127 protein-coding genes, 1 tRNA gene and 1 pseudogene (1 of these 129 cut by a window edge) are annotated in these 108,595 nt (G+C 63.3%); 51 read left to right on the top strand and 78 right to left on the bottom strand.

Annotated elements, in window-relative coordinates; all coding sequences use genetic code 11:
* A protein-coding gene (locus EHH60_RS02145; protein WP_124157849.1) for an FdhF/YdeP family oxidoreductase crosses the window boundary here: on the bottom strand, positions 1-356 show its start. Its footprint begins 1,966 nt before the window's first position; 356 of the gene's 2,322 nt are visible here — the first part of the coding sequence; the start codon lies at positions 354-356; its stop codon lies beyond the left edge, outside the window.
* 184 nt (positions 357-540) lie between these two features.
* Here EHH60_RS02145 and fdhD point away from each other — a divergent pair, with 184 nt between their 5' ends.
* On the top strand, positions 541-1,347 hold the full coding sequence (gene fdhD, locus EHH60_RS02140) for a formate dehydrogenase accessory sulfurtransferase FdhD (RefSeq protein ID WP_124158329.1): 807 nt from the start codon (positions 541-543) through the stop codon (positions 1,345-1,347).
* A 181-nt stretch (positions 1,348-1,528) separates the two neighbouring features.
* On the opposite strand, the gene EHH60_RS02135 is transcribed toward fdhD, so the two are convergent.
* The gene (locus EHH60_RS02135; protein WP_124157848.1) at positions 1,529-1,738 is read right to left on the bottom strand and encodes a hypothetical protein; all 210 of its coding nucleotides are present in this window, start codon (positions 1,736-1,738) and stop codon (positions 1,529-1,531) included.
* A 114-nt stretch (positions 1,739-1,852) separates the two neighbouring features.
* On the opposite strand from EHH60_RS02135, the gene EHH60_RS02130 reads away from it, so the two are divergent.
* On the top strand, positions 1,853-2,155 hold the full coding sequence (locus EHH60_RS02130; RefSeq protein WP_124157847.1) for a PadR family transcriptional regulator: 303 nt from the start codon (positions 1,853-1,855) through the stop codon (positions 2,153-2,155).
* 17 nt (positions 2,156-2,172) lie between these two features.
* On the opposite strand, the pseudogene EHH60_RS38655 reads toward EHH60_RS02130, so the two are convergent.
* Both EHH60_RS38655 and EHH60_RS02120 read right to left on the bottom strand, forming a co-directional pair.
* A pseudogene (locus tag EHH60_RS38655) lies at positions 2,173-2,393 on the bottom strand (multicopper oxidase domain-containing protein).
* Positions 2,394-2,480: 87 nt separating this feature from the next.
* Entirely contained in the window at positions 2,481-2,705 is a 225-nt protein-coding gene (locus tag EHH60_RS02120) for a hypothetical protein (RefSeq protein WP_124157846.1), read from the bottom strand.
* A gap of 284 nt (positions 2,706-2,989) precedes the next feature.
* On the opposite strand from EHH60_RS02120, the gene chrA reads away from it, so the two are divergent.
* From chrA to EHH60_RS02105, 3 genes are all read left to right on the top strand, one after another.
* A complete protein-coding gene (gene chrA / locus EHH60_RS02115; protein WP_124157845.1) occupies positions 2,990-4,204 on the top strand; it encodes a chromate efflux transporter in 1,215 nt (404 codons plus the stop codon).
* A gap of 394 nt (positions 4,205-4,598) precedes the next feature.
* Positions 4,599-5,186, top strand: a complete 588-nt coding sequence (locus tag EHH60_RS02110) for an ATP-dependent DNA ligase (RefSeq protein WP_124157844.1) — start codon at positions 4,599-4,601, stop codon at positions 5,184-5,186.
* 57 nt (positions 5,187-5,243) lie between these two features.
* Positions 5,244-6,527, top strand: a complete 1,284-nt coding sequence (locus tag EHH60_RS02105) for an ATP-binding protein (protein WP_124157843.1) — start codon at positions 5,244-5,246, stop codon at positions 6,525-6,527.
* 19 nt (positions 6,528-6,546) lie between these two features.
* Here EHH60_RS02105 and EHH60_RS02100 read toward each other — a convergent pair whose 3' ends face one another.
* On the bottom strand, positions 6,547-7,011 hold the full coding sequence (locus EHH60_RS02100; protein WP_124157842.1) for a hypothetical protein: 465 nt from the start codon (positions 7,009-7,011) through the stop codon (positions 6,547-6,549).
* 368 nt (positions 7,012-7,379) lie between these two features.
* Between EHH60_RS02100 and EHH60_RS02095 the strand changes: the two genes are divergently transcribed.
* Positions 7,380-7,715, top strand: coding sequence for a hypothetical protein (locus tag EHH60_RS02095; RefSeq protein ID WP_124157841.1), 336 nt, complete (start codon positions 7,380-7,382; stop codon positions 7,713-7,715).
* Here the strand turns inward: EHH60_RS02095 and EHH60_RS02090 are convergent.
* The 37 genes from EHH60_RS02090 to EHH60_RS01915 form a co-directional block, all read right to left on the bottom strand.
* Positions 7,712-8,971, bottom strand: a complete 1,260-nt coding sequence (locus tag EHH60_RS02090; RefSeq protein WP_124157840.1) for an SGNH/GDSL hydrolase family protein — start codon at positions 8,969-8,971, stop codon at positions 7,712-7,714. The genes EHH60_RS02095 and EHH60_RS02090 overlap by 4 nt on opposite strands.
* A gap of 188 nt (positions 8,972-9,159) precedes the next feature.
* A complete protein-coding gene (locus EHH60_RS02085) occupies positions 9,160-9,414 on the bottom strand; it encodes a spike base protein, RCAP_Rcc01079 family (RefSeq protein ID WP_124157839.1) in 255 nt (84 codons plus the stop codon).
* A gap of 62 nt (positions 9,415-9,476) precedes the next feature.
* Entirely contained in the window at positions 9,477-9,734 is a 258-nt protein-coding gene (locus EHH60_RS02080) for a hypothetical protein (RefSeq protein WP_158626705.1), read from the bottom strand.
* Between the two features lie 46 nt (positions 9,735-9,780).
* Positions 9,781-11,070, bottom strand: a complete 1,290-nt coding sequence (locus tag EHH60_RS02075; RefSeq protein ID WP_124157837.1) for a hypothetical protein — start codon at positions 11,068-11,070, stop codon at positions 9,781-9,783.
* Positions 11,067-11,402 carry a hypothetical protein gene (locus EHH60_RS02070; protein WP_124157836.1) on the bottom strand — a complete coding sequence of 112 codons (336 nt, stop codon included), beginning with the start codon at positions 11,400-11,402 and terminating at the stop codon, positions 11,067-11,069. The genes EHH60_RS02075 and EHH60_RS02070 overlap by 4 nt, the downstream gene beginning before the upstream one ends.
* Positions 11,399-11,578, bottom strand: coding sequence for a hypothetical protein (locus EHH60_RS37935; RefSeq protein WP_245454372.1), 180 nt, complete (start codon positions 11,576-11,578; stop codon positions 11,399-11,401). The genes EHH60_RS02070 and EHH60_RS37935 overlap by 4 nt, the downstream gene beginning before the upstream one ends.
* A 19-nt stretch (positions 11,579-11,597) precedes the next feature.
* Entirely contained in the window at positions 11,598-12,104 is a 507-nt protein-coding gene (locus tag EHH60_RS02060; RefSeq protein ID WP_124157835.1) for a hypothetical protein, read from the bottom strand.
* Positions 12,101-13,009: an N-acetylmuramoyl-L-alanine amidase gene (locus tag EHH60_RS02055; protein ID WP_124157834.1), complete on the bottom strand. Its 909-nt coding sequence runs from the start codon at positions 13,007-13,009 to the stop codon at positions 12,101-12,103. The genes EHH60_RS02060 and EHH60_RS02055 overlap by 4 nt, the downstream gene beginning before the upstream one ends.
* A 68-nt stretch (positions 13,010-13,077) precedes the next feature.
* A complete protein-coding gene (locus EHH60_RS02050) occupies positions 13,078-14,148 on the bottom strand; it encodes a phage late control D family protein (protein ID WP_245454371.1) in 1,071 nt (356 codons plus the stop codon).
* Complete coding sequence (locus EHH60_RS02045) at positions 14,145-14,351, bottom strand: tail protein X (RefSeq protein ID WP_124157833.1); 207 nt, start codon at positions 14,349-14,351, stop codon at positions 14,145-14,147. Before EHH60_RS02045 ends, EHH60_RS02050 begins: the two co-directional genes overlap by 4 nt.
* Positions 14,351-14,737 carry a phage tail protein gene (locus EHH60_RS02040; protein WP_124157832.1) on the bottom strand — a complete coding sequence of 129 codons (387 nt, stop codon included), beginning with the start codon at positions 14,735-14,737 and terminating at the stop codon, positions 14,351-14,353. The genes EHH60_RS02045 and EHH60_RS02040 overlap by 1 nt, the downstream gene beginning before the upstream one ends.
* 2 nt (positions 14,738-14,739) lie before the next feature.
* A complete protein-coding gene (locus EHH60_RS02035) occupies positions 14,740-17,301 on the bottom strand; it encodes a phage tail tape measure protein (RefSeq protein WP_124157831.1) in 2,562 nt (853 codons plus the stop codon).
* 1 nt (position 17,302) lies between these two features.
* Entirely contained in the window at positions 17,303-17,440 is a 138-nt protein-coding gene (locus EHH60_RS37045) for a hypothetical protein (RefSeq protein ID WP_158626704.1), read from the bottom strand.
* Between the two features lie 20 nt (positions 17,441-17,460).
* Positions 17,461-17,742 (bottom strand): phage tail assembly protein, encoded by a 282-nt coding sequence (locus EHH60_RS02030; RefSeq protein WP_124157830.1) that lies wholly within the window; start codon positions 17,740-17,742, stop codon positions 17,461-17,463.
* A 66-nt stretch (positions 17,743-17,808) separates the two neighbouring features.
* Positions 17,809-18,312 (bottom strand): phage major tail tube protein, encoded by a 504-nt coding sequence (locus EHH60_RS02025; protein WP_124157829.1) that lies wholly within the window; start codon positions 18,310-18,312, stop codon positions 17,809-17,811.
* A gap of 12 nt (positions 18,313-18,324) precedes the next feature.
* Positions 18,325-19,734, bottom strand: coding sequence for a phage tail sheath C-terminal domain-containing protein (locus EHH60_RS02020; protein WP_124157828.1), 1,410 nt, complete (start codon positions 19,732-19,734; stop codon positions 18,325-18,327).
* A gap of 82 nt (positions 19,735-19,816) precedes the next feature.
* Positions 19,817-20,290: a hypothetical protein gene (locus EHH60_RS02015; protein WP_124157827.1), complete on the bottom strand. Its 474-nt coding sequence runs from the start codon at positions 20,288-20,290 to the stop codon at positions 19,817-19,819.
* A gap of 17 nt (positions 20,291-20,307) precedes the next feature.
* Positions 20,308-20,901, bottom strand: a complete 594-nt coding sequence (locus EHH60_RS02010; protein ID WP_124157826.1) for a hypothetical protein — start codon at positions 20,899-20,901, stop codon at positions 20,308-20,310.
* Positions 20,898-21,983 (bottom strand): pyocin knob domain-containing protein, encoded by a 1,086-nt coding sequence (locus EHH60_RS02005; RefSeq protein ID WP_124157825.1) that lies wholly within the window; start codon positions 21,981-21,983, stop codon positions 20,898-20,900. The genes EHH60_RS02010 and EHH60_RS02005 overlap by 4 nt, the downstream gene beginning before the upstream one ends.
* A gap of 6 nt (positions 21,984-21,989) precedes the next feature.
* Positions 21,990-25,205: a DUF4815 domain-containing protein gene (locus tag EHH60_RS02000; protein WP_124157824.1), complete on the bottom strand. Its 3,216-nt coding sequence runs from the start codon at positions 25,203-25,205 to the stop codon at positions 21,990-21,992.
* Positions 25,206-25,207: 2 nt separating this feature from the next.
* Positions 25,208-25,906 carry a BW3TFN family phage tail fiber component gene (locus EHH60_RS01995; protein WP_124157823.1) on the bottom strand — a complete coding sequence of 233 codons (699 nt, stop codon included), beginning with the start codon at positions 25,904-25,906 and terminating at the stop codon, positions 25,208-25,210.
* Complete coding sequence (locus EHH60_RS01990) at positions 25,890-26,741, bottom strand: hypothetical protein (RefSeq protein ID WP_124157822.1); 852 nt, start codon at positions 26,739-26,741, stop codon at positions 25,890-25,892. Before EHH60_RS01990 ends, EHH60_RS01995 begins: the two co-directional genes overlap by 17 nt.
* Positions 26,741-27,598 carry a baseplate J/gp47 family protein gene (locus EHH60_RS01985; RefSeq protein WP_124157821.1) on the bottom strand — a complete coding sequence of 286 codons (858 nt, stop codon included), beginning with the start codon at positions 27,596-27,598 and terminating at the stop codon, positions 26,741-26,743. Before EHH60_RS01985 ends, EHH60_RS01990 begins: the two co-directional genes overlap by 1 nt.
* On the bottom strand, positions 27,598-28,011 hold the full coding sequence (locus EHH60_RS01980) for a GPW/gp25 family protein (RefSeq protein ID WP_124157820.1): 414 nt from the start codon (positions 28,009-28,011) through the stop codon (positions 27,598-27,600). The genes EHH60_RS01985 and EHH60_RS01980 overlap by 1 nt, the downstream gene beginning before the upstream one ends.
* Positions 28,012-28,069: 58 nt before the next feature.
* On the bottom strand, positions 28,070-28,903 hold the full coding sequence (locus EHH60_RS01975; RefSeq protein WP_124157819.1) for a phage baseplate assembly protein V: 834 nt from the start codon (positions 28,901-28,903) through the stop codon (positions 28,070-28,072).
* A gap of 2 nt (positions 28,904-28,905) precedes the next feature.
* Positions 28,906-29,433, bottom strand: coding sequence for a hypothetical protein (locus EHH60_RS01970; protein WP_124157818.1), 528 nt, complete (start codon positions 29,431-29,433; stop codon positions 28,906-28,908).
* Between the two features lies 1 nt (position 29,434).
* Positions 29,435-29,788 carry a head-tail joining protein gene (locus EHH60_RS01965; protein ID WP_124157817.1) on the bottom strand — a complete coding sequence of 118 codons (354 nt, stop codon included), beginning with the start codon at positions 29,786-29,788 and terminating at the stop codon, positions 29,435-29,437.
* On the bottom strand, positions 29,788-30,231 hold the full coding sequence (locus tag EHH60_RS01960) for a hypothetical protein (RefSeq protein WP_124157816.1): 444 nt from the start codon (positions 30,229-30,231) through the stop codon (positions 29,788-29,790). Before EHH60_RS01960 ends, EHH60_RS01965 begins: the two co-directional genes overlap by 1 nt.
* Positions 30,231-31,289: a major capsid protein gene (locus EHH60_RS01955; protein ID WP_124157815.1), complete on the bottom strand. Its 1,059-nt coding sequence runs from the start codon at positions 31,287-31,289 to the stop codon at positions 30,231-30,233. Before EHH60_RS01955 ends, EHH60_RS01960 begins: the two co-directional genes overlap by 1 nt.
* 38 nt (positions 31,290-31,327) lie before the next feature.
* Positions 31,328-31,690 carry a head decoration protein gene (locus EHH60_RS01950; RefSeq protein WP_124157814.1) on the bottom strand — a complete coding sequence of 121 codons (363 nt, stop codon included), beginning with the start codon at positions 31,688-31,690 and terminating at the stop codon, positions 31,328-31,330.
* 12 nt (positions 31,691-31,702) lie between these two features.
* Positions 31,703-33,034 (bottom strand): S49 family peptidase, encoded by a 1,332-nt coding sequence (locus EHH60_RS01945; RefSeq protein WP_124157813.1) that lies wholly within the window; start codon positions 33,032-33,034, stop codon positions 31,703-31,705.
* Positions 33,031-34,644 (bottom strand): phage portal protein, encoded by a 1,614-nt coding sequence (locus tag EHH60_RS01940; protein WP_245454370.1) that lies wholly within the window; start codon positions 34,642-34,644, stop codon positions 33,031-33,033. Before EHH60_RS01940 ends, EHH60_RS01945 begins: the two co-directional genes overlap by 4 nt.
* A complete protein-coding gene (locus EHH60_RS01935; protein ID WP_124157812.1) occupies positions 34,641-34,847 on the bottom strand; it encodes a DUF6148 family protein in 207 nt (68 codons plus the stop codon). Before EHH60_RS01935 ends, EHH60_RS01940 begins: the two co-directional genes overlap by 4 nt.
* 52 nt (positions 34,848-34,899) lie before the next feature.
* Complete coding sequence (locus tag EHH60_RS01930; RefSeq protein WP_124157811.1) at positions 34,900-35,163, bottom strand: helix-turn-helix domain-containing protein; 264 nt, start codon at positions 35,161-35,163, stop codon at positions 34,900-34,902.
* Between the two features lie 15 nt (positions 35,164-35,178).
* Complete coding sequence (locus EHH60_RS01925) at positions 35,179-37,125, bottom strand: phage terminase large subunit family protein (protein ID WP_124157810.1); 1,947 nt, start codon at positions 37,123-37,125, stop codon at positions 35,179-35,181.
* A 171-nt stretch (positions 37,126-37,296) separates the two neighbouring features.
* Complete coding sequence (locus EHH60_RS01920; protein WP_124157809.1) at positions 37,297-37,881, bottom strand: terminase small subunit; 585 nt, start codon at positions 37,879-37,881, stop codon at positions 37,297-37,299.
* Between the two features lies 1 nt (position 37,882).
* Entirely contained in the window at positions 37,883-38,464 is a 582-nt protein-coding gene (locus tag EHH60_RS01915) for a nucleoside/nucleotide kinase family protein (RefSeq protein ID WP_124157808.1), read from the bottom strand.
* Between the two features lie 476 nt (positions 38,465-38,940).
* Here EHH60_RS01915 and EHH60_RS37040 point away from each other — a divergent pair, with 476 nt between their 5' ends.
* Entirely contained in the window at positions 38,941-40,635 is a 1,695-nt protein-coding gene (locus tag EHH60_RS37040; protein ID WP_158626703.1) for a hypothetical protein, read from the top strand.
* Here the strand turns inward: EHH60_RS37040 and EHH60_RS01900 are convergent.
* Together EHH60_RS01900 and EHH60_RS01895 are read right to left on the bottom strand one after the other, a co-directional pair.
* Entirely contained in the window at positions 40,620-40,925 is a 306-nt protein-coding gene (locus EHH60_RS01900; RefSeq protein WP_124157806.1) for a hypothetical protein, read from the bottom strand. The genes EHH60_RS37040 and EHH60_RS01900 overlap by 16 nt on opposite strands.
* A 48-nt stretch (positions 40,926-40,973) precedes the next feature.
* Complete coding sequence (locus EHH60_RS01895; protein ID WP_124157805.1) at positions 40,974-41,351, bottom strand: hypothetical protein; 378 nt, start codon at positions 41,349-41,351, stop codon at positions 40,974-40,976.
* 261 nt (positions 41,352-41,612) lie between these two features.
* Between EHH60_RS01895 and EHH60_RS01885 the strand changes: the two genes are divergently transcribed.
* Positions 41,613-43,463: a hypothetical protein gene (locus tag EHH60_RS01885; RefSeq protein WP_158626702.1), complete on the top strand. Its 1,851-nt coding sequence runs from the start codon at positions 41,613-41,615 to the stop codon at positions 43,461-43,463.
* A 333-nt stretch (positions 43,464-43,796) separates the two neighbouring features.
* Here the strand turns inward: EHH60_RS01885 and EHH60_RS01880 are convergent, their stop codons facing one another.
* The 4 genes from EHH60_RS01880 to EHH60_RS37035 form a co-directional block, all read right to left on the bottom strand.
* The gene (locus EHH60_RS01880) at positions 43,797-44,438 is read right to left on the bottom strand and encodes a hypothetical protein (RefSeq protein WP_124157803.1); all 642 of its coding nucleotides are present in this window, start codon (positions 44,436-44,438) and stop codon (positions 43,797-43,799) included.
* A complete protein-coding gene (locus tag EHH60_RS01875) occupies positions 44,438-44,815 on the bottom strand; it encodes a hypothetical protein (RefSeq protein WP_124157802.1) in 378 nt (125 codons plus the stop codon). The genes EHH60_RS01880 and EHH60_RS01875 overlap by 1 nt, the downstream gene beginning before the upstream one ends.
* A gap of 127 nt (positions 44,816-44,942) precedes the next feature.
* Positions 44,943-45,752: a DUF2971 domain-containing protein gene (locus EHH60_RS01870; protein ID WP_158626701.1), complete on the bottom strand. Its 810-nt coding sequence runs from the start codon at positions 45,750-45,752 to the stop codon at positions 44,943-44,945.
* Positions 45,753-46,528: 776 nt separating this feature from the next.
* Positions 46,529-47,380: a hypothetical protein gene (locus tag EHH60_RS37035; RefSeq protein WP_158626700.1), complete on the bottom strand. Its 852-nt coding sequence runs from the start codon at positions 47,378-47,380 to the stop codon at positions 46,529-46,531.
* 510 nt (positions 47,381-47,890) lie between these two features.
* Between EHH60_RS37035 and EHH60_RS01855 the strand changes: the two genes are divergently transcribed.
* From EHH60_RS01855 to EHH60_RS01810, 10 genes are all read left to right on the top strand, one after another.
* On the top strand, positions 47,891-48,286 hold the full coding sequence (locus tag EHH60_RS01855; protein ID WP_124157798.1) for a hypothetical protein: 396 nt from the start codon (positions 47,891-47,893) through the stop codon (positions 48,284-48,286).
* Entirely contained in the window at positions 48,279-48,554 is a 276-nt protein-coding gene (locus tag EHH60_RS01850) for a hypothetical protein (protein ID WP_124157797.1), read from the top strand. The genes EHH60_RS01855 and EHH60_RS01850 overlap by 8 nt, the downstream gene beginning before the upstream one ends.
* A 45-nt stretch (positions 48,555-48,599) precedes the next feature.
* Entirely contained in the window at positions 48,600-49,334 is a 735-nt protein-coding gene (locus EHH60_RS01845) for a nucleoside triphosphate pyrophosphohydrolase family protein (RefSeq protein WP_124157796.1), read from the top strand.
* A 1-nt stretch (position 49,335) separates the two neighbouring features.
* Positions 49,336-49,572, top strand: coding sequence for a hypothetical protein (locus tag EHH60_RS01840; protein WP_124157795.1), 237 nt, complete (start codon positions 49,336-49,338; stop codon positions 49,570-49,572).
* Positions 49,569-49,823, top strand: a complete 255-nt coding sequence (locus EHH60_RS01835; RefSeq protein WP_124157794.1) for a hypothetical protein — start codon at positions 49,569-49,571, stop codon at positions 49,821-49,823. The genes EHH60_RS01840 and EHH60_RS01835 overlap by 4 nt, the downstream gene beginning before the upstream one ends.
* Entirely contained in the window at positions 49,813-50,064 is a 252-nt protein-coding gene (locus EHH60_RS01830) for a hypothetical protein (protein ID WP_124157793.1), read from the top strand. Before EHH60_RS01835 ends, EHH60_RS01830 begins: the two co-directional genes overlap by 11 nt.
* Complete coding sequence (locus tag EHH60_RS01825) at positions 50,064-50,270, top strand: hypothetical protein (RefSeq protein WP_124157792.1); 207 nt, start codon at positions 50,064-50,066, stop codon at positions 50,268-50,270. Before EHH60_RS01830 ends, EHH60_RS01825 begins: the two co-directional genes overlap by 1 nt.
* Before the next feature lie 10 nt (positions 50,271-50,280).
* Entirely contained in the window at positions 50,281-50,628 is a 348-nt protein-coding gene (locus EHH60_RS01820; protein WP_124157791.1) for an HNH endonuclease signature motif containing protein, read from the top strand.
* A 210-nt stretch (positions 50,629-50,838) separates the two neighbouring features.
* A complete protein-coding gene (locus EHH60_RS01815; RefSeq protein WP_124157790.1) occupies positions 50,839-51,057 on the top strand; it encodes a hypothetical protein in 219 nt (72 codons plus the stop codon).
* A 205-nt stretch (positions 51,058-51,262) separates the two neighbouring features.
* Positions 51,263-51,625 carry a hypothetical protein gene (locus EHH60_RS01810; RefSeq protein ID WP_124157789.1) on the top strand — a complete coding sequence of 121 codons (363 nt, stop codon included), beginning with the start codon at positions 51,263-51,265 and terminating at the stop codon, positions 51,623-51,625.
* 116 nt (positions 51,626-51,741) lie between these two features.
* Here EHH60_RS01810 and EHH60_RS01805 read toward each other — a convergent pair whose 3' ends face one another.
* The 10 genes from EHH60_RS01805 to EHH60_RS01760 all read right to left on the bottom strand — a co-directional run bounded on the left by EHH60_RS01805 (position 51,742) and on the right by EHH60_RS01760 (position 60,692).
* A complete protein-coding gene (locus EHH60_RS01805) occupies positions 51,742-54,249 on the bottom strand; it encodes a bifunctional DNA primase/polymerase (protein WP_124157788.1) in 2,508 nt (835 codons plus the stop codon).
* A 15-nt stretch (positions 54,250-54,264) separates the two neighbouring features.
* Positions 54,265-54,615 carry a DUF6511 domain-containing protein gene (locus EHH60_RS01800; RefSeq protein ID WP_124157787.1) on the bottom strand — a complete coding sequence of 117 codons (351 nt, stop codon included), beginning with the start codon at positions 54,613-54,615 and terminating at the stop codon, positions 54,265-54,267.
* On the bottom strand, positions 54,602-54,868 hold the full coding sequence (locus EHH60_RS01795; protein WP_124157786.1) for a hypothetical protein: 267 nt from the start codon (positions 54,866-54,868) through the stop codon (positions 54,602-54,604). The genes EHH60_RS01800 and EHH60_RS01795 overlap by 14 nt, the downstream gene beginning before the upstream one ends.
* Before the next feature lie 10 nt (positions 54,869-54,878).
* A complete protein-coding gene (locus EHH60_RS01790; RefSeq protein ID WP_124157785.1) occupies positions 54,879-56,807 on the bottom strand; it encodes a DEAD/DEAH box helicase in 1,929 nt (642 codons plus the stop codon).
* Complete coding sequence (locus EHH60_RS01785) at positions 56,807-57,439, bottom strand: MT-A70 family methyltransferase (RefSeq protein ID WP_124157784.1); 633 nt, start codon at positions 57,437-57,439, stop codon at positions 56,807-56,809. The genes EHH60_RS01790 and EHH60_RS01785 overlap by 1 nt, the downstream gene beginning before the upstream one ends.
* Positions 57,436-57,693, bottom strand: a complete 258-nt coding sequence (locus EHH60_RS01780; RefSeq protein WP_124157783.1) for a hypothetical protein — start codon at positions 57,691-57,693, stop codon at positions 57,436-57,438. Before EHH60_RS01780 ends, EHH60_RS01785 begins: the two co-directional genes overlap by 4 nt.
* Before the next feature lie 5 nt (positions 57,694-57,698).
* On the bottom strand, positions 57,699-58,811 hold the full coding sequence (locus EHH60_RS01775) for a hypothetical protein (RefSeq protein WP_124157782.1): 1,113 nt from the start codon (positions 58,809-58,811) through the stop codon (positions 57,699-57,701).
* A 102-nt stretch (positions 58,812-58,913) separates the two neighbouring features.
* Positions 58,914-59,483, bottom strand: coding sequence for a DUF669 domain-containing protein (locus EHH60_RS01770; protein ID WP_124157781.1), 570 nt, complete (start codon positions 59,481-59,483; stop codon positions 58,914-58,916).
* A gap of 42 nt (positions 59,484-59,525) precedes the next feature.
* On the bottom strand, positions 59,526-60,308 hold the full coding sequence (locus tag EHH60_RS01765; RefSeq protein WP_124157780.1) for an ATP-binding protein: 783 nt from the start codon (positions 60,306-60,308) through the stop codon (positions 59,526-59,528).
* A 12-nt stretch (positions 60,309-60,320) separates the two neighbouring features.
* Positions 60,321-60,692, bottom strand: a complete 372-nt coding sequence (locus EHH60_RS01760; protein WP_245454369.1) for a helix-turn-helix domain-containing protein — start codon at positions 60,690-60,692, stop codon at positions 60,321-60,323.
* A gap of 267 nt (positions 60,693-60,959) precedes the next feature.
* On the opposite strand from EHH60_RS01760, the gene EHH60_RS01755 reads away from it, so the two are divergent.
* The 8 genes from EHH60_RS01755 (at position 60,960) to EHH60_RS01720 (ending at position 64,677) form a co-directional block, all read left to right on the top strand.
* Positions 60,960-61,655 carry an XRE family transcriptional regulator gene (locus EHH60_RS01755; protein ID WP_245454368.1) on the top strand — a complete coding sequence of 232 codons (696 nt, stop codon included), beginning with the start codon at positions 60,960-60,962 and terminating at the stop codon, positions 61,653-61,655.
* Positions 61,656-61,746: 91 nt separating this feature from the next.
* On the top strand, positions 61,747-62,169 hold the full coding sequence (locus EHH60_RS01750; RefSeq protein WP_199751257.1) for a DUF7768 domain-containing protein: 423 nt from the start codon (positions 61,747-61,749) through the stop codon (positions 62,167-62,169).
* 49 nt (positions 62,170-62,218) lie between these two features.
* Positions 62,219-62,425, top strand: a complete 207-nt coding sequence (locus tag EHH60_RS01745) for a hypothetical protein (RefSeq protein WP_124157778.1) — start codon at positions 62,219-62,221, stop codon at positions 62,423-62,425.
* Positions 62,422-63,576, top strand: a complete 1,155-nt coding sequence (locus EHH60_RS01740) for a beta clamp domain-containing protein (RefSeq protein ID WP_124157777.1) — start codon at positions 62,422-62,424, stop codon at positions 63,574-63,576. The genes EHH60_RS01745 and EHH60_RS01740 overlap by 4 nt, the downstream gene beginning before the upstream one ends.
* Positions 63,569-64,054 carry a hypothetical protein gene (locus EHH60_RS01735; RefSeq protein ID WP_245454367.1) on the top strand — a complete coding sequence of 162 codons (486 nt, stop codon included), beginning with the start codon at positions 63,569-63,571 and terminating at the stop codon, positions 64,052-64,054. The genes EHH60_RS01740 and EHH60_RS01735 overlap by 8 nt, the downstream gene beginning before the upstream one ends.
* The gene (locus EHH60_RS01730) at positions 64,041-64,250 is read left to right on the top strand and encodes a hypothetical protein (RefSeq protein ID WP_124157776.1); all 210 of its coding nucleotides are present in this window, start codon (positions 64,041-64,043) and stop codon (positions 64,248-64,250) included. Before EHH60_RS01735 ends, EHH60_RS01730 begins: the two co-directional genes overlap by 14 nt.
* Positions 64,250-64,456 carry a hypothetical protein gene (locus EHH60_RS01725; RefSeq protein WP_124157775.1) on the top strand — a complete coding sequence of 69 codons (207 nt, stop codon included), beginning with the start codon at positions 64,250-64,252 and terminating at the stop codon, positions 64,454-64,456. The genes EHH60_RS01730 and EHH60_RS01725 overlap by 1 nt, the downstream gene beginning before the upstream one ends.
* Positions 64,453-64,677 (top strand): hypothetical protein, encoded by a 225-nt coding sequence (locus tag EHH60_RS01720; RefSeq protein WP_124157774.1) that lies wholly within the window; start codon positions 64,453-64,455, stop codon positions 64,675-64,677. Before EHH60_RS01725 ends, EHH60_RS01720 begins: the two co-directional genes overlap by 4 nt.
* On the opposite strand, the gene EHH60_RS01715 is transcribed toward EHH60_RS01720, so the two are convergent.
* The 3 genes from EHH60_RS01715 to EHH60_RS01705 all read right to left on the bottom strand — a co-directional run bounded on the left by EHH60_RS01715 (position 64,667) and on the right by EHH60_RS01705 (position 66,671).
* The gene (locus EHH60_RS01715) at positions 64,667-66,019 is read right to left on the bottom strand and encodes a DUF6538 domain-containing protein (RefSeq protein ID WP_245454390.1); all 1,353 of its coding nucleotides are present in this window, start codon (positions 66,017-66,019) and stop codon (positions 64,667-64,669) included. The genes EHH60_RS01720 and EHH60_RS01715 overlap by 11 nt on opposite strands.
* 142 nt (positions 66,020-66,161) lie before the next feature.
* Positions 66,162-66,246 (bottom strand) — tRNA-Leu (locus EHH60_RS01710).
* Between the two features lie 182 nt (positions 66,247-66,428).
* Positions 66,429-66,671 carry a FliM/FliN family flagellar motor switch protein gene (locus EHH60_RS01705; RefSeq protein ID WP_011088012.1) on the bottom strand — a complete coding sequence of 81 codons (243 nt, stop codon included), beginning with the start codon at positions 66,669-66,671 and terminating at the stop codon, positions 66,429-66,431.
* 68 nt (positions 66,672-66,739) lie between these two features.
* Here EHH60_RS01705 and lipB point away from each other — a divergent pair, with 68 nt between their 5' ends.
* Together lipB and EHH60_RS01695 are read left to right on the top strand one after the other, a co-directional pair.
* Positions 66,740-67,489, top strand: coding sequence for a lipoyl(octanoyl) transferase LipB (lipB, locus tag EHH60_RS01700; protein WP_124157772.1), 750 nt, complete (start codon positions 66,740-66,742; stop codon positions 67,487-67,489).
* Positions 67,490-67,686: 197 nt separating this feature from the next.
* Positions 67,687-68,400, top strand: a complete 714-nt coding sequence (locus EHH60_RS01695) for a DNA helicase (RefSeq protein WP_124157771.1) — start codon at positions 67,687-67,689, stop codon at positions 68,398-68,400.
* Between the two features lie 50 nt (positions 68,401-68,450).
* On the opposite strand, the gene EHH60_RS01690 is transcribed toward EHH60_RS01695, so the two are convergent.
* Entirely contained in the window at positions 68,451-68,873 is a 423-nt protein-coding gene (locus EHH60_RS01690) for a tautomerase family protein (protein ID WP_124157770.1), read from the bottom strand.
* Between the two features lie 114 nt (positions 68,874-68,987).
* Between EHH60_RS01690 and EHH60_RS01685 the strand changes: the two genes are divergently transcribed.
* The gene (locus EHH60_RS01685) at positions 68,988-69,836 is read left to right on the top strand and encodes a LysR family transcriptional regulator (protein WP_124157769.1); all 849 of its coding nucleotides are present in this window, start codon (positions 68,988-68,990) and stop codon (positions 69,834-69,836) included.
* A 129-nt stretch (positions 69,837-69,965) separates the two neighbouring features.
* Complete coding sequence (locus tag EHH60_RS01680) at positions 69,966-71,483, top strand: PAS domain-containing hybrid sensor histidine kinase/response regulator family protein (RefSeq protein ID WP_124157768.1); 1,518 nt, start codon at positions 69,966-69,968, stop codon at positions 71,481-71,483.
* Positions 71,484-71,577: 94 nt separating this feature from the next.
* Here the strand turns inward: EHH60_RS01680 and EHH60_RS01675 are convergent, their stop codons facing one another.
* The 4 genes from EHH60_RS01675 to EHH60_RS01660 form a co-directional block, all read right to left on the bottom strand.
* On the bottom strand, positions 71,578-71,877 hold the full coding sequence (locus EHH60_RS01675; RefSeq protein WP_124157767.1) for an acylphosphatase: 300 nt from the start codon (positions 71,875-71,877) through the stop codon (positions 71,578-71,580).
* On the bottom strand, positions 71,874-72,740 hold the full coding sequence (locus EHH60_RS01670) for an isocitrate lyase/PEP mutase family protein (RefSeq protein ID WP_124157766.1): 867 nt from the start codon (positions 72,738-72,740) through the stop codon (positions 71,874-71,876). Before EHH60_RS01670 ends, EHH60_RS01675 begins: the two co-directional genes overlap by 4 nt.
* A gap of 89 nt (positions 72,741-72,829) precedes the next feature.
* Positions 72,830-74,845, bottom strand: a complete 2,016-nt coding sequence (locus EHH60_RS01665; protein WP_124157765.1) for an acetyl-CoA carboxylase biotin carboxylase subunit — start codon at positions 74,843-74,845, stop codon at positions 72,830-72,832.
* A gap of 165 nt (positions 74,846-75,010) precedes the next feature.
* On the bottom strand, positions 75,011-76,102 hold the full coding sequence (locus EHH60_RS01660; protein ID WP_124157764.1) for a zinc-binding metallopeptidase family protein: 1,092 nt from the start codon (positions 76,100-76,102) through the stop codon (positions 75,011-75,013).
* Between the two features lie 215 nt (positions 76,103-76,317).
* Here EHH60_RS01660 and EHH60_RS01655 point away from each other — a divergent pair, with 215 nt between their 5' ends.
* The 4 genes from EHH60_RS01655 (at position 76,318) to EHH60_RS01640 (ending at position 81,865) form a co-directional block, all read left to right on the top strand.
* A complete protein-coding gene (locus tag EHH60_RS01655; protein WP_124157763.1) occupies positions 76,318-78,795 on the top strand; it encodes a PAS domain-containing hybrid sensor histidine kinase/response regulator in 2,478 nt (825 codons plus the stop codon).
* Between the two features lie 151 nt (positions 78,796-78,946).
* Positions 78,947-80,230, top strand: coding sequence for an MFS transporter (locus EHH60_RS01650; protein WP_124157762.1), 1,284 nt, complete (start codon positions 78,947-78,949; stop codon positions 80,228-80,230).
* A 26-nt stretch (positions 80,231-80,256) separates the two neighbouring features.
* A complete protein-coding gene (locus EHH60_RS01645) occupies positions 80,257-81,507 on the top strand; it encodes an arsenic transporter (protein WP_124157761.1) in 1,251 nt (416 codons plus the stop codon).
* A gap of 121 nt (positions 81,508-81,628) precedes the next feature.
* Entirely contained in the window at positions 81,629-81,865 is a 237-nt protein-coding gene (locus tag EHH60_RS01640; RefSeq protein ID WP_124157760.1) for a hypothetical protein, read from the top strand.
* 46 nt (positions 81,866-81,911) lie between these two features.
* Here the strand turns inward: EHH60_RS01640 and EHH60_RS01635 are convergent, their stop codons facing one another.
* Positions 81,912-83,276 carry an MFS transporter gene (locus EHH60_RS01635; RefSeq protein WP_124157759.1) on the bottom strand — a complete coding sequence of 455 codons (1,365 nt, stop codon included), beginning with the start codon at positions 83,274-83,276 and terminating at the stop codon, positions 81,912-81,914.
* Between the two features lie 26 nt (positions 83,277-83,302).
* Positions 83,303-84,070 carry a GntR family transcriptional regulator gene (locus EHH60_RS01630; RefSeq protein ID WP_124157758.1) on the bottom strand — a complete coding sequence of 256 codons (768 nt, stop codon included), beginning with the start codon at positions 84,068-84,070 and terminating at the stop codon, positions 83,303-83,305.
* Positions 84,071-84,246: 176 nt separating this feature from the next.
* On the opposite strand from EHH60_RS01630, the gene EHH60_RS01625 reads away from it, so the two are divergent.
* Genes EHH60_RS01625 through EHH60_RS01615 form a run of 3 tightly spaced genes read left to right on the top strand, consistent with a single transcriptional unit; the run spans position 84,247 to position 87,284 of the window.
* Positions 84,247-85,446 carry a mandelate racemase/muconate lactonizing enzyme family protein gene (locus EHH60_RS01625; protein ID WP_199751256.1) on the top strand — a complete coding sequence of 400 codons (1,200 nt, stop codon included), beginning with the start codon at positions 84,247-84,249 and terminating at the stop codon, positions 85,444-85,446.
* Between the two features lie 12 nt (positions 85,447-85,458).
* Positions 85,459-86,226, top strand: coding sequence for an SDR family oxidoreductase (locus EHH60_RS01620; RefSeq protein WP_124157756.1), 768 nt, complete (start codon positions 85,459-85,461; stop codon positions 86,224-86,226).
* A gap of 26 nt (positions 86,227-86,252) precedes the next feature.
* Complete coding sequence (locus EHH60_RS01615) at positions 86,253-87,284, top strand: L-idonate 5-dehydrogenase (protein ID WP_124157755.1); 1,032 nt, start codon at positions 86,253-86,255, stop codon at positions 87,282-87,284.
* A 2-nt stretch (positions 87,285-87,286) separates the two neighbouring features.
* Here the strand turns inward: EHH60_RS01615 and EHH60_RS01610 are convergent, their stop codons facing one another.
* Complete coding sequence (locus EHH60_RS01610; RefSeq protein WP_124157754.1) at positions 87,287-88,153, bottom strand: DUF3280 domain-containing protein; 867 nt, start codon at positions 88,151-88,153, stop codon at positions 87,287-87,289.
* A 192-nt stretch (positions 88,154-88,345) separates the two neighbouring features.
* Here EHH60_RS01610 and EHH60_RS01605 point away from each other — a divergent pair, with 192 nt between their 5' ends.
* Complete coding sequence (locus EHH60_RS01605) at positions 88,346-89,728, top strand: sensor histidine kinase (RefSeq protein ID WP_124157753.1); 1,383 nt, start codon at positions 88,346-88,348, stop codon at positions 89,726-89,728.
* Positions 89,725-90,372 (top strand): response regulator, encoded by a 648-nt coding sequence (locus EHH60_RS01600; protein WP_124157752.1) that lies wholly within the window; start codon positions 89,725-89,727, stop codon positions 90,370-90,372. The genes EHH60_RS01605 and EHH60_RS01600 overlap by 4 nt, the downstream gene beginning before the upstream one ends.
* A gap of 12 nt (positions 90,373-90,384) precedes the next feature.
* On the opposite strand, the gene EHH60_RS01595 is transcribed toward EHH60_RS01600, so the two are convergent.
* Both EHH60_RS01595 and EHH60_RS01590 read right to left on the bottom strand, forming a co-directional pair.
* A complete protein-coding gene (locus EHH60_RS01595) occupies positions 90,385-91,347 on the bottom strand; it encodes an MBL fold metallo-hydrolase (protein WP_124157751.1) in 963 nt (320 codons plus the stop codon).
* A gap of 36 nt (positions 91,348-91,383) precedes the next feature.
* Positions 91,384-92,367: a VOC family protein gene (locus EHH60_RS01590; protein WP_199751255.1), complete on the bottom strand. Its 984-nt coding sequence runs from the start codon at positions 92,365-92,367 to the stop codon at positions 91,384-91,386.
* A 147-nt stretch (positions 92,368-92,514) separates the two neighbouring features.
* Here EHH60_RS01590 and EHH60_RS01585 point away from each other — a divergent pair, with 147 nt between their 5' ends.
* Genes EHH60_RS01585 through EHH60_RS01570 form a run of 5 tightly spaced genes read left to right on the top strand, consistent with a single transcriptional unit; the run spans position 92,515 to position 97,130 of the window.
* On the top strand, positions 92,515-93,306 hold the full coding sequence (locus EHH60_RS01585; RefSeq protein ID WP_124157750.1) for a DNA-binding transcriptional regulator: 792 nt from the start codon (positions 92,515-92,517) through the stop codon (positions 93,304-93,306).
* Positions 93,306-93,446: a hypothetical protein gene (locus EHH60_RS37030; RefSeq protein ID WP_158626699.1), complete on the top strand. Its 141-nt coding sequence runs from the start codon at positions 93,306-93,308 to the stop codon at positions 93,444-93,446. The genes EHH60_RS01585 and EHH60_RS37030 overlap by 1 nt, the downstream gene beginning before the upstream one ends.
* A gap of 47 nt (positions 93,447-93,493) precedes the next feature.
* Positions 93,494-95,002 carry a bifunctional 3-(3-hydroxy-phenyl)propionate/3-hydroxycinnamic acid hydroxylase MhpA gene (mhpA, locus tag EHH60_RS01580; protein ID WP_124157749.1) on the top strand — a complete coding sequence of 503 codons (1,509 nt, stop codon included), beginning with the start codon at positions 93,494-93,496 and terminating at the stop codon, positions 95,000-95,002.
* A gap of 22 nt (positions 95,003-95,024) precedes the next feature.
* Positions 95,025-95,876 (top strand): fumarylacetoacetate hydrolase family protein, encoded by an 852-nt coding sequence (locus tag EHH60_RS01575; RefSeq protein WP_124157748.1) that lies wholly within the window; start codon positions 95,025-95,027, stop codon positions 95,874-95,876.
* Between the two features lie 42 nt (positions 95,877-95,918).
* Positions 95,919-97,130 carry an ABC transporter substrate-binding protein gene (locus EHH60_RS01570; RefSeq protein ID WP_124157747.1) on the top strand — a complete coding sequence of 404 codons (1,212 nt, stop codon included), beginning with the start codon at positions 95,919-95,921 and terminating at the stop codon, positions 97,128-97,130.
* 3 nt (positions 97,131-97,133) lie between these two features.
* On the opposite strand, the gene EHH60_RS01565 is transcribed toward EHH60_RS01570, so the two are convergent.
* Positions 97,134-97,976, bottom strand: coding sequence for a hypothetical protein (locus EHH60_RS01565; protein WP_124157746.1), 843 nt, complete (start codon positions 97,974-97,976; stop codon positions 97,134-97,136).
* Positions 97,977-98,187: 211 nt separating this feature from the next.
* Between EHH60_RS01565 and EHH60_RS01560 the strand changes: the two genes are divergently transcribed.
* From EHH60_RS01560 to EHH60_RS01545, 4 genes are read left to right on the top strand one after another with little or no spacing between them, the layout of a single operon-like run.
* Entirely contained in the window at positions 98,188-99,075 is an 888-nt protein-coding gene (locus tag EHH60_RS01560; protein WP_124157745.1) for an IclR family transcriptional regulator, read from the top strand.
* 1 nt (position 99,076) lies between these two features.
* The gene (locus tag EHH60_RS01555; RefSeq protein ID WP_124157744.1) at positions 99,077-100,273 is read left to right on the top strand and encodes a CaiB/BaiF CoA transferase family protein; all 1,197 of its coding nucleotides are present in this window, start codon (positions 99,077-99,079) and stop codon (positions 100,271-100,273) included.
* A gap of 57 nt (positions 100,274-100,330) precedes the next feature.
* The gene (locus EHH60_RS01550) at positions 100,331-101,317 is read left to right on the top strand and encodes a Bug family tripartite tricarboxylate transporter substrate binding protein (RefSeq protein ID WP_124157743.1); all 987 of its coding nucleotides are present in this window, start codon (positions 100,331-100,333) and stop codon (positions 101,315-101,317) included.
* Positions 101,318-101,335: 18 nt separating this feature from the next.
* Positions 101,336-102,556: an ABC transporter substrate-binding protein gene (locus tag EHH60_RS01545; protein WP_124157742.1), complete on the top strand. Its 1,221-nt coding sequence runs from the start codon at positions 101,336-101,338 to the stop codon at positions 102,554-102,556.
* A gap of 45 nt (positions 102,557-102,601) precedes the next feature.
* Here the strand turns inward: EHH60_RS01545 and EHH60_RS01540 are convergent, their stop codons facing one another.
* Positions 102,602-102,865 (bottom strand): hypothetical protein, encoded by a 264-nt coding sequence (locus tag EHH60_RS01540; protein ID WP_124157741.1) that lies wholly within the window; start codon positions 102,863-102,865, stop codon positions 102,602-102,604.
* A 121-nt stretch (positions 102,866-102,986) separates the two neighbouring features.
* On the bottom strand, positions 102,987-103,484 hold the full coding sequence (locus EHH60_RS01535) for a ferritin-like domain-containing protein (RefSeq protein WP_124157740.1): 498 nt from the start codon (positions 103,482-103,484) through the stop codon (positions 102,987-102,989).
* A 293-nt stretch (positions 103,485-103,777) separates the two neighbouring features.
* Here EHH60_RS01535 and EHH60_RS36990 point away from each other — a divergent pair, with 293 nt between their 5' ends.
* Positions 103,778-104,113: a hypothetical protein gene (locus EHH60_RS36990; RefSeq protein WP_148090211.1), complete on the top strand. Its 336-nt coding sequence runs from the start codon at positions 103,778-103,780 to the stop codon at positions 104,111-104,113.
* Positions 104,114-104,315: 202 nt separating this feature from the next.
* Here the strand turns inward: EHH60_RS36990 and EHH60_RS01525 are convergent, their stop codons facing one another.
* The 3 genes from EHH60_RS01525 to EHH60_RS01515 form a co-directional block, all read right to left on the bottom strand.
* Positions 104,316-104,807, bottom strand: a complete 492-nt coding sequence (locus tag EHH60_RS01525; RefSeq protein WP_199751254.1) for an SRPBCC family protein — start codon at positions 104,805-104,807, stop codon at positions 104,316-104,318.
* Positions 104,807-105,196: an ArsR/SmtB family transcription factor gene (locus tag EHH60_RS01520; RefSeq protein ID WP_124157738.1), complete on the bottom strand. Its 390-nt coding sequence runs from the start codon at positions 105,194-105,196 to the stop codon at positions 104,807-104,809. The genes EHH60_RS01525 and EHH60_RS01520 overlap by 1 nt, the downstream gene beginning before the upstream one ends.
* 83 nt (positions 105,197-105,279) lie before the next feature.
* Positions 105,280-105,984: an SDR family oxidoreductase gene (locus tag EHH60_RS01515; RefSeq protein WP_124157737.1), complete on the bottom strand. Its 705-nt coding sequence runs from the start codon at positions 105,982-105,984 to the stop codon at positions 105,280-105,282.
* Positions 105,985-106,099: 115 nt separating this feature from the next.
* Between EHH60_RS01515 and EHH60_RS01510 the strand changes: the two genes are divergently transcribed.
* Entirely contained in the window at positions 106,100-106,942 is an 843-nt protein-coding gene (locus tag EHH60_RS01510) for a GNAT family N-acetyltransferase (RefSeq protein ID WP_124157736.1), read from the top strand.
* A gap of 1 nt (position 106,943) precedes the next feature.
* On the opposite strand, the gene EHH60_RS01505 is transcribed toward EHH60_RS01510, so the two are convergent.
* Complete coding sequence (locus EHH60_RS01505) at positions 106,944-107,393, bottom strand: hypothetical protein (RefSeq protein ID WP_199751253.1); 450 nt, start codon at positions 107,391-107,393, stop codon at positions 106,944-106,946.
* A gap of 286 nt (positions 107,394-107,679) precedes the next feature.
* Between EHH60_RS01505 and EHH60_RS01500 the strand changes: the two genes are divergently transcribed.
* Positions 107,680-107,958, top strand: a complete 279-nt coding sequence (locus tag EHH60_RS01500; RefSeq protein WP_124157734.1) for a hypothetical protein — start codon at positions 107,680-107,682, stop codon at positions 107,956-107,958.
* Positions 107,959-108,595: the final 637 nt, after the last annotated feature.

The following is a 108,595-nucleotide window of genomic DNA, read 5'->3' as shown; positions in this document are numbered from 1 at the left end:
CTGTCGTAACGCATCGGCGTCGTCAGGCGCCCCTGCTCCTCCAGCTGATGATCGGACCAGGTTCGCAGCTCGGCGAGCGTATGTTGCGCAAAGAACTCAGGCGTCACGGTCTTGCGTGTCACCTCCCAGGCGGTCGCCTTGGCGCCGTTCTCGCAGAACTCGAACGGGCGCGGCTTCGCCGGCTTGGCCCAGGAGCAGCTCACGCACATGAATCCGTCGGGCTTGTTCTGCTTGAGCAGGATTTCGCTGCCGAGGATCGCAATCTCCTCCTGCGTGAGAATATGAGCGACGGCGTTGAGCGAGCCCCATCCGCCGGCCGGAGCATCATAGTTCTCGACCTTCGCCTTCTGCCGCATGACGTTTCCTTCGATTGCAGGCCCCGCACCCAGAACCCGAGATGCCTTCGCAAGTTCCTGAGCGCTCGGAACCTTTGCGCCGGCTTGCGCGTCATGACGGGACGCAGGACGAGCATCCATGCACGGCTCTCAATTTGGCGCACGCAATCACGCATCGACGCCCGCGGCCGCGGCCGCGGTCAATATGCCAAGGCTGACCTCGAGCGGCGCGCGTGATACGCGCGTCATGGCTGAGGAATGTCCCGTGGCACTCGTCTACGACGGAACGACAGCCGCCGTTCTGATGGCCACCCCGGCCGATCTGCCCGACCTCGCCCGGGGTTTTAGTCTCACCGAAGGGATCATTCGCGACATCGGCGAGATCGAGGAACTCACGGTCGTGCCCGGTCCCGACGGCATCGAACTGCGTCTCTGGCTGCGACCGGGCGCGGGGCGCCGGCTGAAGGAGCGACGGCGGCAGCTCGTCGGGCCGACGGGGTGCGGACTGTGCGGCATCGACAGCTTGCGCGAAGCGGGCCGGATCGCGCAAGCCGTCGAGCACGGCACGTGTCTCACCTCCGAACAGATCGGCACGGCGATTGCGGCCCTCACCGGGTCTCAAGTCCTCAATCACTGGACTCGCGCCACCCATGCCGCGGGTTTCTTCGAGCCGGACGGAGGGACCATGCTGGTCCGCGAGGACGTGGGTCGCCACAACGCGCTCGACAAGCTTGCGGGCGCTCTCGCCCTGGAGGGGAGATCCGGATGCAAGGGCGCCGTCATCCTCACCAGCCGGATATCGGTCGAGATGGTGCAGAAAACGGCGGCGATCGGTTCCGGCATCGTCGTTGGCATGTCAGCGCCGACGGCACTTGCAGTCCGGACAGCCGAAGCCACCGGCATCACGCTTGTCGGCATCGCACGGGGAAACGAGTTCGAGATATTCAGCCATCCGACGAGGGTCGGGATGCCCGCGGCGGAAATGGATCGCGCCCAAAAGCCTGGACCGTAGCGCCGGGTTGGCCTTGACCTCTGCGCTGCTCGGCAGAGATCCGACCTTTCAATGCTGGCGCCGGCGCCATCATCGGTGTGCTCGCAGGCAGCATACGTGGATAGCTCGCCGAAGAGGCGCACCAATCTCGCCCCTTGCGGTGTTCAGCGCGTAGACCCAACCCTTCCCGGGCTCACCCGCCTCAGCGCCAGGCTTTCTCGTTCTTCTGTTCGTAGTCCTTGAAGGCCTTCTCGAGCCCACCGAGGACTTCGGCGGACGTCTCGAACATCGCCTTCAACTGCGGTTCGTCGACCTTCTCGATGTCCTCGCGCAGATGGTTCCGAATGTCCGCAAGCGTCTTCTGCATCTTCTGCGTATGGTGCCGGGGATCGCGATCTGCCGCACTTGCCATGGCCTGTCTCCTCGCTCCTAATATGCCTCCGCCGGACACAGGAGCTCCGGCGGGACGCCGAGTTAACGGACCGTCACGAGCGTCGTTCCAATTACGAAATCCGATAACGGGAACATGAAGTACAAGGATTTGCTCACGGGATTCATCAGGCTGCACATTCTGCACCACGCCGCGGAACATGAAATCTATGGCCAGTGGATGATCGAAGAGCTGGCTCGCCACGGCTACAAGCTCAGCCCCGGGACGCTCTATCCGCTGCTTCATGGCATGGAGCGGAAAGGCTATCTGCGGTCGCGCAAAGAGCATCCCGGACGAACGGCACGCACCCTCTATCGGGCGACGCCGCTCGGCAAGCGCGGACTCGCATTGGCCAAGTCGCGGGTCCTCGAGTTCACCGGCGAGGCCCTCAAGAAGTAGCGATCATGCATATGTGATCAGCCCGGCGAAGCCTTCGTCCATGTGGTTTGATGATGGCGGTGGAACGAGGTCGGTCCGGGGCCGTCGGCGGCGAAATCGACCTCGGCCGTGGAGTATTTCGGCATGCTGATCGTGTCCTTGATCACCCCGGCGGTCGGCTTGTTCCTACCTTCGTGATCTCGAACGAGTGGCGATGCAGGGGCATGGGATGCTCCTCGCCGCTATTGTTGTTCAGCACCAGACGGTACCGCTTGCCCCTGACGACGGTGAAGACCCTGTGCAGCCGGGAGGGTTCTCGGATCGCCTAACCCAAAGCCCTCGACGGTCAGAGCAACTGGAACTCGAAGCCATGCAGCTGCGCTGGTGATACCCCCTTCAGCACAATGGCATCCTGAGTGGCGGGCGATGTAATGATCGTGTCCGGGCCGGCGTCGGTTGCTGCAGCCAAGATCTCGGCAACACTGCCGAACAAGTTACGACTGATCGCTATCGTATCATTATCGACATCGAAATCGCCGATTGTTGCGGTGCCAAAATTCTCATTGAACACGAAATTGTCGCTTCCTCCTGCGCCGAAGATCGTTTGTCTTGCAGCTCTTCAATGATGTCGATCATGATGGTCTCGAGTGCGCCTTCCGACCACGACGGCGTTATGACCTTCCCATTGCGCGCCAAGAGCACGCACGATCCGATCGCTTCTGCCACACGGCCATGCTGGTTCAACAGCGCCATCCCGGCGAGCTCGCATGATCTAGAACCGCTGAGACAATCGCCTTTTATCGAAATTCGATGACCGCTAGAACGACTGGAACGATGCGGGACGGAGGACAAGTCATGAGCGACGACGCGATCGAGGACAACAAGAGCGCCACCTCGCCTGCCGAAGTGCTCCTGATCTTCCTCAAATTGGGGCTGACCTGCTTCGGCGGTCCGATCGCGCATATCGGCTACTTCCGCGATGAGTTCGTCGTGCGGCGGAAGTGGATCGACGAGCACGCCTACGCCGATCTGGTCGGGCTGTGCCAGTTCCTGCCGGGCCCGGCCAGCAGCCAGGTCGGCTTCTCGATTGGATTGATGCGGGCAGGCTACCTGGGCGCGCTCGCAGCCTGGACCGGATTCACCCTCCCCTCAGCCGTGATCCTCGTCCTGTTTGCCTACGGCGCCAGTGCACTGAGCGGGTCGGTTGGCGCCGGCCTGCTCCACGGGCTCAAGCTGACCGCCGTCGCCATCGTGGCACAGGCGGTCTGGGGCATGGCGCGCAATCTCTGTCCCGACCGGGAGCGTGCGTCGATCGCGGTGATTGCGGCATTGATTATACTCTTCAGCACCGCTTCGATCGCCCAGATCGGCGCAATCGTTCTCGGCGGGCTCGCCGGCCCGTGGCTGTGCCGCAGCGAGGTGCCGGCAGCGTCCGGACACGTTGAAATCCGGGTGTCGCGGACCGTGGGCCTGATCACGCTCGGGATGTTCTTCGTCCTGTTGGCTGGGCTGCCCGCGCTGCGAGGCCTGACGGGATCCACGGGCGTCGCGCTGTTCGATGCGTTCTATCGCTCCGGCGCCCTTGTCTTCGGCGGTGGTCACGTCGTGCTACCGCTGCTGCGCGAGGCCTTCGTCGCCCCCGGCTGGTTGAGCGACGACGCCTTCCTCGCCGGCTACGGCGCTGCGCAGGCGGTCCCGGGCCCGCTCTTCACCTTCGCAGCCTATCTCGGCACGGTGGTCTCTCCTGAGCCGCACGGGCTCGCCGGCGCGGCGCTCGGCCTCATCGGCATCTTCCTGCCAGGAATTCTGATCCTGCTCGGCGCCCTCCCGTTCTGGGACACGTTCCGGAAACGCGCCGGTGCCCAGGCCATGATGCGGGGCGTCAACGCCGCCGTGGTCGGCGTGCTCGGCGCTGCGCTGTACGATCCGCTATGGACGACGACCGTGCATTCGCCACGCGACTTCGGCATCGCTCTTGTCGGCTTCGTCCTGCTGATCGCCTGGCGCGCCCCTCCGCTCATCGTCGTCGCCTTCAGCGCTGCCGCGGGCATGACTATGACGCTTGTTTGAGTTCATGCGTGGCTACGCCAGTGCTCTCTCACGAGCGAGCCAAGGTTTCCCTGGCGAGGAATTGGCCTACTGAAAACATGACCAAGCCAAAGGGACCAGCGCTCGAGACGCGCAAGATCGGGAAGCGAAGGATGCCGCCGAAGGCACGTTCGCGGTCTGGAGCAACAGGACGAGAGGAGAAGCCGCGAAATCTTTTTTCGTAACAGAGGCTTATCGCCCTTGGTGCGCTCGGAGGGAACCAAGTTGGGCTATTACCTATTGATTTCATTCGGTAATTTCGCCTGAAGACCTCGCCCTGTATCCCAAATTAATCCCAATTTGTATCACAGTAGCGCACCCCGATTCCGGTGCGCCGGGACTCCATTTCCGTCCTGCCGGTGCCTACATCCGCCACATGCAAAAGCGTATCGAGTATTGCTCGCCGAAGGCCGTGACGGCCGCACCGGCCGGTCCCGAATGGATACACGAAATCAAGCTCGACGGCTATCGCGGTCTTCTCGAACGCGACGACGACAACGTGCGGCTACGGTCCAAGTCTGGCCTCGATTGGACGTGGCGCTACCCGCTGATCGTCGAGGCCGCCCTGAAGCTCCGCGCCAAGCGCTTCGTGCTCGACGGCGAGATCGTGATCCTGACCGAGACCGGCGACGCAGACTTCGACGCCCTCCACGGCAACCGGCGGAACTCGGAAGCCCAACTCTACGCCTTCGACCTCTTGGCGCTCGACGGTGACGACCTTCGGGAACTCCCCCTATTCGAGCGCAAGGATCGCCTGGGTCGGCTTCTCCCCGATCCCACGGCCGCGATCTTCGCCGCCCCGTTCCAACCGGGCGAGCTAGGACCCGGCCTGTTCAAGGCGGCGTGCAAGGCCGGGCTCGAAGGCATCGTCTCGAAGCGCCGCGAGACCCGCTACCGGCCCCGCACATGCGATTGGCGCAAGATCAAGAACCGCGCCCACCCTGCATATTCGAGGGAGTTCTAGGCTACCGGGTAGCCAACCCTATGGAACCCGCTACAATCGCCGCGAATCGAGGTTCCGATGGCTATTCGCGGCATCACCGACGCAGACTTGAAGCTCATTCTCTCCGAAAACCTTACGCCTTCGGATTCGATTAAGACACCAGAACGCCTATTTGGGCGCGAGCGAACCCTGACCACCATCGACCGGGCATTTAGCTCGCCCGGCCGCCAGATTTTTATTTACGGTGATCGGGGCGTCGGTAAGACTTCTCTCGCCCTCACGACCGCCTTCATGCATACCGGCGTAGAAAACCTGCCGATCTACGTCATGTGCGGGCGCACAAACAACTTCGGGCAAACGATCCAAGCAATCGGCAACGCACTAATCCCCGTCGAGCAGAGACTTGAGAAAGCCGCTTCCGGGGGCGGCTTCAACTTTAGTTTGCCCGGCGGATTTGGCGGAATTGGCGTGTCCGATGGCACGCAAGCTTCTTCCAATATAACCGCGCCGCAATCGCTCAATGAGGCTCTTGACATCATTCGGTACGTCGCCGCGAAAAGAGCGAACACCACGATCATCATCGTGGATGAGATGGAGAGAATCGAGAGCCAAGCAGAGCGAGAGAAGTTTGCGGAGTTCATCCGCAATATTCCTGAGCTAAACGCAGACGTGCGTTTTATCTTCTGCGGCATCATGCATGACGTGTCTGAGCTTTTACAGACACATCCATCGGCAGGCCGCATCCTAGAGACAATCGAGCTTAAGCGCTTGAACTATTCCGATCTGTGGAAAATTCTGACGGTCGTCGCAAAGAAGCTCAACATCGAAATTCAAGAGGAAGCGCTGATCCGCATCGGGCAAGTGAGCGATGGCTTTCCTCACTACGTTCATCTCATTGGAGAGTGTCTTTTTTGGGGGATGTTCGATGACCCCGACGAAGTGACGAGATCAAATGCCGATCACTACAAAATCGGCATCACGGGCGCTCTTCAGAGAACAGAAGCGGCCTTACAGGCTGCCTATGAGAAAGCCACTCGCAAAACGCGAAACACAGAAGACTATGAAGAGGCGCTTTGGGCGCTCGCCGACAGCACTTCCGACAAACGTCAGATCAGCGACATTTACGACCAGTCGTACAAATGGATCATGATGAAGCGCACAGGCAGGTCGATGCTATCGCGAGAACAGTTGAATCAACGCTATCTTGCAATGCGCAAGGATTCTCACGCCAGAATCGTGGCAGGATTCGGCTCCGGGTGGTTTGCGTTCCGCGAAAACATCATGCGAGGATACGTGCGGTTGCGCGCGGAAGCCCAGGGCATCGACCTGGGTCGGCATGAAAATACTGCCGGAAGGCCCTAGGAGCCGCCCCGAAGGCCGATCAAGAAGAACCGCGCCCACCCTGCCTTCTCGCGCGAGTTTTAGGCGGCTCTGAGCCCGTGCCCGGCGCGACTAGGCAGATCAGCGTCGGTCGCCGCGTTGCGCCGCTATCGACCCGGCAGCGTCGGCAGAACAGCACGTCCGCAAGCGAGTGGATCGGCCGCTCCCGTGACCAGACGAGATCGGGCAACGGCACGCGCTCGACGTGGCGGCAGGCGGGGCATTTTACTTCGAGCAGCGTGAAGCCCGCCGAGATCGCCGCGCCGATGGTCGGCGAGGGATCAACCTCGCCGCCCAGGAAGCGCCGCGCGTTCCACTCTTCGCAGGCCAGCCGGTGGGCGACCTCATATGCGGCGAGCATCCGCGCCTCAAGATCAGCGTGCAGCCGCTCGGTGCGGGCAAGCTCGCGCGCGTAGTGCTTACGGTCGCCGCCCGAGAGCGGCATCATGCGGATGATGCGGGCCATGTCTCGATCCTACCGCCGAAGCAACGCGAGTCCCAGCCGCTAGGTTTCGTGGTTAAGGCACCGTCTAAACACAATGAGACCCGCGCGGGTCTCCCCGGCGGGTCTCTTAAAGCCGTGTCGCCCACGGCTCCCTAGCTGTTCTCAAGGCATTTTTGCGGATCGCGGTCGTCGGAACGGTAGCGACTCTGTTGCGTTGCCGGGCGGGTACGAAAGCCGCCGTCAGAACAATTTCGGGTCTTGGATTAAGGGCTCGAAAAAGGTGACATGAGAGAAGGGGTTTACTTCTTCATGACGGTGCTCCAAGTCAGTTGCGGAAGTCGTCCGCCTCAACGGCGATGGCTTACAGTAGCGATTAGGAGGCCCGTGACATGCCCATTCGAGTAGCCCTCATTGCCGCCGCCCTGCTTGCCGCAACCGCCTCTGCGCACGCGGCGAAGCGCCTGGAAGTTGGACAATCCGGGGTGTTGCACACAACCGCCCTGGCCTGCCCTACGCTCGAAGGTTTGCAGGCCGTGTTGAAGACTGCGAAGACGGACTTTCAAGCGGGGCTCGCGAGGGGCGCGGCCGAAGGGTGCAAGTCATACGGCAAGGGCATGGACATCTTCGTCGTTGAAGTGCCCAACGCCTTGGTCGCGTGCATTCGGCCGAAGGGAGAGAAGTCCTGCGTGTGGACGACGCAGGAGAACGTCTACGCTATCGACTAGACGCCCGCCATTGCGAAGATCGAGCTTCTGATCGCCGACGCCGACATGAAGGACAGGAACTCTGCGCCGGGAAGCGCCGGATGTGCCTTGTCGGGATCGACATAGAAGTCAGCATTGCCCGTGCCGTTGGTAGCGCCGATTGCGCCCGTGCCATTGAGCCACGAAGACGTGGCCGTGGACACCGGAGCGAAGGCGCACAGCGGATCAGCGAACTGAGCAACTGCCGCACCAATCGCGCCATCGGTCGCGATCTGTGCCGCGCTCGGGCCGCCAGCACCGGCCTGACAACCGAGCACAACAATCGGCGTCTTCGGATACGCTGCCCGCAAAGCCTTGTAGGCGAGCAGCGCTTCAGCGGTAATCGCGGCCGGGGTTTGCGATGCGTCGTTGTAGCCGTGGGAGATCACGAAGAGATCGAACGGCGCTTGGTTGGCGTAGTTGGGCAACTGGTCGCGCAGCTTTGATCGCGTACCCCCAGCCGTCGAGATGTAGCCCGTCGATCCCACGGCTAACTGACGACAATCGCGGATGCCAAGCAACTCGCAAGTCAGCACCGGCCATGCCGCGTTGGGGACCGGATAGATCGAGGCCGCGCTATTGGTTCCCTCGCCATAGCTATCGGCGAGCCAACCGCAGCGGATCACTTCCGACATATTCGGCTTCCAAATCGAAGCCGTCTGAGCGACACGGATCGACTTGATCAGCGACGGCCCCTTCGAGGGAAGCGAGGGAATGAGAGCACGAATGCGGCGGACCTTGCGCGACGCAAACGTCAGAAGGAAGAACGTGTCCGCGTTGTTCGCCGCGTTACCCGGCGTGCCAGCGAAATCGACATACTGCCCGTCAACCTGAAACATATGCTTGACGGCGCTCGACGTGTAGAAGCCGAACTGCACCTTGTCGCTATCCGTCAGGAACTCGATTGCACTCGCCCACTGATTCTTATCGGCCAAACCCGAGCCGATGTTGCCGTTGGTCGAGGGCAGCACACTCGAAACCGGCATGGCGACATACTGAGTCAGGATGGGAGTCGGCACCCCACCGTACCAAGCGATCTGATTGAGCGCCGCAGAGGTAAGCGCACCCGCCGCCGCGACCGTGAAAAACTTCAGAGTCGCGTCCGACCCCGAACTAACCGTGATGGTAGGCGGCGTCGCCATTGCAGGCCGCTCATAGGGGTTGTTGTTGAGCGCTGCGGCCATGATGGTCCGCAGACGAGCCAGCCTCGCGTACCCCGTTGCACTAAGATCGACCATGATTTACTTCCCTGCCAACGTCACGACGGGTTGGTTTTTGTTCGTGCGGTCCGTCACGCGCTCGCCGGTCGCGCGATCAGTCACAAACTCCCAACGGAATCCCGTGGGAGCGACTTGACCGTTTGCGAAAGCAGCGGCGCTCGCCCCGGCAGCGGGCTTGGTAATCTTGATGCCAAGACCGAGGCGCATTAGATCGCGCCTTCCAATCCGGTTGCCGTCGCGGCCGTAACGTGCGTCGCCCAAAGCGTGCGCGTTTCACCGGCGACGAAGTTGAGCGTGCGGCTCGCGCCGGTCTTCTTCATCGTTACGGTAACGGTGCCATCAGTGTTCGCGCGGATCGCGCGGATCGGCTGCGCGAGCGGATCGGCGCTCGGGAGAATCGGCACCCAATCGAGGGCGGGACCATCGAAGGGAACGGCGTAAGGATTCGAGGGGCGGGGCACGGGCATATCCTGTGAAAGTCAGAGACAGGAAAGCCCGTCGCACACCGCCGCGCGAGATCAGTTCAGTAGCCCATATTCCAATCTTCGTCGGGCTCGACGGACTCGATGAAGTGATCATAAAGCCAGCGCGGCCACGGCACCTTCGATGCCCAGCCGCCCTTCAGGATCGACTTGCCCAGGCGGCTCGAAATGGTCTCGTCATGCCAGCCGCCGAGAACCGCGTTGGCAAGCTGATCGATGGCGATCAGGATGTTCCAGACGTAGTCCCAGGCGACCTTCACAGCAGCACCCAATACAGGAAGAGCATGAACGCGGCCCACTCCGATTCTTCGCAGAGGCAAAAGATGAATGCGAGCAACAACAGCATCACGCCATCTCCTTGGGCATAGCGCTCGCCAGACGCGGGAAGGCAGCGGGCGTTTCCAGCTTGATCTCGCACCGCTCGCGCACGCCCCACGTCTCATGAATGAGGAAGAGCCATTGCTGCGGCGGCTCCAACGCGGCGCGCAGGCCGTTGCCGTATTCGCTGTAGCCGGGGAACGCGCCGTTCGAGAACACGTTGCCGGGGTTGCCCGAGTGGTGATAGTGGCCGTGCATAATGATGTCCGGCCGCCGCCCCGCGCGAGCTTGCTGCGCCTCGACCTTCTTGGTGCCGCGCACGATGGGGAGCATCGGCCCGGCAAAGCCCTGGCCGCCGCCGGTGCCCATCTTGTCGCCGTGCGTCAGGAAGGCCGTGCGGCCGAGCACCGGGATCACAGCGTCCGTTGCCACGGTGATCTGGAAAGTCACGCGAGGATCGCCCGAAAAGGCGTCTGCGACCATCTGAGCGATAAGCGTGTCATAGGACAGCTTCGCATAGAGCTTCGCGGTCGGCTTGAACGTGGTGCGGGCATGATTGCCGGGCACCGACGTAACGTGGATGCGGCGATAGGCCTTGAGCAGAAGCTTGATACCGGCGACCAGAATCTTGACCACCATACGGACCTGCTCATGCGAGGTCAGAGCGTTCGTGATCCGAAGCTCTTCGTGGATGTCGCCGGAAACCAGATCGCCGCCCAGGTTGAGCAGCAACCCTTCGAGCTTGGTGTCGGACGCCCAGCGCGGCCCGATCTCGCATGCGGCTTGGAAGAACTTCTTGGCGCGCTGCTCGGCGATGTGCGGGTTGAAGGCGTTGAGCCCGAGGATTTCATCGGGATCGACGACCTCGCCCATGTGCAGATCGGTGAAGAGCATCGACATGACCGAACGCGCGCGGTTGGACGTGCTGGCCTTCAGCAACCATTCCGGGGCCGGGATGTCGAGCGAACGGATGCCGCCGACTTCTTCGAGAAGCTTTTCGATGTGCGCCAGTTCCTTCTCGGCCGCGTTGTAGCGCGTGCGCCAGTAGGCGCTATCGTGGACCTCCCGGCGAGAGGGCAGCTTCTTGTCGCCCGGCGCGACGTACAGCGACCAGTTGGGCAGGAAGTTCTTCTCGCCGCGATTGGCGAGGGAGTCTTGCGCCCGCACCCAATCCGTCAGCGTGTTCTTGTTCAGCTTCAGGCGGCGCGTGGCTTCGAGAACGGCAGAGCCCTTGCCGCGATGCTCGGACCGATACGGCACGAAGCCCTCGCGCAGGCAGGTCTCGATGGCTTCTTTCTTCTGTTTGTCGGTGGTCACTTTGCTTTGCCTTGCGTCAAGAGAAACTGATCGAAGCGCTCGCCGATGCGATCCAACGCCCCAACCAACCGCTCTTCGATCCGGTCGAGCAATTGAATGGTCGCGTACTCGGTGGCGACCTTCTCGCGGAAGTGCGCGAGGTCGCGTTCGAGCGATGCGGCGAGACGCTGCGCTTCGGCGGCTGCCGCCTTGGCCTCATTGGCAATGGCCTGCCCTGCCTTGGCCGACGCTGCGTTCTGCGTGTGCGCGACTGCGTTGCGGATCAGAAGCGCGATAACCGCGCCTGCGCCGGTGCCGAGCAGGCCAATGAGCCATTCGGGGATCGTGATCATTTGACTTGGGCCTTCAGGCGCACGTTGCGCACGTTCGATTTGGAAGTAACGAGGCGGCGAGCGTTCTCGTCTGCACGCGCCTCTTCCAGCTTCCATGCAACGCGCGCGTCGATGCCGGGCTTGATCTGCCTGCTCTTCGGGGCCGGGTCGAGAACGAGAGTCGACTCGTGCGGCACCGAGAACTCGGGCTGCGGGCTAACGCTTGCCGTGGTTTGACACGCCGCCAGCGAAATCGTCAGGAGTGAGCAGGCAAGCAGCGTTCGGGCGATCCTTGAGGCGCTTTTCATAGTCATCGATTTGGTCCTGAGCTTCTTGGGCGCGCTGCGCCGCTTCATCACGTTGCTTCACGGCGGTCTCGGCTGCCTCGAACACCATGTTGAGGCTCTTGCGCTGCCCCTCGATCACGCCGTCACGGGCAGAGATCGCTTCGCGCAGCGCCTTGGCTTCGGCTCGGCCATCCGCGAAGCGGTAGCCGACAAGGAATGCCTGCGCCGCCAAGAAGACGTAGACGAGAACCGCCGCCACGGCGGCGTAAGGCGCAACCATCGGGAGCTTGCTGATGATCGGGAAGTGGCCGACGATCACGCAGACGAAGACGAGAGCCGCGAGCGAGAGGATCACCACGTCGGAGGCCGCGATCTGCCAAAGCAGATCGCCGAGCCCGAGCTTGTCGTTCAAGCTCACAAAAAAGTCCCTGATCATTCCTTCTCCAACCAAATCCAGAGGGCGAGGCCGATCAGGATGAAGGTGCCCAGGGCGACGATCACCTTCCAATCCTGAAGCACGCCCAGGAAGGAAGTGACCGACAAGCCGCCGAACAGGCCGGATACGGCAGTGATCTTGCTCTTGATGAACGCCTTCAGCCTGTCCGGCTTCGTCGCGCTTTCATCCCGCACGCCGCTGTGCGGTTCGAGCGTGACGGGCTCTTCGCCGGACTCGTCGGAGTCGTGGCGCTCGCCGTCTTCCGGCATCGCCATCAGACCCACCGGCTTGTAGGGCAGCGCCGAAGCGCGCAACTGATCGAGCGGATACAACGGATTGGTATCGATCTTCCGACCGGGTGAGATCATCCAATGCGTGATGATGTCCTCGATCTTGAAGGTCTCGGCGAGCGCGGCGCAGAGGTCGGTGACGGCCGCGATCTGCTCGGGGCTGTAGTGGAGCCAATAGCCCGCCCCGTGCGCCGTGGTCTTCGCATACTCGACCTTCAGCGACGGGTCCTTGTTGGTGTCGATGGTGCAGACATCGTTCTTGTAGACGCCGTCCGACACCTTCTGAAGCTTGCCGGGGTTGTCGATCTCGATGCCGACCGCATAGCTGTTCAGAAACTTCAGCCCCTTCCATTGGGACTGCCCGGCGTGCCACGCCACGACATTGAACGGCACAAGCTGGGTGATCTTGCCCTGACGGCTCACGACGACATGCGCCGAGACCTTCGCCGCCGGATTGGTCAGCCACGAAATGTCGCCGTCGTCCTTGAGGCCCGAGGCAGTGTCGTGGATGACGATGAAGCGCGGCTTCAGCGCGCCGCCGTGGTTCGGGCTCTTCTTGAACGGCATCGCCACGCCGTTTCGAAAGCCCATTCCATTCTTGATCGTGATCGACATGGATGTCTCCGTTTGCTGAAGACATCATTGCCAATCGTTGCATTCCGCGCAGGGCCGTTCGGGTAGCCCTACTCCCCGCCGCCGCCGCCCCAAAAATCATCGCTTCCCTCGCCCGAAGTCTCGCAAGAGATGCGCGTCGTGAGGCCCTGATCGTTCAGGCGATGCGTCGCCGACTTGATCGTGTAGCTGCCGTCGCAGTCGGGATCGAAGCCGATGGCCGTGATGCCCGCACCGGCGAACATCTCAGTGCGACCCAGGAAGTTGGCGGCGAAGACCTTCTTGCCGCGAGCGAGCGCGCCCTTCGTGGCCTTGGCCTGCGCCTCCGCCTCTTCCTTCGTCTTGAAGAGCTTGCGGCTGCGAAAGACCGGCGACCCGCCGCCTTCCTTCACCCACTCGCGCTCGCCCTTCTTGATGTTGTGCCACGCGGCCTCGACCGACTTGTAGTCACCGCGCGTCGAGCCGGTGCAATCCCAATCGGTGACGCCGACTTCGGTCAGCACGAAGACAGGGGCCGCGCCGCCGCTAGGGAGCACGCCAGAGCCCGCCTTGTTAAAGATGACCTTCTCGTCAGCCAGCTTGAAATTCGCGCCCACGCGGCCCGCCAAGCGCGTCAGGAAGTTCAGGTCGGACTCGCTCGACTGATCGATATGGTCGATCTTGATCCCGCCGACCTCGCCGTTGACGATGGCCGACAACCCGTTGCGCCCGGCGATATACTGCACGATGTCGTCCACGCTCTTCTCATGATAGGAGCGCGACTTCGGCGATTTGATCTCGGTCGTGAGACCGGCGGCCTTCGCCGTCACGGTCATGATCTTCGGTCGCCCCTTCTTCGTCCAAGAGTCGATCAGGAAGGTGCCCATGTAGTTGACGCCGGTCTCGACGAAGCCGAGCGAGACCTGAAGCTTCGAGCCCTTGCCCGGCGCGGGGATGTACTCGCGATTGTCGATTTCAAGCTCGCAACTATCGGACTTCTTGCCTTCGTTGTCCTGAACGGTCAGCGAGAGCAGCGGTCCGCCGCCCAGGACGCCGCCGGGGATGACATGCCCGCCGCCTTCCAAGGGCAGGCCGAACGGGGCCGGGATCAGGTTGGCCGTGATGTCGCGGCCGTCGAGCAGGATGCGCGCAGCGGGCGTCACGACCAAATCCTCGCGGCCGTCTTGGCCTTCTTCACGGTGAAGGCCGGGATGTTGATGGTCATCCCCTGGGGGAGCTTCGTCCCCGCCGCAGCAAGGCCGGGGTTCGCGCGCAAGATCGCCTCCGTCGCGCCGTGCGTGACGCCGAAGCGGTTGTAGGCGATCAGGTCAACCGTATCGCCTTCGATGGTGATGTATTGCTCCATCAGACGTAAGCCTTCAGTTCAATCGTGAACTCGATCTTACGGGGGGCGCCGTCCGACATCAGGGTCTCTTGCCCCTCCCTGATCTTCTCGATCACGTAGTTCCCGAGATAGCGGCCGAAGCCGGTAACGAGAGGGAGCGGCTGCCCAAGACCGGCTTGCGCCCGCATCTGATCGACCTGCCGCAGCCCGCCGCGATAGTGCGGATAGATCACGCCATCGAGCGTGATCGTGTCCTCGCCGGGGCCGACATACTGCGGAGCCGGGGCCATGCCGATGCGCTCCGTGGACGGCCAGCGCCATGCAGAGGTCCGGTCGAACTTCTGGTAGGCGGCATTGTTGATCGAGAAGCGGTACGCGCCGAGCGCGAGAAGAACGGTGCTTTGCATGATCAGTCGCTCAAGAGTCCGCGCTGCTCGGATTCGAGTCGCGCGAAGGCCGCGTAGACCGCGTCTTCAGCCGCCCGACGAACATCGTTGGGGTTGCCGCCGTTTACTTGGACGGTGATCTGCGCGGTGTTGCTGCGCGAGACCGTCGTGCTGCTTTCGTTCGAACTCGCAACGGCCGAAGCGCCGTCCGCCGTGAGACTGCGCAGACGGTTGTTCGGCTCGATACGGCCGGACATGCCGGGCACGAAAAGCTCGGGGCCTTGCTCGCCAACCAAATACGGCTTGCCGAAGCTCACGGGTCCGCCCTTGGCGCGAGCGCCTGCGATGGGCGCAGGGGCCGCGCCCCCAGCCGGTGCCGCTGCCTTGCCGCCGCCGCTGCTAAAGATGCCCTTGATCGCGCTGCCCAGCGACATCGCCTTGTCGATGGCGGTGCCGAAGAACCCAATGAGGCTTTGGATCGCGGAAATCACGTTCCGCACACCCGCCGCCGCGACGCCGCCAACCGTCTGGCCCCACTCACGCCACTTCGCGTTGGTCGCGTCGAGCGGGCCAAGCAACTGCGTCATCCAGTTGTAGACGGAGCCCAGCCCATCGGCGATAGCCTTCACGGCAGGACCGGCCGGTCCGAGCCCTTCCATGAAGCCTTGGCCGAACCCGGCGAAGAACTCCTTGATGCCCGCCCAATTGTTGTAGACCCACACGCTCAAGGCCGTCAGGGCGACGACCAGCGCCGCGATGATCAGGCCGACAGGGTTGGCGACCAGCGCCCACATGGCGACGCCGATGGCCCGCAGAGCCGTCAGGGGGAAGAGCAGGATCGACCGCCCCAGGGCGAGCAGAGAGCCGCCCAGGGCCGAGAGCGTCGCCCCTGCCCCGAGAGCCGTCAGCATGCGGAAGCCCACTGCCATCGCCGCCAAGCGGCCTACAGCGGCAGCCCCGACGCCAGCGATCACCCCGGCGAGCAGGCGGAAGGGCAAGAGCATCCCGAGCAGGGCGAAGTTGAGGCCGCGCATGGCGAGCATGGCGACGCGACCGAGCGAGCCCAGGACGAAGAGCAGCGGACCGGCAGCCGCCGCCGCAGCCGCGAAGTAGACGCCCGTCTTCAACAGCGCAGGGTTCGAGGCCGACAAGCTTTGCAGCGTGTCCGCGAGCTTCGTGAAAGCGTTCGCGATGTCGTTGCCGACCGACTCGACGACAGTGTTGCGGAACTTTTCCCAGGCAGCGCCGAGCTTGAGCAGGACGGCGGGCAATCCTTGGTTGGCGATCTTGTATTGCTTCTGCGAATAGCCGTCTGACTTCTCTTCGACCTCCCTGATCATCGCGGGCAGATCGGCCTTCAGCAAAGCCATGTAACGCGAGATATGGCGCGCTTCGAGAATCTGCGCGATGTCGCCGGTGGTCGCGACACCGTCGTCCATCTTCTTCTTCAAGTCGGTCATGAACTTCGTGATGTCCACCTTCGACCCGGCAGCCGCGACGGCATCGTTGACCGACTCCGAAATCTTGTCGGCATCGACGGCCGACGAACTGCCGATCGCCCCCTGAACCGCCTTGGTGATCGCGGCCGACAGCCCGGCATGATCGCCCTTGTTGTTCTTGATCGCGTCGGCGATTTGGCTCTTCACGCCGCTCGCGTCGATGCCATCGGCCTTCAGGTTCTCAAGGACCGTGTCGGCCGTTACGGGACGCGCCTGGGTGTAGTCGGACAGGTTCATGCCGATCCGGCTCAACGCCTTCATGCCGCCCTTCGGCATCTTGACCAGACGCACAATGGCAGAACGCAGCGCGACGCCCGCTTCGGAGCCGAGCACACCGGCCTTTGCAAAGGCCATGACCATCGCCGTCACGGAGTCGAGAGAGTTGCCGGTCGTCGCCGCAACGCCGCCCGCATACTTGAACGACTCCGAGATGTCCTTCATGGACGCGACCGTGGACACCGCCGCGTAGACCATGCGGTCCGTAACGATGGTCGAAGACTTCATCGCCTGCTCATAGGTCTTCATGGGCATGCGAAATTGCGTGATGGTCTTGCTGAGCGACGCGCCGACATCAGCGGGCGTCATGTCGCCCGCAAGAGCGGACGCGGCCAAGACCTGTTCGAGCGCGCCCTTGGCCTGCTCGAACGTGAAGCCCGCCTTCAGAAGCTCGGTCGCAGATTTCATGATGCCCGTGGCACCACCGGCGTCAAATCGACCGGCCAAGTCCTGCGCCATCTTGGAGAGCTCTAAGCGCTGCTCTTTGGTGGCTTCTCCCAACGCCTCGACCATGTTGCCTGCCTTGGCGAACTCGGCGGCATCCTTGATCATGTTCGCGCCGAACCACGCGCCGGGCGTCGTGACACCGAGCGTCGCGTTGCGGCCGTGCCGCTGGATCGCGGCCATGCGCTTCGAGGTATTGGTGAGATGTTGGTTCACGGCCGCGAACGGCGCGTTCATTTTCGCAGCCATCGACGCGAGCGAAGCACTCAGGCCATTGACCTGGGTCTTCGCTGCGTTGACTGCGGCGTTGAGGCTCGGGCTGACCTTACCCCCGATATTGACGAAAACGGAGAAGCCGGTCGCCATGTTACTTTGCCTTCATCGCCTTGTTGATGTCGGCCTGAAGCTTCGTGGCATCTTCAAGCCAGCCGTAGAAGTCGTCGAGGGACATTTCCTCGACCTCGCTGATCGTGACGCCGCCCTTGGTCAGCCGAATGAGCGTCAAAATCCCCTTGCGGAGATCGCTTAGCTCGACTGACCCCCACGAAAAGCATCGAGTTGTTCGCCCAACTTCATGGCGTCGATCTCGTCAAGCTCTTCGATCACGTCCGGCGAGACGTTGCAGAGATCGGAAAGAAGCAGGATGCCCTTGTCGGCGTCATGCCCCTTGAACTTCGCAGCCTTCAGCGAGTCCTTCGTCTTCGGCCGACGCATAGTCAGCGACTTGTAGGTCTTGCCATCGACCTCGAACGGAAAATCGAGGGTGATTTCCACGGACAGGCGAAGGTCTTTCTTCTTGTCGGTCACAGTCTAGTTCTCCCGCTTAATTGTGGCCGACCCGCCGTAGCGAGGTCGGCCGTTGGTGGTGGTTGGTTACATGCCCATCGCAGTGCGGATCGACGCAAGCTGATCCACGCCGTTGACGATGCGGATCATGTTGTCGATGTCGATCTCGACGACGACGGTGTCCTGAATCTGAATCTTCAGATACCGGATGGACATCTCGGCTTCGTTCTGCGTCAGGTCGCCCGCTTTCCAGGTGCCCAACGTGTTCTTCTTGAAGCCGCCGTGCAGATCGACAGTCATCGGGACCGCAGTCTCGCCGTCGCGCTGAAGAGCGCCGCGAAGCTGGATACGGGCGGCGTTGCCGTCCATGTTGCCCCAAAGGCCGAGAATCTGGTTGGCATATTCGCCGAAGGTGAACTTGGCCGTCAGAGTCTCCAAGCCCATGTCCAATTCGACATTGCCGTCCATGCCGCCGCCCCGATACTCTTCGGTCTTGACGGCAAGCTCGGGCAGTTCGACTTCGCTGATGCGACCGGCATAGCCGACGCCATTCACGAAGCTGTTGAAGTTGCGAAGTACGCGCGGGATCATCTTTCGTCCCCGTTATGCGAAGAGGTTGCGGATGTAGTCCGAGACGAGATGCGACCGGAAGGTCACGCGCTCGGCCGGGTACGGCGGGGTAAAGTCATACGAGAACGTCACATGACCCTGGGAGATGTCGGCTTCGGTGTTGAACTCGGGATCGACCCAGCAGTCGCCACCGAGGATCGCACCGCGCACGCGAAGCTGGCGCATGTACGCGCGAACCGACGCGGTCACGTCCTCGAAATACTGCTTGGTGATCGAGCGATCCACCGCCCAGCGATGGGCCTTCGCGATGGAGATGTCGATCATGTCGCCGGTACGCGAGACGGACAGGAAGGCGAACTTCGGATCGGCCGAGCAGGTGCGGTTGCCCCACAGATACCAACCTTCGTCGCGAATGAACGTCGCGATCTCATTCTCGTTGAGAATGTTCGCGCGGCTGTTCTTGTCGCCGTAGGCGTAGTCGATGGGACGGCCCAGGCCGCCGATGCCATAGACTTCCTTGTTCGACGGCGACTCCCAAAAGCCCTTCTCGTTGTCCACGCGCGAGATCAGGCCAGCCACACGGGCGGATGCGCGTTCGAGCGAGTAGGTGTTGGTCTTCACGGACCAGCCGGACACGGTCGGATCGACGATGAAGACGCGGCGGGTGCCGTGGTCGTTGCGATAGGCGAACGCGGCGGCATCGGTGGTCGAGGGACCATCGGCGATGATGTGCGCCTTGAAGCCATCGGCCAGCGACTTCAGTTCGTTCACGACCGGGTTCGCCGAAGCGCCGATCTGGATCGTGACAGTCGCGCCGGTGCCGTCGCCATTGATGGTCGCCGTCAGCGGCGACACGATCCCGTAGCCCAGCGAGTCGAACTCAAGGCCGGTGATCTTGCCGCCGGTGATGATCGGCTTCGCGGTCGGCAGCACGGCCCCTGCGCCGCCGCCGGTGAAGGTTACGGTCGCCTGGGTGTAGTTCTGGCCCTGCGCGGTGACGGTGTGACCGGCAACGCCAAGCGGGCGCTGATGCGTGAAGCCCGGCGCGATCAGGATCATCGGAGACACGCCGCACTCGGCTTCGGCCGCGCGGAAGACGTGAATGCCGGTGAACTCGCCGGTGTTCGCATCGACGCCGCCGATGACCTTCGAAAGCTGCTCATTCTCGTCAACGTCATCCTCGACGCGGACCACGACGACGAGCGCGCCGCCCTGATCGTAAATCGCGTCGATGGCCTGCGGCAGCGTGCCGGTCGCGCCGATCATGGCGGCGGCCTGACGGCGGTTGACGAGGACGGGCTTGTTGAGGGGGAACGCCACTTCATTCGCGGCGGGAGCGGTGCCGATCAATCCGATGACGGACGAACGGACGGTCTGGATCGGCCGGGGGCCGCTATCGACGACGACAGTCTCGACGCCGTGAAGGAAATCGGTAAGGGACATCTGTTCTCTCAATCCTCAGTATTGGGATTGAGCGTACCCTACCGATCGCCCTGCCCGGCGTCGGGACCGTTTCGGTATCCTTTCAGAAGGTCTGCGCGAGCAGAAAGAGCGCCCTCAACTCTTCGGGGCTCTTGTTCAACTGCTCGGCTGCGCCGACAACGAACGGATGGGTGCTTTCGAACTCAGTCGTCCATTGCCAGCTATCTTGCACGTCGCGCGACTGCGATGCCACGTACTCTTCGATGTCGTCGCGCAGATTCGTGGCGTTCATCGCGAGCCGCAGTTGGCGGGCGCTCGCCTTCAGAACGGCCGGTTGCGTGATGACGACTTGCTTCACCACGCCGTCAACGCGCTCGATGTTGGTGCTCACGACTTCCTCGCCAGCGGGCACCGTCGCCGGTGACACCTTGAAGATGCCGATAGCCGCGAGGTCTGCGTCTGACCAAAGCTCGACAACTTGCCAGCCATGCTGCACGTTGCCGACAGTGAACGACTGCCCGATGACAAGTTGGGTGAAAGTCCCTGCCGGGGACTCCTGAACGACGATCTTATCCACGGAAACTCCGATTCAGCTTAGGTCCAAGACATAGTTGCAGATGCGTTCGCGCCGCCAGTTGCTTGCGGCTGGTAGACGTAAAAGCGGCTGGGTCCGCCCCCGCCGCCGGTAACAAGCGTGTAGCTCGACCCTGCCACCGGAGCGCCGGGATCGAACCAATTCCACGTCCTGCTGACGAAGCCGCCCCGACCGCCATTGCCGCCGTAGTAGCCAGCAACGGGGCCTGCGCCGGCCCCCCCGGCGTTGCCGCCGCCGGTCGTGTTGGTGGTGCCGCCGCTTGCGGTGCCCGGCGATCCGCTCGCGCCGTTCTGTTGAAGGTTGAAGTTGCCGTTGCCGCCGCCGGTGCCGCCGTTGGCAATAAGGGTGACTCCCGGTGCCGCAAAGTAACTCTGCCCGCCAGTGCCGCCCCACTCTTCGTTTGCACCGGTTGAAGTGTCGGTATCGAGCATGTTGCCGCCACCACCGCCCGCCCCCCAAATTTGCATCGTGAGCGTCTTGTAGACGGGGATTACAACGCTCCGCGATCCCGCACCCCAATTTTGAGAGCCAGGAACAGAGGGCGGTTCGAGGCCGCCCACCCGAATGCGACTGATGAAGGGAAGGATAATCACGAAAGTTTCCACCCTGCGCCAAGCCACTGCGCATAGTTCGCGTTGTAGACTCCAGTGAAGACCAGCGCCCAACCATTTGCCCCCGTCGCCACCGTGGGAGCGATGCCGTTCGGGAAGCGGACGTTGCTATTCCAACTCACGGTCCTTCCGCCGGTGGCATCTTGCACGAACGTCACGTCAACGTTCTGCCCATCCTTCGGATTGAGGAAGTTGACGGTCACGTTGCCAGTGAGGACGACGCGGAAGCGGACGCCGTTATTGCAGTCGATGTTGAGGTTCCCGCTCCCGCTGACGCCAAGGTCAACGAAGCCTGCGGCGTCCCAGGCTTTGTCGGTGGTGATGAGATCACTGCCAGTCTTGGACCGGATGGCCGCTGCGGTGGCCACATTCGCGGCGGTGAACACCTTCACCCAAGCGGTCCAAGTCGTGCCGTTGTACCACCGCTCATAAACAATCCCGAGGTCATGTGCGTTGAGGCGCTGGTAGACGTACACGCCCCACTTCTGCACCCACAAGGTGCAGCCGTTGGACGACGGACTATTCCCTAACGCGGTGCCCATATAGGCACCGTTCTTCGACGTGAGAGTATTGAGGTCGGTGCCGTTCGCCAGCGTCACGCCCGCCGGGCCGAACGCCTCCATGTCGAGGTTGATGCGGGCATTGCTTTGCTGCGATGCGGACAACCCCTGAGAAGACGTATCGACGCGAAGACGGTTCGCGAGAGCGGTGAGGATTCCAGAGATGGCCGTGTCGTCCGCAGTCAGCTTGTCGGCGATCTCCACCAGGGTGTCATAAGCCGGACCGACGCCACCCTTCAGGGCATCAATCGCCGCAACGATCATGTCCTTCACGCGCTTCACGGCGGGCACTGCATCGAGCACCGTTCCGGCCGTTGCCTCTGCCGCCGTGGCGAGCCGCACGTCGCCCGTCGTCGTCTCGGACGCAATCGGCGGCTCTACCGCCATGCTATCGATGTCTTCGCTGATCGTCTGAATAGCGTCACGAATCCGTTGCGCGTCTTCACGCGCAACGTTGTCGGGATGCGGAAGCGGATAACCGCGCGTCGTGAGATCGTTCGGCATGACCTATTAACCCGTGGTGGACTTGACTGCGACGGCGCGAATGTTGCGGGCGTTCGAGCGAGCAGCGGGGCCGCCGCCGATCTTCACGTAGGCCCGCGTCACCGCAAGGTTGACGTGGTCGAGCATGTACTGACGCTCTTCCCAGCCATCGCCGAGCGGCGTGGCCTTTTCGAGCGTCAGCGCGTTCGAGGCCGACCAAACCGGCAGGCCCGCGTTGACACCCGTCTGAATCTTCGCCTCGAAGGTCGCGTTACCGGGCAGGTAAACGTCGAGGATCAGTCGGACCTTGGAGTCGGTGCCCGCTTCGAAAGCGCGCGTGATGTAGTCGCCGGTCGGCTGGATCGCACCCGCCACGACCTGAAGGTACGGCAGGATGATCGGCCAAAGATTGTTCGAGCCGGTGACGCGCAGGCGAACCTTCAGCGTGCCGGTGATGGCCTGGGGCAGCGAGACGTTGACCGCCGGGGCCGTCACGTACTTCGCGCCGTTCGGGGCCTCGAACTCGACCTCGATGGACGTGCCTTCGGGACGCTCGGCCGCGAGCAGCGGCATCAGGTCCGAGCAGGACACGACGGGCAGATCACCGAGTTCAATGGTGCGAACCGCCTGCGCATACTTGGCGCAGCGGAGCCGGAAGCCGAGCGAACGACCGGGCTTCGGCAGCCAGGTGCGCGAGTCCGAGCCGTCGAGGAAGGTGCCCAGCGGGAAGGCGTTGGAAGTCACCCAGCCATTGATCTGATCGAAGCCGCCCAGGTCGGCGATAGCGACCGAATGGGTCGGGTCTTCGGTCAGAAGCGTGATGGCATAGCTGCGATCCTCGCGCAGCGTCACCGGGCGCTCGAACGCGGCGAAGGTCCAATCGCTTTCGACGCGCGGCTGAACCGAGAGCGGGTCGATGACCTTCACCGTATTCATGTCGAGGATCGACTCGGCGACAACGCGCTCGGTCGGAATACCAAGCTCGACCTCGCGGATTTGCACGCGGACCGGCTTGGTCTTGTCGCCGACCTTCGTGAACTTCACGTCCACGCCGAGCGCCTGCCGGGGCTCGCTCAGACGGAAAGTCTGCGCGAGCGGATCGGCGCTATACCAGAACGTCGTGACGACGGTCCGTTCATTGTTGATCGTGGTCAGCCAGCCATGGGCGGTGTAGAGCGCATTGGCGGTCGAGCCGCCGAAGCCTTCGAAGGCGACGTGCTTCACGCCGACAGGGACGTTCGCCGGAATCTGGAACGCCGAGGTCAGCGTGCCGTTTTCGTCGGCGCGGATCGTTCCCGCCGGGGTCACGTCGATGTCGTCGAACGTCACCTTCTTCAGGACTTCGTTATAGCCCCACTTGTGGATGGTGAAGCCAACCGATCGCTGCCGGATGGTCTCTTCGGCGACGGTCGTGCTGTTGACGATGCGATCCGTGGTCTCCGTGGTCGTCCCGATCAGCGGGCCAGCGGCGAAGTTCGTGCGCTGCCAAGCGACGCGCGACGTGAAGACTGAGGTCCAAACGTCCTGCGTGTCGGTCCAAAGATCGACGGAGGGGTTGAGGGCGACATCGGTCGCCGGGGCACCGAACGACGCATACGGGTTGATCTTCGACTCGCCGGTGATCTGGCGCTGCTCAAACACGTTCTCGAACGTGTAAGTGAGCGTCGTGTCGGCGGGCATGGTCGTGACGGTCGGGATGATCGGCAGCCAAAGCAGGCCGCCGAAGATCGCGCCGGTCTGCGGAAGGCCCTGATCGCGCATGTCGTCATCGAGAAGCGGATCGACGAACACACCGCGCTTCGAGGCGACTTCCTTGCGGTCCACGTCGCGCTGAAGGCGCTCTTCAGCGACCAGCGCGTAGAGATCGCTGACCATAGTTTCGAGGCTGCGCAGGTCGGCGAAGGGCATGCGGACGGTCGCGACCTGCTTAATGGTCGGGACAAGTCCCCAATTGTTGTAGACATCGGCCAACTTGTGAAGCGTCGGCGCGACCGTCGTCGGCTGCGGCGCGTAGAGGGAGCTAATGCCCTTCAAATAGGAGATCGCGCCTTGCTGATCGACCACAATCGCGTCATAGCGCGGCAGCTTGGTCACATACTTGACAAACGCAGTCGTGTCGTTCGCAGCGCCGGTGATGTCGAACCCGTCGCGCGTGATGTTCGTCGGCGCGACGTTGGTCAGGTAGCGATACGTGACCTGATAGGTCGAGCCCGGCGCAACTTCGGCACCGTTCGGCGACCAATCGACGGCGGCGCCGGTCAGCTTGTAATCGGCCGTGGGTGCATAGACGGTCGCGCCCTGCTTGACTTCGCGGATCGAGAGCACGGTCGGATCGGGCAGCGCATCGGAAACGCCTGCATAGGTGCCGTGCGTCAGCGTGACGGTCTTCTCGGCGATGATCGTCACTTCCTCAACAGAGGCGATCGGAGCGAAGCGCACCTTGATCGTCTGCGTGCCGGAATTGACGGCATGCGGCTCGTCGTCGATCAGCATGATCTCGGGCTCTTCCGTCACGCGAAGGCGTGCGGAGGCAGGCCGAGTCCGCTTGTAGCCCCAAACGTTGATGGTGCCTTCCGAGATGGTGAAGTTCTGCTTGCTGTTTTCGTCGAGGCCGAGCGCCTTGACGTTGAATCCCTCGACGACATAGCCGCCGTGCGCCTCGCGGTCATACCGCGCGAGCAGATTCGCCCAGGCGTCGTCGATGCCCGGTTCGACCGGCGTATCGATCACGCCATCCTTGATGGTGTAGATCGGGAAGAAGTCGCCTTCCTCGCCGTCTCCCTCGAAGCCCCAGCGGCCGAGCATCGCCAGCGCTGACGCACCGGGCTCGCCCTGCGCGCGCGTGCCGGGAGCCATGCCCTTCAGAGTCGGGTCCTGCTCATAAGTGACGGTGAAGGTGCGCAGGCGGATGCCGATGACGACGGTCCCAACCGCCGAGATAACAAGGTTCCGGGCCTCGATGTCATGCACCGCGCCGCGAATGTAGACCTTGGCAGCCGCCAATTGCGCCTCGACGGTCGCGTTGATGATCGGCCCGAGCACGATGGCCCCGCCGCTGACAAGCGAGCCGTCGCGCCAGAACGCATCGGCGACGCCCTTCAGGCGGTTCGCTTCGATGTCCTGAATGACGTTGATCTCATTGCTGGTCAGGAAGCGGTCATAGTGCGCAGCAAGACGCTGATAGCCCTTGGTCTTATCGAAGGTGTTGATGTAGGCCGGAAGTTGGTCGCGAGCGTCTGCCATTTTCAGATCACCAGAACGTAAGAGAATCCCTGCCGCTCACTCGGGGAGCGAACCTTGCCCGCGAAGCGGTCGAGCAAAAGCAAGTATCCCGGTTCGGCGACCTGATCGGGAGTCAAGTACAGTTGCCCTTCAGGCACCCCGGTGGCCCGCGTGCCATCGACGAAGATGCCGACTTCGCGGATCGTCTCGTCAGCCGCTTCGAGGTAGTCGAAGAGCACGCTGCAATAGAGGTAGCGGGTCGCAGTCGCCGAGATCGTCCAACGCTGGCCGCCGGGCGTGCTGATGCTGCCGTTGTCGTCCGGCACAACGAACTCCACCGACGACGCGATGCGGCGGCCAACTTCGCTGACAAGGGCGGTTTCCTGGGAGCCCAGGGCGGGCGTGCCGTACTGAACCTGCGCCTGGACGGTTGCGCCCGGCGCGATCTGACCGCCGTTCACGCGCGTCACCAAGCCGGTGTTGGCGTTGAACGTGAAGTCGCGCGGCGTCTCGAAGGTCAGCGCGTTGTCCGTGCTCTTCAGCGAGAGCGTTGAAATCGGCGCGTGATCGAGCGTGAAGCGTTCCGGCGAGCCCGAGAACGTCATGTTCTTCACGTCCGTCTGCCCCCACCAAGAATCCCCTCGCCCCCAGGCGAAGAACATAGTGCGAGCCTTCAGCGCGGCGGCGAGACCTTCGCGCCCGCTATTAACCAGAAGTGCCATCGGGTCCTCCGTAAATCGTGAACTGTTCAATGTTGGAATAGGAAACACTCGGCCAGGGCACGCGCGGCCAAGGCATCAGCGCTTCCTTCGCGTAGTCGATCTGCTCGCCCGAGAGCGACGCCTGAATGGAGACGACGGACGGCTCAACGACCTCGCCATCGAGCAGCGAACGGTCGAGCACGAAGCCTTCCTCGAAGCGGGCGACGCCCTCGACCGAGTTGAAGACACCGCCATCCATCTCGACGTTGAAATCGACTTCCTCGCCGTGCTGGCGGCCAAACGAAAGCTTCGGCTTGATGCCGGGCAGATAGACGCCGGACCAATCGTCGAGCAGCGAGCCATCAAGGCGCATCATGTCGAGCCGCATCGGTCTGATGTCATAGCCGCCATAGATGCGGCCCAGGACGCTCGACGCCTTCTTCGAGAGGTTCGCCAAGCCGATCAGGTTGAGCAGCGTGTCTTGGTCGGGCCGCTCCGTGAGGCCGATTTGGAACAGGCCCCAGCGCACGGCCTTATGGTCGCCGCGCTCATAGAAGCCGTCGAGGCCCAGCCAATCGAAGACGATCTCATAGGCTTCCACGCGGCCACGGAGCGTCTGCCAGCGCTTGCCTTCCTTGTAGAGGCGCTGATGATCGGCGACGAACTCGGCCGCATCTTCGAGGCCCCAATGGCGCAGCAACCACGGCAGGACGTTCTCAGGGATCACGTCGAGATAGCGCACGTCGATGATCGACTGCACCAACGGCGCGTAGCGCGAGCGCGAGTCGATAGTCTGCACAACGGACCGCTGAAGCGGCGTCGTGTTGCGCGGGACGATTTCGATCAGGTCGGTCATCAGTAGGACCGACCCTTGAAGTTGACCTTGACCGTTCCGAGCGCCACGGCCTCATTCGGCTCCGCGCGCGTGTAGTCGTCCGCAGCGGGCGCGACCATGACGATCCGGCGGATGCCGGACGTGCGCAGGGAGGCGATCACGAAGTCGGCCGTAAAGTCCCACCCCAGGCGGCGAGCGGCGGCGAACTCGGCCTTGAGGCGATCTTCGGCCGTCTGCAACTCGCTCGCCGGTGCTTCCGGCAAGAGCCACACGTCCGCCTCGACGTTGACGACACGGATCACCGCCGGGACGACCTCGACGTGATCGTTGTCGCCCAGGACAAGCGGATCGTTCAGCGCGGCATCAACGGTCGCGAGCAGATCGGGGCTGGCGACGCCGTCGCCTTCCTTCGACAGGATCGAGACCTTGACCCCGCCCATGGCATCGCCCGTAACGCCCACGTCAGCCACGCGGAGCGGGTCTGCGGCGAATGCGTACCTTTTGTACCAATTCTCGGTGAAGCCGCCCTGCCCCTTCTTACGCTCGCGCAGACGGCGTCGCAGGTCTTCGAGAGACTCGCCTTCCGCCTGCGTCATGTTCCAATCGCTCGCCTGCGCGAGCAGGTCCGCGCCCTGACCGAAGTCGAGCAGCGTCGCGCGGAACGTGTCGTTCAGCGACGTGACGTAGAGCAGATCGCCGTAGGCGGCATGGCGGCAGAAGTTGTTGATCGGGTCCGAGCGCAGCATGTACGTGTCCCAATTGAGACCGGCGGTCTCAAGCAGGCCACGCATCTGCGTCAGCCGGGCGTCGAACAACGCCTGGAATGCGGGCTCGCGCTCGATGACGGGCAGCGGCAGATTCGGAAGCGGCGCGTCCATTAGACGTAGCTCCCAACGATCAGGTTGTCCGACAGAACGACACGGCCGCGCGCGTCGCGAGCTTCTGAGTAGTCGCCGAGATGGCCGCGCGGGTAATAGATGCCATCAATATCGAATTGGGCGTGGCCCTGATCCGTCATGTCGGCAAGCTCCATCTGAATGATGCGGAAGCGAGGCTCTTCCGCCATCAGGGACTCGGGGTTCTTGCGAATGATCGCTTCCGGCACGGCCGCGTAGAAGTCGATCAGCGTGACGGGCGAGACCGCATGGTCAACGAGTCGCGGCATCTTCGAGCCGAAGTCGCGGGCCATAACGAGCGACTTCAGGGAAGTGCTCAGAATGGTCGCAATCGACTGCCAGACATCGTCGATGCCTTCGAGAGGCTTGCCGGTGTTGAGGTCAATGGTCGCCATAAGGCGCACCGTGCCGCGTCGGCACGGTCGCTTACAGACTGATCCGGTCGCCCTATTGTCAGCCGGGCTTCGAGAAGGCTTTCTTCGCCGGGCCAGCTTCGGTCATGACCTTGATGGGCGGACGCTCACTCGGATCATCAAGGCCCACGTAGGTCATAGCCGCGACCGCGAAGACATCGGCCTCATGGAGCGACTGACCCGTCTTCGTCTTGATCGTGTCTTCCGCCTCGATCTCGACGTTCTCTTCCATCTCGACCTTGAAGTTCTTCGCAGTGAACGTGATCGTGCCGTCCTTCATGACCATCTTACAGCCCGAGCCTTCGAGCGTGATTGAGCCTTTGTTCTTGATGCCCTTGATCAGCCAATCGCCGGTGTTGCGGTCATAGCTGATCTCGCCAAGGATTTCGTCTTCCTCGCCTTCCTCGCCGCCTTCGCCGCCTTCGCCACCTTCACCGCCGCCCTCGCCACCTTCACCGCCCTCGCCATTTTGGCTCTTGGGCTTTGCGAAGATTTTGCGCCAGACGCCCGCCTTGTCGGTCGTTTCCTTCTCGTCTTCGTTCTCGGGCGTGTACGTGCCCGCCGGGTAGACCTGCGCGGTCGCAAGCTCGCCGCCCTCCGCGAGCAGCACGACCTTCTCGCCCTTCTCAAGGAAGTGCGTCTCGCGGTCGCCCTTCGCCCGCATGCCGCCAGCCGGGAGCCAATCCGTGATGTTGTGATTGTCTTCGTCGTTCTCGTCACCGATCAGGACGCGATAGGCCGGGGGCTGGCGCTTGTAGTCCACTTCCTTGATCTTGCCGAACTTGACGACATCCTGCGCTCGCCGGTCGATGTCCGTCGCTTCGGGATCGGCAACGCCGCCGGTGCTCGCGGGATCGCGGAGAAACTTGACCATGATTACCTGCCCGCCAGGAAGTCCGCCATTGCGGCGTCAATGTCGTTGGCCGTGGCGCGCGGTCGCCATTCGGTGCGATAGATGATCTGCCAAACGAGGCCGATTGCGCCAACGGGACGCTTGACCTGATCGGTGATCACGTCGATGTCGGACTCGAGCAGCCGCATGCGGGCGGACTCGAAGCCGGGGATCACGAAGCCCTCGAACGCGGCCTCCATCTGCTCTGCGATGTCGTCGAGCTTGTCGTCAACGGTCTCGCCGCCGAGCAGCATGGCCTCCGTGACAAGCGTCAATTCGCGCTCGATATAGGTCGCGTCGCCCTCCACCCCGTAGTCCTTCTCGGGATTGTACTTCTCCATGCGCGCGTAGACGAGAATGGCCGGGCCATCCTCTTTCAACTCTTCCTCGCTCACGGGAGCCATCCGGCTCGCATACACGCGGCTCTGCGCGGCCGTGCGGTACTCGCCGTCAACACTCTCGGCGAGCCGGGCTCGAAACGCTTCGCGGATACGCTTGCGGGGATGCGCCATGTCAGTCGTTCGCCATGAGCAAGAGCAAGGTCAGGCCGGTGCCGTCCGGTCGCTTGTCCTCGATCCGATACTCTTCGCCCTTGATGGTCAGCTTCTCGCCCTTGCGACCGCCCTTGAGCAGATCGGACGTGCGGCAGAGAAACGTCGGGCCGGTGGAAGTGACGCTCGCACCCATCTGCATCTGGAATTGCGTCCCGTTCCAACGGTTCGGATTCCAATTGCTGCCTTCGTCGTCGAACTGCCCAGGAATGTCCTTGGGCTCGACGGCTGGGTCGCGGCTCACATAACGCGCCTCAACCCCGAACTCGTCGGGGTTGAGGAAGATCAACAGATCGTTGTCGGTCTCGACCGGCATCAGACGCCCGAGGCGCGCAGCGCGAGAGCCGCGTCGATCTCTTCGTCGGTGACATCGAACCCGACGATCTCTTCAATCGGCTTCTGCTTCGGCTTGCCCTGACGCTGACCGGACTTGAAGAAGTCCTTCTTTTCGTCGAGCAGGTCGATTGCGGACGCGATGTCCACGACGCGAGTGCTCGCGCCGTCCGTCTGATGCGAGGCGGGAGGGACTTCATCAGCGGACGGCGCGTCGCCGGGGGCATCACCGGCGGACTCGACACCAGCGAGCGTGCTGGCCGATTCCAGAGCGATCTCGGCGACGGCCGAGACCAGATCGTCAGCGAGCTTGACGCGAGCAGGCCCGAGGGCTTTCGCTTCATTCTCGCTCATTTCGATGGGCGTGCCGGGCGGAAGATACCGCCCGTCACGCTTGATCGTTACGAGGCCGCGATAGATCGGCATTACTTCACCTTCGCGCCCAGGGTGCCGTTCACGCGATAGGGCGCGATCAGCGGGGCGGACTGACCGAGGATGTACCGCACGGACGGGTCCTCTTCCTCCCAAGACTTCACGAAGAAGTCGCGGGGCTGAAGACCGGCCTTCAGGTCCATGATCGCGCCGAAGTGACGGACGCCCTCGATCTCGCGCGAAGCCATGACGACTTCACCGGCCGGGAGCACGTCCTTCTCGACGCCGTCGAGCGGATCGACGTACTTGTCGGCGTGGACCCACAGGCGGTAGTCGCCGAACTGAGCGACCAGACGGATGCCGGGGGTGATCAGGATCGGGCCGAGCGACGCACGGGCCGACTCCAGGGTCGCCTTGGTCATGTCGATCTGAAGACGCATCGCCTTGGCGACCGCATCGGTGTCGGGACCGGCCAGCTTGGCGCGGATGGTCTTCCACACGTCGCTCGCCATGATCACGTCACGGCAGGTCAGCGACGAATGATCGAAGATCATCTGACCCCAATCCTCGATGTCGTCGAGCGGGTTGACGGCGGCGTTGTCCCACTTGTCGGTGCCGGTCAGGACGATGCTCAGTTCGGCATCGCGACCGAAATCGACAAGCTGCTCGGGATAGTCGTCGCCCTTCAGGACGAGCTTGCCGGTACGCAGAACTTCGGCCGACATGACCTCCAGGCGGCGGGTCCACATATCCAACTGCTCGCTCACGGCGAAGCCGATGGACGCAGCAAGACGCTGCTCGGGAGACAGGGAGCCTCCGATCTTCTCGCCAGCGCGGCGCTTGAACTGGCCGCTCGGCTTGAAGACGCGCTTGTCCTTGATGTAGGCCGGTGCGAGCGACTGAGTCTTGTAGCCCTTCTCGCGGATCACCTTGCCCGCGACGATGGGCGAGACGAGCGGCGAGATCAGGCGACGACCCTTGACCGAATCGAACTTGATGTCTTCGGTGTTCGAGGTCTCGGCGACCGTGAAGAACGTGTTGAGGAAGAACGCCGGGTTGAGCGGCAGTTCCTCGACAACACGGTTGAGGGCGGTGGTCGAAAAGAGGTCCATAGTAGGGCTTCCCGTTGCTTTCTTCGAGGTTGTCTCGGTTAGCCCATCGGCTTAACGAGCCAGATCGACTTCGTGCGGAAGACCGCATCCACCGATCCGAGGGTGTGTCCGGCGCCGAGGATCAGCTTGTCCTGATCGACTTCGCCAGCGATGTAGACGATGGCCTCCACGTCAGCGGCCGTCGCATCGACATCCGCACTGAGGATCGCGTCGGGCACTTGCGAGCCATCGTTGGCCGCAGCAATCGACTTGAGGTACTTCTTGTCGGCCGTGATCTGGCCGAGCACGGTGCCACGGCCCAGGACGCCAGCGCCCGCCTTGATCGTCACCTTGCGGGCGCGGTGGTGGCCGAGCATCAGCACGCTCGGGACGTATGCGCCTTCGTTCTCAAACTTCGCCACCGTTGCGGCTCCTTAGTTGCCGGACGCGAGCTTCATCGCGCCGAGAATTGCGTTGACTGCGGCTTCGTCGCCCTGCGCCTTTTCCTGACCCTGGGACGGAGCGACGCCAGCGTTGGCTTCGGTGTCCGTCTTGATGTCAGCGGCGCGCTCGGTGCGCTTGGCCTTTTCAGCAGCCACGATCATGGCCGAGAACTCATGAGCCGAAGAGCCCGTTTCGATAGCCTTCTGCGCAGCGGCTTCGTAACCCGGCAGGGTCAGGCCCATGATCTCGGTCACGCGCTTACGCTCGACCACGACGGGGTCCTTCGCGGCGGCTTCGGCGGCAGCGGCGGCTTCCGCGTCGGCCTTCGCCTTGGCTTCGGCATCCGCCTTCGCCTTGGCATCGATCTCGGCCTGCATCTCAGCGCGAACCTGCGCTGCGAATGCAGCCTTTTCAGCATCGTTCATTTCGACTTCTCCACTTTGGCCGGACGCGGCCGGGTTAAAACCGAAGGAAGCCTTCGGACTTTCGCCGCGAGCCAAGCTCGCGAGAACCTGTTCGAACGTGGCGATGCCATCGGCCATTCCGGCATCGACTGCCGCCTTGCCGATCAGGACATCGCCCTGCCCGAAATGTTCGAGTGCATGTTCGACGCTCACGCCGCGATACTTCGCGACCGTCTCGACGAACACGGCGGCCATTGAGTCGACGCGCGCCTGAACGCGGTCGCGGCCTTCCTGGGTATTGATGTCCACGCGCTTGTAGGGCGACTGCGAAGACACGAACTCGATGGTCTTGATGCCGCGCGCCGCGTCCTGCGCAGACGTATCGCGGTAGCCAGCGACGACGCCCATGGAGCCGAGCGCTGCGGTCGGGCCGATAATGAACTCGTCAGACGCAGTGCCCAGCCAGAACGCAGCGGAGGCCGCCTGATCGCCTGCATAGGAGACGATGCGCTTACGGCCGCGCACTTCGTTGATCGCCGTGGCAAGCTCCGCAACGCCCGCAGCCTCGCCCCCAGGCGAGTGGATGTTGAGCAGGATCGCCGTGATCGAGGCGTTGTCCATCGCAGCCTGAAGGTCGCGGCGAACGGTCTCGTATGCGGTCGCGCCGCAGAACGTCGTCATGAGGTTGGCGCGCTTGAACAAGGGGCCAGCCACGTCGATCACGGCGACATTGCCGCGCCGGGTCGCGCGCTCGGAACGCTCAAGCTCTTGGCCGCGATAGGCTTCGAGCATCTGCGGAGTGATTTGGTTCTCGCGCGCGGCGATCTCCATGATCTGGCGCAGAGCCCCTTCTTCCATAGCCCAATTCGCCGTGAGCGCGGCGTCGAAGATCAGCGGATTGCGGACGTTGAAGGTCATTGCTTCTTCTCGGGCTTCTTCGGCGTCGGGGGTTCGTCGTCGTCTTCGCGTTCGCTCACGTCTTCCTTGACTTGCGAGCCCATGCCGGACGGCGCGAGGATTTCAGGTTCGAGCTTCGCCGCCGCACGGGCCTGATGCTCGCGAGCACGCTGCGCCGTGGTCTGCTCGAAGTCGTCGCCGCCGCGCTCGATGATCACGGCTTCGATGGTGCGAGCGCCCAGGTTGACGGCCTCCGTCTCGGCCTTCCATTCCTTGAGCGGGTCGAGAATGATCCGCGCGGGACCGATCCACTGAGCGCCGAGCCACGCGGCACGCTTCACGGGATCGTTGAAGAAGCCGGGAGCGTCGATCAGGCCAGCGTTGATCGCGTCGGTCAGGAACCACTCGTAAACGGGCGCGCAGAAATTGCGGACCAGCCAGGTACGGCGGTCGCGGAAGAACTGTGCTGCCATTTCCAGAGACGCCCTCGACGCGCTGTAGCTCGCCGTGAAGTGCATCATGAGCAGTTCGAAGGGGATCGACAGCGCGACGCCGATCTGCCTCACGACAGATTGGAAGAACGGGTCGAAGTTCGCGGTATTCGCGGGCTGCGCCGTCTGAATCTCTTCGTCGGTGCCGATGTCAACGATGGTGCCCGGTCCCATCGTGACTTCGTTCGAGCCCATGCCGGGATACGCGCCCTGAATGGCCGGTGCGATACCATCGTCGCCCTGGGTCTTCAGGAAGACGGTGAAGAACGACGACACGACGGCCTTCATCAACTCGGCTTCGCTGTAGCGGTCGAGTTGCTTCAGGATTTCGATGACAGGGGCAAGCTGCGGAATGCCACGGTTCAGGCCGGGACGCATGCGCTCGAAGATATGGAGCACCATCTGCTCGCCGGACTTCTTGCCGAAGGCCGGGACCTCCGTGAAGCCGTTGACGGTGTACGTCACGCGCTCGCCGGGATGCTCATTGAGCACGAAATAGCTGACCGGCGCGCCGTCTTCGTCGATCTTGACGCCGTCGCGGATCAGGTACTCGCCTTGCAACTCGGTCGGCGTGGCGACGCGGTCGGCCTCGATCACGTTGAGGGCGAGCGGCACAACGGCGTTCGGACGCTTCGGCACGCGGCGCAGGACGAACGTGTCGCCGGACTCGAACACCGCGTTGAAAACGAGGCCCTGAAGCTCATAGAAGTTCTGCGTGAGCGTGATGTCGCAGAGCTTGGACTGCGCCCAAAGGTCGAACAGCGTCTCGGCCTTGCGCTCCCACAACTCGGCGGCTTCCGGCGAGAGGCCGAGCAGCTTCGGGTTCAGCTTCGAGCGCACGCGCAGGCCGGTGCCGACGACGTTGCTCTTGGAAGTCTGCTTCGCACCGGCGGCGATGGGGTTGTTGCGGCCGAGATCGCGCGAGCGGCTGCGCAGCGCCGGGAGATCGCCCAGCGAGTCGGAATCGGCCGAACCGGGATGCGTCTTCCACGCCTTCAGGGCAGCGCGGTTCGATTTCGCACCGGCGTATTGGCCCATATAGTTGAGCGAGAGGCGCGCATGATAGCGGCGCGTCGCGAAGTTGGGTGCGACGCCCGCCAGAAAGCGGTCCATCAGGGTCGGGGCGACGGGCTTAATCACAGCGGGATCACCCGCTGAATACGGAGACCGCCCCGCTTGGCACGCTCGGCCTGCTTTTGGAGACGCTGAGCGCGCTGATCGAGTTGGCGCAGATCGGCGCGCCAAAGCTCACGATCCTTGATCGTGTAACGCTGACCGCTCTGCTCGACCGTGGAGATCGAGTTCAAGGTCTCTTCAAGCTGCTCTTCGACGGTCTTTGCCATGCCCCGAAGCTACGGGACATGGGCCGCTTGAAAGAGATCGTTCCGGTCGCCCTTAGCGCGACTTGTCTTTGAAGATCACAACATCGTCGGGCGGCACTCCACCGGCGAGATAGATGCGCAAAAGCATCTCGATAGTGCCGGACACGGCCGATTTGCCCTTCTCCATGTTGTAGACATGGTCCGTGCCGTGATCTTCGGAGAGACCAAGGGCGCGCACAAGCTCTTGCGCCGTCAGCGGGCCGCCGCCGGGCTTCCACATTTTGCCGAGCGCTACTCGGGCGGCTCGCACGTCTTTTCCGGTCATCATGCTTTTCATCTAACCGCTCAATTCTTAACTTTCAACGCCACGGCTGCGGATGCGACGCCGCCCAAAAACGGCCTGGGGAGCCGCCGGGGCGGGTTCAGCATTCGGAACGGCTTGTTGCGGGGCCGCATTCAGCGCGTTCGCTGCCGCCGCGCGCAGAGCCATCAAACGGCGCTCCATGTTGATCCCCAGCGAGAGCCGCGCCGCGATGTTATAGACGCGGAGGTCGAGCGGTTCGTTGCGCTGATGGACCTTGTGCCATTCCTTCGTGACGAAGCCGCGCCTATCGGTCTTCAAGATGGCCTTTTCAGCCGTCAGGCCCTCGAAGAACTTCTTGTCATAGTTTTCGAGCAGCGGGTAATGGCAATATCCGGGGCCGGGCTCTTTCACTTCGAGCCGCTTGTAGTGCATGTCCTTGGCTTGATCGACGCCCAGGACGAAGATCGTGACGTTCTTCGCCTTGTTGACGGTGCCCTTCACGGGCCAGATCGGACGGCCAGGACCGCCGATACCCTTAATTGCGTAGACGCGCCGCGCAATGCGGGGGCGCACGAAGTTGTAGACGTGCTGCGTGAAGTGGCCGCCAGAGTCGATGCAGGCCGCTTCTACGCGCATCTCGACGCCGGACGGATGCTTGAACGTGCGCAGCAAGGCGGTGTCGATGACCTCCCAAAAGCCTGGAGTGTTCGGCGCGCCATAGTGGACCTTGTAGTCAAGCGACCACGATTCATCGTCCTGCCCCCAACCGCACCACTCGACTTCGGCGCGGTCGTCCTGAATGTCCACGGACGCGGTGATGCAGCCGACGCCGCTCGGGAGGATGATCGAGGCGTCATAGTCTTCGCGGCGGGCATAGATCGAATCCGGGTTGGCGCGTTCGCCGCGCTCTTCCCACGTCTCCGCGAGGCGCGTGTTCACCCAGGTCTTCAGACGCTCGGGATGCTTCTTCACCAACACGAAGTCGCGCACCATCTCGCCAAGGGCGCGCCAGGGCGAGGCGATGCGGTTCAGGTGGAAGCCAGCGTGGCCCTTCACTTCGGGCTTCGTGGCGATCCACACGCCGCGCTGGATCGCCTTCAGCCGCTCGGCCTCGCTCCATCCGTGATCGCACAGTTCGCCGGTGTCGGGATCGGTGTATTCGCAGTGATAGCGTGCCGCGAGCGGATCGTTGTCGGGCCATCGGACCTGCGCCCAGCGCAAATGCTGCATGTGGCCGCACTTTGGGCAAGGCACGAAGAACCGGCGCTGATCGCTTTCCTCATACGAGGACTCGATGCGCGACGCGCCCTTGATCGTCGGCGTCGAGACCAGCGCGATCTTGCGATTCCAGAACGTCGTGGTGCGCTCGATAGCGAGCGAGACGGGGTCGCCTTCCTTACCGGCGCTCGCCTCATAGCGATCAACTTCGTCGCAGAGCAGAATGCGGATCGGTCGCGAGGCGAGCGACGCAGGTGAGTTTGCGCCCGCCATGGTGATATGGCCGCCCGCATACTTCTTGTGAAGGATCGTGTCTTCGGAATCGCGCGCGCTGTTGCCGAGCTTCGCCGCGAGCGGAGGCGTGTCGCGGATCATCGGCGCGAGACGATCCTTCGAGTAGGCTTCGGCCATCTGCAACGTCGGTTGCAGAATGAGCATCGGGCAAGGATCGAGATGGACGTGGAATCCAGCCACGTTGTTGATGACTTCCGTCTTCACCGTCTGCGCCGCGACCATACAGGTGATGATCTCGATCTCGGGATCGGCGAAGGCATCCATGATGCCGCGCGACGGCTCGACGCGCGCAGTAGACCACTTGCCGGGCTCGGACGACGCTTCCGGTGACAGCACGCGGTATTCGTCCGCCCATTCGGAGACGGTCAGCTTCGGCGGCGGACTGAAGCTCTGCGCAATGATCTCACGGACCTGCGCGCGAAGCCGTGCTTCATACGCAGTATCCTCATGAAATTCATCGACGACGGCGACGGCGGCGGTCATTAGGCATCCGGCTTGCGCTGATATTCAGGGCAGCGCTGACGCGCATCGGTCGGCTGCTCGAAGTTCACAGATGACGCGCGCTGACACACGCCATGCCATTCCCCTTCCCGTCTCCAGGCGGTGCAGACTTCGCAACTATTCGGCGGCCACTTCATCCAAGAGGGCTTGAACTCACTCGTCGTCATCTTCTTCTTCGTTCTGTTCGAGGGGTTCGGTCGGCGGCTCGGCGTGAGGCTCTTCCTCGACCGCGTCGTCCGCCGACATCTTGATTTCGTTCAGGGCTTCGAGGATCAGCCGCTCAACTTCGTTGACGAGCTTCTTCGTGCCTTCAGGCGCACCGACTTCGAGTTGGATTGCGGGGCGCAGTTTGGATGGGATGCCGAGCAGTCGCGCGCGTGCATTGGCGATTTCGTTCGAGAGCACCTTGGCGACCATGTCGATGGGGCGCACAAGCTCCATCTTCGTCGCCAACTCCAACTCGGACAGCTTCGCCTTCGCGATCTCATTGCGGAGGCGCGCCTTATCGATGGTGATCTCTTCACCGCCTTCCTTCAGCGTGGCGGCCGTATGTGCCTTGCGCTCCGCGCGCTCGCGCGCGAGCAGCCACTTCAGCACGTCTTCGGTGTCGAACTCGAACTGCTTGCCACGGCCGCCGTGCGACTTGACCGGCATTCCGTTCTCGACCCATGCGGAGATCGTCGGCAGCGAATAGCCGAAGATGTCCGCAAGCTCTTGTCGGTTGACGGTCTTGCCCATGTCAGTCGAGCACGTTGCTGCGGTCCGTCCGCGCGATCAGATCAGCGACGATGATGTCCATCTGCCGGAACGTGGATGCCATATCGCCCTGGTAGTTCATGACGCAGCGATGCGCGTTGACCTCGACCTGCGCCTTCTCGGTGCGGTGTTCCTGGGGGATCAGGCCGGGTCGATGGACCTCGACCACCCATCCGCCCATTCGTTCGATGGCCTCGCCCTCATTGGCGTGACGCACGTCCTCGAACACGACGCGCTTCGGCGCGCTCATGTAGAGCTTGTCGGTCTCGGTCCCGATCCAGAAGTCCGAGCCCATGTGATCGCGACCCCAAAGGCCGCCGAGCCCTTCCATGGCGTGCCGGGGCGACTTGCCGCCGAGCCAGGGCGTCGGCAGTTCCTTCAGGTCGCCGTCGATCATGCGCTCGATGGTGCGTTCGTCGCAGCGCCGGTAACGCAGGTAAGCGCGCAGCATGTCCTTCAGCGCGCCAGCGAACCGGCCGCGTACAAATCCGTGGTTTTCGATGAGATGGCGGGCCACGGTAGTCTTGCCGGACCCGATAAGGCCCTTGAGGCCGATAACGATCATGGATGGAGGCTCCGATTGAGAGCCATACGGTCTCAATCGGTATAGTTTCTTTCGAGCGTGTTTTGGTCGCCCTTGGGCGCGACGGACGGACGCCGGCTCAAAACATCAATTTCGCCCACGAAAATCGCCAATCTGATGTTTTCAGGGGCAGGCCGGGCCGGGCCTGGGGCCCGGGTTCCACAACCGATCCGAGAACAGAAAGTCGCTTTTGAAATTTTATATCTAGCGGAGTCGAGCGGTCGCGCGTCACCCGCATGCGGAATGGCCCTGGAAGGACCCAAAGTGCTACAACGCTGCGAGATGCTTGAAGCTGGCAACACGTGCGAAGAGCTAGATCATGGAGGAGATGCTGATCCCGAGCGATGTCGGTTCCGATATTGGCCGGTGCGCCCTCTACGTGCCCATGGCCCCGTCAGGTTCTCGAAAGTTAGCCCGAGTAGAAGACCTGCGCAGGCTATCTTGAACGTGAGGCGAGCGTGGATACGCAAAACTTTAATCGATTTAATGTACCAGCTTCGTCGCAGGTGCAGCAGGAGGTCTCCGAAGCGCCGCAGACAGACGAGGCCGTGCAATTTGAGCAGCACTTGGCCGAGGCAAGCCAGGCTGCTTCCGTCGCCATCAGGCGTCCTAATGACTATCCCCATTTGACTGAAGAGGACCGGAACCTTATCGATACCGTGATTGCTCGATATGCGGCTCAGCAAAATCTACAACCTAATACGGCTAAAGGTTATACGCAGGCACTTCGTCGACTGGTGAATGACCTCCGCCGTGGCGGCCAAACGATCGACTTCACGGACCACAAGTCCCTGCTCGATCACGCAAATACGCACTTTCCGAAAATCGCACGTATGAGGCATGCATTAGGAGTCCTTCGTGCGTATTATGCCGCCAATGATAACGCCGCTCATTCGAGGGCAGCGAAGAGACCGAGGACGCTGAACGATCTGGAAGAGGTTGTGGTATACGGACAACCAAGTGCAAACGCCGCTTCAGGAGGAAGTAGCGCAGCACCGCAGGTTGCCTCAACAGGCGTCATAATCGGGGGGCAGTCGGGCGGGCGGCCACCTTATTCCGAGGATGCTGCCGCCGTCCGGGGGCTTATGCAGGCCCTCATCCAGGGCGGCATGACCTACAACTGGGCACGTTATCTTGGATCCGTCCTTGGCGGCTTTAGCCGTTGGCTGTCCGAAAACAACAGACCGAGCATTGTTGCTCGGCTGGACAGCAAGTCGCTGAGCGCCGATGGTGCCATACAAATGTACCCCCGAGGGAGTGATGCCAATCTCCTCAAAGCCTTAGACTATTTTCACACCTTTTGGACCACGGGAGTGGTCGTGCCCGCGAAACGCCGCCCCCCTCGCGCTAACCTTAATCCTCCCCCCCAGAACGTGCCCCTGATCAATCCCGAAACCGTCGCGCTGATGGAACCGCTGCGCATCGACGACGCCGGTGCGCAGCACAGCGCGTCCCAGCAAGCGAACACTCGGCTCGAGGAGCTTCAGGAGGAACAGGACGGTCAGCACGCCCCCCCCGCTTTCATTCAGGAGCAAACCGCATTCCAGTCAGAGCAGCTCCCTCAGGGGGAGCTTCGGCGAGTGCTGGATCACCTCGATGATCAAGCCATGCCGTCGCCGGTCTCCGCAGAGGAGCTTCAGCGTATGGAAGAACAGTTGCATGACGAGCTTCACGGATTAGGACGCAATCAACCTGCTCTGTCGTTCTCCATCGATCCGGAAGACCTTACGTTTGATCTCGACCAGTTCCCTCCAGGGGAGCTTCCGCGGCTGCTTTATGACGAATCAGCAGAGGAGCTTCAGGAATGGCGAGATGATCACTCCGCCCCGTCGACTTTCATTCAGGCGCGAGCCGCATTCGATTCAAAGCAGATCCCTGAGGGGGAGCTTCGGCGGGTGCTGGATCATCCGGATGATGAAGCGATGCCCTCGGCAGTCTCCGACCCCTCAGAGGAGCTTCTGCGACTGGAAAAACAGTTGCATGACGAGCTTCAGGGACGACGGGACGACCAACCTGCTCCGTCGTTTTCCATCGATCCGGAAGACCTTACCTTTGATCTCGACCAGTTCCCTCCAGGGGAGCTTCGGCGGCTGGTCCATGACGAACCGGCAGAGGAGCTTCAGGAATGGCGAGATGATCATCCGCCCGTGTAGGCGATGATCGGCGCGACATTGCCGGACACGATCCCCTCCACCACCTCCGCCCCGGCACAGAAATGCTTCGCGCTGATCCTGAGCCCGCCGGGGGCTTGGTCGAGGGGGCCGACATCGATGGCCGTAATCTGAGTAATTTGCATTTTCTGCAAAGTTGTCGCGGTCGAGATGCCGGTCGGCGCGTGCAGATCGTCAGCGAGTGCCATCCGGATCGTTGGTCGAGAGATAGCGAGCGCGAGCAGAACCGTGCGCGGCCTACGTGCGAGGGGGGTGTGAGTCATTTCGCTCATGAACCTTCCCGCTCGAATGGGGTGGGAGTCGATTCGCTCATGGACCCTCTATCGCGTCGCTGCATTGACCACCGCCCGATAGAAGTTCTGCGGGAAGCGCGCCTGGAGGACGCCAGGCACGGTCCCGAGGAAATCCCAATGCTCATTGATGGTCGCACTGCCCTGAAGCACGGCGAGCGTTTGCAGCGGCAGACGCTTCTTCGTGCGATGACGCACGATCAGCACCTTCTTGCCTGACACGATCTGGAACGTCTTGCGCTTCTGCCTATCCGTGCGCTTCAACTGATGACGCACCACGGTATGAACCGGGGCGCTGCCAATGGAGCCGTAGGGTTTGATCAGGATGCCGCCGGGCGCGAGTCGGCCGCTGCTATTGCGATTCGGTGGATCGAGAGCGCGTTGTCGGGAAGCCCGCACCGATGACATGGCGCTCCATGTACTTGTCGATGCTGCCAACCACTGACGTGAGGTTGCTGCCGTTCGCCGGGCGAATGCGCTCACGACCAAGGCCAACGGTACGGAACCATGGCCCCGTCAGGTTCTCGAAAGTTAGCCCGAGTAGAAGACCTGCTCAGGTTATCTTGAACGTGAGGCGACGTGGACCCGCAAAACTTTAATCCATTTAATGTACCAGCTTCGTCGCCGGTGCAGCACGCGGTCTCCGAAGCGCCGCAGACGGACGAGGCCATGGAATTTGAGCACCACTTGGCCGAGGCAAGCCAGGCTGCTCCCGTCGCCAGCAGGGGCCCTGATTATCCCTACCTGTCTACAGAAGACTTGAGCCTTATCGACAGCGCGGTTGCTCAATATGTGGCTCGGAAAAACGTACAACCTGCAACGGCTACAGGTTATTCTGCGGGACTTCGTCGACTGGTGAATGACCTCCGCCGTGGCGGCCAAACGATCGATCTAGCGGACCACAAGGCCGTGCACGATCACGCAAATACTCACTTCCCGAAAGACACAAATGTGAAGAGAGGGGTGACCGTTCTTCGTGAGTATCATGGCCCCGCCTATCCCCATTTGACTGAAGAGGACCGGAACCTTATCGATACCGTGATTGCTCGACATGCGGCTCAGCAAAATCTACAACCTACTACGGCTAAAAATTATACGCGGGCACTTCGTCGACTGGTGAATGACCTCCGCCGTGGCGACCAAACGACCGATCTAGCGGACCACAAGTCCCTGCTCGCTCACCTAAATACGCACTTTCCGAATAATGGAGATATGAAGACAGCGGTAGGAGTCCTTCGTGCGTACTATGTCCCCAATGATAACGCCGCTCATTCGAGAGCAGCGAAGAGACCAAGGACGCTGAACGATCTGGAAGAGGTTGTGGTATACGGACAACCAAGTGCAAACGCCGCTTCAGGAGGAAGTAGCGGTGCACGGCAGGTTGCAACAACAGGCGTCATAACCCACAGGCATTCGGACGAGCGGCCTGTTTATGCCGAGGATGCTGCCGTCCTGAAGCTTGAGCACGCCCTCATAGAGGCCGGCATGAGTAGCAGAAAGGCGCATGTGCATGGAAGCCGCCTGATTGATTATAGCCGTTGGCTCTTCGAAAATAACCGACCGAGCATTGTTGCTCGGCTGGACAGCAAGTTGCTAATCGACGATGGTGCCATACACAAGTACACTGGGGGGAGTAGTGCGACTCTCCTCAAATCCTTAGATCATTTCCGGACCTTTCGGGCGACGGGAAGACCCGTTGTGCGTGCAGCACGCCCTAGCGCTGAGCGCAATGGTTCCTCCCAGACCGTAGAGCTCATCAATCCCGAAACGGCGATGCTGATGGAACCACGGCGCATTGACGGCGCCGGTGCGCAGCACAGCGCGTCCCAGCGAGCGAACACGCGGCTCGAGGAGCTTCAGGAGGAACAGGACGGTCAGCACGCCCCCTCCGCTTTCATTCAGGAGCAAACCGCATTCCAGTCAGAGCAGCTCCCTCAGGGTGAGCTTCGGCGAGTGCTGGATCATTCGGGTGATCAAGCCATGCCGTCGGCAGTCTCCGACCTTTCAGAGGAGCTTCAGTTGCATGACGAGCTTCACGAACTAGGAGACAATTATGCTCTGTCGCTTCCCATCGATCCGGAAGACCTTACTTCGGATCGCGAGCTGTTCTCACCAGATGAGCTTCTGCGACCGGACGAACCAGCAGAGGAGCTTCAGGATTGGCTAGACGGTCACCCGGCGTCGTCGCCTTTCATTCAGGCGCAAGCCGCATTCCATTCAGAGCCACCTCCGCAAGGGGAGCTTCGGCGAGTGCTGGATCACCTCGATGATCAAGCCATGCCGTCGGCAGTCTCCGACCCTTCAGAGGAGCTTCGGCGACTGGAAAAGCAGTTGCATGACGAGCTTCACGGACTAGGAGGCAATCAACCTGCTCTGTCGTTCTCCATCGATCCGGAAGACCTTACTTTTGATCTTGACCAGTTCCCTCCAGGGGAGCTTCGGCGGCTGCTTGATGACGAACCAGCAGAGGAGCTTCAAGCCGCATTCCATTCAGAGCAACTCCCCCTAAGGGGAGCTTGAGCGCGTGCTGGATCATCTGGATGATCAAGCGATGCCCTCGGCGGTCTCCGACCCCTCAGAGGAGCTTCAGGAATGGCGAGATGATCATCCGCCCGTGTAGGCGATGATCGGCGCGACATTGCCGGACACGATCCCCTCCACCACCTCCGCCCCGGCACAGAAATGCTTCGCGCTGATCCTGAGCAGGCCGGGGGCTTGGTCGAGGGGGCTGACATCGACGGCCGTAGTCTGAGTAATTTGCGTGCGCGGCCTACGTGCGAGGGAGGGTGTGAGCCATTTCGCTCATGAACCTTCGCGCTCGAAGCGGCGGGGAGTCGATTCGCTCAGGGATCTCTATCGCATCGTTGCATTGACCACCGCGCGATAGAACTGGTGCGGGAAGCGCGCCTGAACGACGCCCGACACCGTCCCCAGGAAATCCCAATGCTCATTGATCGTCGCGCTCCCCTGCAACACGGCGAGCGTTTGGAGCGGCAGACGCTTCTTAGTGCGACGACGCACAATGAGCACCTTCTTGCCCGACACGATCTGGAACGTCTTCCGCTTCTGCGTGTCCACGCGCTTCAACTGGCGACGCACCACGGTATGAACCGGGGCGCTGCCAATGGAGCCGTAGGGCTTAATCAGGATGCCGCCGGTCGCGAGACGGCCGCTGCTATTGCGCTTCGAGTGGATCGAGAGCGCGTTGTCGGGATACTTCTCCTTGCCCGCACCGATGACATGGCGCTCCATGTACTTGTCAATACTGCCGACGACTGCCGTCAGATTGCTGCCGTTCGCCGGGCGGATGCGGATGCCGCTGATTACCCAGGGACGACGCAGGATGAAGATGCCTGGGATTTGCACGCGCAACGCTTGCTGCGCATCCCGCGCGGTGAAGGTCAGCGCCTTAGCAGTCGCGGTGTTGATGCTGCGATCACGAAGCTGATCGAGCCGGTCGAGCATCCCCTTCGTGAGCGTAAGCGTGATCTGCACTAGAGATAGCTCCGCACGATCCGCTCGACTTCGTCGGCAAGCTCTTCAGGGGTGGGAGCCTTCGCCATGATCACGGTGAAGCCGAGAGCCTGAAGCTTCGGATGACGATCCTTCTGCGCCTTCGAGCGCGACCCCTTGGGCGTCTTCAGTTCGATGCTGAGCAGAAACCCGCCGGTGATATAAACGCGAACGTCGGCCTCGCCCGCCGTAAGGCCCGTGACCTTGGCTTCCATGCGCTCGCGTCGCGAACGCTTCGCTCGGTTCATATCACCGGCGCAGGTGATCGGGAGACCGGCATCTTCGAGCGCGTGAAGGCGCGCGATGACTTCAGCCTGATAGCGCCACTCGGGGATGTTGTTGACGACGCGGGTTTCCATGCGCGAATGCTCGCGTGGTTGGATGCGCAGGTCGAGACCAGTCCGGCAACCGCAACGCCTCGCTCCCTTTGGGGAAACGGAGCCATAAAGAGCGGCCTGAAGCCACTCTTGGTAGAAGCACAGGCGTTCAGTCCGCTACATAGGGTATCGCCGACCGCTTGATCGTGAGACGCATGCCGTGTGAAGACAATAGAGCGTCCACCGCGCAGGTCTGCTGATGCCCCAAAGCGGGGCCGATGATGATTTCCTCGATGCCCCAGTTATTGGGGTGCGTGGCTGCATTGTTGATAACGACCTTGTCAAACTGAAAAGCCCGGTAAGGAACCAAGCCGGCTGGTGAGAATCGCGTCTTCAGTCCAGGGGGCCAGGAAACACCAACCCAAACTAGGCGCGACTCGTGCTCCTCTTGGAAGTGCTCGTTCTTGAGAACGAGAGCTGCCTTTAGTGCATGCGGCCACCATGTCCTGACTTGTGCGCGGGGGTCTTCCGGACCATCCGTCCCTTCCAACAAGCGTTCAATGAGCAGGGTTACTGCCTTGTCAGCCGCCGCTCGTTGGCTCTCTGGCTCATAGAGGACGGGCGTGATATCAAATCCCTGTGCCGCGGCGTTCTGCAAAAGCCAGCTCGCGTTGAAGCCGATCGAGAAGCCTTGTCCACGATTGTAGCCTCGCCATTGCGAGAGCAGATCGCCTTTAGACGTCAATGACCCGATGAACCCATGAACTTCGTCACTGTGTTGACGAAACAGTGCGACCGTCTCCCAGGCAAGCGATGAGAGCTCCCTGATCTCGGCGCCGCGACGATCGATTGCCTCGAGCACGATCTTCCAGCCGTGCTGAAACTCCGACGTGTCGTTGAGGAAGCGGTAGTGCGAGGTCCACAGCGATCTACTGGCCATGATGCCATGTAAACCTGCGGCGGACGTGTAGTGGTACAAAGGCATTGTTTCCTCGATCCTCTTAGTAGAAGAGTTTCGGCCTCGTACTTTGCGACTTCTGCTCCGGGGTCATACGCGGTAATGTCGGGTCTGATCGTGAGATTTCCGCTCGGCCCTAGAGCGCCGACTCTGCGCCGCCTAGAGCGATGAAGACTGTGAGATTTCACGTGGGCACCGGCAAGCACTAACCTTGGTAGGTCTCCCCACGACCCCCTCTCCCGCTATAATCCGCTTTATCCCGTGGTGTGACAGCCCTCACGGGAAAGCCGGGTGGTTGGCCTCTTGACGCCGAGGCTGACTACTGAAGTTGGCGGCACGTGTTAGGGACAGCGCTTTCCTTGCTCAGCGGAAGGCGTTCAGGGTCACGTCGCCGCTAACTTCCCCGGCCGTGTGAGCGCGGTAGGACATCGCCTGCCGTCAAAGTGACGAGCCGCGCTCGCGCGACTTCAGGACCGATACTGATGAACAAGGGATAACGATCAGTCCTGGTAGTTGTGCTAGGGCGTTCGCCGAATGATACCACACCCCGTCAGCTTCTTCCGCTGCTTGAGGCTGACCGTGGTGAAGTTAGCGGTGCGTGGCAGGGACAGCGCTTCCGACAAAGCGCCGAGTCACGTGCCGCTAACTTCTACTACGGGTCCGCATGGGCGGTGACAATCAACCCTTCAAACCTTCGCTCGTCGAGCTTTGATCGACACATCACATCCCTGCGGTCGCAAGCGCGTGCGGTGCTTGCAGCCAATCAGGCGCGCGCGGCCGATCAGGCTCTGCGCCTGTCAGATCGCCCAGTCGCGACAGTAAAGAAGCCTGCCGCCCTCGCCGATCACCGGATCGCCGTACTTCCGCATGAAGTATCGCGTCCCCAATCGCCCCCGATCCGACGTGCGGACCACAGCCGACCGAATGGTGCCCATGTTCTCGAACATCTCGCCGATGATGGCGACCCGGTCGCGAGCGATCTTGCCCTTGTTGGCGATCTCGTAGGCGGCAATGCCGGATGCGGCGGCGGCTTCGATGTAGGAGATCATCCGCTCTTCGTCGGTCAGGTTCTTCGAGAGCCGCCGCTTCCCCTTCGGCTGCTCGGCGAACTGCTCTGAGCCAGCCGGGGCAAGATCGGGCTGCGTCTGCGCGACGATGGGCATGGTGTGCGGCCTATCGAGCCAGAGTGCATCACGGAGCGCCGCAACGGGAATGGCGGGGTGTTCCTTGGTGAACGTCCGGCAGAGGTTCATCAGGTTCGTCGCCTCGACGGCGATGGCGAACTTGATCTCGGCCTTGAGCGCCTGATGCTCGTTCCATGCACCGCCGGGATCGCGGCCGAGCAAGAGCCTGATCTTCAGGAACGTGGGATGCGCCTGGGTGAGGAAGCCAGCCAGGGCGGGATCAATCAAAGGCCGCTGCTCGACGCCGAGAGCCTTCGGCCGACCTCGACCGGGACGCATCGCTGCCGGGAACACTCTGCCGTGCCCAGCGCGCATCGAGAGCCAGATCAGCTTCTTCCGGTGCAGATACCGAGCGATGGCCTCTGCCTCGCTAGGATGGCACGGCAAGGCGTTGGCGAAGCCAACGAAGGACCATCCGTCGTCGGGGATGTTGAGGAACGCCGCCTTGGCGTCCCACTCTGACATGACCTTCCTGCGCATCGGATAATATCAACTCCATCCGTCGAATTTCGGTTCCGTCCGTCAGAGCCGATAACATCAACTGCCCGTTTAGGGGGTTTCGCCCCTATATATAGAAGTAAAGTCCTCCACTCACATCTTCTTCAGGATATATTACAAGTATATATTACCATTATATATATAGGAGATACCCTCCGACCCCCCGTCGGCCCGCTTCGCGGATAGCGGGTTTAGTTTTGCGGCGGTTATCGCTCGAAACCGAAACCGCCTCCAAAAGATAATATGGAGTTGGCGATTTCTATGCGCGACTTCGCCTCGCCCTTAACGGCCTGCTTACCATAGCCCGCCGGTCATCCCTCGATAACCCTATCATAACTCTTGCGCGACGGATCATCCATCGTGTATCCGTTGGCTCACGCGAGACCGGCTGATTCTGCCGGACGGGGACGGGAAATCCACACCGCACATCGCTGATCGGAACAACGCCCCTTCGGGGCGAACGGGAGAGCTTTGTCTATGTCGCAGAACTATCCGAACAAGCCGGGGTCGAAGGGCGGGGGCGCTTCGAAGGACGCGGCGGAACAGATCGTCACCCGGGCAGCGATGCTCCGCATCGCCATCGCCGAACTAATGCTCAACGGCTACCGCCTGACGGCTGACGAGATCGCAAAGCAACTGAAGGAAAGCGTCCTTGCGATCCGTCCGCGCGTCTCGGAACTCGTCAGGATCGGCACGCTCGTCAAGCTGAGCGACCGCCGGAAGAACGTCAGCGGCATGACGGCTCACGTCCTTCATCACAAGGACAGCCTGACCGCCGTGGATCTCCCCCAGCCCACCCCCGCAAAGCCGCGTCGCAGGCAATGCACTCGGATCAGAACGCCTTGTTCGGCTGGAGGGGGACGCCATGACTGAATACCTGCTCACGCATCAGGAAACGATGCTCACGCGCCGCGCGCTCGGGCTCGAACACGGCAACTCGATCAGCCGCAACTTCGTCGCCGCTCATGACAACGGCGAAGACATCGGTGTCGCACAGCGCCTTGTCGGCAAGGGCTACATGGTTCGCAACCCCGTACGCGACTTCGGCTCGATGCGCGTCTTCGTTGTCACGGCGGCCGGGGCCAAGGCCATCGGCAAGAAGCTGCCGCCCGCCTACGTCCTTCTGCCCGCCGCCGCCTGAACCTCCTTCCCCAACCTGCAAGAAATCCTTGCAGGTTCGCCTCCCATGAAAGTCACCTCCATGCTTCGTCTCTTCTACGGCATCGCCACCGGAGGCTTCGGCCTCGCGCTCGCAATTGACTCGTCGCTCGCGGGCCACTCGCTGATGGCCGCCCTCTTCACCACCGGCGCCATGGTCCTTCTGCTCTACGGTTGGTTCGACCTGAAGGACATGACCGCGACCAAGTCGCACGTCGATGTCGTTCGTGACAACGTCAACACGTTGCTCAAGATGAACGCCAAGCGCTCGGCCGACGCCGCGCTCTACGTGAAAGCGTTGCAAGACATCCGCGACACGCTCTATTCGCGCAACTTCGCCGCAGCGACCGAGGTTTGCCACGACGCGCTCGCAGAGTTTAACGACCCGGCCACCGCCGTCCGCTTCTGCGTCGATTGGATGACCGACCTCCTGCACGACGCCAACAAGCATTGGTGGACCGATCCCGCCACCGGCGCCGATCTCCGCAACGAACGCTACATCGTGCCGACGAAGCTCATGCTGACCGTCAGCGAGATCGCCGAAGCCATGGAGGCCGACCGCAAGCAGCTTCCCGATGACAAGCTTCCGCAGTTCGATGGCCTGACCGTCGAGATGGCCGACGCGCTCTTCCGCATCTTCGATCTGGCTGGCGCAAAGCGTCTGCCCATGGGTGACGCCGCCGCCGCGAAGTTCATCTTCAACATCTCCCGGCCGGATCACATGGCGAGCGCCCGCATGGCGGTCGGCGGAAAGGCGTACTGACATGGACGCGCTTATCGCCCAGGCGCAAGCCTTCGTTGACCGCAAGTACGTCGTTCGTGCTGACGAACGGCAGAAGTCGATGGGGCTCGGCTACGTCACCGCTGAGCGTACCGACCTCGCTCGCGAGATCGCAAGCTTCACCGCCAACCGCGTCGCTGAACTCGAAGCGGCGCTCGCCGCGTCCGAGAGGCGCCTCACGGCGCTGCGGGCAGCCTATCGCGTGGACGGTGGATCGTGAGGACTCTCGTCCGCCTCCCGATCTCCCAGGCGGCATATGCGGAGATCGCCGAGAAGCTGCGCGCCGCTGACTACGGCCACTGCTTTCTGATCGGCGGCGGCATCTCGCTCGATGGCATCGCCGTCGAGCCTGATCCGAACGCGGTCATGCCGCCGCACATAGTCGAGGTTGATCCCAAGGACATCAACCGCGACCGCTTCCGCGAAATCTATGGACTCGACAAGTTGGGGAACGACAACAGTGAAGCTTGAGAATTTCCATGCCGTCGCCGAACTGATCAAGGAACGCGACTACCTGCTTGGGCTGCTGATCCGTCTCGGCTCGGAAACGAAGATCACGATCAAGACGCCGATGCAGAGCAACCAAGACATCCGCCCCGATCTGGTCGAGCGTATGCTGCCCGAGTTGAAGCTGGTCATCGAGCAGGGCATCGCGGTCGTTGGCGAGAAGCTGGCCGCGCTCGGCGTTACCACCGACAAGGATGCCGCGTGATGGCGCGTATCCTGACCAACGTTGACGTGAAGATTGTCCACCGCACTCGCGCGAACGGCAATCCGTTCGCTGAGTTGCTGCATACCTGGGTCGAAGACGGGCAGCATCGCCACGCTCTGTCTCGCGTGCCGTGGCCCGTTCACGACACGCCGCACAAACGCGCCTTCCACATTGCAGCGTTCAAGACGCGACAGGCGCGCGTTTAGAGCGATCCAAATGACTACGCGCAGGGACAGGATTCGCGAGAAGGTGATGTCTCGCGTCGAGATCGTTCAAGGGACGGTGCTCGACACACCCTGCCACGTTTGGACAGGGCCAAGTTCGGGGAACAAGGGCAGAGGTAAAGACTACCCGCGCATGTGTCTCGATGGCGGCACCATGGCCGTTCATATCGTGATGTACGTGCTCGAACACGGTCCGATCCCTCCGCGCAAGCAACTCGATCATCTCTGCCGGACACGCCGCTGCGTGAACCCGGATCACCTGGAAATGGTGACGCACAAGGAGAACATGCGTCGCCGAGACGAGGCCAAGCGGTTCGAGTGTGAAGCCGTAGCGGCCTGATAGGAGAAAACATGAAGCGCCTTATCAGCGCGGTCGCAATCGCGGCCGTGATGGGAACCTCTTTGCCTGCGTTCGGGTCCGACCTTCGGTCCGTCATCAACGCCGCCGCTGACGCGGAGGGCGTTCCTCGCGTTCTCGCCCAGGCCGTTGCCAAGGTCGAGAGCAGACTTCAACTGCCATCTGCGCGGCAGCGCAGGGGAACGCAGCATCATGCAGGTCAAGCCTCAGACGGCGCGTGAAATCGGCATCACCGGGAACCTGTTCGACTGCGTCACCGGCGCTCGCGCTGGCGCGCGCTACCTGCGCATCGCGATCTCGAAGGGCGGCCCCGGCTGCGCAGGCGTGAGCCTCTATCAGCGTGGCGTCTACGCCCGGCCTTCTTGCACGGCCTACGGCCGCAAGGTGATGCGAGCCGCCGCGCTGCATTAATGCACCGGGGCGTTGCCTATAATTGACATCCGTATTCTAACGGATGCGCTTCTTCGGTAATTACCGCGTGATTGTTGCCGAATGATTATTGACGGATGATCCGTCGAACAAATAAGACAACCAAGACGCGGCTAGAATCCGCGCCTTGGTTGAGCATCACCGAGGGGAAGAGCCGGGGGACGCCCGGCAGAAAAGGACGAAAATCGTGCAGAAACGGGGTGACGCGCTTGCGCTGGCTGTAGCGTTAAGCGGCGGGGACGAAGTGACTCTAGGGCCGACCGATAGCGCCATGTGCGCGGAAGCTCTGAGGTTCTATGCCAACGCTCGATTGAAAGAGCGCTCTTTGGGGGTCATGCGGCTCCCGGCAATCGCCATCGCCGCACTAGTCGGTGTGGCTGCTTTGAGCGGTTCGACTGCCGTCATCGGCAATCCCGCCACGAAGGCCGCGCTGGCCGACACCGCCGCTGTTACGGCGACATCTGTCCGTAGACTTCCGCCGATCCCCCATATCTCGCCCGATTCGCTCGCTGCCCAGCACTTCGCTTCAGCCTACCCCCACGACAGCTAAGCTGATCAATCATCACTGGAACGAATTAGCCCGCTTCGCAGCGGGCTTTTTTTTCGTCCTGGGTGATCCCCGTAGGAAACCGGGGGCGAACCCCCGGTTAATCCGTCGTTCATCCGTCACAGTGCGAACCACCGATGCGAAGGCCGACCGCCGGTCTTGGTCGAGGCGAACCGCTGCTCGATGACCTTGGACTCGAGAAGCTGTTGCGTGATGTCGTTCAGGCGGCGCAGATCGAACTCGCCGTTGACCATCTTCTTCAGGGTCGAGCTAGTGATCCCCGCCGACCCGGCTTCCTTGATCCAGCGGCGGACCTTCAGGTACTCGGCCTGCTTATCGTTGTTAGCCAGGCGGTCGCTGACCTCGACAATGCAGTGACGGGTCGAGAGCTCGGCCAGCTTCGCCGCCCAATCGACCAGATCGCGCGTGAGCACCGGCCGGGTCGGATCGACGCCGATGGCGACGATATGAGCGATGCGAAGCGCGACCTCCATGGTGCGGGTCCACAAGGCCGCCAGATCGGGCGAGCACGCCTCCCCGCGCCGCTTGAACGCCAGCCGCAACTCCATCCACCGTTCCTTCGCACCGGCTCCCCAATCGGCCACGCGAGGCCGCAAGATCGGGCGCGCCGACGAGTCCGGCAGGTTGCCCGCCCCGTTGTGCGTGATGATCGCCCGGCAATCTTCGATCAGCTTGGTCGGCGGTTCCTGGGACAGCTTCGGCTCGACGCCGTCGGCCGGGTCGCCGGTGATCGTGAGGACAAGCCAGCGCGGCAGGAAGCCGTCCGAGATGCCCTTGCCGGACATCGACGCCCAAAAGTCGTGAGGCGTTGACGTGCCATAGATCGAGAAGTTGGGGTTATAGATCGGCACTGCGCCTTCCGCCGCCGACGCGGTGCCCTTGTAGAGCGAATCGGCAGAAGTGAACATCTGCATGAGCATCTGCCTCATGCCCGTCTGATGCGTCCCGGCGCGCCGGTCCATGATCTTCCCAACGAACGCGCCCAACTCGTCCATGAGCGACAACTGCGAAGGGTTGTGCTCGATGGTCTTACGCAGGGCCGAGTCCGAGAGGTAGTTTTCCGGCGCCAGATAGCGGTCGAGACCGGCTTCCACGGCCAGCCGGGACAGAGCCTTGCGAGGATAGTCCTTGCCGTAGCCAGCGGGGGCCAGGGCGGCGATGTAGAGGTTGGTGCGGAGATTGGTAGGCCCGGCGTGGTGCCGCCCCGCGAGCGTCCCCACGAAGCCCAGAGCAGGCCCCAGGGCGAGCGGACGCGACGGGCTCGACGTTGACCCGGCGATCCAATCCATGATGTCCCCGACCAACCCAGGCGGATGGCACAAGGCTTCCAATTCGGCCATCGTGGGCGTGCTTTCGCCGTGCCCGGCATCGATAGCAGGATCTTCAGCGGGCTCGCCAGCGGGCTCCGCAGCGGCCTTGGCGGGCAGGTTCTCGACCGTCGCGAGCGCCGCCACTTCATAGGGCTGCGGGTTGGCCTTGACCCACGGCGGGTTGAAGCCTGCCGCCATCTGGCGCTCGACCCAAGAGCCGGGCTCCACGCTCGGCGCGGCCTCAAGGATCGCCTTCTCGCGCTCGGCGATGCGCGCCGCGTCCCGCTCGGTGGCTTCGGCCATCTGCGCCGCTTCCTTCCGGCGCGAGCGCAGGTCGATCTCGACGCCGAAGTTATAGCCAAGCTGCTCGCCCAGCCATTGCACGGCTGCATCGCGCTGCGCTTCACCAAGCTCCATCACCTTCATCACGACGTTGATCGGCGTGAAGGTCTCCATGGTGCCGAAGTCCTGAATGCCGCTCGGGTCGAACGACAGGTTCGGATGACGCTTCGCCATAGGACGGCCCGAGCCCGACGAACGCCACGGGGCGACCGCCCGGTACTTGGACCCGAGCCACCTTCCCTTCGGCAGCGCCAGCTTGCCAACCCACGCATGGAGGTTCGCCAGCGCGTCTTCGTTCAGCTTGCGGAAGAAGTCGGTCGAATGGACCTGGGACACGTCGGGGACCTCAGCCACGGGCTCATAGCGCCGATCAGCCTGGGGCTCATAGCCATACGCCTTCAGGACTTCCGCGATCTGTTCGGCGATGTCATCGGGCAACTCGGTCAGTTCGTTCAGCGACACGTCGAGCAGCGTGTCGGTCCACCAATAATAGGGCTCGCCGGTGTCAGGATGAATCGACGGCGGCAAGGCCGTCTGCTTACCTTCAGAGAGCAGATCGACAAGGCCGACGCGCTCGGGCGTGCGGAAGTTGCGCGAGCGGATGACATCGGTGTTGCCGCGATAGAAGAGCGAGATGCCCTTGCGGCCCTTCTTCTGCACGCTCGAGTGCGGCAGCATCGCGAGCAGCGCGTCCATCGCGGGCTCGAAGTCGATGTCGATGCAGATAAGCCCCAGGCCGCACGCCACGCCAACACCGGCGTTCGGCCACTTGGCCCAATAGTTGATCTGCAACTGGCTCGGCCGCGTGGTGCAGAACTCGTTCCAACCCTTGTAGGCTTTCCAGCTATCGTCGGCATACGTGCCAGGCAACTTGCTGTTCGGCATGATCGGGATCGGGTTGTAGCCGTTCTCAAAGAGGCCCGGTCCGGTTTGTGCGAAAGGCGATTCAATCACGGAAGACATTCCTGCTTAGAAGGGTGCAACGGCAGCGGTCACGCGCTTGCGCATGTTCTCGCCGTATGAGTTGAGGATGGTGGTCAGGAAGTTGCCCCACTCTTTCTCGGTCAGATCGGCTAAGCTGAACTTGCCCAGGCGTTCGAGGTACGCGCCAGCTTCAGCGCCAGCGTCTTGAAGCGCGAGGGCTTCGGTTGCAGTCAGAGTCTTCGGGACCATGTGAAAGACGTCCTTTCCAAGAGAGATACATTCGGGAGCTTCGCAGAGCCAAAGGATCGGCTTGCCACCCTTCGGGGCGAAGCCGATGCCGGTTGCCTCGCGGCGGCAGACGCCGCAGCAAATCGGTTCAGGGTCAAACACGCGCATTGTTGTCGTTGCTCGCAAGATGTCGGCGGATCGCGCGCTTGATCTGCGACACGGCATTGTCGGCAGACCGGCAGTCACCGGCGCTCGACGGGAAGAAGAACTTCAAGGACTTCCCCTCGCCTAGCTGCACAACAACATACGGATGCTTCGCGGCGTGGAACGGCTCGAACGAGTAGCCGTGTTGCGTCAGGTAAGCGCTTAGCTTCTGATACGACTCATTGCGCCGCATCGACCTTTGAAAGTTGTTCCCCATGTCGTCCCCATCAAAACGGAATGTCCTCGTCGAGATCGGTGTCCCAAGGCGCACGCGACTTCGGCAGCGGCGGCGTGATCTGCGCATTCCACGGAGCCGTGGGGCGGATCATCGCTGCCGGTTTGACGTGCCCAGGCATCACGGCCCGATGGTTGTCGTTCGCCACGGGAGCCTTCTGCCAAGGCTTCGCCGCAAGGGAAGCGCGGCACGCTGCCGCCTCTTGGGGCTTCCCGTTCAGCTCGAAGTTGCGGGCGATCATCTCGTCGCGGCTCGGCAGCGGCGCCGAGATGAACGACTGCGACTGACCTTCAGGCGCGATCTCGCCCAGCTTGCGCGCGACGATCTCCCAATGCTTGCCGTTCGCCTTGATCATGATCTCGGCGGTCTCGCGAAGCTCTTTCGCGCGGTTGAAGGTGTCTTGGATCGTGAACGGCGCGTCGTCCTTGCCGCCGTGCTGCCGCCACCACTTCTCGAACTTCACGCGGGCGTAGCCCTGATGCTCGGGGCAAATCCATTCCTTGTGAGAGACGGAGCCGCACAAATATTCGACGCGGATGCTCGGCGTGCCGCCCGGCTTGTCGTGCCGATAGAACGCGCGCCGCTTCACCGGCACCCAATCCGGCTTCGACGTTGACAGGATCGGCGTCACGTCGGCGGTCTGCTTGATGTTCTTCTCGACATCGCGCTCGAACTTGAAGCCGCAGTCGGGGCACTCCATGACGCTCGCATGGATCAGCGAGTGGCACTCGGGGCATTCCTTGACCGGAGCTTCACCGCCGCCCTTCCCCGGCTTACGCACGGTGACGGCATCGACCGGGCCATGGCGACGGACGTTGCCAGCGAAGTCGAGCACAAGGCAGTCGGACTTGCCGTTGCGGATGGACTCTTCAATGTCCTTGCCCATGCATCGCGTGCCGCGACCGACCATCTGCACATACAGCGCCGTCGACTCGGTCGGACGGAGCATCGCGAGCAAATCGACACGCGGCGCGTTGAAGCCGGTCGTCAGCACGTTGGCGTTGGTCAAGGCAGTGATCTTGCCAGCCTTGAACTCTTCGACGATCCGGCTGCGCTCGCCCTTCTCCGTCTCGCCGTGGATCGTCTCGCACGTATAGCCGCGCTCGCGGATCGCATCGCGAACATGGATGGCGTGATCGACGCCGGTGCAGAACAACAGCCATGACCGGCGCGGCTTCTCATTGCTGCTCGCGAAGCCGATCACTTCCTCTACCGCCGCCTGGGTGACGGGGTTCTTATCGACCGCGCGCTGAAGTGACTTGTTATTGAAGTCGACGCTCGACCGCGTGACGCCCTTCAGATCGAACGTCGTCTGCGTTGCCTTCGAGACCAGCGGGCAGAGGTACCCCAGGTCGATCAGTTCCTTGATCGTGATCTCATAGATGATGTCGGTGAAGAGCGCGTCGTCGCCCTCCGTGAGCAGGCCGGAGTCGATCCGATACGGCGTGGCGGTCAGACCGAGGATCAGCATCTTCGGATTGATCGCGCGCAGCGCCTTGATGAACTTGCCATACATGGCAGCTTCATCCGGCGGCACTAGATGCGCTTCGTCGATGATCAGCACGTCAACGTGGCCGATCCGCTCCGCTGCGCGGAACATGGTCCCGATGCCGCCGCAGACGATCTGCGCGTGCGCCTCCTTGCGACGCAGGCCCGCCGAATAGATGCCCGCCGGGGCGAAGGGCCAGATGCCCATCAACTCGGCGTAGTTCTGCTCGATCAGTTCCTTGATATGCGTCGCCATGACGATGCGCGTCGTCGGCTCGAAGCCGATGAACTCTTGCGTGATCGTTCCGAGCACAAGCGACTTGCCGCCGCCGGTCGGCAGGACGATTAGCGGATTGCCGTTCGGCTTGGTCGCCCAATAGTCATAGAGCGCATCGCAGGCTTCACGCTGGTACTTGCGCAGTTCGAGAGCCATCAGATTCCCCCGAACAGCGAGTTGTCGTTGGTTGCGCGAGCCGGATGGCCCGGCAGATGAAACAGGTTCGGGACGCCGCCGGTCTTTCCGACTTCGTTGCCCCATTGGTGCCAACCGGCGCGCGCGTGGCGTGCAAACAATTCGATGTACGGGCCGTCAAGAAGGCGTTCGATTCGGTTGTAAGCTTCGAGCGCCTTCGCGGAGTGTTCGCCGCGCGGCGCGAGGATTGTCTTCTCGTCTGGATCGAGATCGAGGGCCAGGCGCTCGACGGCCTTGCCGTTGCGCTTCGGCTTATCGCGCGTGCCGAACAGGCAAATCTCGGGATTGGCGCGGGTCCAATAGCCCATACCCATGTGCGGGCGCAGGCCGCGGCCGACCTTCACGTGGTAAAAACGGACGCTCTTGTAGCTGAAGCCCCACTCGGCGAGCACCTTAATGCCTTCGTCGACCGTCGTGTCGATGACCCAAAGGCCGCAGGCCGCGTCTCCTGGCACGATCTCGCGCACCGGCAGAGCCTTGATCTCGGGCAGCGGCATGCAGTCATAGTGCTCTTGGGGCGAGCGATCCTTGCCTTCCTCGCTCCACGTCTCGAACTGCCAAGCCGGATCGGCGTAGACGAACGGAAAGCTCACTGAAGAACCTCCGTCAGATCGGGCTCATGATCGGTGTCGTTGTCGAGCGAGGTCGCTGACAGATCGAAGAAACTGATCTTCGCCTTCTTGACCGGTTGATGGGTCGCCTTGTGATGGCAGTCGCAGAACGACTTCTCGTCGGAGGTCGGCGCGCCGCACACGAAGCCGTGCATGCCGGACTGCCCAGGCAGGAAGAACATGCACTGGCCTCGCTTCGTCTCGACGAAGCGAATTTTGAACGGATAGGCAGACATGCGCGTTATTCCCCTTGCGCTGCGTAGTGATCGGTCAGGCGGATGAACTCGGCGAAGCTGATCTCTTCGGAGAGAGGTTCGGTGTCGCGAGGATCGGGTTCGCCGGGGAGCGTCGCGAAAAGGCTGCCGCTTTCGGGGTGGTGCCAGTATTGGCGCTCGGGTTCGGGCTTCACGCCATCGCGCCACTCGCGGCCGTCGTGCAGGGTGTAGAGCGCCCACTCTTCTTCATCGCTCGCGTCGATCAGCTCGCCTGGGACGAGCGACGGGAGGAAGAGATGCGCGGGGCAGGCTTGCTTCTGCTCGGCGAGCGAGAGCGGTTTATTCCAGCGGGCGCAGGACCATGCGGCGTCGCCGAACATCTCTGGCGTGGCGTGGATGCAGGTCCGGCAAGAGATGCGAGCGAAAGCATGCTCATGGCAGTTAGCCAGATGGTTGCACATCGTCCGGCACTTGAACGCCATCTTCGCATTCGGATTCTCGTGCAGACGCGGCGGCGGATTCGGGTACTTGACGATGCGCTCCGCGCGAGCGAGCAGCCGGATAGCTTCGGCGTGATCGGTCTCGATGCGCTCGCAATGGACTTCGCCGGTGTTCTTGTTGCGGCAGATGTAAAGACCGCGCTCGAAGCCGAAGAGATGGCAATAGACGTTCAACTGAACCCAATGCGTGAAGTAGCCCTCGCGGACACCCAGCTTCTTCACCTTGTCCCAATAGGTGTCCTTCATCGACTTGGCTTCGACGACGTGCCAAGTCTTGGGAGCTTCCTGAAGGCCGAGCACCTTGCCATCCGTCTTACCGCGAACGTGTCCCGAGATCGCCGTCACGCGGTATTGCTTGCCGCGAGCATCGACATCGTCCACTTCGCAGCCGATCATGCGCAGCGCGTTGAGCAGCCGCGTTTCCTCGATCTCGCCGGTCTCGAACGTGATGGCCTTCAGGCCGTCGATGACTTCGGGCTGCGACGCCCAGCGGAAGGTGTACCAAAGGGCGCGCTCGCACTCTTCGCCGAGCAGCGAGATCGAGATGCCCAGGGAATCCCAAGCTTGGCTGCGCGCCTTTGCATAGGCGGCATAGATGGCTTCGGTGGTGGCGCTAAAGGGGCGCGGGATCGGTGCCATCAGGCAAGCCTCTATCGTTCGCGCCGAAGCGCGTTGTGCAGACTGAATTGTAGGGGGGATGGAAGAAGGTGCCGGGGCCGAAGCCCCGGCGTTAGTCGCGTCTTAGGCGGTCCGCTGCCAAGGCATCTGCCGAGCACCACCGGCAGCCGGTGCGGGCTTCGTCGCCTGGGTGGTGGTCGCCTGGGTGGTGGTCGTGGCCTTCACGTTGTCGTTGGCGGGCGCGGCCTTGCTCGGCGGCGGTTCGTTCGCGTTGCCCGCATGGATGAACTTCTTCACCGTCATGCGTTCCTTGTCGCTGCCGTCGCGGCCCTTGTAGGTCTCGACATCGAGATCGGCGTAGAACGGCTGGAAGAGAAGCTGATCGGTATCGGTCAGGTTGGCCTTGCCGATGCCGGTCGCTTCCGCGAGAGCCGCCAACTGCGCCTGACCGATCTTCTGCGCGGTCAACGTCTGATGGGTGACGTTGATGTTGCCGAAGATTTTCACGCCAGCGAACTCGCCCTCGACGACTTCGGCCTTGTACTCGAAGAGATCGCCGGTGTTCTTCGAATTGCGCTTGACCTCGCCCTCGACGATGTTGAGCAGATAACGGTCGCGCGGGATGATTACGCCGCCGCCGCCTTCTGCGTCCTTCTCGTTAACGTCGGCGAGGTTCACGTTCAGTTGTGCCATGTTCTTCTCCTATGGCGTTCGAGTGTTTTGGTAGTTGGTGGATTAGGCGGCTTCGGCGAGGGGCGCAGGCAGGTACTTGGCGAGCGCCGCGTAGCCTTCACCCTTCTTGAACTGCAACTCGGCGGGCATGCTGAAGCGGTTGCCAGCGATGAAGCCGGGGCGCTCTTCGAGGAACATCCAACGAGTGCCGCCGCCTTCGGCGTGCGTAAGCTGCTTGTTGAAGCCCGCATCGACCTTCTTGATCGAAGCCTTGAAGTTGAGGAACGCGATCACGTCGCTGTTCGCTTCGATGATGTCGGCGGCATCCTTGTGCAGGTTGACGCGATAACGCGAATACGGGTCGGTCGTCGGCGACTCGAAGCGGCTGATGTCGCAATGGCCGAGTTGGATCACGGCCATCTGACGGAGCGAGCGCAGCGTCATGATGCCGTCGATGTATTCGAGGAAGATGCTCGCGGCCACCTTGTAACCCTTGCCGTAGCCGGGGTCTTCGATGTTCTTCCATCCGTTGCGGGCGCAGGCTTCCGCACGGATCAGGTTTTCGAGGCCGGTGGTCGAGTCGAAGATCGCCGTGGCGTAGTTGTGCTCTTCGTTGACCAGCGCGCCGATTGCGTCGCACAGATCGTTGTAGCTGCGCACTTCGATGGTGTCCGCGACGATGCCCGCCGGGACGCTTTCGCCCGCAGCCGTCTGAATAAACACCGGACGCGGAAACTCCGCAGCCAGCGAGGACTTGCCGATCTTCGGCACGCCATAGATGGTGATGATCGGCTGGTCTTCGGCAGCGGACTTCTTTTTGATGCTGCCCTTCAGTGAGATTGCCATGTGGCTCCCCGGTTAGTGCTCGACGGCGTCGAGCTTCAAAGTCTTCGTCCACACCAGCCGGTCAACAAGCCGGTAGCCGGTGCGATTGATCGTCTCGATCTTCACGGAATGAGGTTCGGTCTTGGCGCGGATGCGCGACATGAACATCGCGACGCCATGGTCCGGCCGATCTTCGGTGCCATAGAGAACGAGCATTGCCATCTCTTTGGTGACGGTGTCGTAGGAGAGCAGCGCCAGGAAAAGCTCACGCTCTTTCGGCGTCAGCGGCCAGTTGGCGGGAAGAGCAGCGCATGCGACCATGCTTTGGCGCAGGTCTGCGAACTTCCGTTCGAGCACCCCTACCCGCTCGGCCAGCGCCTCTTTCGTTAACTGAACCATTTCCATCCGTCGATTACCGCTTGACATCCGTCGCCCATCCGGATTTATACCGAAGTCAGCTGGCAACTTTTCCGTGAAACCGCTGAACCTTCAGTAACGGACGGAGTTGTGGATGTCAACGGATGCCGACGGATGGAAACGCAAAATACGGCAACCGTCCGTCGCCTGATACTAGACAGGGTATGTTTCTTCGATAGCGGCCCACTAAGACGTGGTCTAAAAAGGAGCTAATCGAAAATGGTGATCAGTAGAGTAAACAGGGGGCTAAAGAGAATGAAGGCTAGAGCAGAAGAGAAGCGCACCAAAGCGCATCCGGCGCTCGAAACCATCAAGACACGAATCGCAGAGCGTCTTGAGGCAGCCGGACTATCGGGAAGAGAGGCTTCGGTCCGAGCAAAACTCGGTCTGACATATGCAAATGATATACTTGGCGGACGGTCTCTAAATCCAACCCGCGAAACACTAGCGAAGCTCGGCGCAGTTTTAGATACAGACGCCGACTATTTCTTTGGCACTCAAGAAACACCGCGCCTTCCGGCTTCTAATCTCGCGCCTGCCCGTTCCAACATTGTCGCTGAAGCCCGTATTCCTGCCGCAACTATTCCACTTTTTCAGATCGGCTTGACCGATCCTGATGGGTTCTTTGCACTCAATGCGGATCGTCGCTCTGCCTACTCTTCGCCGCTCATTTCGAACCGCGACGCCTTCGCGATTACGGTTCCCGACGACTGTATGGCTCCGCGCTATCGTATCGGCGAAGTGGTTGTCGTGAGCCCAAGCAAGCCCGTAGTTCACGGGGGGTTCGCTTTGGTCAGACAAACGGACGACCGCGTAGCGATTCGTCAGATCGTCACGATCTCAACCGACAAGATCACTGTGCGATGCCTAAACACTGAAGGCGACATCGACATTCCGCGTTCCCAGGTAAAGGCGTTGGAACGCATTATCGGTTCCTGTGAATTAGTTTGATTTGGTTTATCCGTCGCCATCCGTCAGCAACCGTTGACGTAACGGATAGATACCCATATGGTCCGTTGCTGCTCGGGAGGGGCAACGGATCATGCAAAGCATCAAGTTGGTTGTACTGGAATCGCCCTACGCTCGGGCGGTTGACGACAATGTCGCCTATGCGCGGCGTTGTCTGAAGGATTGCGCGCTGCGCGGCGAGAGCGCCCAGGCGTCGCACCTTCTGCTCACTCAAGTTCTCGACGACACGAAGCCTGACGAGCGCGCCCTGGGGATCGCGCTCGGCCTCGCTTGGCGCGAAGTCGCGCACTACTCGGTCTTCTACACGGACCGAGGATGGTCGAACGGAATGAGGGCTGCGCTCGATAGCGCCATCCTCGAAAATTGCCCCTTCAAGCTTCGCGCATTCGGCCGCGTGGTCTATCCGCCTCGCGTCGATCTGCCTCTGTCTGTTCTCGACGAAGTCGATGCAGAGCAGGCCGCCCGTAAGGTTGCGAGGGCTCATGTCGCATACTGACAAGCTCGCACTTCTGCGCGCTGGCGCGGCTCTTAGCGTGGGCGACTCAATGGTCGCTCGCCGCCATCTCGCAACGCTCGACGACGTTGCGGTCCGTGACGAGATCGAATCGCTGATCCGCGCCGATCTGCACGACGACGCCAAGCACCGGCTGCATCTCTACACCCATCCGAAATTTCGGTCCGTTGACGACTGCGAAGCGCACGTCGGCAGCGAGCACCATTACCGCATCACCATGCAAGGGGGCCTTCTGTGAAGTTCAAGATCAATCGTGACACTCTCACCGACATTGTTGCGCGCGGTGTATCCAGCGCACCGAAAAATTCGCCCGCTGTGATCGCGAACAACGCGCGCATCATTGTGCAGGATGGCACGATCTCCATTGCCACGACCGACTTTGAGATGATGGTCGAAGCAACCGGCGCATGCGAGGTCGAGGCCAGTGGCGCAACGACCGTCGATGCGATGAAACTGAAGTCCGTCGTGGATCGGCTGCCGAAAGGCGTAGATGTCACCTTCACCATGGACACGGCAAAGTACGAACTGATCGCCAAGGCCGGGCGCTCGCGCACTACCTTCCCCACCCTCGCCGCCGAAGACTGGCCTGCTCGCGACTACGCTATGGACGGCGCACAGTTCGCCATTGAAGGCGCTGATCTCGTCCGGCTGTTCGGTCACACCGCCCAGGCTCTTTCGACGGTGCCCAGCTCGCCGATGCAGGGCGTCTTCCTTCACGTCGCCGACGAGGGAAAGCGCCTCGCCGCCGTTGGCACCACCGGCACGATCCTGTTCAAGGCAACCGTCCCCGCGCCGGATGGTGCCGAAGACATGCCGCTGAACGACGGCCGCCCCGGCGTGATTCTCTCGGCCGAGACGGTCAACGCTGTGCTTCGGCTCTATCGCAGCGCCGACGTTGTCAACGTCATCGCCAACGCCAACTCCATCTTCTTCTACACCGACTCGACGCGCTTTTGCTCTTCGCTGTTGGTCGGCACGTATCCGAACTATCTTCCGCTTGTTTCGAACCCGGCTCCCGAGAGCATCGTCGTCAGTCGCGAAGCGTGTTCCAGCACGGTCGCGCTGCTCGAAACCTTCGCCTCGAAGGAATTGGGCCATCGCTTGCAGTGCGCGGGTTCGGAAGACGGCTTCGTGGTCGCGGTCGGCAGTCAGACCGGCGGCAGCGTGGACGTGGTCGAGGCAACGATCAACGGCGAGATTGCTGCGTTCGGCATCAACGGCATGTTCATGAAGACGATGCTGAACTCGTTCCGCGCGAGCACCATCGCGCTCCATCCCGACCATCGTAATCGTCGCATCATGTTCCAGGCGGACGATGAGCATCTGACCGGCGTCATCGCCATGATGAACATCGCCACCGACCTCGCGTCGGGTCCGAAGCATGAGTAGAACCCGCGACCGTGCCAATCGGCGCACGGTGACGATGCCGGAGCGCGTCGGCCCTCATGTGAAGCTTGTCTTCGCGGAGATGGCGCGGCTCCGCGTCACCTATGACGAGACGGAGGAAGGCTCTGGCGTTCGCCGCGCTTCGATTAAGGCGTGGCGGCGCAAGAACAAGCCGGGGCTCGAGTCTCTCGAAGCGGTGCTCGGCTTCCTGGGCTGGGATTTCGTCGCGGTGCCGCGCGCCAAAGTCTTGCCTGAGGAAGTCCGCGCAGAGCTTCAGCCCATCGCCGACAAGCTCGGCCTGACCATGCCGCAGACGGTGACGGCTTTGATCGAGATCGTCACCGGCATCCATGAGCGCTTCCCATTCCTACGCGACCCGACCGCGATCCGGCCGGTGCGCTTCAAAGGGAAAGAACGGCCGACGATCCACCCCGACCAGCACTCACTCTTGCAGGACGCTCCGACCCATGTCGCTCACTGACATTCAAGACATCACCACCCAACGCATGATCGAAGCGTGCAGATCGCGCAACGCGACGCCGACCCTCGACTCCGTCGCGCTCGCTCTGCTCGACGCTCGCTTCCGCGCCTTCGAGATCAACATGCGGATCGACGCCGTGATCGCTGGCGTGCGCGGCGTCGCGCGCAACGTCGAAGTCGAAATCGAGACCGTGTGATGAGGGATCGGAGCGAAGCGCTGAAGGAGCAACTTCGCCGGGACGCAGTCGATCCGGCGAAGGCGGAAGAGCGCCGCGTGACCATCGCGGCAAAGCAAGCCAAGCGGATGCGCGGCGTCGTGGTCGAGATCAGAAGGAAGCGTCCGCGCGATCCCGCGTCGTTCAATGCCGTACCCATCAACCTCGAAGTGGTCGTGTCGCGATGAAGGTCGCCAATGACAACGCCACCGGCAAGATTTCTGCCGATGGCGAGATCACAATCGAAGTGCTCGAACGCTGCCTAGACCGGCTTGCTATCGCTATGGAGCGCGCGCCCCATGGCGGCGAGGTCTATCTTCCGATCTTCGAACGGCTTGAGTCCGAGATCGAGGCGAAGAAGGCGAGCGAGTCCACGATGGCTCGCGCGCTCCGTCGCGTCAGACGATAGACGGATCGAACGGATAGACGATCTTCATCAACTCTTCCTGATACAGCTTCAATGATCCGCCCGAGCCGTATTGCTCGCGGTCGATGGCATGCCCCATCAGAATCTTCCGCAGTTCGTCGTCGATCCGGCCTTCCTTCAGGCGATCCTCGAACGTGTGCCGGAAACCGTAGAGCGTTTCCTTGCCGGTCGGCTGTAGCTTGTTTTCTTTGAGATAGCTGTTCACCGTCTGCGACAGCGTGCCGCCGTTCTCTCGGTAGCGCGGGAAGCCGTCAGGGTGGTGCTTCATTGCTTCGAGCGCGACGCCCACTAATGGGATGCGGCGGACCGACGACACCGTCTTCACTTCATGCGGCTCGTCAGGGTCGAACGATGGCTCGACAAGGATGTGCGGCACCTTGTCGTGAAGCTTGATGCGCTCAGCACGCAAGTAGCGAAGCTCGATGGGGCGAGCCCCGGTCTCGATGCAGACAAAGACGATATGGCGAGCTTCCTCATTCATGCCCGCGAGCACGCCGGGCTTCAGGATCACGTCGCGGACCCACTCGATCGGGAACGGCAACCGGCGCTTCTTGAACTTCTGATTGAAGGTCAGGCCCTCGAATGGATTTGGCCTCCCTTCGACACCGATATGGGCATAGTAGCGCTTGTAGAGGATGCTCATGTCGCCCAGGCGGCGCTTGCCGAGCGAGGCCGACTTCTTGGCCGCCTTGGGGTCCTTCGGCGCGATCAGCCCCTTGAAGTGATCGTGCATCTTCTTGGCGTGGTCGCGCGTGATGTCGTCCATCGCGAGGTCTTCGCCGATGACCTTAACGAAGGCATCGACAGCGTACTTCTTGACCTTCTTCCACGCCTTCTTCTGCTCTTCGCTCTTGCCGACGATCTCGACGGCCGCGATCTCGTCGCAGTAAATTTCGAAGGCTTCAGTGACCTTGACCTTGGGGCGATCCACGCCGCCCAGGACGGCCGTCTCGACGGCCACCGGCGTCCGCAGATCAGAGATCGCCGCGAAGCGCCTGACGAGGTCTTCGAGTGGTAGCTGCGCAACTTCCACCGCCGGGCGATAGGCGAACCCAAGAGCCTCTGCACGGGCTCGGGAGACCTTGTGAGCGGCTATCGCCGCATCCGTCTTGCCGTCCGTCAGCATGGAGGCCCATAGCACGTTGTCGGCTTCTTCGAGGATGTCCCGCTGCGCCCTAGCCTTCGCCAGATCGTCCGTCTTGAGCGATTGCCGGATCACCGGCGCGCGGTCTTCGAGATGCACGACGACCTTCGGCACGCGCCGCCAGTAGTAGTAGACACCATCCCGCAAGAGCAGGAATCGATCCTGATTTTCCTGCCTCACCAAGGTGCGCTCCCCGCCCGTGTGTCACAGAACATATCACGATCTGTATCACACAAAACGCGACAACGGAAAGCGACCGAAAATCGCGGCAAGGATTTCGCTGCGTTTTCAAATGGATAGCGATTTGAGGGAGAGACTTTATTGGTGCGCTCGGAGGGACTCGAACCCCCACGATTTTACTCACTGCCACCTCAAGGCAGCGCGTCTACCAGTTCCGCCACGAGCGCTTTGGGGATACCGGTCTGAGGCTTGAGGGCCGACCGGATCAACGGCGCCGATCTAACAAATCCATCAGAGGGGTACAAGCCTGCAAAGGCCCTGAATTCCACAAGCTTTGCAGGAAAGTTCCAGCCCTCTACCCGAATCGGCCCGTGCTGGTCCCCAGGGCCGCTACCGCCTGCCCGGGGCCCTACCGGGTCCCGGGCGTGCGCGGCAGCATCTGCTTGACCTCGACCGCGATGCGGTTGCGGTCGACCAGCACGACGCCGGAGGCGACGGGCAGATTGTTGGCCAGGACCTTGACCTCGTCGGCCTCGGTAGCATCCAGCTCGATGATGGCGCCGCGGGAAAGACGCAATACTTGATGGATCGGCATGGTGGTGGTCCCAAGGACGACCATGAGATCCACGGTGACTTTATCGAGAGTGGGCACTGTCAGGACCGCCGCGACATGGGACTCTTCATTTGCGCCTGCGATCATCACCACGTTATGGTTAGCCAATGGTTAATTCGCCTGAAAACCCCCGCCAGAACCAGCGTCAAGAGCTCGATCTGACGTCGTTTTCCGCCGCAGGCGGCGAGCCCGTCGAATGGCTTATCTCGGATGCTCCGGTGCCCTATCCGGATGCGGTCGCCGCCATGGAGGCGCGGGTCGCCGCAATTGCGGCGGGCGAGGCCCCGGAATTGGTCTGGCTGCTCGAACACCCCCCGCTCTACACCTCGGGCACCTCGGGCAAGCAATCCGACCTGCTCGATGCGCGATTCCCGATTTTCGCGAGCGGGCGCGGCGGGCAGCTCACCTATCACGGGCCAGGCCAGCGGGTGGCCTATGTCATGCTGGACCTCAAGCGCCGCCGGCCGGACGTTCGGGCCTATGTCGCGAGCCTGGAGGAACTGATTCTGCGCACGCTGGCCGTCTTCAATATTCGCGGCGAGCGGCGTGAAGACCGGGTCGGCGTCTGGGTCAGGCGGCCCGACAAGGGAGCGGACCACGAGGACAAGATCGCAGCGATCGGAGTCCGCCTGAAGCGCTGGGTGTCGTTCCACGGCATCGCCATCAATGTCGAGCCGGAGCTGTCGCATTTCGCCGGCATCGTGCCCTGCGGCGTCGCCGATCCCCGCTACGGCGTCACTTCGCTGGTCGACCTCGGGCAGCTCGTGACCATGGCCGACGTCGACATCGCGCTCCGGCAGGCGTTCGAGGAGCTGTTCGGATCGACCCGCGCACTGGTGCCGGAAGTGGTCGCCTAGGCGCTTTCCTGTTCGCCGTGCGCGGCTCTCGTTCTCTGCGGCCGCGGAATCAGCTAGCTTATCCCGGTGCCGCCCACGCCTCCCCCCTCCGCCGGGAAAGCAGACTTCATGCCGGGCGAATTGATCATCGGACCGACTGTTCGAGCGCTGGGCATAAGGAGGGATTGCGATCATGCTCGCAATGGGAGGTTCTCACGATGAAATTGTCTGCGCCGATCTATCATCTCAAGCGCAAGGCAAAGCGCCTGTCCCGCGAGGACGGCATTCCACTCCACGACGCGCTTGACCGCGTCGCCACCACGGAAGGGTTCTCCGCCTGGAGCCTGCTCGCGGCGAAAGCCGCGGCGGAGACGCCGGCCGGCAAGCTGTTTCCTCAATTCCGGCCGGGTGAGCTGGTGCTGCTCGGTTCGCGGCCCGGTCATGGCAAGACGCTCATGAGTCTCGAACTTGCGGTGGAGGCCATGAGGAAAGGCAGCCGCGCCGCGTTCTTCTCGCTCGAATACACCGAGAGAGATGTTCTGGACCGCTTGCGGGCGATCGGCGTGGATCCCGCGCAATTCGACGGATTGTTCGAGGTCGATTGCTCCGATGCGATCAGCGCCGATTACGTCGTCAAGCAGATGGCCGCCGCTCCGCGCGGCACATTCGTCGTGATCGACTATCTGCAACTGCTGGACCAGCGGCGGGAAAATCCCGACCTGACCGTTCAGGTGCGCGCGCTGAGATCGTTCGCACGTGACAAGGGGCTGATCGTCGTCTTCATCTCCCAGATCGATCGATCCTATGATGCCGCAGTCAAGCCCTGTCCCGATCTCAGCGATGTCCGCTTGCCGAACCCGCTGGACCTGAAGCTGTTCGACAAGACGTGCTTCATCAACAATTCCGAAGTCCAGTTCCGCGCAGCGAGCTGACGATCCCTCGCAACCGGTCGCGGGTGAGATTGCTCACCCGCGATCAGGCATCACGCCGCCTGCAGCGAAACCTCGAGCTTGCCGGCGATGTAGCGCCGCTCCTGGGTCAGGCCGCCAAAGCCGTAGGCGTCGCCCTTGACCTCGTCGACATGCAGGTAGGTCTCGGGATGCAGCGGACCCAGGACCTCGGCCATGCGCTTGAACATTGCAGCGAGATAAGCCGCCTTCTCGTCCTTGGTGTTGGTGCCCTCGCTGACGTGGACGTCGATCCAATAACTTGCGAGCTTCTGCTCGGCGAGCGACTTGCCGCCGGCGAACCAGTCGTGGGCATCCACGGACTTCACGATGATGGCGGTGACCCTGGGATCCTTGTGCAGAATCTTTGCGGTGAGCTCTGACACGGCATTGGCGATGTCGGCCTTCAGCGACGGCGACTGGCGAGACGTGGCGTAGGACACGGTGATCAGGGGCATGGTGGTTCTCCTCAAGATGCTGCGCAGGGCCTTGCGCGGCGTTGGTGACAAGCTAGACCCGGGAGCATGATTTTGGTATCTTATCGAAGCTTATATCAGTGATAACAATCCATAATGAACGCAACACTCGACATCGCCACGGTCCGGGCCTTCCTGCTGGTTGCCGACCTCCAGAGCTTTACCCGCGCGGCCGAAGCGCTGGGCACGACGCAGGCGGCTGTCAGCCTCAAGCTGCAACGGCTGGAGACGTTGCTGGGGAAACGCCTCGTCGAACGCTCGCCGCGCGCGGTTCGGCTCACTGCCGATGGTGCTGATTTCCTCGATCGCGCCCACGCGCTCATGGAAGCGCATGACCGTGCGTTCGAGGCTTCCGCCGCGCAATCGCTCTCGCTCGGCATCTCCGACCATGCCGCGGGCCCCGAACTGGTGCCGCTGCTCGAACGGCTGCACGCGATGTCCGCGAATCTCACGCTCGCCGTCACGATCGGCTTCTCGCGCGAGATGCAGGATGCCTATGACGCGGGCGAGCTGGACGCCGTGATCGTCCGGCAGGAGGGCAGCCGCCGTGGCGGCGAGAAGCTGGCAGATGACGAGTTCGGCTGGTTCGCGTCGCAGCGCTTCATGGTCCGAAAGGGCGAAGCACTGCCGCTCGCAACGCTCGCCCCGCCTTGTGGCGTCCGCGCCATCGCCGTGCGCGCGCTCGACAAGGCCCGCATCCCCTGGCGCGAGCGTTTCGTCGGCGGCGGTGTCACGGCCGTGGTCGCGGCGGCGCTTGCCGGACTTGCAATCGCGCCGCTGGCGCGGCGGATCGCACCTCCGGGCTTGGTCGATATCGGGCCGGCGCACAAGCTGCCGAGGCTCGGCAGCTCGAAGGTGGTGCTGCATTCGAAAGTCAGCGATCCCGCCAAGCTCGCGGCACTGCGCGCTGTGGCCGCGACGTTCCGGAGCCGGGCGACGAGTTAGCGGCCCGTCCGAGGAGCCTGATCGCCCGGCGGCCACCGTATATGGTGCGGATATTGCCTAAAAATGTCCCACAGACTGGGAACAAATCCGCCATGTGCGGCGTTTGTCCCCGTCGAGGCGGGGTCCGGAATGACCGAAAAGTTCAGTCAACAGAGAGACTTGTTCGAGAGCGAGCGCAGTTTCCGGCTGTTGGTTGAGGGAGTCGCCGACTACGCGCTCTACATGCTTGATCCCAAGGGGATCATCACCAGCTGGAACATCGGCGGCGAACGCATCAAGGGCTATTCGCCCGAGGAGATCCTCGGCCAGCATTTTTCCCGCTTCTACACCGAGACCGATCGCGCCAATGGCAGGCCCGCGCGGGCGCTCGGCATTGCCCGGGAGAAGGGCCGATACGAGGAAGAAGGATGGCGCGTCCGAAAGGACGGCACGTTCTTCTGGGCCAGCGTGGTAATCGACCCGATCTACGAGAACGGCGCGCTGATCGGCTTCGCCAAGATCACGCGCGACGTCACGGAGCGCCGCAATGCCCAGCTCAAGCTCGAGGCAATGCAGAAGCAGCTCGCCGAGTCGCAGAAATTCGACGCACTCGGACAGCTCACCGGCGGGGTTGCGCACGACTTCAACAATCTTCTGATGATCATCAGCGGCAGCCTTCACATCCTGAAGAGGAGCGCCACCGACGACCCCAAGCTCGAGCGCGCCATGTCCGCGATCGAGACCGCGACCAAACGCGGCGCCGCGCTGACAAACCAGCTCCTCACGTTCGCGCGACGGCAGAGCGTGAACCCGCAGGCGATCGATTTCGCCGAACGCATCGCGGCCATCCGCGAGGTGCTCGACGCCGGCGTGGGCAGTTCCGTGCGTCTCGCCTTCGACATTCGCTCCGACACATGGCCGATCAAGGCCGACGTCTCCGAGCTCGAGACCGCGCTGCTCAACCTCGTCATCAATGCCCGGGACGCGATGCCGGACGGAGGCACGGTGACGATCGGAGCGCGCAATGTCGTGCTGAACGAGCCACCCCTCGCCGGCGATTTCGTCGCAATCGACGTCACGGATACCGGGCTCGGAATACCCTCCGACGTTCTCGACAAGGTCTTTGAGCCGTTCTTCACGACCAAGCCGATCGGAAAAGGCACGGGTCTCGGCCTTTCGCAGGTGCACGGCTTCGCCCATCAGGCCGGCGGCACGGTAAGGGTCGCAAGCGAGCTCGGAAAGGGCACGACATTCACCATCATCCTGCCGCGCGGGACAGATGCGCCGTCGCGCGAGACATCGGGGACGCCGTTCCGTGGCAGCGGCACGGTGCTGCTGGTCGAGGACAATCCCGACGTTGCTCTGGTCAGCATCGGTCTTCTGGAGCAGCTCGGCTATCAAGTACGCCGGGTCGCCGATGCCGAAGCGGCATTGCGCGAGATCGAAAGCAACGGCGTCGACTTCGTGTTCTCGGACATCGTCATGCCCGGCAAGATGGATGGGCTCAGCCTCGCCCATCGCCTCCGCCAGATCCGCCCCGGTCTGCCGATCCTGCTTGCCACCGGCTACAGCGAGGTAGCCGCCGGCGTTCGCGGCGATTTCCCGATCCTGCGCAAGCCCTATGAGATCCACGAGCTGAGCGAGGCGATCGCCAAGCTGCCGCGATGAGGGTTCGCTTCGAGAGCTTGAGGCACCTAAGCCTCCTCTCCCTCATGGCCGGGCTTGTCCCTTCTGCCCGGGCCTGACCACTTCTTGTGAGCGTTTACGCCGTCGGCAACACCGAGAACGCCTCTCCTGGCCGGCGCAGATTCAGCTCATCCACGCTCGCGGTTTCACTCGTGACACTGTCGACGCGCGAGGACGGCGGGCCGTGGCGGCACAGCGCGACCATGTCGGCAACGTGCTTCGGCGCGCCGGCGAACAGCGCTTCCACGCTGCCGTCGCGACGGTTGCGGACCCAGCCTTCGAGGCCGCTCGTCGTCGCCTGATACTCGACCCAAGCCCGATAGCCGACGCCCTGCACGCGTCCGCGGATCATGACCTGGAGAATTGCCCGGCTCATTTTGTGAGTCCGAGGACATCGGCGCTGCGCGCCCTGGCCTCGCTCTCGCGCATGACACGGGCCATCAGCTCCGACGATGCCAGGCTCTTGAGACTTTTCGGCGCCGTGCCCTCGCGCAAGGCTTTCTGCGTCTCGTAGACGGCCTGCGTCGCGGCGGCGATCGGTGCATGACCCTGCAGCGCGATGCGTACGCGCCGGCTTGCAAGGTAATCGAGCGCGTTCAATTCCTCCTGCGCGCCGCCGAGCACGATCGGCAGGCGCGTGGCGGATGCGATGGCCTCGAGTTCGGCGCGCGACGTGATGCCGGTGAAGAACAACGCATCGACCCCGGTCTCTTCGTAGGCCTTGGCGCGGCGAACCGCATCCTCGATCGAGGTGATCGCGGCAGCGCCCGTGCGGCCCATGATCACCAGCGACGGATCGCTGCGGCCGACAAGCGCCGCTTTCATCTTGCCGACGCCTTCTTCGAGCGAGATCAGCTGCGTCTTGGTTTCGCCAAAGGCAGCCGGCAGCAGCGTGTCCTCGATGGTGAGGCCGGCCGCGCCCGCCATCTCAAGCTCCTGGACCGTGCGGCGCACGTTCAGCGCATTGCCGTAGCCATGATCGGCGTCGACCAGAACGGGGAGCGTTGCGGCTCGGGACATCCGCCGCATCTGCTCGGCAAGCTCGGTGAGCGTGATCAGCGTGATATCGGGGTCGCCGAGCACGGCGAGCGAAGCCACTGATCCCCCGAACATGCCGACCGGAAACCCGAGGTCCTCGGCAATACGGATCGAGATGGCGTCGTAGACCGAGCCCGGATGGACACAAGTCCCGCCCGACAGGATGGAGCGAAGTTTCTCGCGGCGGGAACGAAAGGCCATGGTTGCCTCACTCTCAATTCCTCGCCCTTCGAGACGCCGCGCAAGCGCGGCGCCTCAGGGTGAGGGTCGACTATTGTGCTCCAGAGCGCTTACGCAAACTCCAGGATCAGCGCGTCCACCGCCAGCGTCGCGCCCGCGCTGGCGTGGATTTTCTTCACCGTGCCGTCCTGCTCGGCGCGCAGCACGTTCTGCATCTTCATGGCTTCGACCACCGCGAGCGTCTCGCCAGCCTTGACCTCCTGCCCCTCGGTCACCGCGATCGAGACCACGAGGCCCGGCATCGGGCAGAGCAGCTTCTTGCCGGTGTCGGAGGCCGTCGTCACCGGCATCAGCCGCGCCGAAGTCGCCTCGGCTTCGGTCCAGACATAGACCGGCACCTCGACGCCCTGATGCGCGAGGCGGATGCCGTTGGCAATCGGGCGCGCCTGCACCGCGACGAAATGGCCGTCGATGGTGCCCTGCCAGACCGGATCGCCCGGCTTCCACGGCGACTGCAACAGATGCGCATTGCCGGCCTTGCCGTCGGCATCGATGAAGCGGATCGCGATCGCCTCGCCCTCGCGTCCGACCTCGAGCAGGATCTCCTCGCGATCGAGCCAGAGCGCGCGACGCCGCTCGCGCTGCACGACGCGCCCACCCATCTGGCCGGAGATCTGCCGCTTGCGCTCGCCCAACACGTGATCGATGGCGGCGCCGACCGCTGCGATCCGCCGCGCCACCTCGCCTTCGGGCACCCGCACTGCAAAGCCCTTGGGGAATTCCTCGGCGATGAAGCCGGTCGAGAGCCGTCCCTCGCGCCAGCGCGGATGGTGCATCAGCGCGGACAGGAACGGGATGTTGTGCCTGATGCCATCGACGTAGAACGAGTCCAGCGCGGTGGCCTGCGCCTCGATCGCGGCCGCGCGCGACGGCGCATGCGTGACGAGCTTGGCGATCATCGGATCGTAGTGGATGGAAATCTCGCCCCCCTCCTGCACGCCGGTGTCGTTGCGGATGGTGATGCCGTCCTTGCTGGCTTCCGCCGGCGGGCGATACTTCACGAGCCGCCCGATCGAGGGCAGGAAGTTGCGGAACGGATCTTCGGCGTAGAGGCGGGATTCCACTGCCCAGCCGGTCAGCGTGACGTCCTTCTGCGCGATCGCGAGCTTCTCGCCGCTCGCGACACGGATCATCTGCTCGACCAGATCGACGCCCGTGACGAGCTCGGTGACGGGATGCTCGACCTGGAGGCGCGTGTTCATCTCCAGGAAGTAAAAGCTCTTGTCCTGCCCTGCGACGAACTCGACCGTTCCGGCGGAGTCGTAATTCACGGCCTTGGCCAGCGCGACGGCCTGCTCGCCCATCTTGCGGCGGGTGGCTTCGTCGAGCAGCGGCGACGGCGCCTCCTCGATGACCTTCTGGTTGCGGCGCTGGATCGAGCATTCGCGCTCGCCGAGATAGATCACGTTGCCGTGCTTGTCGCCCAGCACCTGGATCTCGATGTGGCGGGGATCGACGATGAACTTTTCGATGAAGACGCGGTCATCGCCGAACGAGGCCTTTGCTTCCGCTTTTGCCAGCCCAAATCCCTCCTCGACCTCCTGGGTCGAGTGGGCGATTCGCATGCCCTTGCCGCCACCACCGGCGGAGGCCTTGATCATCACGGGATAGCCGATCGCGTCGGCGATCCTGACCGCATGCTTGGCGTCTTCGATCACGCCGAGAAAGCCCGGCACGGTCGAAACGTCGGCCTTGGCCGCCGCCTTCTTGGATTCGATCTTGTCGCCCATCGCCGCGATCGCGCCGGGGTTGGGGCCGATGAAGACGATGCCGGCCGCCTCCAGCGCACGCGGAAACGCCTCGCGCTCGGACAAAAAGCCGTAGCCGGGATGCACGGCTTGCGCGCCCGTCTTGCGGCAGGCCTCGACGATCTTCTCGATCACCAGGTAGCTCTCGGCCGCCGCGGGCGGCCCGATCAGCACCGCCTCGTCGGCCATCTCGACATGGAGGGCATCGCGGTCGGCCTCGGAATAGACCGCGACCGTCTGAATTCCCATCTTGCGGGCGGTCTTGATGACCCGGCAGGCGATTTCGCCGCGATTGGCGATCAGAATCCGTTTGAACATGCTTTTCTTGGGTCTCGACCTTGGGCGGGACCCGTCTCCTGGCCGTTGGGGCCTATGGGGCGGGCCGTGTGGCTCCCGTGGTACATCAAAATGGGCCGGAGGCAACGGTCTAAATCCGGGGCCTCTGGCGTACCAGCGCAAGACCGAAATGGGCCCGGCGAGCCCCTAGGGACGCCGTTCCGCTTCCCGGGGCTTCCCGGCCTTGGCCACGTCCCGGACCAGGCCGTGAATGAAGCCGAGTTTGGCGACCACCGCGGGCGATAGGATGAAGGGATAGAGGTCGCGCAGGCCCATGGCGCGGTTGACGCTGTTCATGGCGAAGGTGAAGGGCAGCCATGCGTTGACCAGCGCCTCGATATCCCTTGCCTCGTAAGGGTTGAAGCGGATGCGCGCCGTCAGTTCCCCAACGCGGTCGACCCTGGGGCGCACCTCCATGCCGAACTCGGCGGCCATCTCCAGCGTGTCGACGATGTGGAGGTAGTGCGCCCAGGTCTCGGCAAAGTCTTCCCAGGGATGCGTCGTGGCGTAGGCCGAGACATAGCTCTGCTGCCAGTGCGGCGGCGGGCCTTCGGCATAGTGCCGCTGCAAGGCCTGACCGTAATCAACGGAATCGTCGCCGAACACGGCGCGACATTGGTTCAGCTTGCCGCCGTCCCGCACCAGCACATCCCAAAAGTAGTGCCCGACCTCGTGGCGGAAATGCCCGAGCGGCGTCCGGTAGGGCTCGCCCATCTCGAGCCTGCGCCGCTCGCGCTCGATGTCGTCCGCCTCCTTGAGCGCAATCGTGATCAGGCCGCTGTCGTGGCCAGTCATGACCTTCTCTCCGCTGTTCGGATCGTCGGCTAGGAAATTGAAGATCAGCCCATGCCCGGGATTGTCCTGCCGGGTCTGGAGCGGCAGCCTCCAGCGGATCAGGGAATAGAATAGACGGTGCTTGGCCACCTCCAGCTCACGCCATCCAGCAAGCTGCGCCGGATCGGAAAGGTTCGGTACTGTCCCATTGTGGCGGCAGGCGCGGCAATATCCGGTGGTATCGCCCGTATCCGTCAGCCAGTTGCAGGCGTCGTACTCGGCATTGCGGCACAGCATCCGGCTTTCGCCATTGTCGGCCAATGTCCTCCAGGCTTCTCCGTCGGGCTCGATCGCCGACATTGTCTCCTTCTCCGGCAGGAAGGCGACACGATGGCCGCAACGTTCGCAGGCACGATTCTCGAAATAGAGAACGTTGCCGCAGGCCTGACAGACGAAGAGCTTCAAGATTTAGCCTCTTTGGAAAGGGATTTTTATGAGAGGATTGGCACCTCGCGAAGACGCCTCGATCAGCCGATCGTTCCAGTCTCCGGAACAAATTGCCAGGCCAGACGTTGCCACCGCGTCGTTCTTCGCGTGCAGGCACGCGCTCCTATTTTCCGATACTTTGCCCTCTAAACAATGGCCATCACGTTCCGTCTGTGTGAATATCGGTCCGGCACGTGCGCACTCGCATCACAACGGCCGATGCCTTGAACGATCCCTTGCCCGAGACCATCGCCGCCGAAAGGCTGCGCCAGCACCTCGAAGCCGTCGCGCGCGAGCGCGATAACGCCTATCGCGCGCTCCAGGAACGCGAGGCCGAGCTGGCGCGCATCCAGCGTATCGGCAAGGTCGGCGGCGTCGAGGTCGATTTCCGCGAAGGCTTCAAGAACCGTCGCTCGCCCGAATATCTGATCATCCACGGCCTGCCGCCGGAAGCTGCCGAGGAGTCGCACGAGGATTGGGTCAATCGCATCCATCCCGACGACCGCGAGGCGGCCGTCAAGCATTTCTTCGAGGCGCTCGCCGGAACGAGCGAAGACTACAGCGCCGAATACCGCATCATCCGCCCCAGCGACGGCGAGACCCGCTGGATTCGGGTCGTCGCCAAGATCGAGCGCGACAAGGACGGCCGCGCCATCCGCCTGGTCGGCGCCCATATCGACATCACCGACCAGGCGCTGGCGCGCGAGACGCTGCGCGAGAGCGAGGAGCGCTTTAGGCTGATCGCCGACAGCGCGCCGGTGCCGATCTGGGTCACCAAGCTCGATCGCAAGCGGTCCTTCGCCAACCAGGCCTATGTCGATTTCGTCGGCCTTCCCTACGATCAGGCCATCGACTTCGACTGGCGCAAGGTGCTGCATCCCGACGACCTGCCGCACGTGCTCCAGCAATCCGTCCAGGGTGAAGCATCCCTCAAACCCTTCGTGCTGGAAGCGCGTTACAGGAACGCAAGCGGCGAATGGCGGTGGCTTCGATCGGAATCGCAGCCGCGCTGGGACCCAACAGGCAAGCATATCGGCTTCATCGGCGTCGCCCACGACATCACCGTCGCCAAGCAGGCCGAGATCGAGCTCAGGCAGCTCAACGAGACGCTGGAGCAGCGCATTGCCGAGCGCACCGCCGAGCTCGAATCCAACGAGGCACGGCTGCGCGCGATCCTGGAGACCAGCAATCAGTATCAGGGCCTGGTCAATCTCAAGGGTGAGCTGCTTTACGCCAACAAGACCGCGCTGGATGGCATCAAGGCGTGCTCGTCGGATGTGATCGGAAAGCCGCTCTGGGACACGCCCTGGTTCACCGGCACGGACGGCATGAGTGCCGCCGTGCGAGAAGCCTTCGACACGGTGCTCAAAGGCGAAGCGGTGCGGCTGGAGATGCGCCTGCGCCTTCCCATCGGCGAGCGCGATTTCGATTTCGGCATGCGGCCCGTGCTCGACCGCCACGGCAACATCACCGGCGCGGTGCCCGAGGCGGTCGACGTCACCGAGCGCCGCCGCGGCGAGGAAGCGCTGCGGCAATCGCAGAAGATGGAGGCGATCGGCCAGCTCACCGGCGGCGTCGCGCACGACTTCAACAATCTCCTCACCATCATCCGCTCCGCCACCGACTTCCTGCGCCGCCGCGAGCTGCCGGAGGAACGCCGCCGCCGCTATGTCGACGCCATCTCCGAGACGGTCGAGCGCGCCTCCAAGCTGACCGCGCAGCTTCTGGCGTTCGCGCGCCGGCAGCCGCTGAAGCCGCAGATCTTCAACGTCGGCAGCCAGGTCGAAGGCGTGGCGCAGCTGGTCCGGCCGCTGGCCGGCGGCCGCATCGAGATCGCCGTGGAGGTTCAGGATCCCGATTGCTTCACCGTGGCCGACATCGCCCAGTTCGAGACCGCGCTGATCAACCTCGCCATCAACGCCCGCGATGCGATGAATGGCGAAGGCCACCTCACCATCGCCGTGCGCAAGGTCCATGGTATCCCTCAACTGCGCGCGCAATCGGCGCGCAGCGGCGACTTCGTCGCCATCTCCGTCACCGACACCGGAAGCGGCATCGCGCCGGAACATCTCGAACAGATCTTCGAGCCGTTCTTCACCACAAAGGAGGTCGGCAAGGGCACCGGCCTTGGCCTCAGCCAGGCCTTCGGCTTCGCAAAACAGTCCGAGGGCGACATCGCGGTGACGAGCACGCAAGGCAAAGGCGCAACCTTCACCATCTATCTGCCGCGGGCCCAAAGTCCCGCGACGGACAAGGAAGCCGCGGCACTGACCCATGAGGTCACGGCGACCGGACGCGGCTATCGCGTGCTCGTGGTCGAGGACGACGACGAAGTCGGCCGCTTCTCCACCGAACTCCTGGAGGATCTCGGCTATATCGTCCGCCGCGTCGCCAACGCCAACGCGGCACTGGCGATTCTCGGCGAGAACGAATTTGCCGTCGACCTCGTGTTCTCCGACGTCATCATGCCCGGAATGAACGGTGTCGAGCTTGCCGGCATCATCCGCGAGCGCTATCCGGGCCTGCCCGTGGTGCTCACCAGCGGCTACAGCAACGTGCTCGCCGAAAGCGCCCATCGCGGCTTCGAACTGATCCAGAAGCCCTACTCTGTGGAGTCGCTGTCGCGCATATTACGCAAGGCGATCACGGAGAAACTGTCGGTGGCGCGGTGATTGCCTGTCCCCGTCCTCCGGATAACCGCGGCTGCTTGTCCGGAACGACAGCGGTGTGTTCGGCGGACCGCCGTTCGCAGATAGAACGTTCATAGCTCAAGCCGTACCGTCGGTGCCGGCCGGACAAATTTGAGCCTCGATCGAGAGATGCATGTCGAGCCAAGACCTTGATCAGGCGAGGCGCGCCGGCCGCGCGCTGGACGCTGCCAATTTCTTCCTCGCCGACGTCCGCGACGGGCTCGGCCCTTATCTCGCGGTCTATCTTCTCACCGAGCAGCATTGGAACGAAGCTCGCATCGGCCTTGTGATGTCGATCGCGACGATCGCCGGCATCGTCGCACAGACGCCGGCCGGCGCGCTGCTTGACGGCACGCGGGCGAAGCGGCTGGTGATGGTGGCCGCTGCGATTCTGGTGACCCTCGCCTCGCTCTCACTGCCGTGGTTCCCCAACCTCCTGCCGGTGATAATCTCGCAAGGCATCGCGCAAGCCGCCGCCGTGGTCTTTCCACCCGCGATCGCCGCTGTCTCGCTTGGCATCTTCGGGCATGCCGCATTTACCCGGCGCATCGGCCGCAACGAGACTTTCAACCACGCCGGCAACGCCGTCGCGGCGGGCATCGCCGGCCTCTCCGCCTATTGGTTCGGACCGACCGTCGTGTTCTACCTTCTCGGCGCCATGGCGATCGCGAGCCTCGTCAGCATCCTGGCAATCCCCGAACGGGCCATCGACCACGATCTCGCGCGCGGACTGCACCACTCTCGTATCAATGGCGGACCCGAACAGCCTTCGGGGCTTGGCGTGCTCCTGAGCTGCCGTCCTCTGCTCATATTCGCTGTCTGCGTCGTTCTGTTTCATCTCTCCAACGCGGCGATGCTGCCGCTGGTCGGACAGAAGCTCGCGCTCCAGGACAAGAACATCGGCACCAGTCTGATGTCGGCATGCATCGTTGCGGCGCAAGTGGTGATGGTTCCGTTCGCGGCGCTGGTCGGCGCGCGGGCCGACCGCTGGGGGCACAAGCGGTTCTTCCTCGCCGCATTGTTGATCCTGCCGATCCGCGGTGCGCTCTATACACTCTCCGACAATCCGTTCTGGCTGGTCGCCGTACAGCTGCTGGATGGCGTCGGCGCCGGCATTTTCGGGGCAATCTTCCCCGTCATCGTCGCCGACCTGATGCGCAACACCGGCCGCTTCAACGTCGCACAGGGCGCCGTCATCACGGCCCAGAGCATTGGTGCGGCGCTGTCGACGACACTGGCGGGCCTGGTCGTGGTCGGCGCCGGTTACAGCGCAGCATTCATCACGCTCGGCGCCGTGGCGGCGATCGGTGCGGTGATCTGCCTCCTCGCCTTGCCCGAAACGCGGCAAGGCGACGATGGCGATCCGCGCCCGCGGGGGAAGACAGCGGCGCCCGCATCGGCTATCGCTGCCGAATGACTCCATTCCCATTCGAGAACTGAACCGTGCCGTCTGACGCCATCTGGACCTGGAGCATCATCGTCGTCGCGACCGCAGGCGTCATCGTCCGGCCCTTTCGCCTGCCCGAGGCGCTCTGGGCCGTGATCGGCGCCGGCGCGCTGCTGCTGTTTGGTTTGCTGCAATGGCCGGATGCGTTGACCGGTATCGAGAAGGGCGTCGACGTCTATCTCTTCCTGATCGGCATGATGCTGATCGCAGAGCTGGCGCGGCTCGAAGGCCTGTTCGATTATCTCGCCGCGGTTGCGGTGGAGTATGCACGTGGCTCACCGCAGCGGCTGTTCCTGCTGATCTACCTCGTCGGCACTCTCGTCACCGTGCTGCTCTCCAACGATGCCACCGCGATCGTGCTGACCCCGGCCGTCTATGCCGCAACGCGCGCGGCCGGCGCAAAGCCGCTGCCCTATCTGTTCGTCTGCGCCTTCATTGCCAATGCCGCAAGCTTCGTGCTGCCGATCTCCAATCCGGCCAATCTCGTCGTGTTCGGCGCGCGCATGCCGCACCTCACCGAATGGCTGCGCCTGTTCGCCCTGCCCTCGGCGGCCTCGATCCTGCTCACTTACGTGGTCCTGCGCCTCAGCCAGCACCGCGCGCTCAAGGAGGAGACGATCGCCCGCAGCGTGCCGCACCCGAAGCTTGGACGCGGCGGCAAGCTCACGGCAATAGGCATCGTCGCGATCGGCATCGTGCTGGTGACCGCGTCAGCGCTGGACAGGCAACTGGGCCTGCCGACCTTCAACTGCGGCGTCGCGACGGCAGCGATCGTGCTGCTGATCAACCGGCAATCGCCTTTGCCCGTGCTGCACGGCGTCTCCTGGAGCGTGCTGCCGCTGGTCGGCGGGCTCTTTGTGATGGTGGAAGCGCTGGTGAAGACCGGCGTGATCGCGCAGTTGAGCGCGCTGCTGCACCAAGCGGTCGCGCAATCGGTGCCCCAGGCAGCCTGGAGCGTCGGCATCGCCACAGCGATCGCCGACAACATCGCCAACAACCTTCCGGTCGGCCTCGTCGCCGGCTCGGTCGCCGCAAGCGATCATCTGCCCGCGCCGGTCGTCAGCGCCATCCTGATCGGCGTCGATCTCGGGCCTAATCTGTCGGTGACGGGATCGCTCGCTACCATCCTCTGGCTGGTCGCGCTCCGGCGGGAGAAGATCGAGGTCGGCGCCTGGCCGTTCCTCAAGCTCGGTCTTCTGGTGACGCCGCCTGCCTTGATCGGTGCACTGGCGGCTGCCATCAGGTAGCGGCAAGGCGCGCCGGCCAAATAAGTTCAGCCGTTTGCGGTGCATCAAGGCCGGCATTGCGGCGACGGCTAGACTTCACTTGTCGCGAGCTTCAGACAGCTCGCGGCAAGGAAGGTTGATCATGCAGATTCGATCAAAGTCGCTGTCGCGCCGGTTCTCGTTGCGCCGCGAAATTCAAGGCTTCGTCGCGCCCGGCCAGGGCCGCACGGAGACGTCCCATCCCCTGCTCGTCTTCTCCGTCGTGGTGCTGCTGGCCTTGTTCGCCATCCTGGAGATCGACGTGCACACGGCCCAGCTTCAGGCCATCGGCCTGCTCGGCCATGGCACCGGGATCGATCCCGTCTTCCTGAGCCCGTAGCGGACGGAGCCCGATCGCGGCCACAAGGCCGCGACCGGGTCACACGTCAGTCGTTCTCGTAGCCGTAGACTTCCGGCAGGATGAAGATCGCGGCGAGCAATCCGATCAGCGGAAAGATCGCGACGAACAGCGTGGCGTTGGCCTGCCCGATCGCCGCGAACAGCGACGGGAAGAGGAAGATCGCCAGGAACGACGGCAGCTTCACGAACATGTAAGCGAAGCCGCTGGCGGTGCCGCGATATTTCGGCTTGGCGACCATGGTCGGAATCGTCATGCAGTTCGACGCGTCCCAATAATGGCCCCACAGCATGGCGGCGGCCGCGAACGGCAGCAGTATCTTGTTGTCGGTGTAAAGCGCGAAGGCCGCGACCAGAAGTGAAGCCAGCACGATGCCGAAACCGGCGATGGCGATGCCACGATGGCCGATCTTCGGCGTCAGCAGCGGACCCACCCAGCCGGACAACGCGGCGAAGCAGAACAGTCCCATCGTCACCAGGTTGTTGCCGAGCACGCTCGACACGCCGACCATCACGAACAGCACCGGCAGGTAGAACGCGAAGGTCGAGAATTCGCTGCCTTGCGCGAAGCAGGCGATCCAGCCGTAGATGGTGGCGCGCCAGCGGATCGGGTCCTTCTTCAGGTCGGCGAGAAACGCACGCGTCGAGACCTTCGGCACCTGGACGTCCCGGTCCGGCAGCATGTCGAGATTGTCGTTGAACATCTCGCGCGCGACCTGCTTGGCCTCGCGGTAGCGCCCCTTTTGCACCAGCCACACCGCCGTCTCCGGCACGTCGTGCCGCATGATGAGGATGATCAGCGCCGGTACCGCGCCGAGACCGAGCGTCACGCGCCACAGCATCTCGTGGTTCATGTCGATCAGGAGGAAGATCACGATGACGCCGATGGTGAGCACTTCACCGACGGCGAACATGAACTGCCAGCGGTTGCCCATGACCTCGCGCTCGCCCTTGGCCATGGATTCCATGATGTAGGTGTAGCCGGTCGAGATGTCGGAGCCGAGCGGGATGCCGAGCAGGAAGCGGATCACGACGAGCCAGGCGACATCAGGCACGAAGGCCTGCGCCAGCGCCAGCACGATGAACATCACCATCGTCACCAGGAACATGACGCGGCGGCCGATCTTGTCGGACAGCCAGCCGCCGAGCAGCGCACCGATCAGGGCGCCGCCTTGCGTGCCGGCCGCCGCAAGGCCCAGCATCAGCGGATCGGGATTGTACTGCTCCTTGATGAAGATCAGCACGAAGGCGATCGAATAGAGATCCCAGGCCTCGACCAGGATCGAGGCCATCATCAGCCAACCGACCTTGTTGCCCTTGGGGCTGTAGTTCGTGATCAGGTAGCGGACCGCGGCCTCGCTCGCGGTCGGTTGTGGCAGAGCCATCGTTGACATTTTCTTGGTCCTCTCTTCGAAACTCTCTACGTGTCGAGCAGCGGCTCGATGCTGCAATCGAGCAGCCGCGGATCGATCCCCGCTTCCATGCCGGTGAACATCGAGTCCATGTAGTCGATAAGGGCATCGCTCGCCTTCACGGCATCCTCGACATGGCGGCCGGCAACGGCACTGAGAATGGCGAGGTGATGATCGATTGTGCCCGACAGATCCGCCTGCCCCGGCATGAAGCGGTGGTGGATGTAACCGATGCGCCGATACAGCGTGTGCAGTGGCCGCATCGTATGCACGAGGAACGGCTCGCCGGCCGCCTCCAGCACCAACGCGTCGATGCGACGGTCGAGGCTGTTGAATTCGTCGAGCGTCAGGCTGGCGCGGCGCTCGCGCAGCAGACGCTCGATGTGCAGCGCCTGATTGCGATGCGAGAGGCTGGCGCGATCGGCCGCGAGGCGGATCACGAAGCGCTCCATGTCGCGGCGCAAGGCCAGCAGCATGCGTTCGCGCGCAAGATCGATCGGCGCGATGTGCAGGCCGTGACGGGGCCGGATGATGATGAGGGTGTCGGCTGACAGACGATTGACGGCGTGATGCACCGGTGTGCGCCCGAAACCGGTGATGTGCTGCAATTCCAGCATCGTCATGAATTGTCCGGGCTTGAGCTCGCAGTGAACCAGGAGCTCTTCGATCTTCTGGTAGGCCAGCTCAAAGAAATTGAGCCGGTTGCGCCGCGAGGGCTTGCCCTCGCCGTCGTCGTCGTTTCTCACCACCTCGAGCGCGCGCTTGCGCTTTGGCATGTCGTTCTCTCCCGTCGGCCGCGCTCTCGTCGATGGATGGCGCCGTGTTTGTCCGAGCCTTAAAACATGTTGTGATATATTACAAGCCAGCGTAAGACTCCCGCACGGCCTGCAACATGTTGCAGCGCAAAATGAGACGACAGGCGCGGGACGTCTGTGATGGGAGGATTGTTGCCGTGAAGATCACATCGATCGAGACGCTGCGCACCGAGGAATTTTCCAACGTCATCTGGGTGCGCGTTCACACCGACACGGGTGTGATCGGGCTCGGCGAGACATTCTACGGCGCGGGCGCGGTCGAGGCGCAGATCCACGACACCTTTGCCGGCCGCCTGCTCGGCCGCAATCCCCTGCACATCGAAGCCATCCATCGCGACATGCTGAACCTGCCGATGGCGCAGTCCTCGACCGGTGTCGAATATCGTGCAGCCTCCGCGATCGACATCGCGCTGTGGGATTTGTTCGGGAAGGTCTGCGGTCAGCCGGTGCACCAGATGCTCGGCGGCCTCTGCCGCGACAAGCAGCGCATCTACAACACCTGCGCCGGCACGCAATATGTCCGCTCGACCAATATCAGCCCGGTCGCGAACTGGAATCTCGGCGCCTCCAAGGGGCCTTACGAGGATCTCGACGGTTTCATGCATCGCGCCGACGCGCTCGCCGAGAGCCTTTTGGAGAGCGGCATCTCCGCCATGAAGATCTGGCCGTTCGATCCGGCGGCGCAGGTGAACAAAGGCCTCTACATCACCGCCGCGCAGATGAAGCAGGCGATCGAGCCGTTCGAGAAGATCCGCAAGGCGGTCGGCGACAAGATGGAGATCATGGTCGAGCTCCACTCGCTATGGAATCTGCCGACGGCAAAGCAGATCGCACGCGCGCTCGAGCCCTACAAGCCGACCTGGTACGAAGACCCGATCCGCATGAACTCGCCGCAGGCGCTGGCCGAATATGCGCGCTCGACCGACGTCTGGGTCTGCGCCAGCGAGACGCTGGGCTCGCGCTTTCCCTACAAGGACATGCTCGACCGCGACGCCATGCATGTGGTGATGGCGGATTTGTGCTGGACCGGCGGCCTCACCGAGGGCCGCAAGATCGCGGCGATGGCCGAGACCTATCACCGGCCCTTTGCTCCGCACGATTGTATCGGCCCGATCGGCTTCATCGCCGCCATCCACATGTCGTTCAGCCAGCCCAACACGCTGATCCAGGAATCGGTGCGCGCCTTCTACAAGGGCTGGTACAACGAGCTCGTCACCACGATGCCTGTGATCAAGGACGGTTACGTCTATCCGATGGAAGGACCCGGCCTCGGCGTCGATCTCCTTCCCGCCGTATTCGACCGCTCCGATCTCACCGTGCGCCGTTCCAACGTCTGAGGATTTTTTGCGATGAGCACCTCCCTCTTCGATCTTTCCGGCCGCACCGCGCTCGTGACCGGCTCCTCCCGCGGCCTCGGCTGCGCCATTGCCGAGGGCATGGCCAGGGCCGGCGCCAGGATCATCATCAATGGCGTCGATCCCAAGCGCGTCGAGCAGGCCGTCGCCGAGTTTCGCGCCGCCGGCTATCAGGCTGAAGGAGCCGCCTTCAACGTGACCGACGAAGCCGCGATCGTCGCCGCGTTCGATGACTTCGACAAAAAGGGCATTGCGGTTGACATCGTCGTCAACAATGCCGGCATCCAGCACCGCAAGCCGCTGGTGGAGTTCACCACCGACGAATGGCGCAAGGTGATCGAGACCAACCTCACCAGCGCCTTCGTGATCGGACGCGAGGCGGCCAAGCGCATGATCCCGCGCAAGCAGGGCAAGATCATCAATATCGGCTCGCTCGGCAGCGAGCTCGCGCGTCCCACCATCGCGCCCTACACCGCGGCCAAGGGCGGCATCAAGAACCTGACCCGCTCGATGGCGGTGGAATGGGCGCAGCACGGCATCCAGGCCAATGCGATCGGCCCCGGCTACATGCTGACCGACATGAACGAGGCGTTGGTCAACAACGCCGACTTCAACAACTGGCTGATGGGCCGCATCCCCTCGAAACGCTGGGGCAAGCCGGAGGAGCTGGTCGGCGCTGCGATCTTCCTCGCCTCGGACGCCTCGACTTATGTCAACGGCCAGATCATCTATGTCGACGGCGGCATGATCGCCGCCATGTGATCCGCCACACGCTGAGGAACAAGAGCATGCGCGCCGTCGTCATTCACGCCCCGAAGGACCTGCGGATCGAGAGCTATCCCGATCCGGCCCCAGGCCCGGGTGAGATCCGCGTCAAGATCGCCAATGGCGGCATCTGCGGCTCGGACCTGCATTATTACCATCACGGCGGCTTCGGCGTCGTCCGCATCCAGCAGCCGATGGCCCTGGGCCATGAGATCGCCGGCGTCGTCGCTTCCGTCGGTGACGGCGTCACCAGCGTGAAGCCCGGCTCACGCGTCGCGGTCAACCCGAGCAAGCCATGCGGCCAATGCCTGCATTGCCAGGAGGGCATGCGCAACCAGTGCCTCGACATGCGCTTTCTCGGCAGCGCGATGCGCTTTCCCCATGTGCAGGGCGGCTTTCGCGAATTCATCACCGTCGATGCGACGCAGGCCGTGCCGATCGCGGAGAAGCTCTCGCTCGCCGAAGCCGCGGTCGCCGAGCCGCTGGCGGTCTGCCTGCATGCGGGCAAGCAAGCCGGCCCCCTGCTCGGCAAACGCGTGCTGATCACCGGCTGCGGTCCGATCGGCGCGCTGATGATCCTCGTCGCACGTTTCGGCGGTGCCGCCGAGATCGTCGTCACCGATGTGGCGGACGCACCGCTCGCGGTCGCGAAAAAGCTCGGCGCCACGCACGCCATCAACGTCGCGACCAATGCTAGCGCGTTCGACCCCTGGCGCGCCGGCAAGGGCGTGTTCGACACGCTGTTCGAAGCCTCGGGCAATCAGGCTGCGCTGCGCGCCGCGCTCGACGTGCTCAGGCCGGGCGCGACGCTGGTGCAGCTTGGTCTCGGCGGCGAGATGACGCTGCCGATCAACTCCATCGTCGCCAAGGAATTGCAGCTCCGCGGCACCTTCCGCTTCGATCCCGAGTTCGAGCTCGCGGTGCGATTGATGGGCGAAGGCTTGATCGACGTCAGGCCGCTGATCACGGCGACCATGCCGTTCGAGAACGCCGTCACCGCCTTCGAGCTCGCCAGCGACCGCTCGCAGTCGATGAAGGTGCAGCTGACGTTCTAGCGCTATCGGCTCTCGATCAGCTGGTCGCTGACCAGCCGCACGGCACCGCGCTTCCACGAATAGTCTGCGCCCATGCGCAGGCCGCTGTCGCCGCGCGCCAGCACGGTGCCGGTCCTGGCATCGCGCAGCTGGAAGCCGAGCGTGTATTCGGTGCGGCTCACCCGCCGCACCACGCCGATCAGCGACTGATCCGCGCCGAGCTCCTTCGCGATCGCCGCCTCGCAACCGCCGCAATCGCGCAAGGCACGCCTGTTCGCCGCCTCGCCGCGCGCACCGCCGACATCGACGAGCCGATAACGGCCGGATTGGCCGAGCACCTCGCGCACACCACCGGTGGCCTCGGCGAGATACGAGGCGTCCGAAGCGGCCGACGCGCCGGCCGGGGCTGCGGTCGTATCCTCGAGCTCGAAGTCGAACACGGCCAGCGCAACCGGCGCGGGCGTTGCCAGCGCAGCCATGACCTCGCGGGACACGAAGATCTCGGCCCGCTCCCAGGATTCATCATTGTCGCCGCGGAAGCTGTAGAGCTTGTCCATCACGAGCTTCTTGGCGCCGATTTCGATCACAGCGACCTTGGCCCATTGCACCAGCGTGCTGGTCTTCTGGATGCCGCCGATGACCTTGAACGCCGCACCGTCCTGGGCGGACGGAACCAGGCGGTAGCGCGGGTCCGCGCCGATATCCCTTCGAAGCGCGGCCATGAACGCCGCCAGCCGTCGCTCGTGGGCGGCGGTCTGGTTGATCGGCTCGGCCGAGGTATCGGTGTAGCTGAAATCGTCGATGGCAACGCCAATCGTGCCCTCGGCAACGGCCCGCGAACAAGAGAGGACGAAGAGGAGACAGACGACAATCAGCCCGGAACGGTACATGAAACGACCTCATGGGACGGAACGGCCACGCAAATCTGGACGGGTTGCCTGACACCATGCAGCCGCGGCCGTCCCGACGAATGCCGGGAAAATTTCACGACGTTGCACTGCGGCAAAGCGGGAACGCTTCCCGCCGCTTGCGTTCTGCCTTCTAATGAGGGCGCGACAAACCCGTTCGCGTCAGGTGCCCCCATGTGGAATCGCCCGAAGTTCGATCTCAAGGTCCGTCTGACGCTGCGCGTGGCCGCCATATCGGCCGTCTGCTTCGCCGCGATCTCCGCCTATTTCCTCGTTACGGCCAACAGCGCAGCGCATGCGCGCATCGACAGTATCGCCGCCATCGTGGCGAAGACGCTGGAGCTGCAACAGGGCAAGGTCCAGTGGGTGGCCAGCCCGCGCTCGGACTTTCCGAACCTTGACCCGGTTTCGGCCCATGTGATGACGCCCGGCCTCTGCCTTGGATTCCGGAGCGTGAGCGGTGAGATGCTCCAGCGTTTCTGTAGTGGCGCGCCTGCCCCGGCGAGCCCGCCGCCGCAGGCCTTCGCCGCCTTCTATCGCAGCCTGTTCGACCCCGGCCGCGAGGCGGCACGGCCTGTGATCGTCCGCGGAACGAAGCTCGGCGAGACCGTGGTCTCGGTCGATGCGGCCGTGCAGACGGCCGAGGCCTGGCACGAGGCCGGCCGCCTGATGATCGCGCTTGCAATCGCGCTCCCGCTGCTCTGCGCGCTGGTCTATGCCGCGCTGGCGCGCGCCCTGCGCCCCACCCGCATGATCGGCGACGGCCTCGAGCGGATCGCCGCCGGCGACCTCACCGCGCGGCTGCCGCCGTTCGACCTCGCCGAGCTCTCCGCCATCCGCGATGTCTTCAACCATCTCGCCGAAAGCCTCGACACTGCGCTTGCTGAACGCAACGAGCTGACGCGGAAGCTGATCGCGCTCCAGGACGAGGAGCGCCGCCATCTCGCGCGCGAGCTGCATGACGAGTTCGGCCAGTCACTCGCCGCGATCCGCGCGCTTGCCGCGTCCGCCCGCCAGACTGCGGCGCAGGACTGTCCCGGCTTGTTGGGAGAGTGCGACAGCATTGCCCGGACCGCGACCGGCATGATGGAGACGCTGCGCGGCGCGCTGTTCCGGTTGCGGCCGCCCGATGTCGAAGAACTCGGCCTCGTCGCGAGCCTCGAAGGACTGGTGTCGGGGTGGAACGGCCGCAGCCGCGGCCAGCCCCGCTTCGACATCCGGTTCGACGGTGCCTTCGAGAGCGTGCCTGCCTCGGTCAGCGCCAATCTCTACCGCATCGTGCAGGAGGCGCTCACCAACGCGGCCAAGCACGCCGGCGCAACCAAGGTCAGCCTGCATCTGACGATGGCCGACGATGACATCGCGCTCGCGATCGAAGACGACGGCCGGCCGAACGAGGCTTCCGTCAAATCCGGCATGGGCCTGCTCGGCATGCGCGAGCGCGTCGCCGCGCTGCGCGGCCGGCTGAGCTTTGAGACCGGCCCTAACGGCTCGGCACTGCGCGTGTTCATTCCGCTCGCGGCCGCCGATCGACATGCGCTGGAGCATGCGGCATGAGCGCGGCCGACGCCACCATCCTGCTGGTCGACGACCATTCCGTCGTCCGCGAGGGCTACCGCTCCGTGCTCCAGAAGCAGCCGGGCCTGCGCGTCGTTGCCGAGGCGGCCGATGGTGCGGAGGCCTATCGTCTGTACAAATCCGAAGCGCCCGACCTCGTCATTATGGATCTCAGCATGCCCGGCATCGGCGGCATCGAGGCGGTCAGGCGGATCAGGCAGTGGGACAAGACGGCACGAATCCTCGTCTTCACCATGCACGAAAATGCCGGCTTTGCCGTGCAGGCGATCCGCGCCGGCGCGAGGGGGTACGTCACCAAGACCAGCCCGCCCGAGACGCTGGTGCGCGCGGTCAAGGACGTGCTCGCCGGCAGGATCGCCATCAGCCCCGACATCGACCACGAGCTTGCGCTCAGCCGCATCAGCGGCGAGAGCTCGGCCGCCGACGTGCTGACGCCGCGCGAATTCGAGGTGCTGCGGCTGCTGCTCGCCGAGAACACGACGGAGGAGATTGCCGAGACGCTGCATGTCAGTCCAAAGACGGTGGCGAATCTGCATTCCCTGATCAAGGACAAGCTCGGCGTCGGCTCCGACATCGAGCTGGTCCGCCTGGCGCTGCGCCAGGGATTGTTGACGGAAGTCTGATTGCCGCTGCCTTTACGGCTCCAGCCTCGCGCCGTCAGGCGAGAACGCCTCCACCGTGTCATCGATCCTGAACGACATCATGTCACGGCCGACGAGCAACGGCCCCTTGTAAGCGGTGCGCGTGCGCAGAATCAGCGGCTCCTCGGGAATGTCGGGCGCGGGCTTCAGCGTGCCGAACACGATATGGGAATAGACCGCGAGTTTTGGCCTGGCGGCCGCAAAGATCTGGCCGGCCTCCTCGGGCGAGGTATGGTGCGCCTGAATGTCCTTGTAGACGGGATTTTTGACCAGCAGCTCCGGCTCGATGACCGCGACCTCGTGGATCAGCAGGTCGGCGCCCTCGGCCGCCTTCGCGACGCGCTCATCATACCTGGTGTCGCCCGACAGCACGACCTTGTGGCCGGCATATTCGACGATGTAGCCGAACGAAGGCTTGATCTTCTCACCGTGGTTCACCTCGATCGCGCTGACTTTCACGCCGTTGTTCTCATAGACCCGCCCGGCTTCGATATCCTTTGCCGCGAACGTGACCGCTACTGGATCGAGGTGCTCGTCATCGATGCGGATGCGGATATCGTCGGCGAAAGCTTTGGTGAGGTTTTCCGTCATGGCGACGGTTCCCTTCGGGCCAAAGAGCTTCATCGGCCCCTTACGCGAAGCCCAGGGCGTGGCGAGCCAGCCGGTCAGCCACATGTCGGGAACGCCGACGACATGGTCGGAATGCAGATGCGTGAGGAAGTTCGCGGTGATCGCGCCGAGCGGAATCTTCAGCTTGCAGAGCTGGATGGTCGCGCCGCGGCCGAGATCGAACAGCAGTTTTTCGCTCCCTGCTTCCACCAGCGTCGACGCGCTGAAGCTGGTCGGTCGCGGCGTCGGCACGCCGGTGCCGAGCAGCGTGACCTTCATCGGTTCGGCGGAGGCGACCGTGGTGAACGCGAGCAGCACGAGGCCCGCCCGCAAAAGGGTTTTGCGCATGCTTCTTTTCCTGAGTGTCAGATTGTTGGCCGCGTCTCACTCGCGCGCGATCACCTGGTCCAGCCACGCGCAGTTGAGCGGCGGCACGCGCGGGTCGGCGACGCGCACCCCACGCGCGGCCGCATCGAGTCGCATGTCGCGCAGGCGCTTGCGTTGCTCTTCCGGCATATGCAGCCGCTCGTGCCCCCATAGCGAGGGCCCGTCAAAGGTCTCGTGCGGCTGCCAGGTCTCAGGATCGATGACGCGTCCGCCCCAGCCGTATTCGATGAAGAAGCCGGACGGCGTATTCACGTAGAACGAGGTCATGTGGTCGTTGGTGTGCCGGCCCAGCGTATAGGCGATGCGCCCCTCGTCCATCTGCGCAAGGTCGTAGCCCTGACCGACATCATCGAGACTGCCGAGCTCGACCATGAAGTGGTGCATCGCCTTCCGCCCCGAGCCGACCATCGCAAAGGAGTGGTGGCGGCCATTGACGTGGAAGAAATAAAGCCCATAGGGCTTCAGCCCGAAATCGGAGACGTGAAAGCCGAGCACGTCACGATAGAACGGCAAGAGCGGCTCGACATCCTCCACATTGAGCACGACGTGCCCCATGCCGAGCGCGCCGGTGCGGAAGCCCGAGATCGGGCGGCCGGGTCTGAACGGCTCGCTCGCAAGCTCCGGCTTGCAAAAAGCTTCCAGCCGGTTGCCGGCGGGATCGGCAAACGCGATCAGCTCGGCGACGTGCCGCTCGTCAGCGAGCGCGCGCGAGCCTCGGGCCACCTTGATGCCATGGCTTTCCAGCCGTCCTGCCAACTGGTTCAGTTCGGCGGTCGAAGCAACTTCCCAGCCCATCAACGCGAGGCCGGCGTCGCTGCCGCCGTCGACGATCAGCCGCTGCTTGCGATCGTCCATGCGGAAGGCGCGCATCTTGCCGCCGCGATCGACCTGCTGCATGCCGAGCAGCCCGGTCGCCATCCGGCTCCACTGGTCGAGCTGGGATGAGTTGATTCCGATATAGCCGAGCGCGGTGATTTCCATCGACGTCCTCCCGAAGGCATCGCGATCACCGCACCGCGGCGAGCTTGATACCGGCCGCGCGCGATCCTACGGTGGCGTTCCGCAATCGCTTCGCGTTCGCAACGACGATAGCCGCGCCGCGATGTGCCACAAGGGAGGAAATACGAAGTGTCCAAGGAGCGGACGCCGAACGGCCAGCCTCGGCAGTCTGAGGGCGTCCGCGCCTTCAAGCGCGGGCTCGACGTGCTGCACGAGGTCAACCGCTCCGGCGGCATCCGTGCCGGCGACATCGCCCGCGCGCTCGACCTGCCCCGACCCACCGTCTATCGCCTCCTCGAAACTCTGGAGGAACTCGGCTATATCGCCCGCAGCGCCAGCGACGACCGATTTCGAGTCACCCGGCGCGCATTGAGCCTCGGCGACGGCTACGATCCTGGCGTGGTGATCTGCCAGGCCGCGGCGCCTTTTCTTGCCGAGCTCAGCAAGAGACTGGTTTGGCCGGTCGATCTGTCCACCTATGAGAACGCTGCGATGGTGGTGCAGGAGACCACGCATTCGCGCAGCCCCCTTTCGATCGATCGCGGCATGATCGGCAAGCGCCTGCCGATGCTGCGCACGTCTGCGGGCCGCGCCTATCTCGCCGCCTGCCCCGCGCGCGAACGCGATCTGATCGTCAATCATCTCCGCCGCATCGATGAGGTCGACGACCGCCCCTTCCTCGACGAGGGCCAGCTCGACCGAATGATCGCCGAGACCGCCGCGCGAGGTTATGCAATCCGCAGCGAGGGCGAATACAATCCGAAGACGGCTTCGATTGCCGTTCCGATCGTGCGCGATGGTGTGGTGTTCGGCTGCATCTCCATCATCTGGATCAGGACGGCGCTCGGGATCGAGGAAGCGGTGACGCAGTTTGCGGCGCAACTTCAGAAGACGGCATCCGCCATTCCGGTCGAGGTGTAGTGCGCTCACGTGTCCAGGCCGTCATGCGCGGGCTTGACCCGGGCATCCACGTCTTCCATGCCGGGCCGCACGGCATGGACGGCCGGGACAAGCCCGGCCATGACGAGCGGCGGGAGGCCGTCCGCTGGGCGGACACTTGACGCGGCGGCATTGATGCTGCGGCGCAGCTTGGGGAAGAGATAGCCCCATGCAAGATAAATCCGCTCCTGAAGAGTTTGACGTCGTGATCGTCGGCCGCGGCCCCGTGGGCGCCACGCTCGCCAACCTGCTCGGCCTGTGCGGTGTGCGGACGCTGGTGCTGGAGCGCGAGGCGCGGACCTATCATTTGCCGCGGGCAGTGCATTTCGACGACGAATGCATGCGCGTGTTCCAGACGATCGGACTTGCCGAGACGATCCTGCCGCATGTCATCCTCAGTCCCGGCATGCTCTTTCTCGATGCCGCCGGTCGCATGCTGCTGGACTGGTCCCGTCCACGGACGCTGACGCCGATGGGCTGGCATCTCAGCTACCGCTTCCACCAGCCGGATCTGGAGGACGCGTTGATCGGCGGACTCGCCCGCTGGCCACACGTCACCCTGCGCAACCGCTGCGATGTGTTCGCGCTCGATCAGGACGAGGATGGCGTGCGCGTGCGCTACGAAGACCTCTCCAGCGGGAAGCTCATGGAAGTTCGCGGCGGCTATGTGATCGGCTGCGACGGCGCCCGCTCGCTGGTGCGCCGCTTCATCGGCTCGGGGATGGACGACCTCGGCTTCCACGAGCGCTGGCTGGTGATCGACGTCCTGCTCAAGCGCGAGCGCAACGACCTAGGCGACTACAGCCTTCAAAATTGCGATCCGCAACGGCCCGCGACCTATGTGCGCGGCACCGGCGCGCGGCGGCGCTGGGAGATCACGGTCCTCCCCGACGAGGATTCCCAGGAGGTCGCGCAGCCCGCGAAGGTCTGGGAGCTGTTGTCGCGCTGGATCACGCCCGACGATGCCGAAATCGAACGCGCGGCGGTCTACACGTTTCATTCCGTCATCGCGCAGCAATGGCGGAACGATCGACTGCTGCTCGCGGGCGACTCTGCGCACCAGACCCCGCCCTTCCTCGGCCAGGGCATGTGCGCCGGCATCCGCGATGCCGCGAACCTGGCCTGGAAGCTCGCCGCGGTCATTCGCGACGGCGCCCCGCCCCACCTGCTCGACACCTATCAGAGCGAGCGCCAGCCGCATGTGCGCGAATTCATCGAGCTCGCCATTCGCCTCGGCGGCATCATCAACACCAAAGCGATCGAGGCCGGCCTTGCCGCCGGCGAGGTGCGCGAAAATGCGCCGGTCAAGCTGGAGGTGAAAAAGCCCCTGCTCGGCCCCGGGCTCGCGCTCGCCGATCTGCCCCTCGCCGGACATCTCGCGCCGCAGTTCGCGCTGCAAGACGGCAGCCGCAGCGACGACCGGATCGGCTACGGCCATGTCCTGCTCGTCGATAGCTCGGCCACGCCCCCTTCGCATTCCGCTCATTCACTGCCAGGGATCGATATCCTGACCAGCAATGATGCCGAGGCCGTCGGCCCTTGGCTGCGCGAGCACCGCATCATCGCCGCACTCGTTCGCCCCGACCGCTACATCCGCGGCACCGCCCGTAACGAGACCGATCTCGACCGGCTCATGGCCGCCATCACACCTCCAACCCACATGCCGTCCGCGGCCTGAGCGAACATCCCAAGGACACCCCATGAAGCTGCTCTCTTTCATCGCCAACGGCCGCACCTCGTTCGGAGCCTTCAAGGACAATGGCGTCGTCGATCTGGGCTCGCGCATGACGGGCTGCACAACGCTACGACAGTTGCTTGAAGCTGGCCGCGTCGCCGAAGCGGCCAAGCTTGCAGCCTCCACTGCCCCCGATCATCCGCTCGACAGCATCACCTTCGCACCCGTGATCCCCGATCCCGGCAAGATCATCTGCGTCGGCCTCAACTATCGCGACCACGTGGCCGAGACCGGCCGCACCGTCACGGAGAAACCGGCTCTGTTCGTTCGCTTCCCATGCAGCCAGGTCGGCCATCTCCAGCCCATCGTGAAACCGAAGGTCAGCGACGACTTCGACTATGAAGGCGAGCTCGCGCTCGTCATCGGCAAGGCGGGCCGTCACATTCCCGCCGACCGCGCGCTCGACCACGTCGCCGGCTATTCCTGCTACAACGAAGGCAGCATCCGCGACTGGCAGCGCCACACCAGTCAGTTCCTCGCCGGCAAGACCTTTGCCGAAAGCGGCAGTTTCGGTCCGTGGCTGGTGACGACGGACGAGATTCCCGATCCGTCAAAGCTCACTTTGCAGACCCGGCTGAACAGCAACGTCGTGCAGGACACCACGACGGATCTCCTGATCACCGCCATTCCCGCGTTGATCGCCTACATCTCCACCATCTGCCCGCTCGCGCCCGGCGACGTCATTGTCACGGGCACGCCGGGCGGTGTCGGCGCCAAGCGCACGCCGCCGCTGTGGATGCGCCCCGGCGACACCGTCGAAGTCGAGATTTCCGGTATCGGCATCTTGCGCAACAAGGTGATCGCCGAACCGGCGTGACCGTCAGCACCGATCGATCAACGATAAACTTGAGGAAACGCCATGGGCACGACCCGAACCACCTCCGCCGCCCTCCTGCTGATGACACTCGCGCTCGCGGGCTCCGCTGCGCGGGCCGAGATCAAGGGCGACGCCATCCGCATCGGCGTCCTCACCGACATGAACGGCGTGTTCGCGACCGCCATGGGTCCGGGCTCGGTCGAAGCGGCGCGGATGGCAGCCGAGGAGTTCGGCGGCAAGATCAACGGCAAACCGATCGAGATCCTGCAGGCCGATCACCAGAACAAGCCGGATCTCGCCGCATCCCTGGCGCGGAAATGGTTCAGCGACGGCGTCCAGGCAATCGCCGACGGCGGCAGCTCCGGCGCGGCGCTGGCGGTGCAGGAGCTGGTGCGCGGCAATGGCAAGATCTTCCTCGTCTCCGGCGCCGGCGCCAACCAGCTGACCGACGAGGCCTGCGCGCCCACCAGCGTACAATGGACCCAGGATGCCTACTCCACGGCGACCGCCGTGGTCTCCGGCATCATGCAGACCAGCAAGGAGCCGTGGTTCTTCATCACCGGCGATTACGCCTTCGGCCATTCGATCGAGGCGACCGCGCGCGAGCGCATCGCCGCGCTCGGCGGCAAGGTCGCCGGCGGCGTCAAGGCGCAGCTCGGCACGCCCGATTACAGCTCATTCCTGCTCCAGGCGCAGTCGTCGGGCGCCAGGATCCTGGCAATCAACGTCGCCGGCGACAACGCCACCGCGATCAAGCAGGCCGAGGAATTCGGGCTCGCCGACCAGGGCATGAAGATCGTACCGATGTCGTTCCAGAACGTTGACATCGAGGCCGTGGGCTTGAAGGCCACGCGCGGTGATCTCATCGTCACCTCGTTCTTCGAAGATGTCTCGCCGGCAGCCCGGAAATTCTCCGATGCGTTCTATGCTCGCCGCAAGGCGATGCCGTCGCAGATCCAGGCCGGCGTCTATTCCGCCGTGCGCCACTATCTGCAAGCCGTGAAGGACACCGATTCCGACGACAGCGCGACCGTGATGGCGAAGATGAAGGCAACCCCGGTGTCGGATGCCTACACGCCCAACGGCCGCATTCGCGAGGACCAGCGCATGGTGCACGATCTCTATCTGGTGCAGGTCAAGACTCCGGAGGAATCCAGGGGCCCGTGGGACTTCGTCAAGCTGGTCGCGACGATCCCGCCCGACCAGGCCTTTCGTCCGCTCGACCGCAGCAAGTGCCGCCTGGTCGGCAAATAATCGCTAGGCCAGATAGCGCGTCAGATAGCCTTCCATCGCATAGAGCGCGCAGAGCGCGAGGCTCGACCACACCGCGGCGCTGAAATACAGGAACATCCAGGTCAGCTCGCCCTTCCAATGCGCGATGTCGTGGGTCACGACCCAGCGCGTCGAGACGTCGTGCAGGCCTTCGAGAAAGCCGAGGAACCTGTTGCCCTCGGCGTGCCCTGCCCGCCAGCGGCTGAGATACATCGGCACGTCGACGGTGATGAGGAAGGCGAGGAAGCAGGCGATGCCGACGACGCCTGACATCAGCGCCCAGCGCACCACGCCCTGGAATTCCGGCATCAGACGGCACAGCGCAATTCCGGCCAGGAAGAAGGTCACCGCCCAGAGCGAATTCTCGATCGCGTTGTAGAGGTAATTGGTGGTCACCACCGCGTACCAGGAGAAACACTCCGCAATGATGATCACAGGGACGATCGCCCACGCGATGTTCACCGCCGTCTCGGCGCCGGTCATGGTCCCGAGCTGATGCAGGATGATCGCCCATTGCGCGGCGAAGCAGACCTCGGCGACGGTCGCGACCGAGCGGCCGACGAAAACGCTCGATAGCCAGGTGTCGAACAGGCAGATGCGCTGCACGTCGGCGCGCGGCAGCACCGAGCGGAAGGCACAGCCGAACACATAGCCGGCGCACAGCAGGAACATCAGCCCGATATCCGAGCCGCCGCTGATGCTGCCCGCCACCGTCGGATAGAACTCGCGATAGAGCATGAACCAGACGAGAATATTGGCGCTGCTCACAAGCGTAAGGGATCCCCACCACCACGCGAGGGGATTTGACCGCGCCTGCCACTGCAACATGAGCCGCTCCGCAAAATTATCGATCTGACATGCCGTCGTAATAATCCTGTCACAGGACGGCATGCAACCGCGACAAAAATCTGTCTGCTCGGTCATTTGAGAGCTGCCTCTCACGGAAGCGTCCAGCATGGTAGCGTCCACATATCGGACAATATCTACGCAAGTGGCGAATCTATTGGACATAAGAGTTCTGCCTGTCTGATAATTAGGAATGGCCCCGACGAGCTCATCCAAGCCACGACATCCGCCCTCGTCCGCCGCAGCGGTGCTGGCGGACAGCGTCGACGACGCCGCTTTCGCCACGACGCTGGCAAAAGGGCTCGTCGTGCTCGAAGCGTTCAAGGCGGGGAGCACGCTGCTCGGCAATATGGAGCTGTCGACTTTGACGGGCATCCCGCGGCCGACGGTGGCGAGGCTGACCCATACGCTGGCCGAGCTCGGCTATCTCCGTTACGACGCCGAGCGGGCGAAGTACCGCGTCGGTGCGCGGGCGCTGCGTATGGCGCATCCTCTGCTTGCCGGAATGCAATTCCGCCAAGTGGCGCGGCCCATGATGCAGGAGCTGGCGCACAGCGTCCGCGGCACGGTCTCGATCGGCCTGCTCGATGCCACCTCGATGATCTATGTCGAGACTGCGCGCTCCGGCGATGTCGGCCCGCACGTGCCTGACATCGGCATGCCCATTCCCGTGGTGTTGACCGCCATGGGCCGCGCCGCGGCCTCGACCTTGCCGCCGGCCGATGCAGACCGGCTGGAACGGAATATCGCCGCCGAAGATGCCGAGCTGTGGTCGAGGGTCCGGGACAAATACCGCGCCGGAATCGCGCAATGCAAGAACCGCGGCTTCTGCACCTGCTGGGGCGAGTACATGGCCTCGATCCATGCCGTCGCCGCGCCGCTGTTTCATGCGAGCGAATCGAAGCAGTCGTTCTCGATCAATTGCGGCATCCCCGCCTTCCGGCTCCAGCCAGGTCAGCTCGAGAGCGAGATCGGTCCGCGCATCGCGGCGCTCGCCGACAGCATCCGCGCCATCGTCGGGCAGGCCGAGCTTACGACGCCGCCGCGCAAAACCAAGAAGATCACAAGCGGCGGGACATGACATGGTTGGGCCGCTCGAAGGATTGAAGGTTCTCGACATCGCGACGATCATCGCCGCGCCGTTCGCCGCCACGCTGCTCGCCGACTACGGCGCGGACGTGCTCAAGATCGAGATGCCCAGGAACGGCGACGGGGTGCGGTCGTTTCCGCCGTTCAAGGACGGCAAGCCGCTGTGGTGGAAGGCCGCCAACCGCAACAAGAAGTTCGCGACGCTCGACCTGCGCACTCCGGAAGGGCTTGCGCTGTTCAAGCAGCTGCTTCCGCGCTTCGACGTGCTGATCGAGAATTTTCGTCCGGGAACGCTGGATCGCTGGGGCCTTCCCAAGGAGGTGCTGTGGTCGATCCAGCCACGCCTCGTGATTCTGCGCGCCACCGCCTTCGGGCAGGACGGCCCCTATCGCGAGCGCCCCGGCTTCGCCCGCATCTTCGAGGCCATGGGCGGACTGACCTACATCACCGGCGAGCGCGAGGGCGAGCCGACCCATCCGGGATACCCGATCGGGGATTCGATCGGAGGCCTGTTCGGCGCCGTTGGCGTGCTCGCGGCGCTCTGGAAGCGGGCACGCGACCCCGACGCTCCCGGCGAGGAGATCGATCTCGCGCTGACCGAAGCCGTGTTCCGCCTGCTCGACGTCCTCGCCATCGAGCACGACCAGCTCGGCGCTGTTCGCAGCCGCATCGGCAACGCCAACGGCTATTCGGCGCCGGCCGCCGTGTTTCGCACCAGCGACGATCACTGGGTGACGCTCGCAGGTTCGACCAACGCCCTCTTTGCCGCGAACTGCCGGGCGATCGGACGGCCCGACCTTGTCGATGATCCGCGCTTCGCCACCAACGGCCAGCGCGTCAAGCACGCCGCGGAGCTCAACGACATCTTCGCGGCCTGGTGTGCTGCACATCCGCTCGACGAGGTCCTCGCGAAATTCAACGCCGCGCAGGGAACGCTCGCCCCGATTTATTCGATCGATCAGATCGCCGACGATCCGCAAGTGAAGGCGCGCGAGGTGATCACCCGCGTTGCCGACCGGGATTTCGGCACGGTCGCCATGACCAATGCCGTTCCTCGCTTCACCGTCGACCCCGCGCGATTGCGTCACGCTGCGGGCGACGTCGGCCAGGACAATGACGAGGTGTTCCGGAACTGGCTCGGCCTTTCGGATCAGGAGATCGAACAGCTCACCCAACGAAAGGTGATCTGACGTCGCAAGAAGACCAACAACACAAGAAGACCAACAACAAGAGGGAGGACGAAAACGGTGGCATCATTCAAGGTCACACGCCGAACGCTGCTGGGCACAATCGCAGGCGGCCTTGCAGCGGGATCGGGCTTGGCAGCGCATGCCGAGGACGCCTGGCCGTCGCGCATGGTGCGGCTGATCTCGCCTTACGGGCCCGGCGGCTCCAACGACATCTCGCTGCGCCTGCTAGCCGAGGAGTTCGGCCGCAGCCTGCGTCAGCAGTTCATCGTCGAGAACAAGCCGGGTGCCGGCACCCGCATCGCCAACGATATGGTCGCCCACGCGCCTGGCGACGGCTATACGATCCTGTACGTCGCGGCGCCCTACGCGACCGCCGAGGCGCTGTTCGGCAAGCTGACCTATGACCGCAAGGATCTGCAGCCGGTCGCGATGGCGGTGATCGCGCCGTTGTTCCTCATCATCAGTGCCGACGCGCCGTTCAAGACGCTGCCCGAGTTGATCGCCTACGGCAAATCGAAGCCGGACGGGCTGACCTTCGCCTCTCCCGGCGCGGGCTCGCAGCCGCACCTTGCCGGAGAGCTTCTGTTCCGCGATGCCGGCGTCAAGGGGCTGAACATCCCGTTCCGCGGCGATGCGGCCTCCTACACCGAGCTGCTCGCCGGACGCGTCGACGCGACGCTGACGGCGCTGCCGACCGCCCTGCCCTACATCCAGAGCGGCAAGTTCATCGTGCTCGGTGTTGCCTCGGCCGAGCGCAGCGGGCTCTACCCGCAGGCGCCGACGCTGCGCGAGCAGGGCTTTCCCAACGTGGCCGCCGCCGGCTGGTACGGCTTCATGGCGCCGTCCACGACGCCGCGCGCGATCGTCGACAAGCTCCAGGCCGAGATCCTGCGCGCGCTCGCCGAACCCGCGATCAAGGACAAGCTGACCGCGCAGGGCCTCGAAATACGCGCCGGCACTGGCGCCGAGTTCGGCCGGTTCATCGACAGCGAGACGCAGAAGTGGACCAAGCTGATCCGCGACGCCGGCCTCAAGGGCGAATAACGGAAAGGGGGAAATCATATGAAAAACGTTCTCGTCAGCCGCATCGCGGCCTCCACGCTCCTGCTCACGTTTTCGATCACGGCAGCGCAGGCGCAGAAGAAATACGACCCCGGCGCGTCCGACACCGCGATCAAGGTCGGTCAGACCGTTCCGCTCAGCGGCCCGGCCTCGGCCTACGCCGTGATCGGCAAGACTCAGGCCGCCTATATGAGGATGATCAACGACCAGGGCGGCGTGAACGGCCGCAAGATCGAGCTGATCCAGTACGACGATGCCTATTCGCCGCCGAAAACGGTGGAGCAGACCCGCCGGCTGGTCGAAAGCGACGAAGTCCTGCTGACGTTCCAGATCATCGGCACGGCGCCGAACGTCGCCGTCCAGAAATATCTCAACGCCAAGAAGATCCCGCAGCTCTTCGCCGCGACCGGCGCGGCGCGCTTCACCGACCCCAAGAACTTCCCCTGGACCATGGGCTTCAACCCGTCCTATCTCGTCGAGGGCCGCATCTATGCGCAGTACCTGCTGAAGAACCACCCGAACGCGAAGATCGGCGTGCTCTACCAGAACGACGACCTCGGCAAGGATTATCTCGCCGGCCTCAAGGCCGGCCTCGGTGAGAAGGCGAACATGGTCGTGGCCGAGACGTCCTACGAGATCACCGAGCCGACGATCGACTCGCAGATTCTGCGGTTGAGGGATGCGGGTGCCGACGTTCTGTTCAGCGCAACGACCCCGAAGCAGGCGGCCCAGGCGATCAAGAAGGTTGCCGAGATCGGCTGGAAGGCGCTGCACATCATCGACATCAACGCCTCCTCGGTCAGCGCGGTGCTGAAACCAGCGGGGCTCGACAATTCCAAAGGCGTCATCAGCGTCGGCTACGTCAAGGATGCTGCCGACCCCGAATGGAAAGACGATCCCGGCATGAAGCGCTATTTCGCATTCATGGCCAAGTACTATCCCGACGGCGACAAGGATTCGAACCTGAACGTCTACGGCTACATCACCGCGCAGCTGCTGGTGCAGGTGCTGAAGCAGTGCGGCGACGATCTCACCCGCGACAACGTCATGCGACAGGCGGCCAACCTCAAGAACGTCGAGCTCGACCTGACGCTCCCGGGGATCTCGGTCACGACCTCACCGACCGACTATCGGGTCAACAAACAGTTCCAGATGGTGCAGTTTGACGGCCTGCGCTGGCAGAAGCTCGGCGACATCGTGACGGACGAAGCCAGGGAGTGACGCGGCGAGAGCATGATCCCGCTTCAGAGCCCGTTCGGCCGGCGCTCAATGCCCTTCGGCACGCCGGCCGCCGCGGATGAGGTCGTCGCTTTCATCGGCATGGCGCTGATATTCGGAGATCGCGCGGTTGGCCATCCGGATCCGGTTCGTCTGCCCCTCCTCGACCATCATGGTGAGACGCTGTGCGAGGAACACGCAGGCCTCGAACTCGTCGCGGATGGCGCCCGTACGCGCGAGAAAGTCCCAGGCGATCTGATAGGCCTGCTCCGCGGCGGGATTGCGGTAGTCGCTGAAGATAATGTGCGTCATGACAGGCAAAGCCGGGCGGCCACGATCGTTCCTGCCCGTCGACACTCCCCGGGCTGGCGGCGCGAAAAAACCACCGGCCGCCCTAGCGCGCCGGTGGTCGATATCGGCAAGGATCGCGGAGCTACGCGGCCTGGCGCTGATGCGTCAGGTACTCCATCGTCACCTTCTCGACATTGGAGTCGATCCAAGCAGCCATGCGTTGCTCCTCCTTCAACGACATCTCGAGCGGTGCCTTGGCCTCCGGCACGCCGGCGGCGCCGCAGAGCGCCAGGAGCGACTTGTAGGCGGCGATCTCGAAATTCTCGAACGCATTGTTCGCGAAGGTGTTCTTGAGAATCTCGTCGCCGGCAGCCGAATGCGCCAGGGCCATCATGTTGGCCATCACCGACTGCGCCGTGTCCTTCAGAGTGGACGTGCTCTCACCGCAGGCTTCCAGACATTTTTCCAGCCGGCTCAGTTGCTCATTGGTCTCCTGAAGATGAGCGGTGACCTTCGCCTTGACCTCGGGATATTCGTCCAGCCGCTCTGACTGGCGCTCCATCAACTCTCGCGCCTGCACTTCCATCGCATGCGCATTGCGTAGTCCCACCACGAACGTATCACGGGCTGCATTAGCCAATTTCCTGTCCTCCGTTTTGACTGGCTTCGTTCGCGCAAACCGGGAAGCACGGGCGATTGTTCCTGGGAGGACCGGGCTGATTGCCGCAGGACGCCTGACTATCTCAACGAGTGTTCCAGCCGAAGGACCCGGCGCTAACCTGCGATAGCTAAACGCCAAGCAGGGAGATGGTGGCGCCTCGCACGCGATGTTCTCGCTGAACCGTTCGCCGAGTTCGCCGTGCCTCTCCATCAGCGTAGGAACGCTTGGCGTCAAGCGTGATTGATCCGTCGCAAACCTCAAGGAGAAACAACATGCGTAAGACAATTCTGACGGTCTTCACAGCCGCGATACTTGCCGCTGCTTCGGTCGGCGGAGCGTTCGCGCAAGGCGCGGGCGGCGGCGCTGGCGGAGGTGCCGGCGGCGGAGCCGGTGGCGGCGCGGGTGCAGGTGCAGGTGCCGGTGGTGCGGGCGGCGCAGGTGCCGGAGCCGGCGGAGGCTCGGGTGATGGAGGCGGCGCGGGCGCGGGAAGCGCCGGAGGCGGCGGCGGCATCACCCATGTGGAGCGCGGCGGACAGGGCGCTTCCAGCCCTCCGGGCATGCGCAACGAGACGACTCCGCCGTCGAGCGGCAACGTCCCTCGGCGCTAGCCGGACCATCGACCAGGCCGCTTCGAACGTTGATCGCGACCGATTGACGCGCGTGAGTGCGGCTCCGGCGAATCCTCTCCGCCGGGGCCGCACCTCTTTCAAGCTGGTGAAGGCAAGCTGCTGAAGGATGGACTTTAGAATGCGTTCGTGGGCGATCCGTCGTTCCGGACGTTGCGAAGCATCGATCCCCAGTCAGTTTGTCTCAGCCTTTCAGCCCCGCGACATACGCCGCCAGCTTGTCCATCGTCTGATAGCCGTATTCGACGGCGCCGAAGCCGATCATGCCATCGCGCTGCTCGGTGCTCGAGGCCAGCTGGCGCAACATCAGCACGGTCTTGCCGTTGCTCTGCTCCGCGAATGTAACGGTGAAGCGGAACATGCCGGGATCGTCGTCCTGGTCGAGGCCGTGATCCATCTCCATCAGAGTCGGCCGCTCGATGCGGCGGAAGCGCATCCGGTTCGGATAGACGGTGCCGTCGGGACCGATCATGTTGAAGCGCCAGACGCCGCCGACGCGCACGTCGATCTCGAAGGTCTCGACCTTGAAACCCTTTGGGCCGAACCATTGCGGCAGATGTTTAGGGTCAGACCACGCCTCGAACACCAGATCGCGCGGCGCGTCGATCACGCGCGACATCACGATCTCGCGGTCGAGCGACCATTGCGACAGAGCGGGATTGGCAGAATTGGTCATCACTCGGAACCTTTCCGTTTGGTTGTTCGGGACGGCCGCTTGGCGCCCGCCCTCTCCTTCTCTTTCTTGAGCTTCATCACGTAAGCCTCGAAGCGGTCGAGTCGCGCCTCCCAGACGGCACGCAGCTGCTGGAACCAATCTTCCGCGCCGACAAGCGCATCCGGGCGGAGACGGCAGGTGCGCACGCGGCCGGATTTCTCCGACAGAACGAGCCCGCTCGCCTCCAGCGCGTGGACGTGCTTCATGAAGCTCGGCAGCGCCATGTCGAAGGGATCGGCAAGCTCGCCGACCGACGCCTCGCCGGCACATAGTCGCATCACGACCGCCCGCCGCGTGGGGTCGGCAAGCGCTGCGAAGATCTGGTCGAGACGGGACGATTGGTTAGCCATGAAGCTAACTATAGCGCCGCTGCCATGCGCCGTCAATGATTGTTAGCTCATGAGCTAAGTAATTTCGAGGTGCAGGCGCCGCCTCAGACCGAGCGTGTCAGTCCTCCGTCGACACGGATGTTCTGGCCGGTGATGTAGGCTGCGCCGTCGGAGGCCAGGAACGAAATCGTCGCGGCGATCTCCTCGACCTTGCCGTAGCGCTTCATCGGCACGCTGTCGCGTCGCGCGTCCTGCTGCGGCAGGCTGTCGATCCAGCCCGGCAGGACGTTGTTCATGCGAATGTTGTCGGCGGCGTAAGTGTCGGTGAAGATCTTGGTGAAGGCGGCAAGGCCGGCGCGGAACACCGCCGAGGTCGGGAACATCGCGCTCGGCTCGAATGCCCAGGCCGTCGAGATGTTGATGATGGCGCCACCCTTTTGCGCCTGCATCAGCGGCGTCACCAACCGCGTCGGACGGATCACGTTCAGGAGATACGTGTCGAGGCCGGTGTGCCACTGCTCGTCGGTGATCTCGATGATGGGCGCCCGCGGCCCGTGCCCGGCGCTGTTGACGAGCACATCGATCCGTCCCCATTTCGCCATCGCACCGTCGACGAGGCGCTTCAGGTCGTCGTTCGACTTGTTCGAGCCGGTGACGCCGCAGCCGCCGAGCTCGGCAGCCAGCGCCTCGCCCTTGCCGGAGGACGACAGGATCGCGACACGAAACCCGTCCGCTGCCAGCCGCCGCGCAGCCCCCGCCCCCATGCCGCTGCCGCCGGCGGTAACGAGCGCAACCTTTTCTGCTGCCATGACCGATCATCCCTGTGTTGAGGCGAGCCGCCGGCTCGGCCTATCATGGGGGTCTTCTACAGCCAGACCTCGCCGCAGGTTCATGGACGAAGGCAGCCATCATGAGCGACTCGAGATGAGTGATCTGCAGATCCGCAATCTGCGCCCCGACGAAATCGCCCTCGCCGTCGACTGGGCCGCGGCCGAGGGATGGAATCCCGGCCTCGCCGATGCCGCCTGCTTCGCCGTCCCCGATGCGCAAGGCTTCTTCGTCGGCGAGATCGACGGCGAGCCGGTCGCGACCGTCTCCTGCGTCAATTACGGCGACCGCTTCGCCTTCCTCGGCTTTTACATCGTGCGCGAGCGCTTTCGCGGCGCGGGCCATGGCCTGCGCATCTGGAACGCAGCCATCGCGCATGCGGGCCCGCGCGTGATCGGGCTCGACGGCGTCGTGGCGCAGCAGGACAATTACAAGAGGTCCGGCTTCCAGCTCGCTTACGCCAATATCCGCTATGGCGGCGTCGTGGCCGCGCCGCCGAGGCCACCTGCCGAGGTCGTCGCGCTCGACAAGGTCCCATTTGCAATTGTCGAAGCCGACGACGCCACCGTGTTCCCTGCCGCGCGCAGCGGCTTCCTGCGCGCCTGGATCAACACATCAGGCCATATCGGCCATGCGCTGCTGCGTGACGGCAGGCTCGCCGCATGGGGCGTGATCCGTCCGTGCCGGACGGGCTACAAGATCGGCCCGCTCGTCGCCGACGATCGCGCGGCGGCGGAAACCGTCATGCAGGCCTTGCTGGTAAGCACGCGCGGCGGCGGCATTTTCCTCGACGTTCCCGCCGTCAACCGCGAAGCGATCGCGCTCGCGGAGTCGCTCGGCCTGATGCCGGTTTTCGAGACGGCGCGGATGTACACCGGGCCGATCCCGCCGCTGCGCATCGACCGCGTCTTCGGCGTAACCAGCTTCGAGCTGGGTTAGCTCAGTAGCAGCGCATGATGTTGACGGTGTGCTCGCTGCCGCCGCGGCCGGGCACCGTCACCTGCTCCGTCGGGCAACTCGGCACATAGGGCCGGTTGGACGGCACGACGTTCGGCGGATAGCGATGCGTCCAGTCCCAGGGAACATCATAGGTGTAGGTGTAACGCACGTCGCTGGAGAGCGGCTGGCCGGCATCGACGAAGGGCTGGCTGGTGCCGGCGCCGTCGTAGAAGAATCCGCCGCCGCCCGGCCAATACACCCACGGAGCGCTGCGGCGGTGGAACCGGGCGCCCGGCGCGATCGGCGCACGCGTTCCAGCCGGCGGCGCAGCGGCGGCCGCCACGCCAGGCGCTGCGGCCACAGCAGGTCCGGCCGAGCCGTCACTTGCAGTCAGGAGCAGCGCGGCTGCGCTGAGTGAGGCGAGCAACGCCCCATGTGATCTGGCAATCATGATACGCACCACACTGGTTTGGCTTCGCGATAGCGGCTCCCCGCGAGAGGCTAGGCCGGGCTGTCGCCCACCCGCAAACGTATATTTAATTGTTGGTTAAGGCGCGGGATTAGCAGGGAACCGGGTGCGGCAGAACGCCCGGAATTCCCGTCGCATGCCGGCCATTTCGTTCCGCGGCGCGCCCCTCAGAACCAGTTGATCGGTGTTGACCACTCACCGGCCCATACGTCCGGAACGCTCCCGCATTGCAACCGTTGGCTCCCGACAGAAGCAAGGAGCATCTCCAATGCAGAACAAGGCAAAACTCCTCTGCCTGATCACGGCATCACTGGTCGCGGGCACTGCCGCCGCCTCGGCGCAGGGCTACGACTGGAACGGACCGTCCGTGGGCTGGGACCGCACTGCGCCCGCCTATGAACCGGTTCAGCCGCGCGCATACTATCCGGATGCCGGACCGTATGGCGCACTCAACGGCACCAACCATCCAACCCCGAGTTCGACGCAGGGTGATGTCGGCCCTGGCGGCAACAACAACGGCACGCTGACCGGCAGATATCGCTGGTAAGGCTGCTTGACGCGAGGCCCACCGTCCACAATGGACGGTGGGCCTTCGCGCGTCAGCGTCCCTGCTGCTTGCGCAGCCGACCGCACCGGGGGCGAGTTTCCGGCACAATCCTTTGCGTTGCCCGACAGGCGAAACACCCAAACCATCGGTCAAGACGCTTCGCCGAAAATATTCCGCTTTGCCGAAATTCGGAAACGGCGTATGTATCGCCGCAACCCGGCCCAAGGAAGAGGGGCGTATCGCGATCGTCACGAACGCGGGCCGGGCGGCGGTGGACGCAGGTGACATCGGCGCGAATGGCTTTCGCAGGGCGGGCGACCGTGAGCGGAGGCGTCGCGCACACGACCGGTGTGATCGGCGTACGGCAAAATCGTGTGGTCCTGGCGCCCGGGGTCTGTGCGCCAAGTCTTGCGGTGATGTGGCGGCCCGACCGGGTTCGCGCATCAGTCATCCGCAAGGCGACGGGGGCAATAGTGCATCGCTCCCCGGGGAGAGCACGACATAAGCCGTAAAACCACTGCGCAGGGAAAGGCCGGGATGTCTCCGGTTGCCCCGTTACCCGCTGTGCATCGAAGCGCACGCAGTTTGCGTCCGGCATGGCGGTCCACGGGAGCCAACCGGCTCCCGGTCTTCCCTG

The sequence above is a fragment of the Bradyrhizobium sp. RP6 genome (assembly GCF_003837805.1).
In the GTDB taxonomy this organism is placed as follows: Bacteria; Pseudomonadota; Alphaproteobacteria; order Rhizobiales; family Xanthobacteraceae; genus Bradyrhizobium.
Note: the sequence above shows the minus strand (reverse complement) of the source record. Positions and strands in the feature narration are given on the sequence as shown.

Bases quoted from the DNA above. Each gene is read 5' to 3' on its own strand.
- fdhD (WP_124158329.1), top strand. From the start codon at position 541: ATGCCAAGGCTGACCTCGAGCGGCGCGCGTGATACGCGCGTCATGGCT.
- EHH60_RS02135 (WP_124157848.1), bottom strand. From the start codon at position 1,738: ATGGCAAGTGCGGCAGATCGCGATCCCCGGCACCATACGCAGAAGATG.
- EHH60_RS02130 (WP_124157847.1), top strand. From the start codon at position 1,853: ATGAAGTACAAGGATTTGCTCACGGGATTCATCAGGCTGCACATTCTG.
- chrA (WP_124157845.1), top strand. From the start codon at position 2,990: ATGAGCGACGACGCGATCGAGGACAACAAGAGCGCCACCTCGCCTGCC.
- EHH60_RS02110 (WP_124157844.1), top strand. From the start codon at position 4,599: ATGCAAAAGCGTATCGAGTATTGCTCGCCGAAGGCCGTGACGGCCGCA.
- EHH60_RS02105 (WP_124157843.1), top strand. From the start codon at position 5,244: ATGGCTATTCGCGGCATCACCGACGCAGACTTGAAGCTCATTCTCTCC.
- EHH60_RS02100 (WP_124157842.1), bottom strand. From the start codon at position 7,011: ATGGCCCGCATCATCCGCATGATGCCGCTCTCGGGCGGCGACCGTAAG.
- EHH60_RS02095 (WP_124157841.1), top strand. From the start codon at position 7,380: ATGCCCATTCGAGTAGCCCTCATTGCCGCCGCCCTGCTTGCCGCAACC.
- EHH60_RS02090 (WP_124157840.1), bottom strand. From the start codon at position 8,971: ATGGTCGATCTTAGTGCAACGGGGTACGCGAGGCTGGCTCGTCTGCGG.
- EHH60_RS02070 (WP_124157836.1), bottom strand. From the start codon at position 11,402: ATGATCACGATCCCCGAATGGCTCATTGGCCTGCTCGGCACCGGCGCA.
- EHH60_RS02060 (WP_124157835.1), bottom strand. From the start codon at position 12,104: ATGATCAGGGACTTTTTTGTGAGCTTGAACGACAAGCTCGGGCTCGGC.
- EHH60_RS02055 (WP_124157834.1), bottom strand. From the start codon at position 13,009: ATGTCGATCACGATCAAGAATGGAATGGGCTTTCGAAACGGCGTGGCG.
- EHH60_RS02045 (WP_124157833.1), bottom strand. From the start codon at position 14,351: ATGGAGCAATACATCACCATCGAAGGCGATACGGTTGACCTGATCGCC.
- EHH60_RS02040 (WP_124157832.1), bottom strand. From the start codon at position 14,737: ATGCAAAGCACCGTTCTTCTCGCGCTCGGCGCGTACCGCTTCTCGATC.
- EHH60_RS02035 (WP_124157831.1), bottom strand. From the start codon at position 17,301: ATGGCGACCGGCTTCTCCGTTTTCGTCAATATCGGGGGTAAGGTCAGC.
- EHH60_RS02025 (WP_124157829.1), bottom strand. From the start codon at position 18,312: ATGATCCCGCGCGTACTTCGCAACTTCAACAGCTTCGTGAATGGCGTC.
- EHH60_RS02020 (WP_124157828.1), bottom strand. From the start codon at position 19,734: ATGTCCCTTACCGATTTCCTTCACGGCGTCGAGACTGTCGTCGTCGAT.
- EHH60_RS02005 (WP_124157825.1), bottom strand. From the start codon at position 21,983: ATGCCGAACGATCTCACGACGCGCGGTTATCCGCTTCCGCATCCCGAC.
- EHH60_RS02000 (WP_124157824.1), bottom strand. From the start codon at position 25,205: ATGGCAGACGCTCGCGACCAACTTCCGGCCTACATCAACACCTTCGAT.
- EHH60_RS01995 (WP_124157823.1), bottom strand. From the start codon at position 25,906: ATGGCACTTCTGGTTAATAGCGGGCGCGAAGGTCTCGCCGCCGCGCTG.
- EHH60_RS01990 (WP_124157822.1), bottom strand. From the start codon at position 26,741: ATGACCGACCTGATCGAAATCGTCCCGCGCAACACGACGCCGCTTCAG.
- EHH60_RS01985 (WP_124157821.1), bottom strand. From the start codon at position 27,598: ATGGACGCGCCGCTTCCGAATCTGCCGCTGCCCGTCATCGAGCGCGAG.
- EHH60_RS01980 (WP_124157820.1), bottom strand. From the start codon at position 28,011: ATGGCGACCATTGACCTCAACACCGGCAAGCCTCTCGAAGGCATCGAC.
- EHH60_RS01975 (WP_124157819.1), bottom strand. From the start codon at position 28,903: ATGGTCAAGTTTCTCCGCGATCCCGCGAGCACCGGCGGCGTTGCCGAT.
- EHH60_RS01970 (WP_124157818.1), bottom strand. From the start codon at position 29,433: ATGGCGCATCCCCGCAAGCGTATCCGCGAAGCGTTTCGAGCCCGGCTC.
- EHH60_RS01965 (WP_124157817.1), bottom strand. From the start codon at position 29,788: ATGCCGGTCGAGACCGACAACGATCTGTTGATCTTCCTCAACCCCGAC.
- EHH60_RS01960 (WP_124157816.1), bottom strand. From the start codon at position 30,231: ATGCCGATCTATCGCGGCCTCGTAACGATCAAGCGTGACGGGCGGTAT.
- EHH60_RS01955 (WP_124157815.1), bottom strand. From the start codon at position 31,289: ATGGACCTCTTTTCGACCACCGCCCTCAACCGTGTTGTCGAGGAACTG.
- EHH60_RS01945 (WP_124157813.1), bottom strand. From the start codon at position 33,034: ATGACCTTCAACGTCCGCAATCCGCTGATCTTCGACGCCGCGCTCACG.
- EHH60_RS01935 (WP_124157812.1), bottom strand. From the start codon at position 34,847: ATGGCAAAGACCGTCGAAGAGCAGCTTGAAGAGACCTTGAACTCGATC.
- EHH60_RS01930 (WP_124157811.1), bottom strand. From the start codon at position 35,163: ATGAAAAGCATGATGACCGGAAAAGACGTGCGAGCCGCCCGAGTAGCG.
- EHH60_RS01925 (WP_124157810.1), bottom strand. From the start codon at position 37,125: ATGACCGCCGCCGTCGCCGTCGTCGATGAATTTCATGAGGATACTGCG.
- EHH60_RS01920 (WP_124157809.1), bottom strand. From the start codon at position 37,881: ATGGGCAAGACCGTCAACCGACAAGAGCTTGCGGACATCTTCGGCTAT.
- EHH60_RS01915 (WP_124157808.1), bottom strand. From the start codon at position 38,464: ATGATCGTTATCGGCCTCAAGGGCCTTATCGGGTCCGGCAAGACTACC.
- EHH60_RS01900 (WP_124157806.1), bottom strand. From the start codon at position 40,925: ATGAGCGAAATGACTCACACCCCCCTCGCACGTAGGCCGCGCACGGTT.
- EHH60_RS01895 (WP_124157805.1), bottom strand. From the start codon at position 41,351: ATGTCATCGGTGCGGGCTTCCCGACAACGCGCTCTCGATCCACCGAAT.
- EHH60_RS01885 (WP_158626702.1), top strand. From the start codon at position 41,613: ATGGAATTTGAGCACCACTTGGCCGAGGCAAGCCAGGCTGCTCCCGTC.
- EHH60_RS01875 (WP_124157802.1), bottom strand. From the start codon at position 44,815: ATGGAAACCCGCGTCGTCAACAACATCCCCGAGTGGCGCTATCAGGCT.
- EHH60_RS37035 (WP_158626700.1), bottom strand. From the start codon at position 47,380: ATGTCAGAGTGGGACGCCAAGGCGGCGTTCCTCAACATCCCCGACGAC.
- EHH60_RS01855 (WP_124157798.1), top strand. From the start codon at position 47,891: ATGTCGCAGAACTATCCGAACAAGCCGGGGTCGAAGGGCGGGGGCGCT.
- EHH60_RS01850 (WP_124157797.1), top strand. From the start codon at position 48,279: ATGACTGAATACCTGCTCACGCATCAGGAAACGATGCTCACGCGCCGC.
- EHH60_RS01845 (WP_124157796.1), top strand. From the start codon at position 48,600: ATGAAAGTCACCTCCATGCTTCGTCTCTTCTACGGCATCGCCACCGGA.
- EHH60_RS01840 (WP_124157795.1), top strand. From the start codon at position 49,336: ATGGACGCGCTTATCGCCCAGGCGCAAGCCTTCGTTGACCGCAAGTAC.
- EHH60_RS01825 (WP_124157792.1), top strand. From the start codon at position 50,064: ATGGCGCGTATCCTGACCAACGTTGACGTGAAGATTGTCCACCGCACT.
- EHH60_RS01820 (WP_124157791.1), top strand. From the start codon at position 50,281: ATGACTACGCGCAGGGACAGGATTCGCGAGAAGGTGATGTCTCGCGTC.
- EHH60_RS01815 (WP_124157790.1), top strand. From the start codon at position 50,839: ATGCAGGTCAAGCCTCAGACGGCGCGTGAAATCGGCATCACCGGGAAC.
- EHH60_RS01800 (WP_124157787.1), bottom strand. From the start codon at position 54,615: ATGCGCGTGTTTGACCCTGAACCGATTTGCTGCGGCGTCTGCCGCCGC.
- EHH60_RS01795 (WP_124157786.1), bottom strand. From the start codon at position 54,868: ATGGGGAACAACTTTCAAAGGTCGATGCGGCGCAATGAGTCGTATCAG.
- EHH60_RS01790 (WP_124157785.1), bottom strand. From the start codon at position 56,807: ATGGCTCTCGAACTGCGCAAGTACCAGCGTGAAGCCTGCGATGCGCTC.
- EHH60_RS01780 (WP_124157783.1), bottom strand. From the start codon at position 57,693: ATGTCTGCCTATCCGTTCAAAATTCGCTTCGTCGAGACGAAGCGAGGC.
- EHH60_RS01775 (WP_124157782.1), bottom strand. From the start codon at position 58,811: ATGGCACCGATCCCGCGCCCCTTTAGCGCCACCACCGAAGCCATCTAT.
- EHH60_RS01770 (WP_124157781.1), bottom strand. From the start codon at position 59,483: ATGGCACAACTGAACGTGAACCTCGCCGACGTTAACGAGAAGGACGCA.
- EHH60_RS01765 (WP_124157780.1), bottom strand. From the start codon at position 60,308: ATGGCAATCTCACTGAAGGGCAGCATCAAAAAGAAGTCCGCTGCCGAA.
- EHH60_RS01760 (WP_245454369.1), bottom strand. From the start codon at position 60,692: ATGGAAATGGTTCAGTTAACGAAAGAGGCGCTGGCCGAGCGGGTAGGG.
- EHH60_RS01755 (WP_245454368.1), top strand. From the start codon at position 60,960: ATGAAGGCTAGAGCAGAAGAGAAGCGCACCAAAGCGCATCCGGCGCTC.
- EHH60_RS01750 (WP_199751257.1), top strand. From the start codon at position 61,747: ATGCAAAGCATCAAGTTGGTTGTACTGGAATCGCCCTACGCTCGGGCG.
- EHH60_RS01745 (WP_124157778.1), top strand. From the start codon at position 62,219: ATGGTCGCTCGCCGCCATCTCGCAACGCTCGACGACGTTGCGGTCCGT.
- EHH60_RS01735 (WP_245454367.1), top strand. From the start codon at position 63,569: ATGAGTAGAACCCGCGACCGTGCCAATCGGCGCACGGTGACGATGCCG.
- EHH60_RS01730 (WP_124157776.1), top strand. From the start codon at position 64,041: ATGTCGCTCACTGACATTCAAGACATCACCACCCAACGCATGATCGAA.
- EHH60_RS01725 (WP_124157775.1), top strand. From the start codon at position 64,250: ATGAGGGATCGGAGCGAAGCGCTGAAGGAGCAACTTCGCCGGGACGCA.
- EHH60_RS01720 (WP_124157774.1), top strand. From the start codon at position 64,453: ATGAAGGTCGCCAATGACAACGCCACCGGCAAGATTTCTGCCGATGGC.
- lipB (WP_124157772.1), top strand. From the start codon at position 66,740: ATGGTTAATTCGCCTGAAAACCCCCGCCAGAACCAGCGTCAAGAGCTC.
- EHH60_RS01695 (WP_124157771.1), top strand. From the start codon at position 67,687: ATGAAATTGTCTGCGCCGATCTATCATCTCAAGCGCAAGGCAAAGCGC.
- EHH60_RS01690 (WP_124157770.1), bottom strand. From the start codon at position 68,873: ATGCCCCTGATCACCGTGTCCTACGCCACGTCTCGCCAGTCGCCGTCG.
- EHH60_RS01685 (WP_124157769.1), top strand. From the start codon at position 68,988: ATGAACGCAACACTCGACATCGCCACGGTCCGGGCCTTCCTGCTGGTT.
- EHH60_RS01680 (WP_124157768.1), top strand. From the start codon at position 69,966: ATGACCGAAAAGTTCAGTCAACAGAGAGACTTGTTCGAGAGCGAGCGC.
- EHH60_RS01675 (WP_124157767.1), bottom strand. From the start codon at position 71,877: ATGAGCCGGGCAATTCTCCAGGTCATGATCCGCGGACGCGTGCAGGGC.
- EHH60_RS01670 (WP_124157766.1), bottom strand. From the start codon at position 72,740: ATGGCCTTTCGTTCCCGCCGCGAGAAACTTCGCTCCATCCTGTCGGGC.
- EHH60_RS01665 (WP_124157765.1), bottom strand. From the start codon at position 74,845: ATGTTCAAACGGATTCTGATCGCCAATCGCGGCGAAATCGCCTGCCGG.
- EHH60_RS01650 (WP_124157762.1), top strand. From the start codon at position 78,947: ATGTCGAGCCAAGACCTTGATCAGGCGAGGCGCGCCGGCCGCGCGCTG.
- EHH60_RS01640 (WP_124157760.1), top strand. From the start codon at position 81,629: ATGCAGATTCGATCAAAGTCGCTGTCGCGCCGGTTCTCGTTGCGCCGC.
- EHH60_RS01635 (WP_124157759.1), bottom strand. From the start codon at position 83,276: ATGTCAACGATGGCTCTGCCACAACCGACCGCGAGCGAGGCCGCGGTC.
- EHH60_RS01630 (WP_124157758.1), bottom strand. From the start codon at position 84,070: ATGCCAAAGCGCAAGCGCGCGCTCGAGGTGGTGAGAAACGACGACGAC.
- EHH60_RS01620 (WP_124157756.1), top strand. From the start codon at position 85,459: ATGAGCACCTCCCTCTTCGATCTTTCCGGCCGCACCGCGCTCGTGACC.
- EHH60_RS01615 (WP_124157755.1), top strand. From the start codon at position 86,253: ATGCGCGCCGTCGTCATTCACGCCCCGAAGGACCTGCGGATCGAGAGC.
- EHH60_RS01610 (WP_124157754.1), bottom strand. From the start codon at position 88,153: ATGTACCGTTCCGGGCTGATTGTCGTCTGTCTCCTCTTCGTCCTCTCT.
- EHH60_RS01605 (WP_124157753.1), top strand. From the start codon at position 88,346: ATGTGGAATCGCCCGAAGTTCGATCTCAAGGTCCGTCTGACGCTGCGC.
- EHH60_RS01600 (WP_124157752.1), top strand. From the start codon at position 89,725: ATGAGCGCGGCCGACGCCACCATCCTGCTGGTCGACGACCATTCCGTC.
- EHH60_RS01595 (WP_124157751.1), bottom strand. From the start codon at position 91,347: ATGCGCAAAACCCTTTTGCGGGCGGGCCTCGTGCTGCTCGCGTTCACC.
- EHH60_RS01590 (WP_199751255.1), bottom strand. From the start codon at position 92,367: ATGGAAATCACCGCGCTCGGCTATATCGGAATCAACTCATCCCAGCTC.
- mhpA (WP_124157749.1), top strand. From the start codon at position 93,494: ATGCAAGATAAATCCGCTCCTGAAGAGTTTGACGTCGTGATCGTCGGC.
- EHH60_RS01575 (WP_124157748.1), top strand. From the start codon at position 95,025: ATGAAGCTGCTCTCTTTCATCGCCAACGGCCGCACCTCGTTCGGAGCC.
- EHH60_RS01570 (WP_124157747.1), top strand. From the start codon at position 95,919: ATGGGCACGACCCGAACCACCTCCGCCGCCCTCCTGCTGATGACACTC.
- EHH60_RS01565 (WP_124157746.1), bottom strand. From the start codon at position 97,976: ATGTTGCAGTGGCAGGCGCGGTCAAATCCCCTCGCGTGGTGGTGGGGA.
- EHH60_RS01560 (WP_124157745.1), top strand. From the start codon at position 98,188: ATGGCCCCGACGAGCTCATCCAAGCCACGACATCCGCCCTCGTCCGCC.
- EHH60_RS01555 (WP_124157744.1), top strand. From the start codon at position 99,077: ATGGTTGGGCCGCTCGAAGGATTGAAGGTTCTCGACATCGCGACGATC.
- EHH60_RS01545 (WP_124157742.1), top strand. From the start codon at position 101,336: ATGAAAAACGTTCTCGTCAGCCGCATCGCGGCCTCCACGCTCCTGCTC.
- EHH60_RS01540 (WP_124157741.1), bottom strand. From the start codon at position 102,865: ATGACGCACATTATCTTCAGCGACTACCGCAATCCCGCCGCGGAGCAG.
- EHH60_RS36990 (WP_148090211.1), top strand. From the start codon at position 103,778: ATGCGTAAGACAATTCTGACGGTCTTCACAGCCGCGATACTTGCCGCT.
- EHH60_RS01525 (WP_199751254.1), bottom strand. From the start codon at position 104,807: ATGACCAATTCTGCCAATCCCGCTCTGTCGCAATGGTCGCTCGACCGC.
- EHH60_RS01520 (WP_124157738.1), bottom strand. From the start codon at position 105,196: ATGGCTAACCAATCGTCCCGTCTCGACCAGATCTTCGCAGCGCTTGCC.
- EHH60_RS01515 (WP_124157737.1), bottom strand. From the start codon at position 105,984: ATGGCAGCAGAAAAGGTTGCGCTCGTTACCGCCGGCGGCAGCGGCATG.
- EHH60_RS01510 (WP_124157736.1), top strand. From the start codon at position 106,100: ATGAGTGATCTGCAGATCCGCAATCTGCGCCCCGACGAAATCGCCCTC.
- EHH60_RS01505 (WP_199751253.1), bottom strand. From the start codon at position 107,393: ATGATTGCCAGATCACATGGGGCGTTGCTCGCCTCACTCAGCGCAGCC.
- EHH60_RS01500 (WP_124157734.1), top strand. From the start codon at position 107,680: ATGCAGAACAAGGCAAAACTCCTCTGCCTGATCACGGCATCACTGGTC.